At 71.9% G+C, this 99,739-nt stretch carries 85 protein-coding genes and 1 riboswitch; of the genes, 48 read left to right on the forward strand and 37 right to left on the reverse strand.

The window, feature by feature from the left end:
• From ACYVLJ_RS45850 to ACYVLJ_RS45860, 3 genes are all read left to right on the forward strand, one after another.
• On the forward strand, positions 1-4,538 hold a 4,538-nt coding region (locus ACYVLJ_RS45850; protein WP_460443432.1), incomplete at its 5' end, for an RHS repeat-associated core domain-containing protein.
• A gap of 51 nt (positions 4,539-4,589) precedes the next feature.
• Complete coding sequence (locus ACYVLJ_RS45855) at positions 4,590-5,132, forward strand: GNAT family N-acetyltransferase (protein WP_460443433.1); 543 nt, start codon at positions 4,590-4,592, stop codon at positions 5,130-5,132.
• Complete coding sequence (locus ACYVLJ_RS45860; protein ID WP_460443434.1) at positions 5,129-6,412, forward strand: MFS transporter; 1,284 nt, start codon at positions 5,129-5,131, stop codon at positions 6,410-6,412. The genes ACYVLJ_RS45855 and ACYVLJ_RS45860 overlap by 4 nt, the downstream gene beginning before the upstream one ends.
• Here ACYVLJ_RS45860 and ACYVLJ_RS45865 read toward each other — a convergent pair.
• Positions 6,398-7,618 carry an SGNH/GDSL hydrolase family protein gene (locus tag ACYVLJ_RS45865; RefSeq protein WP_460443435.1) on the reverse strand — a complete coding sequence of 407 codons (1,221 nt, stop codon included), beginning with the start codon at positions 7,616-7,618 and terminating at the stop codon, positions 6,398-6,400. The genes ACYVLJ_RS45860 and ACYVLJ_RS45865 overlap by 15 nt on opposite strands.
• A 367-nt stretch (positions 7,619-7,985) precedes the next feature.
• Positions 7,986-8,243: a hypothetical protein gene (locus ACYVLJ_RS45870; protein WP_460443436.1), complete on the reverse strand. Its 258-nt coding sequence runs from the start codon at positions 8,241-8,243 to the stop codon at positions 7,986-7,988.
• 271 nt (positions 8,244-8,514) lie between these two features.
• Between ACYVLJ_RS45870 and ACYVLJ_RS45875 the strand changes: the two genes are divergently transcribed.
• Positions 8,515-10,833, forward strand: a complete 2,319-nt coding sequence (locus ACYVLJ_RS45875; RefSeq protein ID WP_460443437.1) for an alpha-L-fucosidase — start codon at positions 8,515-8,517, stop codon at positions 10,831-10,833.
• On the opposite strand, the gene ACYVLJ_RS45880 is transcribed toward ACYVLJ_RS45875, so the two are convergent.
• Genes ACYVLJ_RS45880 through ACYVLJ_RS45890 form a run of 3 tightly spaced genes read right to left on the reverse strand, consistent with a single transcriptional unit; the run spans position 10,830 to position 14,868 of the window.
• Positions 10,830-12,014, reverse strand: a complete 1,185-nt coding sequence (locus ACYVLJ_RS45880) for a Rossmann-fold NAD(P)-binding domain-containing protein (RefSeq protein ID WP_460443438.1) — start codon at positions 12,012-12,014, stop codon at positions 10,830-10,832. The genes ACYVLJ_RS45875 and ACYVLJ_RS45880 overlap by 4 nt on opposite strands.
• A gap of 26 nt (positions 12,015-12,040) precedes the next feature.
• Complete coding sequence (locus ACYVLJ_RS45885) at positions 12,041-13,531, reverse strand: ArnT family glycosyltransferase (protein ID WP_451988459.1); 1,491 nt, start codon at positions 13,529-13,531, stop codon at positions 12,041-12,043.
• 38 nt (positions 13,532-13,569) lie between these two features.
• A complete protein-coding gene (locus tag ACYVLJ_RS45890; protein ID WP_460443439.1) occupies positions 13,570-14,868 on the reverse strand; it encodes a type III PLP-dependent enzyme domain-containing protein in 1,299 nt (432 codons plus the stop codon).
• Positions 14,869-14,949: 81 nt separating this feature from the next.
• Between ACYVLJ_RS45890 and ACYVLJ_RS45895 the strand changes: the two genes are divergently transcribed.
• Positions 14,950-15,846, forward strand: coding sequence for a LysR family transcriptional regulator (locus ACYVLJ_RS45895; RefSeq protein WP_451988457.1), 897 nt, complete (start codon positions 14,950-14,952; stop codon positions 15,844-15,846).
• Here the strand turns inward: ACYVLJ_RS45895 and ACYVLJ_RS45900 are convergent.
• A complete protein-coding gene (locus tag ACYVLJ_RS45900) occupies positions 15,830-16,825 on the reverse strand; it encodes a serine hydrolase domain-containing protein (protein WP_460443440.1) in 996 nt (331 codons plus the stop codon). The two genes, ACYVLJ_RS45895 and ACYVLJ_RS45900, sit on opposite strands and share 17 nt — an antisense overlap.
• 58 nt (positions 16,826-16,883) lie before the next feature.
• On the opposite strand from ACYVLJ_RS45900, the gene ACYVLJ_RS45905 reads away from it, so the two are divergent.
• The gene (locus ACYVLJ_RS45905) at positions 16,884-17,078 is read left to right on the forward strand and encodes a DUF2630 family protein (protein WP_451988455.1); all 195 of its coding nucleotides are present in this window, start codon (positions 16,884-16,886) and stop codon (positions 17,076-17,078) included.
• Between the two features lie 3 nt (positions 17,079-17,081).
• On the opposite strand, the gene ACYVLJ_RS45910 is transcribed toward ACYVLJ_RS45905, so the two are convergent.
• On the reverse strand, positions 17,082-17,876 hold the full coding sequence (locus tag ACYVLJ_RS45910) for an IclR family transcriptional regulator (protein WP_460443441.1): 795 nt from the start codon (positions 17,874-17,876) through the stop codon (positions 17,082-17,084).
• A gap of 113 nt (positions 17,877-17,989) precedes the next feature.
• Between ACYVLJ_RS45910 and ACYVLJ_RS45915 the strand changes: the two genes are divergently transcribed.
• The 4 genes from ACYVLJ_RS45915 to ACYVLJ_RS45930 are packed head-to-tail and all read left to right on the forward strand — an operon-like array spanning position 17,990 to position 22,131.
• On the forward strand, positions 17,990-18,550 hold the full coding sequence (locus tag ACYVLJ_RS45915; RefSeq protein WP_451988453.1) for a flavin reductase family protein: 561 nt from the start codon (positions 17,990-17,992) through the stop codon (positions 18,548-18,550).
• 19 nt (positions 18,551-18,569) lie between these two features.
• Positions 18,570-20,126, forward strand: a complete 1,557-nt coding sequence (locus tag ACYVLJ_RS45920; RefSeq protein ID WP_460443442.1) for a 4-hydroxyphenylacetate 3-hydroxylase family protein — start codon at positions 18,570-18,572, stop codon at positions 20,124-20,126.
• A 14-nt stretch (positions 20,127-20,140) separates the two neighbouring features.
• Entirely contained in the window at positions 20,141-20,986 is an 846-nt protein-coding gene (gene catA / locus ACYVLJ_RS45925; protein ID WP_460443443.1) for a catechol 1,2-dioxygenase, read from the forward strand.
• Positions 20,987-21,012: 26 nt separating this feature from the next.
• A complete protein-coding gene (locus tag ACYVLJ_RS45930) occupies positions 21,013-22,131 on the forward strand; it encodes a muconate/chloromuconate family cycloisomerase (RefSeq protein WP_460443444.1) in 1,119 nt (372 codons plus the stop codon).
• On the opposite strand, the gene ACYVLJ_RS45935 is transcribed toward ACYVLJ_RS45930, so the two are convergent.
• From ACYVLJ_RS45935 to ACYVLJ_RS45950, 4 genes are read right to left on the reverse strand one after another with little or no spacing between them, the layout of a single operon-like run.
• The gene (locus ACYVLJ_RS45935) at positions 22,132-23,214 is read right to left on the reverse strand and encodes an Rv2629 family ribosome hibernation factor (protein ID WP_460443445.1); all 1,083 of its coding nucleotides are present in this window, start codon (positions 23,212-23,214) and stop codon (positions 22,132-22,134) included.
• A 12-nt stretch (positions 23,215-23,226) separates the two neighbouring features.
• Positions 23,227-25,017, reverse strand: coding sequence for a pyruvate oxidase (locus tag ACYVLJ_RS45940; RefSeq protein WP_460443446.1), 1,791 nt, complete (start codon positions 25,015-25,017; stop codon positions 23,227-23,229).
• A 29-nt stretch (positions 25,018-25,046) separates the two neighbouring features.
• On the reverse strand, positions 25,047-25,595 hold the full coding sequence (locus ACYVLJ_RS45945) for a hypothetical protein (protein WP_460443447.1): 549 nt from the start codon (positions 25,593-25,595) through the stop codon (positions 25,047-25,049).
• 11 nt (positions 25,596-25,606) lie between these two features.
• Entirely contained in the window at positions 25,607-26,896 is a 1,290-nt protein-coding gene (locus ACYVLJ_RS45950; protein ID WP_451988446.1) for an NAD(P)/FAD-dependent oxidoreductase, read from the reverse strand.
• 168 nt (positions 26,897-27,064) lie between these two features.
• Between ACYVLJ_RS45950 and ACYVLJ_RS45955 the strand changes: the two genes are divergently transcribed.
• Positions 27,065-27,436: an STAS domain-containing protein gene (locus ACYVLJ_RS45955; protein WP_460443448.1), complete on the forward strand. Its 372-nt coding sequence runs from the start codon at positions 27,065-27,067 to the stop codon at positions 27,434-27,436.
• A 51-nt stretch (positions 27,437-27,487) separates the two neighbouring features.
• Here ACYVLJ_RS45955 and ACYVLJ_RS45960 read toward each other — a convergent pair whose 3' ends face one another.
• From ACYVLJ_RS45960 to ACYVLJ_RS45970, 3 genes are read right to left on the reverse strand one after another with little or no spacing between them, the layout of a single operon-like run.
• Positions 27,488-27,751, reverse strand: coding sequence for a DUF4235 domain-containing protein (locus ACYVLJ_RS45960; protein WP_451988444.1), 264 nt, complete (start codon positions 27,749-27,751; stop codon positions 27,488-27,490).
• A complete protein-coding gene (locus tag ACYVLJ_RS45965; RefSeq protein ID WP_451988443.1) occupies positions 27,748-28,056 on the reverse strand; it encodes a DUF3618 domain-containing protein in 309 nt (102 codons plus the stop codon). Before ACYVLJ_RS45965 ends, ACYVLJ_RS45960 begins: the two co-directional genes overlap by 4 nt.
• Positions 28,053-28,466: a phage holin family protein gene (locus ACYVLJ_RS45970; RefSeq protein ID WP_460443449.1), complete on the reverse strand. Its 414-nt coding sequence runs from the start codon at positions 28,464-28,466 to the stop codon at positions 28,053-28,055. The genes ACYVLJ_RS45965 and ACYVLJ_RS45970 overlap by 4 nt, the downstream gene beginning before the upstream one ends.
• Before the next feature lie 115 nt (positions 28,467-28,581).
• Here ACYVLJ_RS45970 and ACYVLJ_RS45975 point away from each other — a divergent pair, with 115 nt between their 5' ends.
• The 3 genes from ACYVLJ_RS45975 to ACYVLJ_RS45985 all read left to right on the forward strand — a co-directional run bounded on the left by ACYVLJ_RS45975 (position 28,582) and on the right by ACYVLJ_RS45985 (position 30,494).
• On the forward strand, positions 28,582-29,043 hold the full coding sequence (locus ACYVLJ_RS45975; RefSeq protein ID WP_451988441.1) for an SRPBCC family protein: 462 nt from the start codon (positions 28,582-28,584) through the stop codon (positions 29,041-29,043).
• Between the two features lie 76 nt (positions 29,044-29,119).
• Complete coding sequence (locus ACYVLJ_RS45980) at positions 29,120-29,956, forward strand: aldo/keto reductase (RefSeq protein ID WP_451988440.1); 837 nt, start codon at positions 29,120-29,122, stop codon at positions 29,954-29,956.
• 70 nt (positions 29,957-30,026) lie between these two features.
• Entirely contained in the window at positions 30,027-30,494 is a 468-nt protein-coding gene (locus ACYVLJ_RS45985; RefSeq protein ID WP_460443450.1) for a hypothetical protein, read from the forward strand.
• Positions 30,495-30,558: 64 nt separating this feature from the next.
• Here the strand turns inward: ACYVLJ_RS45985 and ACYVLJ_RS45990 are convergent, their stop codons facing one another.
• Together ACYVLJ_RS45990 and ACYVLJ_RS45995 are read right to left on the reverse strand one after the other, a co-directional pair.
• Entirely contained in the window at positions 30,559-31,359 is an 801-nt protein-coding gene (locus ACYVLJ_RS45990; protein WP_451988438.1) for an ANTAR domain-containing protein, read from the reverse strand.
• Positions 31,360-31,427: 68 nt separating this feature from the next.
• On the reverse strand, positions 31,428-31,955 hold the full coding sequence (locus ACYVLJ_RS45995; RefSeq protein ID WP_460443451.1) for a hemerythrin domain-containing protein: 528 nt from the start codon (positions 31,953-31,955) through the stop codon (positions 31,428-31,430).
• Positions 31,956-32,080: 125 nt separating this feature from the next.
• On the opposite strand from ACYVLJ_RS45995, the gene ACYVLJ_RS46000 reads away from it, so the two are divergent.
• Positions 32,081-33,598, forward strand: coding sequence for a CYTH and CHAD domain-containing protein (locus ACYVLJ_RS46000; RefSeq protein WP_460443452.1), 1,518 nt, complete (start codon positions 32,081-32,083; stop codon positions 33,596-33,598).
• Between the two features lie 28 nt (positions 33,599-33,626).
• Here the strand turns inward: ACYVLJ_RS46000 and ACYVLJ_RS46005 are convergent, their stop codons facing one another.
• The 4 genes from ACYVLJ_RS46005 to ACYVLJ_RS46020 all read right to left on the reverse strand — a co-directional run bounded on the left by ACYVLJ_RS46005 (position 33,627) and on the right by ACYVLJ_RS46020 (position 35,559).
• The gene (locus ACYVLJ_RS46005; RefSeq protein WP_460443453.1) at positions 33,627-34,418 is read right to left on the reverse strand and encodes a SigB/SigF/SigG family RNA polymerase sigma factor; all 792 of its coding nucleotides are present in this window, start codon (positions 34,416-34,418) and stop codon (positions 33,627-33,629) included.
• A complete protein-coding gene (locus tag ACYVLJ_RS46010) occupies positions 34,415-34,864 on the reverse strand; it encodes an ATP-binding protein (RefSeq protein WP_451988434.1) in 450 nt (149 codons plus the stop codon). The genes ACYVLJ_RS46005 and ACYVLJ_RS46010 overlap by 4 nt, the downstream gene beginning before the upstream one ends.
• 62 nt (positions 34,865-34,926) lie before the next feature.
• On the reverse strand, positions 34,927-35,256 hold the full coding sequence (locus ACYVLJ_RS46015; RefSeq protein WP_451988433.1) for a plasmid stabilization protein: 330 nt from the start codon (positions 35,254-35,256) through the stop codon (positions 34,927-34,929).
• Between the two features lie 54 nt (positions 35,257-35,310).
• Positions 35,311-35,559 (reverse strand): hypothetical protein, encoded by a 249-nt coding sequence (locus ACYVLJ_RS46020; RefSeq protein ID WP_460443454.1) that lies wholly within the window; start codon positions 35,557-35,559, stop codon positions 35,311-35,313.
• Between the two features lie 58 nt (positions 35,560-35,617).
• Between ACYVLJ_RS46020 and ACYVLJ_RS46025 the strand changes: the two genes are divergently transcribed.
• Entirely contained in the window at positions 35,618-36,580 is a 963-nt protein-coding gene (locus ACYVLJ_RS46025) for an LLM class oxidoreductase (protein WP_460443455.1), read from the forward strand.
• Between the two features lie 82 nt (positions 36,581-36,662).
• A complete protein-coding gene (gene ctaD / locus ACYVLJ_RS46030) occupies positions 36,663-38,375 on the forward strand; it encodes a cytochrome c oxidase subunit I (RefSeq protein WP_460443456.1) in 1,713 nt (570 codons plus the stop codon).
• On the opposite strand, the gene ACYVLJ_RS46035 is transcribed toward ctaD, so the two are convergent.
• The gene (locus tag ACYVLJ_RS46035; RefSeq protein ID WP_460443457.1) at positions 38,367-38,741 is read right to left on the reverse strand and encodes an STAS domain-containing protein; all 375 of its coding nucleotides are present in this window, start codon (positions 38,739-38,741) and stop codon (positions 38,367-38,369) included. The genes ctaD and ACYVLJ_RS46035 overlap by 9 nt on opposite strands.
• A 298-nt stretch (positions 38,742-39,039) precedes the next feature.
• Between ACYVLJ_RS46035 and ACYVLJ_RS46040 the strand changes: the two genes are divergently transcribed.
• Entirely contained in the window at positions 39,040-39,771 is a 732-nt protein-coding gene (locus ACYVLJ_RS46040; RefSeq protein WP_451988429.1) for an ANTAR domain-containing response regulator, read from the forward strand.
• Positions 39,772-39,777: 6 nt separating this feature from the next.
• Here the strand turns inward: ACYVLJ_RS46040 and ACYVLJ_RS46045 are convergent, their stop codons facing one another.
• Positions 39,778-39,987 (reverse strand): hypothetical protein, encoded by a 210-nt coding sequence (locus ACYVLJ_RS46045; protein WP_451988428.1) that lies wholly within the window; start codon positions 39,985-39,987, stop codon positions 39,778-39,780.
• A 190-nt stretch (positions 39,988-40,177) separates the two neighbouring features.
• Here ACYVLJ_RS46045 and ACYVLJ_RS46050 point away from each other — a divergent pair, with 190 nt between their 5' ends.
• The 4 genes from ACYVLJ_RS46050 to ligD (ACYVLJ_RS46065) all read left to right on the forward strand — a co-directional run bounded on the left by ACYVLJ_RS46050 (position 40,178) and on the right by ligD (ACYVLJ_RS46065) (position 43,209).
• Complete coding sequence (locus ACYVLJ_RS46050; protein ID WP_451988427.1) at positions 40,178-40,375, forward strand: hypothetical protein; 198 nt, start codon at positions 40,178-40,180, stop codon at positions 40,373-40,375.
• A gap of 106 nt (positions 40,376-40,481) precedes the next feature.
• Complete coding sequence (gene ku / locus ACYVLJ_RS46055; RefSeq protein ID WP_451988426.1) at positions 40,482-41,393, forward strand: non-homologous end joining protein Ku; 912 nt, start codon at positions 40,482-40,484, stop codon at positions 41,391-41,393.
• Between the two features lie 11 nt (positions 41,394-41,404).
• Complete coding sequence (ligD, locus tag ACYVLJ_RS46060; RefSeq protein ID WP_460443458.1) at positions 41,405-42,349, forward strand: ATP-dependent DNA ligase; 945 nt, start codon at positions 41,405-41,407, stop codon at positions 42,347-42,349.
• Positions 42,346-43,209, forward strand: coding sequence for a non-homologous end-joining DNA ligase (ligD, locus tag ACYVLJ_RS46065; RefSeq protein ID WP_460443459.1), 864 nt, complete (start codon positions 42,346-42,348; stop codon positions 43,207-43,209). Before ligD (ACYVLJ_RS46060) ends, ligD (ACYVLJ_RS46065) begins: the two co-directional genes overlap by 4 nt.
• Here the strand turns inward: ligD (ACYVLJ_RS46065) and ACYVLJ_RS46070 are convergent.
• A complete protein-coding gene (locus ACYVLJ_RS46070; RefSeq protein WP_460443460.1) occupies positions 43,202-43,834 on the reverse strand; it encodes a uracil-DNA glycosylase family protein in 633 nt (210 codons plus the stop codon). The two genes, ligD (ACYVLJ_RS46065) and ACYVLJ_RS46070, sit on opposite strands and share 8 nt — an antisense overlap.
• A gap of 61 nt (positions 43,835-43,895) precedes the next feature.
• On the opposite strand from ACYVLJ_RS46070, the gene ACYVLJ_RS46075 reads away from it, so the two are divergent.
• Positions 43,896-45,023: an NAD(P)-dependent malic enzyme gene (locus ACYVLJ_RS46075; RefSeq protein WP_460443461.1), complete on the forward strand. Its 1,128-nt coding sequence runs from the start codon at positions 43,896-43,898 to the stop codon at positions 45,021-45,023.
• 19 nt (positions 45,024-45,042) lie between these two features.
• Here ACYVLJ_RS46075 and ACYVLJ_RS46080 read toward each other — a convergent pair whose 3' ends face one another.
• The 6 genes from ACYVLJ_RS46080 to ACYVLJ_RS46105 form a co-directional block, all read right to left on the reverse strand.
• Positions 45,043-45,345: a DUF3040 domain-containing protein gene (locus ACYVLJ_RS46080; RefSeq protein WP_451988421.1), complete on the reverse strand. Its 303-nt coding sequence runs from the start codon at positions 45,343-45,345 to the stop codon at positions 45,043-45,045.
• Between the two features lie 74 nt (positions 45,346-45,419).
• Positions 45,420-47,186: an IlvD/Edd family dehydratase gene (locus ACYVLJ_RS46085; protein WP_460443462.1), complete on the reverse strand. Its 1,767-nt coding sequence runs from the start codon at positions 47,184-47,186 to the stop codon at positions 45,420-45,422.
• A gap of 101 nt (positions 47,187-47,287) precedes the next feature.
• Complete coding sequence (locus ACYVLJ_RS46090) at positions 47,288-48,700, reverse strand: GH1 family beta-glucosidase (RefSeq protein WP_451972041.1); 1,413 nt, start codon at positions 48,698-48,700, stop codon at positions 47,288-47,290.
• Positions 48,697-49,554, reverse strand: coding sequence for a carbohydrate ABC transporter permease (locus ACYVLJ_RS46095; RefSeq protein WP_460443463.1), 858 nt, complete (start codon positions 49,552-49,554; stop codon positions 48,697-48,699). The genes ACYVLJ_RS46090 and ACYVLJ_RS46095 overlap by 4 nt, the downstream gene beginning before the upstream one ends.
• Entirely contained in the window at positions 49,551-50,540 is a 990-nt protein-coding gene (locus tag ACYVLJ_RS46100; RefSeq protein ID WP_451972047.1) for a carbohydrate ABC transporter permease, read from the reverse strand. The genes ACYVLJ_RS46095 and ACYVLJ_RS46100 overlap by 4 nt, the downstream gene beginning before the upstream one ends.
• Before the next feature lie 4 nt (positions 50,541-50,544).
• Positions 50,545-51,843, reverse strand: a complete 1,299-nt coding sequence (locus ACYVLJ_RS46105) for an ABC transporter substrate-binding protein (RefSeq protein WP_460443464.1) — start codon at positions 51,841-51,843, stop codon at positions 50,545-50,547.
• Between the two features lie 250 nt (positions 51,844-52,093).
• Between ACYVLJ_RS46105 and ACYVLJ_RS46110 the strand changes: the two genes are divergently transcribed.
• The 5 genes from ACYVLJ_RS46110 to ACYVLJ_RS46130 all read left to right on the forward strand — a co-directional run bounded on the left by ACYVLJ_RS46110 (position 52,094) and on the right by ACYVLJ_RS46130 (position 60,577).
• On the forward strand, positions 52,094-53,089 hold the full coding sequence (locus ACYVLJ_RS46110; protein WP_451973286.1) for a LacI family DNA-binding transcriptional regulator: 996 nt from the start codon (positions 52,094-52,096) through the stop codon (positions 53,087-53,089).
• 341 nt (positions 53,090-53,430) lie between these two features.
• On the forward strand, positions 53,431-56,376 hold the full coding sequence (locus ACYVLJ_RS46115; RefSeq protein WP_460443465.1) for a glycoside hydrolase family 48 protein: 2,946 nt from the start codon (positions 53,431-53,433) through the stop codon (positions 56,374-56,376).
• 10 nt (positions 56,377-56,386) lie between these two features.
• Positions 56,387-57,907, forward strand: a complete 1,521-nt coding sequence (locus ACYVLJ_RS46120; protein WP_460443466.1) for a cellulase family glycosylhydrolase — start codon at positions 56,387-56,389, stop codon at positions 57,905-57,907.
• Between the two features lie 26 nt (positions 57,908-57,933).
• Positions 57,934-59,733 carry a glycoside hydrolase family 6 protein gene (locus ACYVLJ_RS46125; RefSeq protein ID WP_460443467.1) on the forward strand — a complete coding sequence of 600 codons (1,800 nt, stop codon included), beginning with the start codon at positions 57,934-57,936 and terminating at the stop codon, positions 59,731-59,733.
• A gap of 82 nt (positions 59,734-59,815) precedes the next feature.
• Complete coding sequence (locus ACYVLJ_RS46130) at positions 59,816-60,577, forward strand: glycoside hydrolase family 12 protein (RefSeq protein ID WP_460443468.1); 762 nt, start codon at positions 59,816-59,818, stop codon at positions 60,575-60,577.
• Here the strand turns inward: ACYVLJ_RS46130 and ACYVLJ_RS46135 are convergent.
• Both ACYVLJ_RS46135 and ACYVLJ_RS46140 read right to left on the reverse strand, forming a co-directional pair.
• Positions 60,574-61,113 (reverse strand): GNAT family N-acetyltransferase, encoded by a 540-nt coding sequence (locus tag ACYVLJ_RS46135; protein ID WP_460443469.1) that lies wholly within the window; start codon positions 61,111-61,113, stop codon positions 60,574-60,576. The two genes, ACYVLJ_RS46130 and ACYVLJ_RS46135, sit on opposite strands and share 4 nt — an antisense overlap.
• Before the next feature lie 144 nt (positions 61,114-61,257).
• Complete coding sequence (locus ACYVLJ_RS46140) at positions 61,258-62,529, reverse strand: ABC transporter substrate-binding protein (protein ID WP_460443470.1); 1,272 nt, start codon at positions 62,527-62,529, stop codon at positions 61,258-61,260.
• Positions 62,530-62,666: 137 nt separating this feature from the next.
• Here ACYVLJ_RS46140 and ACYVLJ_RS46145 point away from each other — a divergent pair, with 137 nt between their 5' ends.
• On the forward strand, positions 62,667-63,674 hold the full coding sequence (locus tag ACYVLJ_RS46145; RefSeq protein ID WP_460443471.1) for a LacI family DNA-binding transcriptional regulator: 1,008 nt from the start codon (positions 62,667-62,669) through the stop codon (positions 63,672-63,674).
• A gap of 31 nt (positions 63,675-63,705) precedes the next feature.
• Here the strand turns inward: ACYVLJ_RS46145 and ACYVLJ_RS46150 are convergent, their stop codons facing one another.
• Positions 63,706-64,758: a lytic polysaccharide monooxygenase auxiliary activity family 9 protein gene (locus ACYVLJ_RS46150; RefSeq protein ID WP_460443472.1), complete on the reverse strand. Its 1,053-nt coding sequence runs from the start codon at positions 64,756-64,758 to the stop codon at positions 63,706-63,708.
• Between the two features lie 156 nt (positions 64,759-64,914).
• Here ACYVLJ_RS46150 and ACYVLJ_RS46155 point away from each other — a divergent pair, with 156 nt between their 5' ends.
• Complete coding sequence (locus ACYVLJ_RS46155) at positions 64,915-66,108, forward strand: AGE family epimerase/isomerase (protein ID WP_460443473.1); 1,194 nt, start codon at positions 64,915-64,917, stop codon at positions 66,106-66,108.
• A gap of 26 nt (positions 66,109-66,134) precedes the next feature.
• Positions 66,135-67,130 carry an aldo-keto reductase family protein gene (gene mgrA, locus ACYVLJ_RS46160; protein WP_460443474.1) on the forward strand — a complete coding sequence of 332 codons (996 nt, stop codon included), beginning with the start codon at positions 66,135-66,137 and terminating at the stop codon, positions 67,128-67,130.
• Here mgrA and ACYVLJ_RS46165 read toward each other — a convergent pair.
• Positions 67,127-68,251: a cellulose-binding domain-containing protein gene (locus ACYVLJ_RS46165; RefSeq protein ID WP_460443475.1), complete on the reverse strand. Its 1,125-nt coding sequence runs from the start codon at positions 68,249-68,251 to the stop codon at positions 67,127-67,129. The two genes, mgrA and ACYVLJ_RS46165, sit on opposite strands and share 4 nt — an antisense overlap.
• A gap of 421 nt (positions 68,252-68,672) precedes the next feature.
• Between ACYVLJ_RS46165 and ACYVLJ_RS46170 the strand changes: the two genes are divergently transcribed.
• The 7 genes from ACYVLJ_RS46170 (at position 68,673) to ACYVLJ_RS46200 (ending at position 77,298) form a co-directional block, all read left to right on the forward strand.
• Positions 68,673-70,151 (forward strand): cellulase family glycosylhydrolase, encoded by a 1,479-nt coding sequence (locus ACYVLJ_RS46170; protein WP_460443476.1) that lies wholly within the window; start codon positions 68,673-68,675, stop codon positions 70,149-70,151.
• Between the two features lie 351 nt (positions 70,152-70,502).
• Positions 70,503-71,873, forward strand: a complete 1,371-nt coding sequence (locus ACYVLJ_RS46175) for a hypothetical protein (RefSeq protein WP_460443477.1) — start codon at positions 70,503-70,505, stop codon at positions 71,871-71,873.
• On the forward strand, positions 71,870-72,712 hold the full coding sequence (locus ACYVLJ_RS46180) for an AfsA-related hotdog domain-containing protein (protein WP_460443478.1): 843 nt from the start codon (positions 71,870-71,872) through the stop codon (positions 72,710-72,712). Before ACYVLJ_RS46175 ends, ACYVLJ_RS46180 begins: the two co-directional genes overlap by 4 nt.
• 35 nt (positions 72,713-72,747) lie before the next feature.
• Complete coding sequence (locus ACYVLJ_RS46185; RefSeq protein WP_451972079.1) at positions 72,748-73,548, forward strand: carboxymuconolactone decarboxylase family protein; 801 nt, start codon at positions 72,748-72,750, stop codon at positions 73,546-73,548.
• Positions 73,545-74,246: an HAD family hydrolase gene (locus ACYVLJ_RS46190; RefSeq protein WP_460443479.1), complete on the forward strand. Its 702-nt coding sequence runs from the start codon at positions 73,545-73,547 to the stop codon at positions 74,244-74,246. Before ACYVLJ_RS46185 ends, ACYVLJ_RS46190 begins: the two co-directional genes overlap by 4 nt.
• Positions 74,247-74,272: 26 nt before the next feature.
• Positions 74,273-75,274 (forward strand): zinc-dependent alcohol dehydrogenase family protein, encoded by a 1,002-nt coding sequence (locus tag ACYVLJ_RS46195; protein WP_460443480.1) that lies wholly within the window; start codon positions 74,273-74,275, stop codon positions 75,272-75,274.
• 638 nt (positions 75,275-75,912) lie between these two features.
• Entirely contained in the window at positions 75,913-77,298 is a 1,386-nt protein-coding gene (locus tag ACYVLJ_RS46200) for an MFS transporter (protein WP_460443481.1), read from the forward strand.
• 47 nt (positions 77,299-77,345) lie between these two features.
• Here ACYVLJ_RS46200 and ACYVLJ_RS46205 read toward each other — a convergent pair whose 3' ends face one another.
• Entirely contained in the window at positions 77,346-78,206 is an 861-nt protein-coding gene (locus tag ACYVLJ_RS46205; RefSeq protein WP_460443482.1) for an LLM class F420-dependent oxidoreductase, read from the reverse strand.
• Positions 78,207-78,501: 295 nt separating this feature from the next.
• Positions 78,502-78,580, forward strand: a riboswitch (S-adenosyl-L-homocysteine riboswitch).
• 14 nt (positions 78,581-78,594) lie between these two features.
• Here ACYVLJ_RS46205 and metH point away from each other — a divergent pair.
• Positions 78,595-82,227: a methionine synthase gene (gene metH / locus ACYVLJ_RS46210; protein ID WP_460443483.1), complete on the forward strand. Its 3,633-nt coding sequence runs from the start codon at positions 78,595-78,597 to the stop codon at positions 82,225-82,227.
• Here metH and ACYVLJ_RS46215 read toward each other — a convergent pair.
• Positions 82,209-83,366, reverse strand: coding sequence for an FAD-dependent monooxygenase (locus tag ACYVLJ_RS46215; protein ID WP_460443494.1), 1,158 nt, complete (start codon positions 83,364-83,366; stop codon positions 82,209-82,211). The two genes, metH and ACYVLJ_RS46215, sit on opposite strands and share 19 nt — an antisense overlap.
• Before the next feature lie 216 nt (positions 83,367-83,582).
• Here ACYVLJ_RS46215 and ACYVLJ_RS46220 point away from each other — a divergent pair, with 216 nt between their 5' ends.
• Entirely contained in the window at positions 83,583-85,472 is a 1,890-nt protein-coding gene (locus ACYVLJ_RS46220; protein WP_460443484.1) for a hypothetical protein, read from the forward strand.
• A 4-nt stretch (positions 85,473-85,476) separates the two neighbouring features.
• Here the strand turns inward: ACYVLJ_RS46220 and ACYVLJ_RS46225 are convergent, their stop codons facing one another.
• Positions 85,477-86,883, reverse strand: coding sequence for a PI-PLC domain-containing protein (locus ACYVLJ_RS46225; RefSeq protein WP_460443485.1), 1,407 nt, complete (start codon positions 86,881-86,883; stop codon positions 85,477-85,479).
• A gap of 130 nt (positions 86,884-87,013) precedes the next feature.
• On the opposite strand from ACYVLJ_RS46225, the gene ACYVLJ_RS46230 reads away from it, so the two are divergent.
• From ACYVLJ_RS46230 to ACYVLJ_RS46240, 3 genes are all read left to right on the forward strand, one after another.
• Positions 87,014-87,442 (forward strand): LppU/SCO3897 family protein, encoded by a 429-nt coding sequence (locus ACYVLJ_RS46230; RefSeq protein WP_451972095.1) that lies wholly within the window; start codon positions 87,014-87,016, stop codon positions 87,440-87,442.
• A 3-nt stretch (positions 87,443-87,445) separates the two neighbouring features.
• The gene (locus tag ACYVLJ_RS46235) at positions 87,446-88,039 is read left to right on the forward strand and encodes a hypothetical protein (RefSeq protein WP_460443486.1); all 594 of its coding nucleotides are present in this window, start codon (positions 87,446-87,448) and stop codon (positions 88,037-88,039) included.
• Between the two features lie 201 nt (positions 88,040-88,240).
• Positions 88,241-90,814, forward strand: coding sequence for an ATP-binding protein (locus ACYVLJ_RS46240; protein WP_460443487.1), 2,574 nt, complete (start codon positions 88,241-88,243; stop codon positions 90,812-90,814).
• A 139-nt stretch (positions 90,815-90,953) separates the two neighbouring features.
• On the opposite strand, the gene ACYVLJ_RS46245 is transcribed toward ACYVLJ_RS46240, so the two are convergent.
• The gene (locus ACYVLJ_RS46245) at positions 90,954-92,048 is read right to left on the reverse strand and encodes a hypothetical protein (RefSeq protein WP_460443488.1); all 1,095 of its coding nucleotides are present in this window, start codon (positions 92,046-92,048) and stop codon (positions 90,954-90,956) included.
• A 35-nt stretch (positions 92,049-92,083) separates the two neighbouring features.
• On the opposite strand from ACYVLJ_RS46245, the gene ACYVLJ_RS46250 reads away from it, so the two are divergent.
• The 5 genes from ACYVLJ_RS46250 to ACYVLJ_RS46270 all read left to right on the forward strand — a co-directional run bounded on the left by ACYVLJ_RS46250 (position 92,084) and on the right by ACYVLJ_RS46270 (position 99,534).
• Positions 92,084-93,925, forward strand: a complete 1,842-nt coding sequence (locus ACYVLJ_RS46250) for a dynamin family protein (protein WP_460443489.1) — start codon at positions 92,084-92,086, stop codon at positions 93,923-93,925.
• The gene (locus ACYVLJ_RS46255) at positions 93,922-95,397 is read left to right on the forward strand and encodes a GTPase family protein (protein WP_460443490.1); all 1,476 of its coding nucleotides are present in this window, start codon (positions 93,922-93,924) and stop codon (positions 95,395-95,397) included. The genes ACYVLJ_RS46250 and ACYVLJ_RS46255 overlap by 4 nt, the downstream gene beginning before the upstream one ends.
• Complete coding sequence (locus tag ACYVLJ_RS46260) at positions 95,394-96,659, forward strand: hypothetical protein (protein ID WP_460443491.1); 1,266 nt, start codon at positions 95,394-95,396, stop codon at positions 96,657-96,659. The genes ACYVLJ_RS46255 and ACYVLJ_RS46260 overlap by 4 nt, the downstream gene beginning before the upstream one ends.
• Before the next feature lies 1 nt (position 96,660).
• Positions 96,661-98,277, forward strand: coding sequence for an Hsp70 family protein (locus tag ACYVLJ_RS46265; RefSeq protein WP_460443492.1), 1,617 nt, complete (start codon positions 96,661-96,663; stop codon positions 98,275-98,277).
• A gap of 108 nt (positions 98,278-98,385) precedes the next feature.
• Positions 98,386-99,534, forward strand: coding sequence for an MFS transporter (locus tag ACYVLJ_RS46270; RefSeq protein ID WP_460443493.1), 1,149 nt, complete (start codon positions 98,386-98,388; stop codon positions 99,532-99,534).
• Positions 99,535-99,739: the final 205 nt, after the last annotated feature.

Below are 99,739 nucleotides of genomic sequence, written 5' to 3' on the forward strand. Positions count from 1 at the left end.
CGCTGGTGCGTGACATCATCGCGGAGCTGGTCGGGCATCTGATTTCGTGGGCGTTGCAGGTGTTGTTCACCCTGGGGATCGGGTTGACCTGGGTGGTGCCGCAGGTGGTCGGTGCGGTGGCGAAGACGGCGTCGAAGATCGCGGATCTGACGAAGCGGCTGGTCAAGGCGTTGCAGGCGTTGATTCCGCTGCTGAAGCGGGCCGGGGATTTGTTCTCGGATGCGGCGAAGGCGTTGAAGAAGATCACGCCGGGTAAGGCCGCTCCCGCCCCGAAGCACGCCGACATCAACGGCAGCCCGAAGGGTTTGGATGGCCCGAAGGGCAAGGGCGGGCCGGACGCGCCGCCGCCGAAGACCGACCCGCCGCCGGCGTCGAAGGGGCCCGACGACGGCACCCACACCTCCGGGGCGAAGGGGCCCGACGACGGCACCCACACCTCCGGCGCCAAGAGCGACCCGCCCCCCAAGACCGATCCCCCGCCCAAGACCGACCCACCCGCCGACCCCCCGCCGGCCGCCAAGGGCCCCGACGGGAACACCACGCCCTCGGGCGCGGGCAAGGGGCCCGACACCCCGCCGAAGATCAAGGACAACAACCCCAACCCGTCGGAGCACACCACCCCGGCCGCGAACCGGTCGCTGTGCGGCGACCCCATCGACGTCGCCACCGGCGCCGTCCTGCTGGAGCAGACGGACGTCCTGCTGCCCGGCGCGCTGCCGCTGGAGCTCGGCCGGACGCACCTGTCCAGTTACCGCGCGGGCCGGTTCTTCGGTCCGACGTGGACGTCCACAGTGGACGAACGGATCGAGGTCGAGCCGGACGGCCTGCACCTGGCGCTGGCCGACGGGACGCTGCTGCGCTACCCCGTGCCCCGCGGCGTGGAGCCGGTGCTGCCGGAGCAGGGACCGTACCTGGCGCTGCGCCGGGTGCGGCACGGCTTCGTCGTCGGATCGCCGCAGAGCGACCTGATGCGGTACTTCGCCGCCAAGCCGGGGGAGACCACCCTGCCGCTGCGCGCCCTGGTCGACGGCGCGGGCAACCGGGTCGTCGTGCAGCACCGCGGCGGCGTGCCGGTGGCGGTCGAGCACTCCGGGGGCTACCGGCTGGAGCTCGACTCCGCCGACGGGCTGATCACGGCGGTGCGGGTGGCCGGGGAGCCGGTCCCGCTCGCCGAATACCGCTACGACGAACGCCGCCGCCTGGTCGAAGTCACCGACGCGGCCGGCACCCCGCAGCGGTTCCGCTACGACGCCGACGGCCGGATCATCCGCTGGGAAGACGTCAACGGCCGCTGGTACGGCTACCAGTACGACGCGCAGGGCCGCTGCGTCCGGGCCCGCGGCGCCGAGGGCTACCTCGACGCGACGCTGGCCTACGAGCCCGGGTCGACCTCGGTCACCGACTCCCTCGGCGCCGTCACGCGCTACCGCCTCGACGAGCAGCTGCGGGTCGTCGGCCGGACCGACGCGCTCGGCAACAGCACCAGCACCGAGCTGGACGCCTTCGGCCGGGAGATCACCCGGACCGACGAGCTGGGGCACGTCACCCGCTGGGAGCGCGACGCCGCCGGCAACGTCACGACCGTGATCCGGGCCGACGGCACGCGGATGGTCACCGAGTACGACGAAGGCGGCCGGCCCGCCGCCGTGACCGGGCCCGACGGCGCCGTCTGGCGCTACGAGCACGACGAACGCGGCCGGCTGGTCCGGGACGTCGACCCGGCGGGCGCCGCGACGACCTACACCTACGACGAGGCCACCGGCACGATGGCCACGGTGACCGACGCCCTCGGCGGCGTCACCCGGTTCGAGTCGAACGCGGCCGGGTTGCCGGTCGCGATCACCGCGCCGGACGGCTCGGTCACCCGCTACGGCTACGACGGTCTCGGCCGGCTCGCGAGCGTCACCGACCCGGCCGGCGCCACGACCCGCACCGTGCACAACGCGGCGGGCGATCTCGTCGAGCAGGTCGACCCGGACGGTGCCGTGCACCGCTACGGCTCGGTCGCCCTGGGCAACACCGACGAGCGGACCGACCCGCGCGGCGGGGTCAGCCGGATCGAGTACGCGCAGTTCGACCTGCCGGTCGCCGAGCAGGGCCCGGACGGCGGCGTCCTGCGCTACGGCTACGACACCGAGCTGCGCTTGACGTCGGTGACGAACGAGGCCGGGCTGGTCTGGCGCTACGAGTACGACCCGGCGGGCCGGCTCGTGCGGGAGGTCGACTACAACGGCCGCTCGCTCGACTACGCCTACGACGCGGCGGGGCGGCTCGTCCTGCGCAGCAACGGCGCCGGGCAGACCATCGCGTTCGAACGGGACGCCCTCGGGCGCGTGGTCCGGCGCCGCAGTGGCGACGAGATCGCCGAGTTCGCCTACGACGCGGCCGACCGCGTGGTCACCGCCCGCAACGCCCACAGCGAGGTCCGCTTCGCCTACGACTCGCTCGGCCGGGTGGTCAGCGAGTCGGTCAACGGCCGGGCGGTGCTGTCGGCCTACGACGTGCTCGGCCGCCGGACCCACCGGCGCACGCCGACCGGGGCCGAAGCGGTGTTCGCCTACGACGCCCGCGGCCGCGCGACGTCGCTGGCCAGCGGCGGGCGCACGCTGCAGTTCGGCTACGACGCGGCCGGGCGCGAAACCGCGCGCCGGCTGGTCACCCGGTACGGCGTCGCCGCGGAGCTCCAGCAGGCCTGGACGCCGGCGGGGCAGCTGGCGGCCCAGACCGTGCGCCGGGGCGAAGCCACGGTGCAGCGCCGGGAATACGGCTACCTGCCCGACGGGCACCTCGCCACGGTGACCGACCTGATTTCCGGGCCGCGCAGCCTCGAGGTGAGCCCGACCGGCCGGGTGCTCGCCGTCCGCGGCGCCCGCTGGCAGGAGAGCTACAGCTACGACGTCTCGGGCGCGATCACCACCGCCGACTGGCCGGGCGCACCGGAGGCGAGCGGCCCGCGCGGCTACCGCGGCACGTTGCTCACCGCGGCCGGCGCCACCCGCTACACCCACGACGCCGAAGGCCGTGTCGTGGCCCGGGAACGCGGCGGCCGGCGCTGGGAATACCGCTGGAGCGCGGAAAACCGGCTCACCGCCGTCCGCACGCCCGACGGCGCCACGTGGCAGTACCGGTACGACGCGGTCGGACGGAGGATCGCCAAGCAGCGGCTGGACGCGGCGGGCGCGGTCGTCGAGCAGGTCGAGTTCGCCTGGGACGGCACCCTGCTCGCCGAACAGGTGCACGGCACCCCCGGCGGCCCGCTGGTCGCGACCGTCTGGGACTGGGCGCCGGACGCCGAGCGCCCGCTCGCGCAGACCGAACGCGTGCTCGGCGACGGCACCGACCGGTTCCACGCCGTGCTGACCGACCTGGTCGGCTCGCCCGCGGAGCTGCTCGACGAGACCGGCGCGCTGGCCGGGCACCAGCACACGGCGCTCTGGGGCGCGATGGTGTCCGCGGGCGGCCCGGCCGGCACCCCGCTGCGGTTCCCCGGGCAGTACCACGACCCGGAGACCGGGCTGCACTACAACCTGCACCGCTACTACGACCCGGAGACCGGGCGGTTCGTCTCGCACGACCCGCTGGGGCTGACCCCGGATCCGGATTCGCTGGCCTACGTCGGCAACCCGACCGCCATGATCGACCCGCTAGGGCTCGCGAAGGCGACCCCGTGCTCGATGGCGGGCGCGGGCGGCGGCGGGGGCGGGAAGAAGCCGAACCCGAACCACTTCCACCCGTACAGCAAGCCGAACGGCGGGCTGAACAAGGGCAAGCGCCGGGCGCACAAGTACCCGGAAGGCAGCTACGGCGACAAGGACTTCGAGCGCAAGCGGCTGGAGAACAAGTTCGGGTCGAAGATCGACGGCAACTCGACCCACCAGTCCGAGCACACCGCGGGCTTCGACGTCCTCAACGACAACGGCGCCCCCGGCAAGGTGGCCCGCAAGGACGGCCGGGACCTCGAGAACAACGCGTGGGCGTACTACGAGGAGCACGGCGCCCACCGCGCCCACCCGGGCACCGGCACCAGCCACGCCGTGCACGACTCGGGGTGGAACGCGCCGACCTACCGGCGGGACCAGCGGGCCGCGATCGAGAACAACGACCCGAACACCGCCGTCCAGCTCAACCAGCTCGGGTACGCGCACCAGCCGGGCTTCCAGGGCAACCACGCCGACCCGGCCGTCCGGAACCGGATGGACATGGCCGACGACTCGTACCACCAGATGGTCAACGACGTCCACGCCGGCGGCGAAGGGATGCGGTACAACCCGCGTCCGGGCGCGGCCGTCCCGGACGGCGGCGCGAACGTGCCGGGCACCGGCCACGTCACCACCCGGCCGTTGACCGACGCCGACGCGTTCGAGCTGCACGAAGCCCGCAACGCGGCCCGCACCGGCAACTGGCCGGCGGGCGACGACGTCTGGCAGCGCTACTACCGCGACCCGACGCCGGAGGACTGGGCCCGGCTGGAGCGGGGTGACTTCGACCCGCCGCAGCTGCCCCCGATCAAGCCGGGGAGCCCGATGAACCTGGACTAGCGGCCGGGCGGCACGCTCGACAGACGGCCTCCGGGGGTCGACACTGGGCCGATGACCGGCCTGATCACCGGAAGCCGTGTCCGCCTGCGCCCCGCCGCAGCCGCGGACGCCGCCCGGTTCGAGGAGATCCTGTCGCACCCGGACATCGCCCGCTGGTGGGCGGACGCCGAGGAACCGGTGGCCGCCCAGGTGTCCTACCTGCTGGACCCCGACGAGGGCACCACGACCTACGCCATCGAGCACGACGACGTCATCGTGGGCATCGAGCTGGCCTTCGAGGAAGCCGACCCGCAGTACCGGCACGCGGGGATCGACATCGCGGTGCACCCGGACTGGCAGGGCCACGGCCTGGGCTCCGACGCCATCCGCACGCTGGCCGAGCACCTGTTCACCGTGCGCGGGCACCACCGGGTGGTGATCGATCCCGCGGCCGACAACAAGGCGGCCATCAAGCTGTACCAGTCCCTCGGCTTCCAGCCGGTCGGGACGATGCGCGCGTACGAGCGCGGGCCGGACGGCAGCTGGCACGACGGCCTGCTGATGGACCTGCTCGCCGAAGACCTCGTCCCCGCCGTGGCGCTGAGCGGGTCGTGAGCGCGGCGGCCCCGGCTGCCGCGGACCGGCAGCTGCGGCGGGTCGCCGTCGCGAGCGCCATCGGGACCACGATCGAGTGGTACGACTACTTCATCTACAGCACGGCGACCGCGCTCGTGTTCGGCAAGCTGTTCTTCACCTCGCTTTCGCCCGCGTCCGGCACGCTCGCCGCGTTCGCGACGCTCGGCGTCGGGTTCCTGGCCCGTCCGGTCGGCGGGATCCTGTGGGGCCACTTCGGCGACCGCGCCGGCCGCAAGGCGATGCTGGTGCTGTCCCTGCTCCTGATGGGCGTCGCGACGGTCGGGGTCGGCCTGCTCCCGACGTACTCCGCGATCGGGGTGTGGGCGCCGATCCTGCTGCTGGTGCTGCGGCTGCTCCAAGGGCTCAGCGCGGGTGGCGAGTGGGGCGGGGCCGCGCTGATGGCCGTCGAGCACGCCCCGGAAGGCAAACGCGGCCAGTACGGCGCGTTCTCGCAGATCGGCGTCCCGGCCGGGCTGATCCTGGCGCAGCTGCTGTTCTTCGTCCTCGGCCGGTCCCTCACCGACGCGCAGTTCGCGGCGTGGGGCTGGCGGGTGCCGTTCCTGGCGAGCATCGTGCTCGTCGGCGTCGGCCTGGTGATCCGGCTGCGGATCGAGGAATCCCCGGTGTTCGCGCGGCTGCGCGAGTCCGAGGCCCGCAGCAGCAAGCCGATGGTCGACGTCCTGCGCGAGCGGCCCAAGGCGCTGCTGGTGGCGTCGGGCAGCTTCATCGCGAACACGGCGATCGGGTACATCTTCCTGGCGTACCTGCTGTCCTACGGCACGTCCGTGCTGAAGATCGACCGCACCACGTTGCTGGTGGTGGTGATCGTGGGCAGCGTGACGTGGCTGGTGAGCATCCTCGTCACGGCGGCCTGGTCCGACCGGGCCGGGCGCAAACCGGTGTACCTGGCCGGGTCGGTGCTGCTGGTCGTCTGGCCGATCCCGTTCTTCCTGCTGGTGGACACCAAGGCCACGGGCTGGCTGATCGTCGCGGTGGTGGTGCTGAACATCGGCCTCGGCGCGACGTACGGCCCGCAGTCGGCGTTGTTCGCGGAGCTGTTCGAGCCGCGCTACCGCTACAGCGGCGCTTCGTTCTCCTACGCGGTGGGCGCGGTGCTGGGCGGCGGGTTCGCGCCGCTGATCGCGACGGCGTTGCAGACCTCCACCGGGACGTCGCTTTCGGTGTCGCTCTACCTCGTCGCCGTGGCGGTCCTGAGCCTGGTGGCGGTGCTGTTCATCCCGCGGTCAGAGCCGGTCTAGGCGGACGGCGGCGGCCATCCGCTCGTAGCCCGCGTCGCCCGGGTGGAGGTGGTCGCCCGAGTCGTAGGCCGGCAGCATCCGCAGCGGGTCGGCCGGGTCGCGGACCGCCGCGTCGAAGTCGACGACGCCGTCGAACACGCCGCTGGTGCGGATGAACGCGTTCACCGCCGTGCGGGTCGCTTCGAGGGTGTCGTCGTAGACCCGCCAGCCCTTGAACGGCGTGAGCGTGCCGCCGAGGACGCGGATGCCGCGGGCGTGGGCCTGCGCGACGAGCTGGCGGTAGGCCGAGGTGATCGCGTCCGGGTCGGTCTGGTGCGGGTCCTGCTGGATGTCGTTGATGCCTTCGAGCACGATCAGCGTCCGCACGCCGCCGACGCTCAGCACGTCGCGGTCGAAGCGGGACAACGCGTTCTGGCCCGCGCCGTCGCCGGGCTTGTCGAGCAGCAGCCGGTTGGCGCTGATGCCGGCGTTGAGCACGCCCAGGCGGCCGTGCAGGCGGTCGGCCAGGTAGTCCGGCCAGCGGTGGTTGGCCCCGGCGGCGGACCCGACGCCGTCGGTGATCGAGTCGCCGAGCGTCACGATCGAAGCCTCGGCGCCGCCCTGGACGTCGACACCGGAAACGTAGTGCCACACGGAGGTCTGCTCGGTGTAGGGCGCGCCCGACTCGCTGCCGGCGAAGTCCCCCGCGCGGGTGAAGTACGACGTCTGCGACGCGGCCGGGTGATAGGTGACCGGGCCGGACTTCGCCGGCACGTACGTCGTCACGAGCAGGTTGGCGTCGGCCGGGATCCGCACGTCCGCCGGGTCGCTCAGCGCTTCGGCGCCGGCCGGGACCACGACGCTCGCGGCGCCGCCGAACGTCAACGACCGCAGCGTTCCCGGCACCGCGTCCGCGCCGGTGCCCTGCACGGCGATCGTGACGTGCCCGAAGGTCAGGGGAGCGGCGCCGAAGGCGTTCGAGAGGTGGACGCGGGCCCGGCTGCCGCCGGCGCTGGAGTGCACGACGTTGCGGATCGAGAAACCCGGGTAGCCGTCCGGGGTGTTGGCGACCCCGGCCGCGGGCGCCGCGGCCCACGTCCCGACCCAGCCGCCCACGGCGTGCTCGGCGGTCGCCGGGAAAGCGCTGTCCGGGTTCGCGCTGCCGGACGTCGTGAGGATGCCCAGCCCCGCCAGTACCGCCGCGCTCACAGCCAGGAAGCGTCGCATGCACTCACAGTGGCTCGGCTGCTCCGGACCAGGGACCGCTGATCAGGTGAGCGACCGGACAAGATCCCGGACAGTGCGGGGGCGGGCCCGTCCGGGATTCTGGGGATGCCGGACGGGCCCGCGCGAGGTGGCCGTTGCCGCGACGGCCGCTCGCCGGAGTGCCCGGTCCCGATCGGGCGGAGGCTGGCCCGGATCGTTGCGTCGTGGCAACTCCGGAGGGCGTGTGCGAGACGCCCTCACCCCAAGCACGGCCACCGGCCCCGCGCGGTTCAGCGCACGCCCGAGGTTTCTCGCCCCGTCGATCGCCGAACGCCGTGAAGGCCATCCGGGGAGACTCCGAGTCTCTCCGGATGGCCTTCACGGCGTTTCAGGCTGCTGCGGGAAACCCGCCGAGCGCGCGGTGCCCGGCGTCGGTCAGCTCGGCCGGCGCCCACTGGCCGGGGGCGACGATCGTGGTCGCCCGGACCAGCCCGGCGCGGGCGAGGTCGTGGGCGGTGTTCTGGTCGCAGCACGACAGCCCGTCCACGCGGAGGTCGGGTTCGCAGCTGCAGCGGAGCTCGGCACGGCCGTCGGCGATCGCCTTGAGCATGGCGATCCCGCGGCGGCTCAGCGGAGAGGTGGACATCGGTCTGGCCTTTCGTCGCGGCTGGGACTGGTGGCGAGGTGCTGCAGCTCGTTACCCAGGACCACGCGCCGGACGTGGGCGCGGTTCATTTCGATCGCGCCGGTTGGCCCTTGACACGGAGAGAGCCAACGAGCAGGGTCATTCATCGGATGAATCACCGTTCTATCGGCGACAGAGTGCCTGATGAGGGTGGACTCTGTCGTCTCCCCGCCGTAGTCATCCGATCCCTGGAGGTTCAGTGACGACCTTCCCCCGCCGTCAAGCTCTCGGTATGGCCCTGGGCGGTGCCGTGGCCCTGAGCGCCGCCGGCCTTACCCCGGCCGGCGCGGCCACCCCCGTGGACGCCGCTCCCGACAGCCCGGGCACCCCGATCGTCCCGCCCCCGCCACCCGTCCCGGTCGCCCTCGACGCCTGGTTCTCCAACGACGGCATCGACAGCGCGTCGGCCCCGGGCGGCGACTTCGACGGCTCGGGCTACACGTTCCCGGCCGAGCACCTGCCCGTCGGCCGGACGGCCACCGTCGGCGGCGTTCCGTTCAAGCTCGGCTCCGCGGCCGCCGGGGCCAAGAACGACATCGCCGCCACCGGGCAGACGATCGAGCTGCCGAAGGGGCGGTACTTCGTCGCGTACTTCCTGGTCGCGGCCAGCTACGGCGCCACCGGCGGCACGGCGACCGTGCACTACGCCGACGGCACCACGAGCACCGGTTCCCTCTCGGGCCCGGACTGGTACACGGGCACCGGCGCGCTCGTCTCGCCGTTCCGCTACGCCCCGGGCGGCGTCGTCGACAACAACCCGGTTTCCCTGGCCACGGGACAGGTCTGGGTCGACCCGGCCCGCGAAGCGGTGGCCCTGACCCTGCCGACGACCGCCACCCCGGCGCCGAACGTCCCGAGCCTGCACGTCTTCGCGCTCACCCTCCAGCCGGTGGCCACCGGCCGTTCGGCGCTGATCCTCGACGGCCGCTCGACGGCCAACCTGCTGACCGACGGGGGACCGCAGGCCGCCGAAGCGACCGTCGTCAACGCGGGCACGGTGTGGCTGGGCGCCGGCGACCGGGTGAGCGTCACCCTGGACGTCCCCGGCGGCCGGACGACCGTGCCGGCGACCATCCGCGCGCTGGCGCCGGGGGAGCAGGCGACCGTGCGCCTGGGGCTCGCCCCGAACACGTCCGTGCCACCGGGAACGACCACGAACGGTCAGCTCCGCGTCACCTCCGGGCGCGGCACGCTCGCGACCCAGCAGGTGCCGGTCACCCTGGGCGTCCCGGACTTCCGGCCGACCGACGCTTCGCTGTCGACGCACCGCGCGCCGTACTGGTTCACCGACAGCAAGTTCGGCATCTTCATCCACTGGGGCGTGTACGCCGTGCCCGCGTGGGCGCCGGTCGGACAGCAGTACGCGGAGTGGTACTGGCAGAACCAGCAGGACCCCAACGGCGCGACTTACGCCTACCACAGGGAAAAGTACGGCGAAGACTTCGGCTACGACGACTTCATCCCGATGTTCACCGCGGCGAAGTTCGACCCGCGCTCGTGGCTCGAGCTGATCGCCGACGCGGGCGCCGAGTACTACGTGCTGACGTCCAAGCACCACGACGGCTTCGCGTTGTGGGACACCAAGGTCAGCGACCGCAACTCCGTCAAGCTCGGCCCGGAGCGCAACGTCATCGACGAGCTGTTCACGGCGTCGCGCAAGTACACCCCCCAGCTGCGCAACGGCCTGTACTTCTCGCTGCCGGAGTGGTTCAACCCGGACAACCCGTGGATGGGTCACGCGCCGCGCAACCCCTACACCGGTGCCGCGCTGCCCTACACCGGGTACACCGCCGGGAAGGACTTCGTCCGCGACTACCAGGCGCCGCAGGTGCTCGAGCTGATCTCGGAGTTCGACCCGGACGTGCTGTGGTTCGACATCGGCGGCGTCAACGACACCCGCGACGTGATCACCGAGTACTTCAACCACGCGAAGAACCGCAAGCGCCCCAAGGACGTCACGTACAACGACCGCGGCGGCATCCCCGACCACGACTTCACCACACCGGAGTACACGACCTACCCGAACACCGTGGTGGCGAAGTGGGAGGCGAGCCGCGGCCTCGACCCGTTCTCCTACGGCTACAACCGCGCGACCCCCGACGACCGCTACATGACGGCGGAGGAGGTCGTCCGCACGCTCGTCGACATCGTTTCGAAGAACGGCAACTTCCTCCTCGACATCGGCCCGGACTTCGACGGCACCATCCCGCAGGTCATGCAGACGCACCTGCGCGACGCGGGCGCGTGGCTGAAGGTCAACGGCGAAGCCATCTACGGCACGACCTACTGGTCCCGCATGGCGCAGCTCGGCGACCTGCGGTTCACGGTCAAGCAGAACGAGGCTTTCTACGTCCATTCGCTCGTGGCACCGGGCAGCCGCGTGACGGTGGACGCGCCGGTGCCGATCCGCACGGGCGACCGCGTCACGCTGCTCGGGTACCGCGGAAACCTGCACTGGACGGTGGAAAACGGGTCGCTGGTGATCGACGTCCCGGCCGCCGCCCGGCAGGCGGGCCGCTACACCTGGGTGTTCAAGATCGCCTGGAGCTAGAGGTCGGCGTTCTTGCCGATGTAGAGCTCCGCGAACGCCGCCGCGGCCGCGGGCGAACCCAGCAGGCGGCGCATCCGGGCTTCCGCGATGCGTGCCTGGAACGGGTTCTCGCCCGCGGCCGCGGTGTGGTGGAAGATGTCCGACAGCCACTGGGAGAACTCCTGGTACTGCCACACCAGCGGCAGGCAGGCGCCGGAATACCCGGCGAGCGGCGCCGGATCGCCGGCGTAGTGCGCCTGGACCGCCTCGGCGAGCAGGAACGCGTCGTGCAGCGCGAGGTTCAGGCCTTTCGCCGCGATCGGCGCGACCAGGTGGGCCGCCTCTCCCGCCAGGTACAGGCGGCCGTGCGCCATCGGCTCCACGACGTAGTTGTGCATGTCGAGGATGCGCTTTTCGACCAGCCGGCCTTCGGCGATTTCGCCGTCCGGCACGGTGAGCCGGGCGTGCGGCTCCTGCCAGACGCGCTCGTCCGGCCAGTCCTCCTCGGTCTCGCCCGCCGCCGTCTGCAGGTAGAACCGCGTCACCGCCGGGGTGCGCGCCATGTGCGCGGCGAACCCGCGCGGGTGGATGCCGAACAGCACGCCGTCGGCGGACGGCGGGGCCTCCGCGAGCAGCGCCAGCCAGCCGATTCCGTAGTCGTGGTGGGCTTTCACCGTCGTTTCCGGCGGCAGGTACCCCTGGGTGACCCCGCGGGCGCCGTCGCAGCCCGCGACGAAGTCGCAGTCGATCCGGTGCTCGCCCTCGGCGGTCCGGAACGTGACGGCGGGGGAGTCCGACGTCAGGCCGTGCAACCGGACGTCGGAGACCTCGAAGACGGCCTCGCCGTCCGCGTCCGTGTACTGCGCGACCAGGTCCGTCACGAGAAGCTGTTGCGGGTAGACGAAATGCCGTTGCCCGGTGACGTCGCCGTAGCGGAAGGCGTGCCGCCGCCCGGCGAACCGGAACTCGAACTTCTCGTGCCGCGGCGCCGTCGCGACGAGCTGTTCGCCCAGGCCGCGTTGTTCGAGCCCGCGGACGGCCCACTCCTCGATGAACCCGGCCCGCGGCCGCTGTTCGATGAACGCCCGGCTCTCGGTCTCCAGCAGCACGCAGGGAATCCCCGCGCGCCGCAGGAGGTTCGCCACCGTGAGCCCGGCCGGACCCGCCCCCACCACGGCCACCGCCGTGCGCGTCGCCACCATGCGCCCGAGGGTAGCGTGAACCGGGTTCAGTAGAACTGCCTCAGCTTCGGCCACGCGGTCGACCACGGCTCGGTGAGCGTGCACAGCGAAATCACGGTGCCTTCTTCGTCGTTGTCGACGCCTTCGGCGTTGTGGTTCTCGGCCACCGCGTGGCACCCGGTGATCAGCCGTGACGCGGGCGAGCCGCGGTCGAACCCCCCGACGACCAGAACCGGGCCGACCAGCCGGTCCGGCGGCGGGCCCCAGTCGGCGTAGGACATGTGCGGCGAATACGGCTGGGGCAGCCCGAGCGCCGGTCCGTAGTGCTCGAGCGCGCCGGCTTCGCCGTAGTTTCCGGCGACGATCACCGCGGTGTCCCGCTCGGTGGCCGGGATCCGCTCCCACGCCCCGGCGACGGTCTGGGCGAACTCCGGCCAGCCGACCTGCTCGCCGGGCTCCTTGTTGACCGCTAGCAGCGGGCCGTTCAACGCCGCCGGTGGCACCACCGGGAGTCCGGTGAGGACGGACACGGCCGCGCACACCACGGCGGCCGCGCCGAGGAGCACCCGCCGTGTCGTGCCCCGGGCCAGCCAGCGCAGCGACGGCTCCGCACCGAGGGCCACCAGAGGCAGCAGCAACGGCACCGAGTAGTACGGCTTCCCGCCCAGGACCAGGAGTTCGACGCAGACGACCGGGTACGCGACCGCCACCGCGCGGGCCCAGCGCAGCGCCGGGTCACGCCACGGCCGCACGAGCCCGGCGATCCAGACGGGCACCAGCACGGGGGAGAGGTAGACCAGCTGCATCGGCACGAACAGGACGCGGTTCTCGAAGCCGTCGTCCTCGCTGATCCCGCCCGCGACGGTGAGCATCGGCCAGCCGTGCGCCGCCTGCCAGACCACGACGGGCGCGGCGAGCACGACGGCGATCCCGACGCCGGCCGCGAGCCACCCGGTCCGCAGCACCCGGCGCGGCCCGGCGATCGCGACGCCGACGCCCAGCCCCGAGAGCAGGAGCAGCACCAGCCACTTGTTCGCCAGGCCGACGCCGGCGGCGGCGCCGATCGCGAGCCACCACCGGCCGTCGCCGGTGCGCAGGAGTTTCACCCCGAACAACGTGATCAGCGACCACAGCAGCACGTCCGCCGAGTTGGTGGCCAGCATGTGCGCCACGACCAGCGCGTACGCCGACAGCACCGTGGCGGTCGCGGTGAACAGCTGCGCGCCGCGGCCGGCGCCGAACTCGCGGGCGATGAGCGTGACGACCACGACGGTCGCCATGCCGAGCAGGGTCGCGACCACGCGCAGCCCGGTGGGTGTCTCGCCGAACACCGCCGTCGACGCGCGGGCGAGCCACGGCGTGATCGGCGGGTTGTCGACGTAACCCCAGTCCGGCCGGTGGCCCGCCGCGACGAAGTACAGCTCGTCACGGTGGAAGCCGTAGCGCCCGGACAACGCCGTCAGCACGACGGCCTGCACGGCGACGACGATCCCCACCGGAAGCGCGGCGAACCGCGGAAGGTCCCGGCTTGCCCCCATGGCACTCCCCTCGGCGTGCCAGGATCGTACGCCGCGGATCACGCCGCCGGGAGCGCTCCGACGTATTCGCCACCCGCGTCCCCGACCAGCTCGGCGACGGTCTGCGCGCGCCGGATCGGGGTGAACTCGACGTCTCCGCGCTCGGACACGGTGAAGCCGTGCACGGCCGGGCGCGGCAGCGTGTTGTAGGCGTAGTGCGCGCCGAAGTAGTACGCGCCGGTGTCGTGCGCGACGACGAGGTCGCCGGGCTCCAGCAGCGGCAACGGCCGTTCCTTCGCCAGGAGGTCGCCCGCGAAGCACAGCGGGCCGGCGACGTCCTGCGCCACCTCGGGCCCGGTCTTCGGCGTGCCGTCCGCGCCGAGCGCGGTCAGCCGCAGCGGCCAGTGCTCCGGCTGGAGCACGGTCCGGGCCGCCACCTGCGCACCCGCGTGCGTCACGGCGATGGGCCGCCCGCCCGCGACCTTCGTGTACTCGACCCTGCTGACCAGGAACCCGTTCTTGGCCAGCAGGGACCGGCCGAACTCCGTGACGAACCCGTAGTCGCCGTCGGCGAGGGCCGGGACCTTCGTCAAGAGCGTCGCGACGTAGTCGGCGTGGGTCGGGCCGGCGTCCTCGGAGGTGAAGTCGACCGGCAGCCCGCCACCGAGGTCGAGGCTGGTGATCTGCCGGTACCCGGCTTCGGCATTGATCCGCTCGGCGAGGTCGTGGACCGCGGCGACGCCCTCGGCCATCAGCTCCGGCGGGCAGCCTTGCGAGCCGACGTGGACGTGCAGCCGGGTCAGCCACGGCCGTCGCGTGACGGCTTCGATGACGCGATTCCGGTTGTCCCGCAACGGGACGCCGAACTTCGAGGTCGTGGTCGCGGTGCTGGTGTCGCCGATCCGGCCGGCCCCGATCTGGGGGTTGATCCGCAGGCCGAGCACCGAACGCGGGTGCTCGCCGACGAGCGCGTCGAGGCGGTCGAGCTCCTGGAAGTTGTCGGCGTTGACCGCGGTGCCCTCGGCCAAGGCGTGCTCCAGCTCGGCGGCGGTCTTGGCGGGGGAGTCGAGCACCAGCCGGGCCCCGCGCAGGCCCGCGGCTTCGGCGACGGCCGTCTCGCCGGGGCTCGCGACCTCGGCGTCGATCCCGAGGTCGCCGAGGAACCGCAGGACCGGCGCGAGGCCGCACGCCTTGGCGGCGACGGTGTGCTGCACGCGTCCGAGCGGGGCGAACGCCTTGGTCAGGTCCTCGACGGCTTCCCGGAGACCGGCCAGGTCGACGAACCCGGCCATCGGGTCGAGGAGGTTCCGGTCCGCGGCGGCGGAGAGGGCACGGAGCTTGCGATCGGTGCGGTTCACGGTCCCAGTCTCGGTTCGGCGCCGCCGGGCGGTCCAAGACTTGGTCCCTCTCGATCTATAGGCCGGTCCTATAGTGGCTGGGTGGACCTGCGCCGATGGCACTACTTCGCCGTGCTCGCCGAGGAGATGCACTTCACCCGGGCGGCCGCGCGGCTGTTCGTGTCGCAACCGTCGCTGAGCCAGCAGATCCGGGCGTTCGAGGCGGAGCTGGGGGTGGCGCTGCTCGACCGGTCGGGTCCGCGCTTCGCGCTGACGGAGGCGGGCCGGGTCGCCGCGGCGGAGGCGCGAGAGCTGCTTTCGCGGTTGGACCGGGCCCGCGGCGTGATCGCGGCGGCGGGCCGCGGCGACGCCGGCCGGCTCCGGATCGCCTACACGCGCTCGGCACCCGGTCCGCTGGCCGGCGACCTGGTGGCGGCCTACCGCGCGGCGTTCCCGGACGTCGCGCTGGAGCTGGAGACGGGCTGGACGAGCTTGAACCTGGCCCGGCTGGCGGCGGGCGAGATCGACGTCGGGTTCGTGCGGCCGCCGGTGGACTTCCCGGGCGTCGAGACCGCGGTGGTCGGCTCGGAAGAGGTGCTGATCGCGGTGCCGTCCGGCCACGCCCTGGCCCGGCGGCGCGGACGGCTCCGGCGGACGTGGATCGCCTCGGAGCCGGTGGTGTTCTGGCCGCGCGAGAACGGGCCCGGCCAGTACGACGCGATCAGCGCGCAGGTCTGGCCGGAGGGAGTACCGCCGATCGTGCGCGAAGAGCCGGAGGACGAGCAGCTGATGCGCGCGGTCGCGGAGGGGGCGGGCATCGCGGCGGTCCCGGAGCACCGCGCGCGCGGGCTGCGACGTCGCGGGGTGGCGTTGCGGCGGCTGGAGGACCCGGTGCCGCGGATCGACCTCGGCCTGGCCTGGCGGGCAGGGACACCTTCGCCGGTGGTCCGCGCGTTCGTGGACCTGGCTGCGGCAGACCGGCTCAGCCGCAGGCCTTGAGGACCGCGTCCGCCACTTCGCCCAGGTGGGCCGCCGCACTGTGGCCCGAGACGATCCGGTCCGTCAGGTACGCGAACACGACCCGGCGGCCGGGGTCCGCCCAGGCGATGCAGCAGTTGCTGCCGTTGTGCCCGAACGTCTCCCGCGCGCTGAGCGAGCCCATCGGGCGGCCGACGCCGCCGAGCTGGAAGCCCTGGGCCCAGCGGATCCGCGTGCCGATCGTCCGGTCGACGACCGCGTCGCCCGACGGCCGGCGGGCCTCCGCGACCGCCGCGGGCGAGAAGCCGTCCAGCAACGCCTGGTAGAAGCGCGCGAGGTCGCGGGCCGTCGTCGAGATGCCCGCCGCCGGGATCACCGCGCGGCGGACGGCCCGGCGGTTCACCACCCGGGCGGTCAGCGGGCCGCCGAGCCCCCGGCCGCGGATCGGCACGTGCCGCGGCCACAGGGACGCCGGAAGCCCGAGGTAGGTGTCGGAAAGCTCCAGCGGCTCCAGGAACTCCGAGGAAAGCAGCGAGTCCGCCGGGACGCCGGTGACGCGGCGGACCAGCTCGCCGAGGATGTGGCCGAACACGATCGGCTGGTACGCGGCGACCGCGCCGGGCGCCCACCGCAGCGGCGCGCGCTCGATCGCGCGGATCGCGCGCGGCCAGTCGGTCATGGTCACCGCGTCGAGGGCGAAGCCGCGGGCCGTCGCGAAGCCCGACCGGTGCTGCAGCACCTGCCGGACCGTCACCGAGCCCTTTCCGCCGCCGGCGAACTCCGGCCAGTAGTGCGCCACCGGCGTGTCCAGGTCCAGGACGGCGCGGGCCGCCAGCTCGTGGACCAGCAGCGCGACGAACGGCTTGCTCGCCGAGAAGATCCAGAACAACGCGTCCGGCGGGCCGCCGACGCTCGTGTCGCACACCACCCGGCCGTCCCGCAGCACGCACAGGCTCGCCCGCGCGCCCCGGGCGCGCACCAGGCCGGAGGCTTCGATCACCCCGGCGAGGGTACCCGCGAGGCGTAAACTGGCCGCTGGACCCGAAGGGAATTTTCCCATGGCCACGCGCGAAATCACCGACCGCATCGCCGACCTGATCGACGAAGAGCACCGGCTCCGCAGAGAAGGCCTCCACCACGGCGGGCTGACCCCGGCCGAGCGCGGCCGCCTCAAGGACCTCGACCGCCAGCTCGACGCGGCGGTCGAGCTGCTGCACCGCCGCCGGGCGTTGTCCGTCTTCGACGACGACTGAGGCTCAGAAGAACCCTTCGCGCCCGCTGCCCGGCGTGACGCGGTGGCCGAGGTCGGCGCTGATCCGGTCCGCTGTCCGGACCACCAGCGGCACCACCTCCCGGCGCAACTTCTCGACGTCCGAACGCCCGCTCGACGTCGAGGACGCCAGCGCGGCCACGACCGCGCCGCTCGCGTCCCGCACCGGCGCCGAGACCGACAGCAATCCGTCTTCGAGTTCCTCGTCGACCAGGGACCAGCCCTGGTCCTGGACCGTCCGCAGCGCCTTGCGGAAGTCGGCCTCGCAGGTGACGGTCCGGGCCGTGAAGCGCGGCAGCCCGGCTGCCACCACCTCGTCGACCAGCGCCGGTGGCGCCCAGGCCAGCAGCACCCGGCCCATCGACGTCGCGTGGGCCGGCACGCGCGTGCCGATGGAGACGTTGATGCTCATGATCCGCCGCACCGGCACGCGCGCGATGTAGACGACCTCCGCGCCGTCCAAAGCGGCCAGTGACGCCGACTCGCCGGTCTCTTCGGCGAGGCTCAGCAGCCGCGGCTGGGCGGTTTCGATCATCCCGTGCGACGCCGAGTAGTGCTGGCCGATGCTCAGCACGCGCGGGGTCAGGGACCAGCGCGGGCCGTCGCCGCGGACGTACCCGAGCCGCTGCAGCGTGAGCAGGATCCGCCGCACCGCGGGACGGGAGAGGCCGGTCGCGGTGGCGAGCTCGGCGAGCGTCGGGTTCGCGCGCTCGGCGTCGAACGCCATCAGCACGGCGAAGCCCCGCTCGATGCTCTGGATGAAGTCGCGGTCGGTCTCCATCCCGTCATCCTCCCGTACCCGCCGTCTTGACAATGCGGACGCGCCGGGGGACTCTCCTTACCGTGTCCGCATAGCGTTCATCATGTACGCACAGCGTACAGGAGGGAAGAGCAATGACGCTCGACCAGCGCCAAGTCCGCGACGCCTTCGGCCGGTTCGCCACCGGCGTCACCGTCGTGACGTGCCGCAACGAGCGGGGCGAGCCCCACGGCGCGACGGTGAACGCGTTCACCGCCGTCTCGCTGGAGCCGGCCCTGTGCCAGGTGACGCTGACGCGGCGGTCGAAGGCCTGCCGCTACCTGGACGGCGCGCCGTTCGCGGTCAACGTCCTCGCCGCCGACCAGCTCGACACGGCGTGGCACTTCGCCGGCCGCCCGCAGGACCGGGCGCCGGACTGGGCCGAGGGCGTGGTGGCGCCGGTGCTGACCGGCACGGCGGCCACGATCTCGTGCCGCCCGTGGCGCCTCTACGACGGCGGTGACCACCTCATCGTCGTCGGCGAGGTCGAGCACCTGGAAACCAGCGACGCCGACCCGTTGCTGTTCTTCGCCGGCGGGTTCCGCGAACTCGGCCCGCGCGGCCACGCCCACTGGTCGGCCTCGGTCGACTGCCCCGACCTCGGCTGGTTCGGCTCGGCCGCCGACTTCGCCCCGCTCACCGCCGCTTCTCAGTAACCGACGAAGGGTTTGCCCGATGACCATCCAAGAGCAGGACGCACCCGCCGCGGTGCGCACCACCCGGCCGATGACCGGCGACGAGTACGTCGAGTCCATCCGCGACGGCCGCGAAGTGTTCATCTACGGCGACAAGGTCGACGACGTCACCACGCACCCCGCGTTCCGCAACTCGGTGCGGATGACCGCGCGGCTCTACGACGCCCTGCACGACCCGGAGCAGCAGTCCGTGCTCACCGCACCGACCGACACCGGCAGCAGCGGCTTCACCCACCCGTTCTTCCGCACGCCGAAGTCCCGCGCGGACTTGTTCGCCGACCGCGACGCGATCGTCGCGTGGGCGCGGATGACCTACGGCTGGATGGGCCGCAGCCCGGACTACAAGGCCGCGTTCCTCGGCACGCTGGGCGCGAACTCCGACTTCTACGAGCCGTTCGCGGACAACGCCCGGCGCTGGTACACCGAGTCGCAGGAAAAGGTCCTGTACTGGAACCACGCGATCATCAACCCGCCGGTGGACCGCGACCGCAACCCCGACGACGTCAAGGACCTGTTCATCCACGTCGAGGAGGAGCGCGACGACGGCCTGATCGTCTCCGGCGCCAAGGTCGTCGCGACCGGCTCCGCGATCACCAACTACAACTTCATCGCCCACTACGGCCTGCCGATCAAGAAACGCGAGTTCGCGCTGGTCTGCACGGTGCCGATGGGCGCGCCGGGGATGAAGCTGATCTGCCGCAACTCCTACTCGAACGTCGCGGACGCGACGTCGGGCCCGTTCGACTACCCGCTGTCGAGCCGGTTCGACGAGAACGACACGATCTTCATCCTCGACAAGGTGAAGATCCCCTGGGAGAACGTCTTCATCTACGGCGACGCCGAAAAGGCGAGCACCTTCTTCCCGGGCTCGGGCTTCCTGCACCGCTTCACCTTCCACGGCGTCGCGCGGCTGGCCGTCAAGCTCGACTTCATCGCCGGGCTGCTGATGAAGGGCGTGGAAGTCACCGGCACCAAGGACTTCCGCGGCATCCAGACCCGCGTCGGCGAGGTCATCGGCTGGCGCAACATGTTCTGGGCGCTGTCCGACGCGATGGCCGCGAACCCGGACGAGTGGAAGAACGGCGCGGTCCTGCCGCACCTGGACTACGGCCTGGCCTACCGCTGGTTCATGACGCTGGGCTACCCGCGCATCCGCGAGATCATCCTGCAGGACCTCGGGTCCGCGCTGATCTACCTGCCGTCGTCGGCGAAGGACTTCTCCTCACCCGAGATCCGGCCGTACCTCGACCAGTACGTCCGCGGCTCGAACGGCTACGACTCCGTCGAGCGCGTCAAGCTCATGAAGCTGATCTGGGACTCGATCGGCAGCGAGTTCGGCGGCCGCCACGAGCTCTACGAGCGCAACTACTCCGGCAACCACGAAGGCGTGCGCGCCGAACTGCTCTTCGCCGCGCAGCAGTCCGGCTCGGCCGAGGCGATGAAGGGCTTCGCCGAGCAGTGCATGGCCGAGTATGACCTCGACGGCTGGACCGTCCCCGACCTCTACAACCCCGGCGCCACCTCCCTTTCCCGCTGAGCGGAGGACCGAAGATGACCACCACCGACCACGCACCCACCGCGGCGGGCTCGGGCAGCTCCGCCAGCCAGGCCTTCCGCGCCGCCACCCGCGAGACCCGGGAGGTGCCGCCGGAGCGGGTCGACGAAGTCGCCCGCGCCGTCCTGCTCGGCGTGCACCAGGCCATCCGCGAGCACGACGTCACCTACCCGGAGTTCCAGGCCGCGAAGCAGTGGCTGATGGACGTCGGCGAGGGCGGCGAATGGCCGCTGTTCCTGGACGTCTTCGTCGAGCACGTCGTCGAGGAGGTCGCGGCGCGCACCCAGGACGGGACCAAGGGCAGCATCCAGGGCCCGTACTACCTGCCGGGCCAGGAGAAACTGCCGTGGCAGTCGGCGCTGCCGATGCGCTCGGACGAGAAGGGCACCCCGCTCGTCTTCACCGGTCAGGTGCGCGACACCGACGGAACCCCGGTCGCCGCGGCGGAGCTGGACATCTGGCACGCCGACGACGACGGCTACTACTCCGGCTTCGCCCCGGACATCCCGGACGGCAACCTGCGCGGCGTCGTCGTGAGCGACGGGCAGGGCCGGTTCGAGATCACCACGGTGCGGCCCGCGCCGTACCGGATCCCGACCGACGGGCCGACCGGCAAGCTGATCGCGGCGGCCGGCTGGCACGCGTGGCGCCCGGCGCACCTGCACCTCATGGTGCGCGCGCCCGGGTACCGCACGATCACCACGCAGCTCTACTTCCAGGGCGGGGAGTGGCTCGACAGCGACGTCGCCGAAGCCACCAAGCCGGAGCTCGTGCTCGACCCGCGGCCGGGGGAGGACGGCCGGCTGCGCGCGACGTACGACTTCGTGCTCGAACGCGCCTGACGTCCCTTCAGCCGAAACGAGGAGCGATGACCGACCTGGGGATCGAGCGTGTCGAGACGGTGCTGCTGGACGTGCCGCTGCGCCGTCCGCACCGCTTCGCCCGCACCGGCATGGCCGCGCAGCCGGTGCTGCTGGTGTTCGTCAGCACCCGCGGCGGCGCCGTCGGCGTCGGTGAGGGCGTGGTGCCGGGCGGGCCGTGGTGGGGCGGCGAGTCGGTGGAGACCATGCGGCTCGTCGTGGAGCGCTACTTCACGCCGGTCCTGCTCGGCCGCCGGGTGGACGACGTCGCCGGGATCCTGCGTGATCTCGGCGACGTCGTCGCGGCCAACCTCTACGCGAAGGCGGCGGTGGAGGTGGCGTTGCACGACGCCTGGGCCCGCGCGCTCGGGGTGCCGGTGCACACGCTGCTGGGCGGTCTCGCGCGGCGGTCGGTGCCGGTGACCTGGGCGCTGGGCACCGAGCCGGCGCCGGTCGTGGCCGACGAAGCCCTCGCGAAGCTCGACGCCGGGCACCGCAGCTTCAAGCTCAAGATGGGCGCCCTCGACCCGGCCGACGACGTCGCACGAGTCTGCGCGGTGGCCGAGAAGCTCGTCGGCGTGGCGAGCGTGCGGGTGGACCTCAACGCGCGCTGGGACCTGCTGACGTCGCTGAAGTACCTGCCCCGGCTGGCGGACGCGGGCGTCGACCTGGTCGAGCAGCCGGTGCCGGGCGCGGAGGTGGAGGCGCTCGCCGAGATCAACCACGCGCTGCCGATCCCGGTGATGGCGGACGAAAGCCTCCGCACCCCCGGCGACGCGCTGCGGCTGGCGCGCCTGCGCGCCGCCGACGTGTTCTCCCTCAAGACGACGAAGTCCGGTGGCCTCCGGGCGACGCGGGCGATCGCGGAGGTCGCCGCCGCCGCGGGAATCCCCTGCCACGCGGGGACTTCCATCGAAAGCCCGGTCGGCACGGCGGCGTCGCTCCAGCTGGCCTGCACCGCGCCGGCGGTGACCTGGGGGAGCGAGCTGTTCGGCCCGCTGCTGATGAGCGACGAACTCCTGACCACGCCGCTGCGCTACGAAGACGGCGAACTGCACCTGCCCGACGGCCCCGGCCTCGGCGTGGAGCTCGACGAAGGTGCGGTCCGCCGTCTTCGGCGGTCGTGATCAGGCGTGCCGCAGCAGGGCGCCGAAGCCTTCCCAGAGCTCGAGGCGCTCGTCCAGGACCACGACGTCCGCTCCGGTGGCGACCGCCGCGAACGGGATCGCCTCGTCGGCCCGGTGTTCCTCCGGTTCGGGCACGCCCAGGGCCTGCAGGCCGGCCTTGCCCACGGCCACCTGCGCCGGCTCCGGGCCGGTGAACACCGAGGTGTCGCCCGGCGAGCCCACCAGCAGCGTGGCCACGTTCGCCTCGTTCAGCGCCGTGGCCACGGCTTCGAGACCGCTGACGGCCAGCCCGGACTCGCGGCCGGACTCCGCCCGGAACGTCTCGGCGACGTCGTCGAGACCGGCGAGCCGACGGCCGGCCAGCACCTCGTGGACCTGCCGGTCCAGCTCGTCGCGCGACGAACCCGGGGCGCGGCTGGCGCCCTCGACCTCGGTGGTGATCCGGCGGACCGCCTCCGGCAGCCGTTCGTGGAGCGTGCTGCGGGCCTGCACTTCGCCGGCCAGGAAGACCACTTCGGCACGAATGCGTTCGGCGGCCTTGGCGACGTGCTGGGCGACCGCGTCGAGGTTCTGACGGGCGGTCTCGCCGATCTGCTTCTCGCGGTGGTCGGGACCGCTGCCACCCTGGACCGCGGGCGGATCTTCGCCGTCGATCGTCTCGGTGTGCGGCGCGCCGCGGCCGTGCTCGGTGACATCGGCGCCCACCTGGTCGGTGACGACGACGAGATAGGGCAGGGTGTCGGCTTCGTGCGTGGCGAGGGGCAGCAGGTACGGCAACGCGGAGAAGCGCGCCACCTGGGACGGCGGCGGTGCGGCCAGCCGCCGGTCGAGCAGGACCGAGCCGTGCGCGGCGACGATGCTGCGGCCGGCCTTGCCGACGGGCGGCTCGCGGTCGCGTGCGGCCCGCAGGACGGCGTCGATCGTCGCCTGGTCGGCGTGCTGGTCGCTCAGGGCCGCTTCGACCTCCTTCAACCGGAGTTCGAGCTGTTTCGCGGCGTCCTCCGTGTCGTGCGACTCGTCGAAGTGCACGGACGCGAACGGCCCGCCGGCCGTGGTCAGATCGCGCAACGCGGATGTGTCCACAGTGGACTCCCTTCAGCGGTGGGTCGGCAGGAGCTCCTGCAGTTTCGTCTTGATGCCCTGGGTGACCAGGTGCCAGGCGTTCGGGTCGCCCTTGAGCACCGCTTCGGTCATCGACTTCAGCTGTTCGGTCGTGGCGTGCGGCGGGATCGGCGGCACCTCGGGGTCGCACCGGACGTCGAGCACGGTCGGCACGCCGGAGCCGAGCGCCGCGGTCCACGCGTCGCCGAGCTGGTCGGGGTCGTCGACCGGGATGCCGCGCAAGCCGATGCCGCGCGCGAAGTCCGCATAGGACACTTCGGGCAGTGACTGGGACTGCTCGAACTTCGGCGCCCCGCCCATCGCGCGCAGCTCCCAGGTGACCTGGTTGAGGTCGCCGTTGTGGAAGACGCAGACGACCAGCCGCTGATCGGCCCACCGCTCGCGGTAGCGGGCGATGGTGAGCAGCTCCGCCATGCCGTTCATCTGCATGGCGCCGTCACCGGTCAGCGCGACGACCGGGCGGTCCGGGTGGGCGAACTTCGCGCCGATCGCGTACGGCACCGCCGGGCCCATGGTGGCCAGCGTGCCGGACAGCGACGCGCGCATCCGGCCGCGGATCCGCAGGTTGCGGGCGTACCAGTTGGTGGCCGAGCCGGAGTCGGCGGTGACGATCGCGTCGTCGGGGATCCGCTCGGACAGCTCGTGCACGATCCGCATCGGGTTGACCGGGTCCGCGGTCAGCATCGCCTGCCGTTCGACGGTCTCGTTCCACTCGGTGACGTTGTGCGCGATCTTGCCCTGCCACGACGTGTCGGTCTTGCGCTCGAGCAAGGGCAGTAGCCGCTCGAGGGTGGCCTTGGCGTCGCCGAGCAGGTTCACCTCGGTGGGGTAGCGCAGGCCGAGGAACCGCGCGTCGACGTCGATCTGGACCGCCCGGGCCTGCCCGAACTCCGGCAGGAACTGGGAGTACGGGAAGCCGGAGCCGATGATGACCAGCGTGTCGCAGTCGCGCATCAGCTCGTAGCTGGGCCGGGTGCCGAGCAGGCCGATCGAGCCGGTCACGTACGGCAGGTCGTCGGGCAGGACGTCCTTGCCCAGCAACGCCTTCGCGATCCCCGCACCGGTCAGGTCGGCCAGCTCGCGCAGCTCGGTGACGGCGTTGCGGGCGCCCTGGCCGACGAGCACGGCGACCCGCTCGCCGGCGTTGATCACCGCGGCGGCGCGCGCGAGCTCGTCGGCGGGCGGCACGACGCTCGCCCGCGGGTGGAACGGCGGGCTTGAGGGCACGTGCTTGAACGCGTGCTTCGGCGCTTCGTACGGTTCTTCCTGCAGGTCGGCCGGGATGATCACGGCGGTGGGTGCCCGCTGCGCGATGGCCGTCCGGATCGCCCGGTCGAGCGCGTTCGGCAGCTGCTCGGGCACGTTGACCTCGACGAGGTACTCGCTCGCGACGTCCTTGAACAGCGCCTGCAGGTCGACTTCCTGCTGGTAGCTGCCGCCCATCGCGCTGCGCGCGGTCTGCCCGACGATCGCGACGACCGGGACGTGGTCGAGCTTCGCGTCGTAGAGGCCGTTGAGCAGGTGGATCGCGCCGGGGCCGGAGGTCGCCATGCACACGCCGGGCCTGCCGCTGAACTTCGCGTAGCCGACGGCGGCGAAGGCGGCCATCTCCTCGTGTCGCGTTTGGACGAACCGGGGCGAGTCATCCGCCTTCCCGAACGCGGTGACGAGGCCGTTGATCCCGTCCCCGGGGTAGGCGAAGACCTGGTCGACGTCCCATTCACGCAGTCTGGCCAGCAGGTGGTCCGCAACGGTGTCGCTCATGCCCGGCGGTTACCGCCCGTGCCGGCACGCTAAACGTCGCCGAGCACCGTCCGCACCGCCGCGACCACGTCCGGGTGGCCCAGGGGCAGCGGCGGGGGCACCCGGTCGTCCGGGCGCTCGGTGGTCGACGCGATCAACCGCACGTCCGTGCCCGTCTCGCGCACCCGCGACACGACCTCGTCGTGCTCGCCCAGCCAGTTTTCGTTGGCCTGTTCGGCGTCGCCGGAGGGGAGGAAGGCGTCGGAGGCCGGATCGACCAGCAGCAGCCGCGCGGCCGCGCCCGGGTGGCGTTCGACGAGCTGCAGGGCGTCCGCCGCGAACGGGCCGCTCGCCACGACGGTGATCTCCGGTTCACCGGGACCGGCGTCACCCATCAGGTCGTCGGCTTCGGAGAGGGCCCCGCCGGCGGGCACGCGGCACCAGAAGATCCCGCGCCGGTCGGCGAGCGGCCGCCAGGTGGCGGGCAGCTCGCCGTGCTTCGCGGCGCCGGCCGGGTCCAGGACGATGACCTTGGGCCCGGCCGGGTCGCCCGCCGTGACGACGGACGGGCCTGCGGACCGCAGTGGTTCGGCGGGCATCGGAAGTCCTCTCAGTGGCGGGGTAGTTCGGGGGAGTCGGTGTCGAGGGGCACCGAGCCGGAGCGGACCAGTCCCAGCTGGACGGTCTGGCGGCCGGCGAGGCGCTCCAAGATCCAGTCGGCGGCCGTGCGGACGCGGTTGCCCGGCATGGCGAACAGGTGGTACGCGCGCGTCACCGCCTTGGCCGGGAGGCCGGACAGCGGGATGTGCAGCGGGTTCGCCGCGGCGGCGCCCGCGCCGAGGTCGACGACGAAGCCGAGGTCGTGGTGGCGGTAGGTGCCCGGCGTGCCGTACCCGAGCGACGCCGCGACGTTGCGGCCGGCGAGCTTGCCCTGGCGCTCGGCGTGCTGCGCGGTCATCGCGGTGTACTCGCCGGGGCGGGTGAGGTCGGGGACGGCCGCCGCGTCCCCGGCGGCGAACACGTCGTCCCGGCCGGGCACGTTCAGCCGTTCGGTGACGACCAGCCGGCCCTTCGCCGTTTCGAGCCCCAGGTCGGCCACCAGCGGGTCCGGCCGCACGCCGACGCACCACATGAGAGTGCGGGTCGGCACCGCCTCGCCGGTGGTCAGCGTGACGCCCTTGGTGTCGGCGTGGTCGACCGAGGTCTTCATCAGCACTTCGACCCCGCGGGCGCGCAGCACCTCGTCGGCGGTCCGCCCGAGCCGCTTGCTCAGCTCGGGCAGCACGCGCTCGGCGACGTCCAGCAGCAGCCAGCGGACCTTCTGCCCGGTCAGCTCGGGGTGGCGCGCGACGAGGGCGTCGGTGAACGCCGGCCCCTGCGCGGCCACCTCGGTACCGGTGTAGCCGGCGCCGACGACGACGAACGTGCAGCGCGCGTCGCGTTCGGCGGGGTCTTCGGTCGCGGCGGCCAGCTCGATCTGGCGCGTGATGTGGTCGCGCAGGTACAGGGCTTCGGGCACGCCGCGGAACCCGTGCGCGTACTCCGGCACACCCGGGATGGGCAGCAGCTTGTTGACGCTGCCCGCGGCGAGCACCAGCCGGTCGTAGCGGATCCGGTGCTCCTGGTCCTCCGGATCGGTGTACGTGACGTCGCGGGCGTCGAAGTCGACCCCGGTCGCCGTGCCGAGCACCAGCCGGACGCCCGGCAGCGTGTCCGGGATCGACACGGTCACCCGCCGGGGGTCGAGGATGCCGGCCGCGACCTCGGGCAGGAGCGGCAGGTAAAGGAAGTAGTCGGTCGGGTTGAGCACGACGATTTCGACGTCTTCACCGGCTTCTTTGCGCAGGCTCTTCGCGGCGTGATATCCGGCGAAGCCGCCGCCGACGATCAGGACACGCATGGATCTCCTTCCGGGCCGGATGGCCGTCTCCGCCGATTACCCGAGTTCGGGGCCGGGAAACCCGCGGGGTTGACCTGTGGGCGCAGGGGCGTACGGTCAGGGGTGTTGGCTGTTGTTCAGACACGTGCTCCGGTCAGCGCCCCTGAACTCTGCGTATTAGGGAGCGCAATGCACTGCTTTCGCACGATCGAAGAACCGTCGGGCTTGACCTTCACCACCGTGGAACGGCCGGGCGGCATCCGCGTCATCACTTTGGTGGGTGACGTCGACGCGGCCACGGTGGGCACGCTAGACGAAGCCCTCGCCACGGGCGAGCGGCTGGTCGTCGACCTCAGCCGGGTGGCCTTCCTCAGCTGCGCGGGCGTCCGCTCGCTGCTGGACGCGCACGCGCGCGCCCGGTGCGCCGTCGTCGTCTCCGGGCACGCCGTCTCGCGTTCGCTGGAGGCCACCGGCGCCGACCGGCTGCTGGAGATCCACCCCCGCCTCGGCGGGGCGATCGCCGAGCTGACCCCGGTGCCCGAGCCCGGCCGGGAGGCGTGACCGCACGGCGGTCCCGCCCCCGGCCGTCCACTGTGGACTGACGCCGCCGGCTCAGTCGTCGGGCCACTCCCCGGTGGCCTTGCGGTAGCCGACGGCGCCCGCCCGCTCGGTCGCGGCCTTGACCGCGGCGAAGATCGCGCCCTGCACCGCCGCCGCGATGATCACCTGCTGCCAGGTGTAGTCGCGGTCGGTGGCGTCGGGCGCGTCTTCTTCGCCCGCCACGCGCTTCCAGACCTGCTTGAAGGCCTGGCCGGCGAGCACCCCGCCCAGGGCGCCGATCACCCAGCTCAGCGGCTTGTACACGACCTTGTTCACGATGCGTTCCTCCGGCGCAGGATCAGGCGGATCACGACCAGCAGGCCCAGCACGCCGGCGAAGACCGGCACCGGGTTGCTCCGGACGACGTCGGCGCCCTGGCGGAACTTCACCGCGGTCGGCTCGTTCGTCACGTCGGCGACCTTCGCCGTCGCCTGGTCGAGCTTTTCGTCGACGTTCTCCTTGACCCGGGTCTTCACGTCGAGCTTCTGCCCGAGCGCTTCCAGGGTCTCCGTCAGCTCTTGCCGGGTGGTGTCCCGGTCGAGCCGCGCCTCTTCGGCGTCCTTGGGGAAGTCCCCGTTCATGAGCGCACTCCCTGTTTCACGGTGTCGACGTCTTCGCGGACCCCGCCGATGGCTTCTTCGGGCACCGGCGGAACCCCCTGCTTGACTTCCTTCTTGCCGACGAGCGCCGAGATCCCGGCGACCACGAACAGCGCGACCGCGACGATCACCGCGGCCAGCCAGCCGGGGACCACCAGCGCCAGCGCCAGCACGGCGGCCGCGACCAGCGTGCCGGCGCCGAACAGCGCGAACAGGCCCGCCGCGCCGAACAGCCCGGCACCGAGGCCCATCTTCTTCCCCTTGCGCTGCAGTTCGAACACCGCGAGCCGCATCTCGTCCCGCACGAGCCGCTTGACCTCGGCGGTCAGGTCGTTGACCAGCTCGCCGACCGGCCGGTCGGCGGCGGGCTTTCGGTTCACTTCTTCGATCACGGAACACCTCCTTGTCTGACTCTCCGTGTACCCGGCGTCGCCGTCGCCAACCACGCCGGGTTTGACCGGTCCGAGCCCGGGTAGCCGCAGTGTTCCCACCGACGAGGAGGAGTGCATGAGCACGATCACCGAAATCGTGGACGTGGAAGTCCCCGTTTCGACGGCGTACAACCAGTGGACGCAGTTCGAGGAGTTCCCGAAGTTCATGGAGGGTGTGGAAGAGATCCGCCAGACGGACGCCACCCACACCCACTGGGTGACGCGGTTCGGTGGCGTGACGCGCGAATTCGACGCGACGATCACCGAGCAGCACCCCGACGAGCGGGTCGCCTGGACGTCGGACTCCGGTCCGGACCACGCGGGCGTGATCACGTTCCACCGGCTCGACGACGCCCACACCCGGGTGACCGCCCAGATGGACATCGACCCCGAGGGCTTCGCCGAGAACGTCGCCGACAAGCTCGGCGTCCTCGACCGCCGCGTGAAGGGCGATCTCAAGCGCTTCAAGGAGTTCATCGAACAGCGCGGCCACGAGAGCGGCAGCTGGCGCGGTGACGTGGACCGGCCGGGCCGGTAACTCACGTGGGTGACACGGCGGGGCGGGCACCGTCCCGCCGTGTTTCGCGTCCACGGGCCTCGGGTAGGCCGCCAGCATGACCACCACAGCCGAAGTCCCCACGATCGAGCTGAACAACGGCGTGCGGATCCCGCAGTTCGGGTTCGGCGTGTTCCAGATCCCGCCGGAGAAGACCGCCGGGGCCGTGCGGACCGCGCTCGACGCCGGCTACCGCCACATCGACACGGCCCAGATGTACCGGAACGAGGAGGGGGTCGGCGCGGGCGTCGCGGAGTCGGGGCTCGCACGGGAAGAGGTGTTCGTCACCACGAAGCTGGCGAACGACGCGCACGGCCACGACAACGCCATCACCGCGCTCGAAGGCAGCCTGCGCCGGCTCGGCTTCGACTACGTGGACCTGTACCTGATCCACTGGCCGTTGCCGGACAGGGACAGTTACGTCCGGACCTGGGAAGGCTTCGAAGAGATCCTGCGGGCGGGCAAGGCCCGCGCGATCGGCGTCTCCAACTTCCAGCCCGCGCACCTCGACCGGCTCGCCGAAGAGACCGCGACGGTGCCCGCGGTCAACCAGATCGAGCTGCACCCGGCGCTGCAGCAGACGGAGCTGCGTGCCTACCACCGGGCGCACGGCATCGCCACGGAAGCGTGGAGCCCGTTGGCCCAGGGGGAAGTCCTCGACGACCCGGTCCTGGCCGACCTGGCGGAAAAGCACGGCCGGACCGCCGCGCAGGTGGTGCTGCGCTGGCACATCCAGCTCGGGAACATCGTGTTCCCGAAGTCGGCGTCGCCGGAGCGGATCCGGCAGAACATCGATGTGTTCGGCTTCGAGCTGGACGACGAAGACATGACGGCGATCGGAAAACTCGACGACGGCAGGCGCACCGGCCCCGACCCGGACACGTTCACCGGGTGACGACCGCGTTTCCGTGCGCGACCTCCCGGGTATTTCCCCCGGAGAGGTCCCCCAGGAAGGAGCGTCCGGCATGTCCACCAACGCGTACCTGTCGTTTCTCGCGATCGGAGTGGCGCTGGTCCTGATAGACGGGCAGATCATCTACCGCAGCGGCCGCCGTTACCTCGAGAACTCCTACGGCGACCCCGCGGCCGGCGCTTCGATGACCCGGCTCGTCACGGTGTTGTTCCACCTGGCGACGCTGGGCGTGCTGGCGCTCGTCTCGACCATCGACATGGGCGGCAGCGACCTGCCGGGCGTCGTCGCGCGCCTCGGCGTGCTGCTGCTGATCCTCGCGCTGGCCCACGCCATCACGATCGCCGCGCTGGCCCGCATCCGCGGCGAGCAGGAGGTCGAAGCGGTCGTCCAGCGCGGCGGCCGCCAGCGTGTCGAGCCCGAACAGCAGGGCACGACCGTGACGCCGGTGCCGGGGCAGGAAGGCCGTTACCCGGCCGCGAGCCCGTCGATCGAAGACCGTTACCCCTACACGGCCACCTGAGCCGAACGCGTGGCGAGGGCGGCACTTTCCCACCGGAAGGTGCCGCCCTCGGCCGTGTCCGGGGTCAGTGGTCGGAGACCGGGAGGTCGATCTCGGTGTGCCGGGTCGCGAGGGTGCGCGCCAGGTCGGCCAGCTTGACGTTGAGGTCCTGGGACGTGCGGCGCAGCACGTCGAAGGCTTCGTCGGCGGTGATGCCGCGGCGCTGCATCAGGATGCCCTTCGCCTGGCCGATGACGTCGCGGCTGTCGACCGCGCGGCGCAGGTGCGCCGTCTCCAGCTCGGCCGCGGCCACCGCCTCGGTGTGGGCCAGCGCCAGCGACGCGTGGGTCGTCAGCAGCAGCGCCAGGTCGATGGCCCGCGCGTCGAACGCGCCCGGCCGGCTGGAGTAGACGTTGAGCGCCCCCGACCGGCCGGTCGGGCCGGCGTCCGGGAGCAGGGCGGTGGCCAGGACCGCGTGGTAGCCGTGCTCGGCCGCACCCGGGCCGAACGACGGCCAGCGCGGGTCGCGCGCGAGGTCCTGCGACCAGGCGAGAGCCGGGCCGTCCGGGCGGGACGACTCGACGCACGGGCCTTCGCCGTGCTCGTACTGCAGCTCGTCGATCCGCACCGCGACGGGGTCGGTCTCCACCGGCGTGTGGTAGCGGCCGTCCGGTTCCCGCATGGTGACGCTGACCAGGTCGGCGTCCGGGATGATCGCGCTCGCGGCGCCGACGACGAGCCGCAGCACCCCGCCGACGGTCGGGGTGACGTCGAGCAGGGTCCGGGTGAGCTCGGCGAACTGCCGCGCCAGGGGACCCGCGTGGTGGTCACCGGGCTGCCCGAACCGTGCTCGGTCCCGGGCCCATTCGTCTTCGCCGATGGTCATGCTTCTCGTCGTCCTCCGCTCCGGTCAGGCCTCCATTCAACCCGCGCCGGAGCTCGCCCGCACCACCGTCAACCGGGTGTGTCGGCTTCGCGACGCAACGCGGCCCGCACGCGGTCGACCAGGCCCGGTCCCGGCCACAGCTGGTCGGCCTGCGGCAGCCGGTCGGCCAGGTCCGGGTGCGGCAGCCGCGGCGCCGCGTCCCGGGCATCGAGGACCTGCCGGCCGAGCTCCGTCCGCCGCTCGGGGGAACACGTGAGCCGGACCTGGCGCACCGCCGCCGGGCCTTCGTCGCGGACGTGCCGGCGCACGGCGCGGATCACCGCGCCCAGCAGCCGCTCGAACCGCGGCTCCTGGGGGCCCGCGGCCTCGAGCTGCCGCATGACCCGCTCGGCCTCGGCGAGGTCGCCTTCGCCGTCGACAAAGGACTCTTCGGCGACGGCGTGGCGCACCAGCTGCGCGACCAGGTGGTCGGCGAGGTCCTTGCGGTTCTCGGGGCTGCCCTGGCCGAGCTCGAGCTCGGTGCACAGCCGGTCCAGCTCCCGGTGGTCGCCGGCGAGCACGGTGGTCAGGTCGGTTGCGGGCTGGCTGCCGTTCATGCACGCTCCTGGTCCGGACTCGGGATTTCCCGGTCGGATACCCGCTGCTCGCGCGCCGAATCCCGTGTCGGCCGGGGGCCGTCCGGGTATCCGTGCGGCAGAACCGGCCCCCAAGGAGGATGACCATGGCAGCGCCGTCGTCGGTGACCGAGCGCGAGCGCAAGTACGAGATCGTCGCGGGCAGCGGAGTGCCCCGGCTCGTCGGCGTCGCGGGCGTCGAAACCCAGGACGACCCGGTCGAGCAGATCCTCGACGCGTCCTACTACGACACCGGGACCTTCCGGCTCGCCCGCGGCGGCATCACGCTCCGGCGGCGCGTCGGCGGGCACGACGCCGGCTGGCACCTCAAGCTGCCCGTCTCCGCCGACGAGCGGCAGGAGATCCAGCTGCCGCTGGGCGGCGAACCGAACAAGGTCCCGAAACAGCTGCGGCGGCTCGTGCGCGCGTACACGCTGGGGGAGAAGCTGGTGCCGATCGCGCACCTGCGCACCGACCGGTTCGCCCACCGCCTGGCCGACGGCGCCGGCCGGACGGTCGCGACCCTCACCGACGACCACGTGACCGGCGAGGCGGGCGGCGAGACCGCGCGGCTCGACGAGTGGCGCGAGCTGGAGCTGGAGCTCGACCCCGGGACCGAACCCGCGCTGCTCGACGAACTCGACCGGGCGCTCGGCGAAGCCGGTGCCTCGGCCTCGCCGTGGCCCTCGAAGCTGCGGCGCCTGATCGGCGACCGCGTCCCGGCGCCCCCGCGCGAGCGCAAGAAGCCGACGGCGGGTGAGGTCGTGCTGGCCGCGTTGCGCGAGCACTACGCCCGGTTGCGCCGGGCGGACGTCGGGGTGCGGCTGGACGTCGAGGACTCCGTGCACCAGATGCGCGTCGCGACGCGCAAGCTCCGCAGCGCGCTCCGCACCTTCGGGTCCATTGTGGACAAGGACGCGACCGCGCCGCTCGCCGCCGAGCTGAAGTGGCTCGGCCGGGAGCTCGCGCCGGCGCGGGACGCGGAGGTCAGTGAGGAACGGCTGCACGAGCAGCTCGACGGTCTCCCGGCGGAGCTCGTGTTCGGGCCGCTGCGCCAGTACCTGACGCGGTACTTCGCCCGCGAGGCCGAAGAAGGGCGTACTCGCGCGATGGCGGCGCTGACCGGCAAGCGGTACCGGGACCTGCTGCGGGCCCTGGACACCGTGGTCGAGGAGCCGCCGCTGACCGCGAAGGCGCGCAAGCCCGCGAAGGACGCCCTGCGCAAGCCGGTGCGCAAGGCCGCCAAGAAGCTGCGTCGCGCCGAGGCGGCCGCGAAGGGCCTGGAAGGCGAAGAGCGCGAGACGGCCTTGCACGAGGTCCGCAAGAAGGCGAAGCGGGCACGCTACGCGGCCGACACGGTGCGGCCGGTGTACGGCGAGAAGCTGCGCGAGTGGCGCAAGAACGTCAGGGCCGTCCAGCGCACGCTGGGCGAGCACCAGGACACCGTGGTCGGCCGGGACGTCCTGCACCACCTCGCCATCGCCGGACACGGCGAAGGCCAGAACACGTTCACGTTCGGGATGCTGTACGCGCAGGACGCCCACACGGCGGAGAAGCTGCGGGAGACGTTCGCGGGCCAGTGGCGGCGGCTCGGGAAGGGCCGCCGGCCCGGCTGGCTCCGCTGAGTCCGGCGAAGGCTGGGACCGGCCGGTCCTAGCCTTCGCCGGTGAGCTTTCCGCGGAGCTGCTCCAGCGTCTGCGAAAGCAGCCGGGAGACGTGCATCTGGGAAATGCCGACGCGGTCGGCGATCTGGGTCTGGGTGAGCCCGCCGAAGAACCGCATGACCAGGATCGCGCGCTCGCGCGCCGGCAGCTCCTTCAACAGCGGCTGGAGGGCTTCGTGGTTCTCGACCATGGCCATCTCGTGGTCGGGTTCCCCCATGGTGTCCGCCAGCGACAGCGCCTCGGCGTCGTCGTGCACCGGCTTGTCGACCGACAGCGCCTGGTAGGCGTTGCCGGCCAGCAGCCCTTCGCGGACCTCGTCGACGTCCAGCTGCAGGTGCTGGGCCAGCTCGGTCGGCGTCGGGGCGCGGCCCAGGCGCTGGGACAGCACCGCCGAACCCTGGCTCAAGGACAGGTGCAGCTCCTTGAGCCGCCGCGGGACCCGCACCGACCAGCCGGTGTCCCGGAAGTGGCGCCGGACCTCGCCCATGATCGTCGGCACGGCGAAGGACAGGAAGTCGTGGCCGCGCGTCGGGTCGAACCGGTCGACGGCGTTGATCAGGCCGATGCGCGCCACCTGGACCAGGTCTTCCCGGGGTTCACCCCGGCCGGAGAACCGCGTCGCGATGTGCTCGGCGAGCGGGAGCAGCTCGGTCACGAGCCGGCCCCGGACGACCTCCCGCCGCGGGTCGTCGGGTTCCAGCGTCCCCAGCTCGTCGAACAGCGGTTCGCAGTGGGCGTATTCGTCCGGGCGGTGGAGGAGGGTCTTGCGCTCGCCGCTCACTCGCTCGTTCCCGGGTTCAGCACCAGTTCGATGGTGACGATGCCCGCGCCTCCACCCGGCAAGACGTCGCAGTGCGCGGTCACGGAGCGGCTGAGCGTGGTGAGGACGTGCCAGCCGAACGTGCGGTCGCTCGGCGGACGCGGGTCCGTGGAGCGGGTCGAGACGATGACGTGCAGGCCGTCGGCGGCGTGCCGGAACCGGCAGTGCAGCTGGGTGCCGAGCTCGGCCAGCTGCACGAGCTGCGCGCAGGCCTCGTCGACGGCCATCTTGGCGTCGGCGATGGCGTCCAGGCCGAAGTCCGCGCGCGACACGATGCCGTGCGTGAGCATCCGGACCAGGGGGATCTGCTCCGCCATGGCGGGCAGCCGCAGCTCCACCGGTTCGTCGAGCAGCTCGTCCAGCGACGGTTTACCGCCGTGCGAGCCCTCGCTTCGTATTTCTTCCATGCGGGGGGTACTACCCATCTGGGCGAACGCTGACACTTCGTGATCAGGGGTTTCCGGCTTCGTCACCGACCCAGCGCCCGTTCGAGTTCCTTCTTGGTCATCGAGGAGCGGCCTTCGATGTTCCGCTTCTTCGCCTCGTTGTAGAGCTGGTCCTTGGTCGGCCCGCCCGGGCCCTTCCGGTTGCCGGACCGCTCGCCGCCGCGCTGCTGCGGGGACTTGTCCTGGATCGACGTCCTGCTGGCCTGCCGGGACTCGCCCGAGCGCGCGCGGTTCTTGTTCACCGTCCGGGCCGCGATCTCCTCGGCGCGTCCGGTGCTCGCGCCGCGGTCCTCGGCCGACTCCTTGATGTGCTCGTACTGGCGTTCGCGCTTGCCGCTCCAGGACTGGGGCATGACCGGCTCCTTCCTCGTCGGGGACGGGGTACCCGATCGATCACCCGGTAAACGTCACTGCCGGGCGGCCGGCCACGGGATCCGCCCGCCGGCGAGGACGGCCTCGACCTGGCGTTCGGTGAGCCGGTGCGTCACCCGGTACGCCTCGTCCCGGGTCGTGTTGCGGACGGTGAGCTCCCCGCCGGGGAGGGCGTCGCGCAGGCCGTCGAGGACGAGCGTGTCGCCCGCGGAGATCCGGTCCCGGTCGCCCGCCACGAGGTGGTCGTCGATCAGCTTGCGCGCCAGGGGCCGGGGTTCGCCCATGGCGGTCGGTTACCCACGCCCTGAGCGGGTATGCGGAACGCGACGAGAGGAGGCGCCGATGCGCATCGGCTACACCCTGATGACCGAGCAGGCGGGGCCGAACGAGCTGGTCCGGTTCGCCGCCGGGGCGGAGCAGGCCGGGTTCGACTTCGAAGTGATGAGCGACCACTACTCGCCGTGGCTGGCCGAACAGGGGCACGCGCCGTACGCCTGGAGCGTACTGGGCGCGGTCACGCAGGCCACCGAGCGCGCGGAGCTGATGACGTACGTGACCTGCCCGATCATGCGCTACCACCCGGCGGTGGTCGCGCAGAAGGCGGCGACCGTCCAGGCCCTTTCGGGCGGCCGGTTCACCCTCGGCCTCGGCGCGGGCGAGAACCTCAACGAGCACGTCGTCGGCCGCGGCTGGCCGCCGGCGAACGTCCGGCACGACATGCTCGCCGAGGCCCTGCAGATCATCGGCGGCCTGTTCGACGGCGGCTACTTCGACTACGAAGGCAAGCACTTCCGCGTCGATTCGGCGAAGCTGTGGGACCTGCCGGAGAAGCGGACGCCGATCGGGGTCGCGGTGTCCGGTTCGCAGTCGGTCAAGCGGTTCGCGCCGGTGGCCGACGCGATGATCGCCGTCGAGCCGAAGATGGCCCTGTCCCAGGAGTGGGACGCCACCCGGCTCGGGCCGCCGACCCGCAAGATCGCGCAGCTGCCGGTCTCCTGGGGCCACGACCGCGACGCCGCCGTGAAGCGCGCGCACGAGCAGTTCCGCTGGTTCGCCGGCGGCTGGAAGGTCAACGCGGAGCTGCCGGGTCCGTCCGGTTTCGCGGGCGCCACCCAGTTCGTCCGCGAAGACGACGTCGCCGGCTCGATCCCGTGCGGCCCGGACGTCGAGCCGATCGTCGAGGGCGTGCGCGAGTTCGCGAAGGCGGGCTTCACCGACGTCGCCCTGGTCCAGATCGGCGGCGACCAGCAGGACGGTTTCCTCGACTTCGCCGAAAAGGAGCTGCTCCCGGCGTTGCGCGAGTAGATCCACCCGTTCGGGGGAGCACGGGACGTGGTCGTCAGGAGTAGGACGCGCAGTACGGCAAGTCCGGCGACGGGAGTGGCGGATGACCGACGTGAAGCCGACCCTGCGGGCCGTCCCGCTGGCGGTGGCGCGGCGCGGGCCGAAGGGCGGGACGCTGCTCGCGCTGCTGCGCACCACCGACCCGAAGCAGATCGGGATCCTGTACCTGGTGACGTCGTTCGCCTTCTTCATGGCGGGCGGCGCGATGGCGCTGCTGATGCGCGGCGAGCTGGCCCGGCCGGGGCTGCAGTTCCTGTCGCCGGAGCAGTACAACCAGCTGTTCACCATGCACGGCACGATCATGCTGCTGCTCTACGCGACGCCGAACCTGTTCGCGTTCGCCAACTACATCCTGCCGCTGCAGATCGGCGCGCCGGACGTCGCGTTCCCCCGGCTCAACGCGTTCGCCTACTGGCTCTACCTGTTCGGCGGGCTGGTCGTGATCAGCTCGTTCCTCACCCCGGGCGGCGCCCCGGACTTCGGGTGGACGGCCTACACGCCGCTGTCCAACGCCATCCACTCGCCGGGCGTCGGCGGCGACCTGTGGATCATGGGCCTGATCGTGTCCGGGCTCGGCACCATCCTCGGCGGCGTCAACATGGTGACCACGATCGTGTGCCTGCGCGCGCCCGGGATGACGATGTGGCGGATGCCGATCTTCACCTGGAACATCCTGTTCACCGCCGTCCTGATCCTGCTGGCCTTCCCGATCCTGACGGCCGCCCTGTTCGGGCTGGAGGCCGACCGGCGGCTCGGCGCGCACGTGTTCGACCCCGAAAACGGCGGGGCGATCATGTTCCAGCACCTGTTCTGGTTCTTCGGCCACCCCGAGGTCTACATCGTGGCGCTGCCGTACTTCGGGATCGTCACCGAGATCGTGCCGGTGTTCAGCCGCAAACCCCTCTACGGGTACCGGCTGATGGTGTTCGCCACTGTGGGGATCACCGGGCTGTCGGCGGTCGTCTGGGCGCACCACATGTTCGCCACCGGCGCGGTGCTGCTGCCGTTCTTCTCGATCATGACGTTCCTGATCGCGGTGCCGACCGGGATCAAGTTCTTCAACTGGATCGGCACGATGTGGAAGGGGCAGCTGACCTTCGAGACGCCGATGCTGTGGTCGGTCGGCTTCATGGTGACGTTCCTGTTCGGCGGCCTCACCGGCGTCATCCTGGCGTCGCCGCCGCTGGACTTCCACGTCACCGACTCCTACTTCGTCGTGGCGCACTTCCACTACGTGCTGTTCGGCACGATCGTCTTCGCCACGTTCGCCGGGATCTACTTCTGGTTCCCGAAGATGACCGGCCGGATGCTCGACGAGGGCCTCGGCAAGTGGCACTTCTGGACGACGTTCATCGGCTTCCACACGACCTTCCTCGTCCAGCACTGGCTGGGCGCGGAGGGCATGCCGCGGCGCTACGCGGACTACCTGACCAGCGACGGCTTCACGACGCTGAACACGATCTCGACGATCGGCGCGTTCCTCTTGGGCGCCTCGACGCTGCCGTTCGTCTGGAACGTGGTGAAGAGCTACCGCTACGGGGAGCAGGTGCTGGTCGACGACCCGTGGGGCTACGGCAACTCCCTCGAATGGGCGACGACGTGCCCGCCGCCGCGCCACAACTTCCTGGACCTGCCCCGGATCCGCTCCGAACGGCCGGCGTTCGAGCTGCACCACCCGGAGATGGTGGCGCGGCTCGCGCAAGAGCGGCACATCCGGTCGAAGCGGGCCGCCGCCCGGCACGCGGCGTCACACTGACGGCACCGCGGTGGCCGGTTCCGCGCTCGTGGCGGCGATCGTGAGCCGCCGATCGGCCCCGGTCACGCGCAGGGCACGCCGGACGAACGGGTTCGGCCCGGCCACCACCAGCAGTTCCGTGTGCCGCTGCTCGGCTTCCAGCGCCACGTGCAGCAGGGTCCGCACCCCCGCCACGCCGAGGAAGTCCACTTCGGACAGATCGAGGACCAGCCGCGCCGGCGCCGCCCACAGGCGGTCCGAGACCAGGGCGGCGAGGTCGCCCGCCGTCGCCGTGTCGAGGTCGCCGCGGGCCGTGACGAGCACCGCGTGCGAGGGCCACGTCGTGCGCAGCCGCAGGGAGGGGTTTCGTGGTCGGGGGACCTTCATGCCGGTTCGCCGCCGTCCTTCGCCGCGCGGGCCCGGTGGCACCGCGCTCGGGGTGTTCGAGGCCGGCTGCTGGGCTGAACCGTCACTCGAGCCTAACCACGTCCGCACGGCCCGCAACCGACGTTGCTCCGAACGGGCGCAGGGGCGCGCCGGGGCGGTGACCGCTTGTGCCCGCGCCCACCGGGATGCAGTAATCTCGCGCCGGACCCGTTAAAGCGCTAGCGGCCCACTAGTGGCGCGCGCCCGGGTCCTCCCTGGTCTAGAGCGCCCTGACCGAAAGATGAGGGGCGTCACCAGGATGACGGGCGGCCATGAGCAGCTCACCGCGCGGCTGGACGAAGTGACGGTCGCGATGGAGTCGCTGACCGCGATGCTGGACACCGAGCTCGACCTCGGCCAGATGCTGCAGGCGGTGTGCGATCACGTGGTACAGGTGGTGCCGGGCGCCGACATGGCGAGCATCACGCTGGTGCGCGACGGCGAGCCGGAGACGGTGGCCAGCACCGACCAGCGGGCGGTGAACTTCGACCGCGAGCAGTACCGGATCGGCGACGGCCCGTGCCTGCGCGCCGCGGAAACCGGGCAGCCGGTCCGCGTCGGCGTCGGCGCGGTGGGGGACGTGTGGCCGCAGTTCGTGTCCTCGGCGGAGCAACTGGGCGTGGCCAGTTTCCTGGCCGCGCCGCTGACCGTGGACGGCGACATGTCCGGCGCCGTCAACCTGTTCGGCTTCGGCGAGCACGGCTTCAGCGAACTGGGCACGAAGATCCTCGAGCTGTACACGGCGACGGTCGTGTTCGGGCTCCGCAGCGCGCGCCGGTACTTCGCCGCCCGCGAGCTGATCGACCAGCTGAACCGGGCGCTCGAGACGCGGGCCGTGATCGACCAGGCCAAGGGCATCCTGATGGCCGCCCACCGCATCACGGCCGAGGAGGCGTTCCAGCGCCTGGTGAAGCGTTCCCAGGACGGCAACCGGAAGCTCCACGAGGTGGCGGCGGAGTTCGTGGCCGCGGTCGCGACGACCACGGCCTGAACGGGGTCAGCTGGTCGGCACCTCGTCGGGCGGGGCGTCGGCCTCGGGCAGCGGGTCGGGCCGGTGCCGGCTGCGCTGGCACGTCGTGCAGACCAGCGTCCGGCCGAGCACGGTCCCGTCGTCGGCGACGACCTGGGCCACGTGCATGGTCGGGAAGCCGCAGACTTCGCAGGGCAGCGATCCGTCGTCGCGGCTGATGCGGATCTGGGTGCCCATCCGGCCTCCTGGTGTGACGTGGGTCTCACCTACCTTGCCGGTTCCGGCGCTGGAACCGGCCGAATTCACTCGTTCGGCCTAGCGTCGGGTGTCTCCGGGAACCCGATCGGTGCCTCTTGTGTTTCGAGGGGTGAGAAGGGGTAATCCGACGGCGAAGGGATCACCGGGGGATTGCCGGAGGGGAGCGAACATGCGAGACAAGCGGAACGACCTGCGGCCGGTGGCGGACCTCCTCCTCGAGGGCGGGGACACCGCCGAGCAGGAGACGACCCGGCACAAGGCGGCGCTCGCCGTCGCGTCGCGGGCGAAGGACCCGGAGGACTGCGCGCAGCTGCTCGAGATGCTGGGCCTGCACCGGCCCGGCGGCCGCAGCAGCGAAGTCGCCTGACCCGCCCACGAAGCCCGTCGAGACCGCGGTCCCGGCGGGCTTCACCCTTGCCCACGGCGTTTCGCCGGATCTTCGGCCGGGTATCGCTGGCGGTGAGGAGGTCGACATGGCCAGACCGGTGTGGAGCGGGGCGCTGAGCCTGGGGCTGGTCACCGTGCCGGTGGAGCTGTACCCGGCGGTGGCGGACCACACGATCCACTTCCACCAGTTCGAGCGCGGGACGTCGGACCGGATCCGCAACCGCCGCGTCAACGAGCGGACCGGCGACGAGGTGGGCCAGGACGAGATCGTCAAGGGCTACGACGTCGGCGGCGGCGACCACGTGCTCGTCGAACCCGACGAGCTGGACGAGATCGCGCCCGAGCGGTCGCGGCGGATCGACATCGAGCAGTTCGTCGAACTGGACGAGATCGACCCGTGGTTCTTCGACCGCACGTACTGGCTCAAACCCGCGAAGGAGGACTTCGCCAAGGCGTACGGCCTGCTGCTGCGGGCGATGGACCGCAGCGAGAAGGCCGGCATCGCGAAGTTCGTGCTGCGTGGCAAGGAATACCTCTCGGCGATCCGCGCCGGCGAAGACGTCATGGTGCTCAACACCCTGCACTTCGTCGCGGACCTGCGGAAGCCGGCGGACGTCATGGGCGGCCTGCCGAGCTTGCCCAAGCCGCGGCCGAAGGAGCTCGACATGGCCCTTTCCCTCGTCGAGGAGATGACCGCGCCGTGGAAGCCCGAGGACTACCGCGACGAGTACTCCGAGCGCGTCGAGGAGCTGATCAAGGCCAAGGAGCAGGGCAAGGAGATCGCCCACGAGGAGCAGCCCGAACCCGAGGCGGACGTCGTCGACCTGTTCGAGGCATTGTCCCGAAGCGTGAAGAAGCACAAAGGCGGCCGGAAGAAGCAGCCCGACCTCTCGGAACTGACCAAGTCCGATCTGGACAAGCTCGCCCGCGAGCAGGGCGTGAAGGGCCGGTCGAAGATGACGCGCGCCGAGCTGGAGAAGGCGCTCAAGGCGTCCTGAAGGGAGCTCGAGTGACCGGTCCCGGCTGGCGCGAACCGACGTTGGCCACGCTCACCGATCGCCGGTTCTCCGACGAGGACTGGATCTACGAGCGCAAGCTGGACGGCGTCCGCGCCATCTGCGTGCGCGACGGCGGTACGCCGACGCTGTATTCGCGCAACCACAAGGTGATGGACAACGCCTACCCGGAGCTCGTCGAAGCCCTCGCCGCCCAAGGCGGCCCGCGGTTCGTGGCGGACGGGGAGATCGTGGCGTTCGACGGCGGCACCACCAGCTTCGCCGCGCTGCAGCCGCGGATCCACGTGAGCGACCCCGACCGCGCCCGGGCGACCGGGGTGCGCGTCTACTACTACCTGTTCGACCTGTTGTACCACGACGACCGCGACACGAGCGCATTGCCTCTGCGGCAGCGGAAAGCGTTACTACGCGACGCGTTCGAGTTCGCCGACCCGCTCCGGCTGTCGGCGCACCGGAACGAAGAGGGCGAGAAGTTCTACGCCGAGGCCTGCCGGCGCGGCTGGGAAGGCGTCATCGCGAAGCGGGCGGACGCGCCGTACCACCACGGACGGTCACCCGACTGGCTGAAGTTCAAGTGCGCGCAGGGACAGGAGTTCGTCATCGGCGGGTTCACCGACCCGCAGGGCTCGCGGCACGGCTTCGGCGCGCTGCTCCTGGGTTACCACGAGAACGGCGGGCTGAAGTACGCCGGCAAGGTCGGGACCGGGTTCGACGAACGGCTGCTGGCCTCCCTGCACGCCCGGCTGACCGAACTCGAGACCGCGCGCTCGCCGTTCGCCGGCGCGGTCCGGGAACCGGGGGCGCACTGGGTCCGGCCGGAGCTGGTCGCGCAGGTCGGCTTTTCGGAATGGACGCGCGACGGGCGGCTGCGGCACCCGCGGTTCGCCGGGGTGCGCGAGGACAAGAAGGCGGCGGACGTCGTGCGGGAGCGAACGTGAAGGTTTCCCATGCGGACAAGGTGTTCTACCCCGGCGAAGGGATCACGAAAGGGGACGTCGCCGAGTACTACCGGGCGGTCGCCGACGTCATGCTGCCGCACCTGCGCGACCGACCGCTGACGATGCGCCGGTTCCCCGACGGCATCGAGGGGCAGGGCTGGTTCCAGAAGCACCCGGGGGAGCACTTCCCGGACTCGATCCGCGTCGAACGCGTCCCGGTGCGCGGGGGCGGCACGGACGACTACGTGGTCTGCGACGACGCCGAGACGCTCGAATACCTGGTCGGCCAGGGAACGCTGGAGTTCCACGTCTGGCTGTCCACCGTGGACGCGCCCGAGCGGCCGGACCGGCTGGTGCTGGACCTCGACCCGCCGGACGGCACGCCGGTCGCCGACCTGCGGTCGGTCGCGCGGAAGATCCGCGACCGGTACGAGGAGGCCGGGCTGACGCCGTACGTCCAGGCGACCGGCGGCCGCGGCTTCCACGTGGTGGCCCCCCTGGACGCGAAGTCGGACACCGAGGTGGTGCTGGAGCTGTCCCGCGCGCTGGCGGACGCGGTCGCGGCCGGCGACCCGGACCGCCTGACGACGGCCCAGCGCAAGGACAAGCGCGGGGACCGGATCTTCCTGGACGCCAACCGCAACGGCTACGCGCAGACGTTCGTCGCGCCGTACTCGCTGCGCGCCCGCCCCGGCGCGGCGGCCGCGACCCCGCTGGACTGGCGCGAGCTGGGCAAGGCCGACCCGGCCGGGTGGAACCTGGCCAAGGAGAAGCAGCGCCTGGCCCGCAAGGTGGACCCGTGGCGGGACATGGCCGCGCACGCGGCCTCGGCGGAGGCCGCGTTGAAGCAGCTCACCTGAGCAGGGTGCGCGCGGCCTCGAGGTCGTCGACGAACGCCGCGTAGGCCTCGTCGCGGTCCGGTGAGCGCAGGATCGAAGCCGGGTGCACCGTCGCGATCGCCGACGGAACCAGCTCGGCCACGTCGTCCGGCACGGCGACCGGCTCGCCGCGGTGGGCCGTCAGCTTGAACTTCGTGCCCAGCACCGACTGGGCGGCCGTCGCGCCCAGCAGCACCACCAGGCCGGGCCGCACCGCGCGCAGCTCCGCCAGCAGCCACGGCCGGCAGGCGACGACCTCGGTGCGGCCCGGCTTCTGGTGGATGCGCCGCTTCCCGCGTTCGTCGCGCTTGAACTTGAAGTGCTTGACCGCGTTGGTGACGTACAGCGTCTCGCGGTCGAAACCGGCTTCCCCGAAGGCGCGGTCCAGGAGCTTCCCGGCGGGCCCGACGAACGGCTCGCCCGCGAGGTCCTCCTTGTCGCCGGGCTGCTCACCCACGACCAGGACCTTCGCCCGGCCCGGACCCGAGCCGAACACGGTCTGCGTGGCGTCGTGGTGGAGGGGGCACGCGCGGCAGCCGGACGCCGCCGACCGCAGCCGGTCGAGGTCGGTGGTGTCCGGTGGCTCGGCTTCGCGGGAATCCGGCATGAGCCGGGAGATTCCCCTCCCGTGCACCGGGTAAACGCGGCGTGCTGGGTACCCGTCGACCATGACACGCAGCCGAGGGAAGATCGAGGTCGCGACCCGCGTCGCGCTGGACAACGCCGATGACCTGGCCGAGCACTACACGCCAGGGGTCGCCGAGCAGGCCAAGCGGGTTGCCGGCGACCCGTCGGTGCTCGCGCGGGAGACCGTCAAGGGCAACTCCGTCGCCATCGTGTCCGACGGGTCCGCCCTGCTCGGGCTCGGCGACCAGGGGCCGGCCGCGGCGCTGCCCGTGATGGAAGGCAAAGCCGCGCTGCTGAAGCGGTTCGCGGACGTCGACGCGTGGCCGGTCTGCCCGGTCAGCCGCGAGCCCGACGACCTGGTCCGGACCGTGAAGGACCTGGCGACGTCGTTCGGCGCGATCAACCTCGAGGACATCGCCGCGCCGCGGTGCTTCACCGTCGAACGGCGGCTGCACGACGAGCTCGACATCCCGGTGTTCCACGACGACCAGCACGGCACGGCGGTCGTCGTGCTCGGTGCGCTGAACAACGCCCTGAAGCTGACCGGCCGCGAGCCGGACCGGACGTCGGTCGTCATCGCCGGGGCCGGTGCGGCGGGCAGCGCGATCGCGCGGCTGCTGGTGCGGGCCGGCTACCAGGCCGGCGGGATCGTCGTCTGCGACAGCGAAGGGGTGTTGCACCAGAACCGGGACCTCATGGGGGAGAAGCGCTGGCTGGCCGAGAACACGAACGCCGGCGGGGTCACCGGTAGCGTTCAGGACGCGGTGCGCGACGCGGACGTGTTCATCGGCGTCAGCACCGGTGGGCTGCTCAAGGCGGACGACGTCGCCGCGATGGCCGGGCGCGCGATCGTGTTCGCGCTGGCCAACCCGGATCCGGAGGTCGGCCCGGACGCGGCGCGCGAGCACGCGGAGGTCGTCGCCACCGGCCGCAGCGACTTCCCCAACCAGATCAACAACGTGCTGGCGTTCCCCGGCATGTTCCGGGGCCTGCTCGACTCGGGGGCGCCGCGGGTCACGGGCGAAATGCTGCTGGCGGCGGCGCGTGCCCTGGCGGACGTGGTGGGCGACGACCTGGACGCGGGCCACATCGTGCCGAGCGTGTTCGACGAGGCGCTGGTGCCGGCGATGGCGGACGCGGTCGCCGGCGCGGCGAAGGCCGCGGGTTAGTCCACAGTGGACCGCCGGGTCAGCGCGAGCCGGCGGTCGTCCCGTCCTGGGCGGACTTGCGGACCGATTCGGCCCGGGCGATGTGCCACGCCACCAGCGCGCCCGCCGCGACCGTGCCCCACAGCACGAGCCCGGCTTCGCGGGCGAAGAGGCCGACGACGAGCATCACGCCCGCGGTGATGTCGCACAGCACCAGCAGAAACTGCCATCGCCGGGCTTCGCTCAGGCTGCGGCCGCTGAGCGCGGCGGCGAACGCGGGGTCGCTGGCCTCCAGCTCCGCTTCGATTTCGCGCAGCGCGTGGCGTTCTCGCTCGGGCAGCATGACGGCCTCCTCGCCTCGGCTACCGGCTGGGTACCCCCTCCACGCCCGTTCGAAGCAGCACTTTCGACGGAAAATCAGTGGTTGTCGCGGGGGATGCCCTTGGACTTCGCGATCCGCTGGTACGCCACGGCCGGGCGCAGCACCATGCCGTCGCAGAGCTGGTCGACCATCGACCGCTGGATCTCCTGCCACGGCGTCTGGGACTCCGGCACCGGGTACCCACCCGACTCTGCCAGCTCCTTGTGCCGCAGCGCGAGTTCTTCGCCGGGGATGAGCACGTTCGCGGTGCCGGCGGCCAGGTCGATGCGCACGCGGTCGCCGGTCCGCAGCACCGCGAGCCCGCCGCCGGCCGCGGCTTCGGGGGAGGCGTTGAGGATCGACGGCGAACCGGACGTACCGGACTGACGGCCGTCGCCGAGGCACGGCAGCTCGTGGATGCCGCGCTTGATCAGCTCCGCCGGTGGCCGCATGTTGACGACCTCCGCCGAGCCCGGGTAGCCGAGCGGGCCGGTGCCGCGCATGACGAGCAGCGAGTGTTCGTCGACGCCGAGGTCCGGGTCGTCGATGCGGGCGTGGTAGTCCTCCGGCCCGTCGAACACGACGGCGGTGCCTTCGAAGACCCCGCCGGCCAGGTAGCGCCGCAGGAACTCCGGCGAGATCACGCTGGACTTCATGATGGCCGCGTCGAAGAGGTTGCCCTTGAGCACGAGGAACCCGGCGTCTTCGGTGAGCGCGGTGCCGAAGGTGCGGATGACGTCCCGGTCGCCGGCCTCGGCGTCGCGGCAGTTCTCGCCGATCGTCCGGCCGTTGACCGTCCGGGCGTCCTCGTGGACCAGGTCGTGGCGCATCAGCTCGTGCACGACGGCCGGGACGCCGCCCGCGCGGTGGAACTCCTCACCGAGGTACTTGCCCGCCGGCTGCAGATCGACCAGCAGCGGGACGGCGTACCCGAGCCGCTGCCAGTCTTCGAGGGGCAGGTCGACGCCGACGTGCCGGGCGATCGCGCCGATGTGGATGGGCGCGTTGGTCGAGCCGCCGATCGCCGAGCTCACCACGATGGCGTTCTCGAACGCCGCCCGCGTCAGGATGTCCGACGGCTTCAGGTCTTCGCGCACCATTTCGACGATCCGCAGCCCGGTGCGGTAGGCCATCCGCGCCCGGTCGCGGTGCGGCGCCGGGATGGCCGCGCAGCCGGGCAGGCTCATGCCGAGCGCTTCGGCGAGCGCGTTCATGGTCGAGGCGGTGCCCATGGTGTTGCAGTGCCCGGGCGACGGCGCGGACGACGCGACGAGCTCCATGAACCCGGCGTCGTCGATCTCCCCGGCGGCGAGCAGCTCCCGTGCCTTCCAGACGATGGTGCCGGAGCCGGTGCGCTCGCCGTTGTGCCAGCCGTTGAGCATCGGCCCGCCCGACAGCACGATCGCCGGGAGGTCCACGGTCGCGGCGGCCATCAGGCACGCCGGGGTGGTCTTGTCGCAGCCCGTGGTCAGGACGACGCCGTCGATCGGGTAGCCGTAGAGCGTCTCGACCAGGCCGAGGTAGGCGAGGTTCCGGTCGAGGGCCGCGGTCGGGCGCTTGCCGGTCTCCTGGATGGGGTGCACCGGGAACTCGATGGCGATCCCGCCGGCCTCGCGGATGCCCTCCCGCGTGCGGTCGGCGAGCCGCAGGTGGTGCCGGTTGCAGGGGGAGAGGTCCGAGCCGGTCTGCGCGATGCCGATGACCGGCTTGCCGGACTGCAGCTCTTCCCTGGTCAGACCCCAGTTCATGTACCGCTCGAGGTAGAGCGCGGTCATCCCGGGGTCGGCGGGGTTGTTGAACCAAGCTTCGCTGCGCAGTCCCATACCGGCCAGTCTGTCAACGCGGCCGGACGAATGCACGCCCTGGCCGGTCGCGGGTGTTCAGGGCGGGTGGGACCGCCCTGGACACCCACGACCGGGCCTGGTCAGCCGAGGCCGTTCTGCCCGATCACCCGGGAGTACCAGTGGGCGCTGCGCTTCGGCGTCCGGCGTTGCGTCGCGTAGTCGACGTGGACCAGGCCGAACCGCTTCGCGTACCCCTCGGCCCACTCGAAGTTGTCCAGCAGGGACCAGTAGAAGTACCCGCGCAGGTCGACCCCGGCCGCGAGCGCGTCGTGCGCCGCCCGCAGGTGGGAGTCGAGGAACGCCACCCGGTCGGTGTCGACGATGTCGCCGTCTTCGCCCACCACGTCCGGGTACGCCGCGCCGTTCTCGGTGATGTACAGCGGCACCTGCCGGTACCCGCGGTGGACCTGCAGCAGCGACTCCGTGAGCCCGGCCGGCTGGACCTCCCAGCCGGAGTCGGTCCGCGGCGCCGCCGGGTCCGGGACGAAGTGGACGTCGCCCGCGCCGACCCACTCCGGGCCGGCCGGCTCGCTGCCCGGCACCGGCCGGCCCGCGACGCGGTAGTCGCGGTAGTAGTTCACCCCCAGCCAGTCGACGTGCGCCGCGATGATCGCCGCGTCCTCCTCGCGGACGACGTCGCCGAGGCCGAACGGCGCGAGGTCGGCGACCAGGTCGTCCGGGTAGCCGCCGCGCAGCACCGGGTCGAGGAACAGCCGGTTCTGCAGGCCGTCGATGCGCCGGGCCGCCGCGACGTCGGCGACGTTCGCCGGGTCGTGCGGGGCGACCGGGTACAGGTTCAGCGTGATGCCCGCCGGGACGCCCGGCGCGTGCCGCCGGATGATGTCCATCGCCAGCCCGTGCCCGAGCAGCAGGTGGTGCGTGGCGGCGACGGCGGCCGGGTGGTCGGTGCGGCCGGGCGCGTGGATGCCGCCCGCGTAGCCGAGCATCGCCGCGCACCACGGCTCGTTGAGCGTCGACCAGCTGGCGACGCGGTCGCCGAGGCGCGCCAGCACCGTCTCGGTGTACTCGGCGAACCGGTAGGCCGTCTCGCGCGAAGTCCACCCGCCCTGGTCCTCCAGCACCTGCGGCAGGTCCCAGTGGTAGAGCGTCGCCCACGGCTGGATCCCGGCTTCGAGCAGCGAGTCGACCAGCCGGTCGTAGAACGCGAGCCCGGCGGCGTTCGGCGCGCCGCCGTCCGGCCGGACGCGCGGCCAGGCCAGGGAGAACCGGTAGGCGCCGAGGCCGAGGCTGCGCATCAGGGCGACGTCCTCGGCGTACCGGCGGTAGTGGTCGGCCGCCGGGTCGCCGGTGTCGCCGCCCACGACCGCACCCGGACGGCGTGCGAAGACGTCCCAGACCGAGTCGGTGCGACCGTCGGCCGTGGTGGCCCCTTCCACCTGGAACGCCGCGGTGGCGGCGCCCCAGACGAATCCGGGCGGGAACTCGCAGGCTGTCTCCGCCCGAACGCTGTCGGGATGTACGGACATGTTCACCCTTTCACGGCACCTTGCATGATCCCGGCCACGATCTGGCGGCCGAGGAGGACGAAGACGATGAGGATGGGGATGGTGGCCAGGGTCGTGCCGGCCAGCACCAGCGAATAGTCGACGTAGTAGCCGCTCTGGAGCTTCTCCAGCGCGACCTGGACGGTCGGGTTGCCCGCGTCCAGGACCACCAGCGGCCACAGGAAGTCGTTCCAGGACATCATGAACGTGAACATCGCGAGGATCGCCGCGGCCGGGCGCACGGCGGGCAGGCAGACGTTCCAGAAGATCCGGATCATGCTGCAGCCGTCGACGCGCGCGGCCTCGATCAGCTCGTACGGCAGGGCGTCCACTGTGTACTGGCGCATCCAGAAGACGCCGAACGCGGTGACCAGGTTCGGCACGATCACCGACTGCAGGCCGCCCGCCCAGCCGAGCTTCGACATGGCGATGAACAGCGGGATGATGCCCAGCTGCGTGGGGACCGCGAGGGTCACCACGATGAACACGAACAGCCCGTTGCGGCCCTTGAACCGCAGCTTGGCGAAGGCGAACCCGGCCAGCGACGAGAACAGCACCGTGGTCAGCGTGACGGTGCCGGACACGATGACGCTGTTGGCGAGGGCCTTCCAGAACGGCACGGTGTCGAACACCCGCGCGGCGTTGGCGAAGAAGTTGCCGCCGGGCAGGAACGGGGGAATGCGCTCGGTGAGCATCCCGCTGTCGCGGCTGGCCACCAGGAACGACCAGTAGAACGGGAACAGCGAGCCGAGGACGAAGATCGCCAGCACGATGTAGGTCGCCTTGCGCGGCTTGCCGAGCGTGGCGACTCTCTTGCGCAGGCCACTCTGGAGGGTCGTCATTTCTTCTTCACCGCCGGGGTGCGGGCCAGCCGGCCGGTGAGGAAGAAGTTCACCAGCGCGATGAGCACGATGATCACGAACAGCACCCAGGCGATCGCCGAGGCGTAGCCGAGGTTGTAGTTCTCGAACGCCGACTGGTAGAGGTACAGCGTCACGGTCTGGAACTGGTTGCTGGAACCGCCGTTGTTCGACCCCGGCAGGGCGTCGAACAGCTTGGGCTCGGTGAAGATCTGCAGGCCGCCGATCGTCGAGGTGATGGTGACGAAGATCAGCGTGGGCTTCAGCAGCGGCAGCGTGACGTTGAAGAAGCGGCGCCAGGTGCCCGCGCCGTCGATCAGCGCCGCCTCGTGCAGCTCCTTCGGGATGGCCTGCATGGCCGCCAGCACGATCAGGGCGTTGTAGCCGGTCCAGCGCCAGTTCACCATGATCGCGATCGCGACGTGGCTGCCGAACCGGCTGGCCTGCCAGTCGACCGGGTCGAGCCCGAGGGTCTGCAGCACGCCGTTGATGAGTCCGTACTTGGGGCCGAACAGGTTCGCGAAGATGATGCCGATCGCGACGAGGCTCGCCGCGTACGGCAGCAGGATGCCGACGCGCCAGCCGGTCGCGCCGCGCAGCCGGGCCCCGAGCAGGGCCGCCAGCAGCACCGCGATGATGATCTGCGGGATGCTGGAGAGCAGGAAGATGCTGATCGTGTTGGTCAGCGCGTTCCAGAACTGGCCGTCCCCGAACAGCTCCTTGTAGTTGTCGAGGCCGATGAAGTCCGGGTCGTCGTCCCCGGCCTTCCACTTGAACAGCGAGACGTACGCGGTGTAGAGCAACGGGAACAGCCCGACGATCCCGAAGACGATGAAGAACGGCGCGACGTAGAGGTACGGCGATACCTTGACGTCCCACCGGCTCAGCTTGTGCCGGAAGGTGGGCCGGGGAGACGTTCGCTCCCCGGCCTTGCTCCCTTCCGGCGCGACTTTGTCGATGACCGTCATCAGCTCAGCGCGTGATCTTCTTCGCCGCGTCGACCAGTTGCTGCCAGCCGTCCGCCGCCGACTTGCCCTGTTCGACCGCCTGCAGGGCCGGGCTGGACGCGTTCTCCTGGATCTGGCCGTCACCGGGGCCCTTGTACTGCGGCTTCTGGACCTTCTTGGCCTGCTCGGCGAACAGCTCGCCGACCTTCGCCCCGCCGAAGTAGGCGTCGGTCTGGCTCAGCAACGTGGGGTCGGACAGCGCCTTGACCTGGCTGGGGAACGTGCCCTTGGCCTGGAAGGCCTTGATCTGCTGCTCCGGAGCGGTCAGCCACGCGGCCAGCTCGGCGGCTTCCTTCGGGTGCTTCGACTGCGTCGGCACGGTCAGGTACGACCCGCCCCAGTTGCCGCCGCCGCCCGGGAAGGCCGCGGTGACCGCCCACTTGCCCGCGTTCTCCGGGCCGGCCTGCTCCTTGATCACGCCGAGCATCCACGCGGGGCACACCTTCGTCGCGAACGCGCCCTGCTTGAAGCCGGTGTTCCACTCGTTGCTGAACGCGGTCAGCTTGGCCGACTCGCCCTTGGCGACGGCGTCGGTGACCTTGGTCCAGGCGTCCTTGATGCCCTGGTTGCTCTCGACGGCGAGCTTGTCGTCCGTGCCGATGTAGCCCTGGGGGAGCTGGTTGACCATGGCGTTGAAGTTCTGCGCGGCCGAGTCGAACCAGGCCTTCTTGGTCTTGGCGGAGTAGTCGGCCCCGGCCTGGAAGTAGCTGTCCCAGGTGGCGAACAGCGGCTTGACGGCCTCGGGGTCGGTCGGCAGGCCCGCGGCCTGGAACATGTCCTTGCGGTAGCACATCGCGAGCGGCCCGATGTCCGTGCCGTAGCCGATGACCTTGCCGTCCTTGGTCTTGGCGGCGTCGTACTTCCAGCCGAGCCAGCGGTCGGGGGAGGCGTCGGCGGGGCCGACCTTGCTCAGGTCGTTGAACTTCGAGCCCTTGTCGAGGACGTCGGAGAGGTGGCCCTCCTCGACCGCGGCGACGTCGGCGAGGCCGGAGCCGGCGGCGAGCTTGGTGATGAGGTCCTGGTGGTAGGGGCCGCCCTGACCGGTCTTGCGGTGGGTGATCTTGATGTTCGGGTGCAGTCGCTCGTACTCCGGGATGAGTGCCTCGTAGCCGAACTCGGTGAACGTCGACAGCGTCAGGTCGACGTGCTCGTTCGGGCCCGCCGCGGCCGGGGTGTCGTCACCGCCTCCGCCGCAGGCTGTGGCGCCGAGCGCCGTCATCGTGATGCCCAGTGCGAGGACCAGGCCGTTCCGGATCGTTCTCACGTGTCCAACCACCTTGTTGACGGGAATGAGCGCTCTCACTGCTGGGAGCCCGACTGGGAGCGCTCCCAGGTGTCGCAGAGTCTGGTGGGGGCCTTCACCGGTGTCAAGAGGTCGTGACCGGAGTGTTTCCTCCGAGGAGCGCTCCCGGACATCGCCCTGGGTGACGGTTAAGCTGTGGTCGTCCGGGTGGTCGTGGTGATTGAGGGCGGTAGGCGTGGGGCCTCGAGCAGGGGATGAAGAACGGCCGACGCTGGAGGACGTCGCGGCGTTCGCCGGCGTGTCGCGGTCGACGGCGTCACGCGCGTTGAACGACGACGCGTACGTCAGTGCGACGGCGCGCGAGAAGGTCCTGGCCGCGGCCCGTGACCTGGGCTACTCCCCGAACCAGGCGGCCCGGTCGCTGGTCACCCGCCGGACCGGCGCGGTCGCCGTGGTGCTCTCGGAACCCGAGTCCCGGCTGCTCGACGACCCGTACCGCGCCGCCGTCATGCGCGCGGGCTACCGCGAGCTGGCCGACGTGGGCCGGCAGATGGTGCTGATCTTCAGCGACATCCGCGAGGACCTGAGCCGGACCGTCCGGTTCCTGGAGGGCGGGCACGTCGACGGCGCGCTGGTGTTCGCGCCGCACCGCGCCGACCCGCTGCCCAAGGCGCTGCGGCTGCTGCGCATCCCCGTGGTGTTCGGCGGCCAGGCGGCCGGCATCCGCCGGGGCGTCCACGTCGTCGACTTCGACAACGAAGGCGGCGCGCGGCTGGCCGTCGAGCACCTGGTCGCGTCCGGGCGGCGCCGGATCGCCACGATCGCCGGGCCGCAGGACCAGAGCGCCCCGATCGACCGGCTCGCCGGCTGGCGCAAGACCCTGCTCGACGCCGGGCTCGACCCCGCTGACCTGGTCGAAGAGGCCGACTTCACGCTGTCCGGCGGGGCTTCGGCGATGACGGCCCTGCTGGACCGCCGTCCCGACCTGGACGCGGTGTTCGTCGCGAGCGACATGATGGCGGTGGGCGCGTTCCGCGTGCTGGGCGCGGCCGGCCGCCGCATCCCGGACGACGTCGCGGTGGTCGGCTTCGACGACAACGCCACCCTCGCCCCGGCGATGGACCCGCCCCTGACGTCGGTCCACCAGGACCCCCGCGAGCAGGTCCACGCCATGGTCGAAACCCTCATCCAGCTGCTGGACGACCAGAGCCTGAAGCCGCGGCAGCAGATACTGCCGGTCTCCCTGGCGGTCCGCGCCTCCAGCTGACCGTGTCGGCCGGACGCCGGACTTCCGTGCGGGAAGGGTCGACACGATCGGCGGTGCGGGTGGGCTTGATCCGGAATGCACGCCTTCGGCGCTAAACGGCGTTTCCGGAGTGCGGAGCGTGCACGAGGGGCTGGGCCGTTCGGGTGGTGGGCAGACGAATGGCGGGGGCTGTTCAGGAGCGTTCAGTGAGCTGGGCGGGGCCGGAAGTGTAGGGGTGACGTCCGCGGGCGCGGTGTCCTTCTGACTCGATTCTTTACAGCCACGTTTCCGGCTGGCTACCGTCTGCGCCTGGAAGCGCTCCCAGATCGCTGGCTCCCTACGGACAAAGGAGTTCCGCAGCCATGCGTTCCTCTCCCCGATGGCGCCGTGCGCGCCGAACGCGCTGGTTACGCGGCCGCGCCCTGGCACTGGGCACGGCCGTGGTCGCGGCCGCCGCCGCGCTGGTCGCCCCGCCGCCGGCGCTCGGCGCCGACATCGCCTGCTCCGTCACCTACACCACCAACGACTGGGACACCGGGTTCACCGCCAACGTCTCGCTGCGCAACGACGGCGCGCCGTTCGACAGCTGGAAGGTCGGCTGGACCTTCCTCGACGGCCAGAAGGTCCAGCAGGGCTGGAGCGCCACCTTCGCCCAGTCCGGCGCCGCGGTCACCGCGACGAACATGTCCTACAACGGCCACCTCGACACCGGCGCCAGCACGAGCTTCGGCTTCAACGGCTCCAAGGGCGCCGCCAACCGCCCGCCTGCCGACTTCTCCGTCAACGGCACCGCCTGCACCGGCGCCAACAAGGCCCCGACCGTCAGCCTGACCGCACCGACGTCGAGCGGCACCTACTACGCCCCGGCCACCATCCCGCTCGCCGCGACGGCCGCCGACGCCGACGGCACGGTGAGCAAGGTCGAGTTCTACGCCGGCGACACGCTGCTGGCCACGGACACCACCGCGCCGTTCGAGGGCAGCTGGGCCAACGTCCCGGCCGGGACGTACTCGATCACGGCCAAGGCGTACGACAACAAGAACGCCTCGACGACGTCGAGCCCGGCCAGCGTGAAGGTCCTTTCCGGACCGACGATCGTCGCGTCCCCGGCGACCGCGCAGGTCAAGCAGGGCGGGACGACGACGTTCGCCGTCAGCCTGGCCGGCGCGCCCTCGAGTTCGGTCACCGTCGGCGTGGCGAGGACGGCGGGCAGCACCGACCTGACCGCGAGCCCGACGAGCCTCACCTTCACCCCGGCGAACTGGAGCACGCCGCAGAACGTCACCGTGAAGAGCGCCGACAACGGCGGCGACCTCGGCAGCGCCACCTTCACCGCGAGCAGCAGCGGCTACACCGCGGCCACGGTGACGGTCAACGAGATCTCGTCGTCCACATCGGACTACCAGCTCGCGTTCCTGACCCAGTACAACAAGATCAAGGACCCGAACAACGGCTACTTCCGCAAGTTCGGGTCCATCCTGGTGCCCTACCACTCGATCGAGACGCTCATCGTCGAGGCGCCGGACCACGGCCACGAGACGACGTCGGAGGCGTTCAGCTACTACCTCTGGCTGGAAGCGTCCTACGGCCGGGTCACCGGGGACTGGACGCCGTTCAACCAGGCGTGGACGTCGATCGAGACGTACGCGATCCCGTCGACCGCCGACCAGCCCACCAACAGCGGCTACAACGCGAGCAAGCCGGCCACCTACGCGGCGGAGTACCCGAGCCCGAAGTCGTACCCGTCGCAGCTGCAGAGCGGCGTGTCCGTCGGGGCCGACCCGATCGCGGCCGAGCTCAAGGCGGCCTACGGCTCGGCGGACGTCTACGGCATGCACTGGCTGCTCGACGTGGACAACATCTACAAGTTCGGCCACTGCGAGGACGGCACGAACACCGCGCCCGCGTTCATCAACACCTTCCAGCGCGGCTCGCAGGAGTCGGTCTGGGAGACGGTCACCCAGCCCAGCTGCGACACCATGAAGTTCGGCGGCAAGAACGGCTACCTCGACCTGTTCACCGGCGACTCGTCGTACGCGAAGCAGTGGAAGTACACCGACGCGCCCGACGCGGACGCCCGCGCCGTGCAGGTGGCCTTCCAGGCCGAGAAGTGGGCCGGGGCGCAGGGCAAGGGCGCCGACGTCGCCGCCGTCGTCAAGAAGGCGTCGAAGATGGGCGACTACCTCCGGTACTCGCTGTTCGACAAGTACTTCAAGAAGATCGGCAACTGCGTCGGCGCGTCGAGCTGCGCCGCCGGGTCCGGAAAGGACAGTGAGCACTACCTGATTTCCTGGTACTACGCCTGGGGCGGCTCGCTCGACACGGGCAGCGCGTGGGCGTGGCGCATCGGTGACGGGGCGGCCCACCAGGGCTACCAGAACCCCCTCGCCGCGTACGCGCTGTCGACGGACCCGGGCCTGAAGGTCACCTCGGCGACCGGCGCGCAGGACTGGGCGACCAGCCTCGGCCGCCAGATGGAGTTCCTGCAGTGGCTGCAGTCGTCCGAAGGCGGCCTCGCCGGCGGCGCGACGAACAGCTGGGAAGGCCAGTACGGCACCCCGCCGTCCGGCACGCCGACCTTCTACGGCATGTTCTACGACCAGCAGCCGGTCTGGCACGACCCGCCGAGCAACCAGTGGTTCGGCTTCCAGACCTGGGGCATGGAACGCATCGCCGAGTACTACCAGGCGACCGGCGACGCCCGCGCCAAGAAGATCCTCGACAAGTGGGTCCCGTGGGCGATCGCGAACACCACGGTCGGCTCGGGCGGCTCGTTCCAGATCCCGTCCGACCTGACCTGGAGCGGCGCGCCGGACACCTGGAACGCCACCAGTCCGGGCTCGAACGCCGGCCTGCACGTCACGGTGAAGAACTTCAGCCAGGACGTCGGGGTCGCGGCTTCACTGGCCAAGACGCTGCTCTACTACGCGTCGGGGTCGAGCAACGCCCAGGCCAAGACGGTCGGGGAGCAGCTGCTCACGGCGTTGTCGGCCAACACCGACAGCAAGGGCATCGCGGTGCCGGAGACGCGGACGGACTACAACCGGTTCGACGACACCTACAACGCCACCACCGATCAGGGCCTCTACGTGCCCACCGGCTGGACCGGCACGATGCCGAACGGCGACGCGATCAACTCGAACTCGACGTTCCTGTCGATCCGGTCGTTCTACAAGAACGACCCGCAGTGGCCGAAGGTCCAGTCCTACCTGGACGGTGGCGCCGCGCCGACGTTCACCTACCACCGGTTCTGGGCCCAGTCGGAGATCGCCACGGCGTTCGCCGCCCACGTCGCCCTGTTCGGCTGAAAGGTTCTCGATGAAGCGACTGCTCGCACTGGCGGTCGCCGCACTGGTCGGGGGCGCCGTTCTCACGGCGTCCCCGGCCACCGCGGCCCCGCAAGCAACCGGGACCGGCACCGGGTTCTGGCACGCGTCCGGCTCCCAGCTCGTCGACGCCACCGGCGCGCCGGTCCGGATGACCGGCGTCAACTGGTTCGGCGCGGAGACCGGCAACTACTCGCCGCACGGCCTGTGGAGCCGCAACTACAAGGACATGCTCGACCAGATGGCGGGCCTCGGCTACAACACGCTGCGGCTGCCGTACTCCAACCAGCTCTTCGACCCGGGCGTCAAACCGAACAGCATCGACGCCGTCCAGAACCCGGACCTGCAGGGGCTTTCCGGCCTCCAGGTGCTCGACAAGATCATCGCCTACGCCGGGACCAAGGGCATGCGCGTGATCCTCGACCAGCACCGGCCGGACTCCGGCGCGCAGTCCGCGCTCTGGTACACCAGCGCCTACCCCGAGAGCCGCTGGCTGTCGGACTGGACGATGCTCGCCCAGCACTACAAGGGCAACACCACCGTGATCGGGGCCGACCTGCACAACGAGCCGCACTCGATCCAGGGTGGCGGGGGAGCGTGCTGGGGCTGCGGGGACACCGCGACCGACTGGCGCCTGGCGGCCGAGCGCGGCGGGAACGCCGTCCTGGCCGCGAACCCGGACTGGCTGGTCATCGTCGAGGGCGTCGACTGCGTCAGCGGCACCGGCGACCCGCAGTGCGGCTGGTGGGGCGGCAACCTCTCCGGCGCGAAGACGTTCCCCGTGCGACTGTCCAAACCGGACAAGCTCGTCTACTCGGCCCACGAGTACGCGACGTCGGTGTTCGCGCAGCCGTGGTTCTCCGACCCCTCCTTCCCGGCGAACCTGCCGGCGCTGTGGGACCACTTCTTCGGCTACCTGCAGAAGCAGAACATCGCGCCGGTGCTGCTCGGCGAGTTCGGCACCACGCTCGCCGACCCGCGCGACAGGACCTGGCTGCAGGAGCTGTTGAAGTACGCCGGCACCGGCGCGACCGGGATGAGCTTCACCTACTGGTCGTGGAACCCCAACTCCGGCGACACCGGCGGCATCCTCAACGACGACTGGACCACCGTCAACCAGGCCAAGCAGGCGATCCTGCAGCCGTACCTGATCCCGCCGGCCGGTGGTGGCGGCGGGACGACCGAGCCGCCGCCCGCGGTGAGCTGCGCGGTCACCTACCACGTCGACAACGCGTGGCAGGGCGGGTTCGTCGCCTCCGTGACGCTCAAGAACACCGGCTCCACCCCGCTGAAGGCCTGGTCGCTCGGCTGGACCGAGCCTTCGGGGACGCAGATCACCGGCGGGTGGGGCGCCACCGTCACGCAGTCCGGGCAGCAGGCGAGCGCCAAGGCGCCGTCGTGGGCGCCCGACCTGGCCGGCGGCGCTTCGACTTCGATCGGCTTCCAGGCCACCGGTCCGTCCACCGATAGCCCCAGCGGCTTCGCCGTCGGCTCCACCAGCTGCACCGCCTGACCCGACAACACGAAGGAGCACACTCGATGAGGAGTGAATTCTGGTCCCCGAAGCGGAAGGTGCGGCTCGCCGCGGCTTCCTCGGTGACGGCCGCCGCGGTCGTCTCGGGTCTTTTGGTGGCCGGCGGCAGCCCGGCGACCGCCGCCACCGGCTGCAAGGTGACCTACACCGTCAACCAGTGGGACACCGGGTTCACCGCGAACCTCGCGGTGACGAACCTCGGCGACAGCGTCTCGAGCTGGGACGTCCAGTGGGACTTCGCCGGCAACCAGCAAGTGCAGCAGGGCTGGAGCGCGACGTTCAGCCAGTCCGGCAAGCACGTGAGCGCGAAGAACCCGTCGTGGGGCGGCACGCTCGCCTCGAACGCGACGGCGAACTTCGGCTTCAACGGCTCCTATTCCGGCACGAACGCCGTCCCGACGTCGTTCACGCTGAACGGCGTCGTCTGCACCGGCGGCACCGGTGGGCCGACCACCACGCCGACGACCCCGACCACCCCCACGACCCCGACCACGCCCACCACGCCCACGACGACGCCGCCGCCCGGGACGCACGTGGACAACCCGTACTCCGGGGCGAAGGGGTACGTGAACCCGGACTGGTCGGCTGAGGTGAGCGCGGCGGCCGCGGCCAAAGGCGGCACCCTCGGCGGCCAGATGGCCAAGGTGGCGAACACGTCCACGGCCGTGTGGCTCGACCGGATCGCGGCCATCGAGGGCACCTCGAGCGCCCGCGGCCTGCGCGGGCACCTCGACGCGGCGCTGGCCCAGCAGAGCGGCGGGACGCCGGTGACGATCCAGATCGTCGTCTACGACCTGCCGAACCGCGACTGCGCGGCGCTGGCGTCCAACGGCGAGCTGCAGGCCGGTTCGGACGGCCTGGCCCGGTACAAGAGCGAGTACATCGACCCGATCGCGTCGATCCTCTCGGACTCGAAGTACGCGCCGCTGCGGATCGTGGCGGTCGTCGAGCCCGACTCGCTGCCCAACCTGATCACCAACACCGCGACGGCCAAGTGCGCCGAAGCGCAGTCCACCGGGGCGTACACGCAGGGCATCCAGTACGCGCTGAACAAGCTGCACGCGATCTCCAACGTCTACAACTACCTGGACATCGCGCACTCGGCGTGGCTGGGCTGGGACAGCAACTTCGGCCCGTTCGTCAACCTGGTGAAGCAGGTGCTGCAGGGCACCACGGCCGGGGTGAACAGCATCGACGGCTTCATCAGCGACACGGCGAACTACACGCCGCTGACCGAGCCGAACCTGCCCGACCCCAACCTGACCGTCGGCGGCCAGCAGCTCAAGTCGGCGACGTTCTACCAGTGGAACCCGTACTTCGCCGAGGTGCCGTTCGCCACGGCGATGTACAACGCGTTCGTCGCGGCCGGCCTGCCCAGCGGCATCGGGATGCTGATCGACACCTCGCGCAACGGCTGGGGCGGCTCGGCCCGGCCCAGCGGCGCGTCGGGGTCCACTGTGGACGCTTACGTCAATTCGGGCCGGATCGACCGGCGGCTGCACCGCGGCAACTGGTGCAACCAGAGCGGCGCCGGGCTGGGCGTGCGGCCGACGGCGTCGCCCGCGGCGCACTTCGACGCCTACGTCTGGATCAAGCCGCCGGGTGAGTCCGACGGCGCGAGCTCGCAGATCCCGAACGACGAGGGCAAGGGCTTCGACCAGATGTGCGACCCGACCTTCCACGGCAGCCAGCAGGCCAACGGCGGCAACCTGACCGGCGCCCTGCCGAACTCGCCGCTGTCCGGCAAGTGGTTCGAGGCCCAGTTCGAAGAGCTGGTCCAGAACGCCTACCCGCCGGTGCAGTAGCAAAGCTCCCGGGCCGGGCGGTGCCGCGCAGCCGCCGTCCGGCCCGGGATTCCACCCCTCCCGACTCGGCAAAGGAGCCTCCATGAAGAACCGGCTACGGGCCACACTGGCGTCGTTCGGAGCCCTGACCGTGCTGCTCTCCGGCGGCGTCGTCGTCGCCGCGCCACCGGCGTCCGCGGACACGCAGCTGTGCGACAAGTACGGCTCGCTGCGCATCCAGGGCGGCAGGTACATCGTCCAGAACAACAACTGGGGCGACGACACGACCCAGTGCCTTTCGGTGTCCACCACCGGCTTCACCGTGACGACGGCGTCGCACAACCGGCCGACCAACGGCGCTCCGGGCAGCTATCCGTCCGTGTACGCCGGCTGCCACTACGGCAACTGCAGCAGCGGCAGCGGACTGCCCCGGCAGGTCCGGTCCCTGGGCTCGCTGCGGTCCCATGTGGACTACACGACCGTCCAGGCCGGACAGTGGGACGCGGCCTACGACGTCTGGTACGACCCGAACCCCAACCCGGCCGGGCAGAACACCGGCGCCGAGGTGATGATCTGGGGCAACCACCGCGGTGCCCCGCAGCCCGTCGGCAGCGTGATCGGCACGGCGCAGCTCGCCGGGGCGACGTGGAACGTCTGGTTCGGCACCATCGGCTGGAACGTGATCTCCTACGTCCGCACGTCCGGCACGGACAGCCTCGACGTGAACCTGAACGACTTCACCCGGGACGGCGTCACCCGCGGCAAGATCAGTGACGCCTGGTACCTGACGAGCGTCCAGTTCGGGTTCGAGCCCTGGCAGGGCCAGACCGGGCTGGGCGTGCGCTCGTTCAGCGTGTCGGGCTAGCGGTCCCCGCGGCTGAGATCCTTCGAGAAGGACAGCCGGTCCAGGCCCGGCCCGTCGTAGTCGGGCTGGACCGGCAGTCCTTCGAACTGCTTCGGCCCCGGCTCGGTGACGAACCCCATCCGGGTGTGGAACGCGTGCGACGCCTTGTTGACCGGCGAGGTGATCGCCCGGACGCTCGTGCGGCCGTTGGCCCGGCTGTAGGCGAAGAACCGCTCGTACAGCGCGGCGCCCAGGCCCCGGCCGCGCTCGGCGGGGTCGACGCCGACGAAGTGGATGTAGCTCTCGGCCGGCCGGGACGGCGAGAGGAACCCGATCAGGAACGCGACGATCCGGTCGTCGCCGGTGACCAGGAAGCTGCTGCCGGTGAAGTGCTGGAACATCAGCTTCGGGAGGAGCAGGGCCCGCTGGCGGGTGCCTTCTTCCCCGCCGAGCCCGCCCCACCAGGCGTCGAGCACCGCGAGGACGGGCAGGTGGTCGTCCGGGCCTGGGTGGCGGACGGTGTGGCCGGCGAGCGGGCTCAGGTCGGGAGTCGTCACGCGGCCAGGGTGCCGCACGGGGGAGGGGCGCGCGAGCGGGTTTCACGACGTCCTGCTTACAGACCACGGACAGGAGTTCACCGGGTGTCCTTCCCTGACGAAATGCCGCCCCGGAGCCCGGAGGTGTCCCGTACCGGCCACCACTCAGGGCACGATCCGGCGCACGCCGATCAGCACCTGCTGCCACACCGCCGCCTGGTCGGCGCCGCGCTCCACGGACTTGAGCGCGGGCGCGATCACCTCCTCCTGGATCTTGCCGTCGCCCGGGCCCTTGTACTGTGGCTTCCCGACCTTCCGGGCCTGGGCGGCGAACACCTGGCCGCTCAGCGCGCCGCCGAAGTAGCCGTTCATCTCGCTGAGCAGGTCGGGCGAGGTGAAGGCGTCGACCTGGCTGGGGAAGTTCCCGCTCACCCGGAACGCGTGCAGCTGCTGCTCCGGCGCGGTCAGCCACGCGGCGAGCGCGGCGGCCTCCTTCGGGTGCCCGCTCGCCGACGGCACCGTGAGGTAGGAACCGCCCCAGTTGCCGCCGCCGTCGGGGAACGCGTCGGTGATCGCCCACTTGCCCGCGTTGCCGATCCCGGCCTGCTGCTCGATGACGCCGAGCATCCACGAAGGACAGACCTTCGTCGCGAAAGACCCGAGGCGCAGGCCGTTGTTGCCGTCGTCGGCGAACGCCGTGAGCCCGGCCGACTGGCCTTGCTGCACCGCGGTGGTGACCTGGTTCCAGGCGTCCCGCAGCGCGGTGTTCGTCTCGAGCGTCGGGTGGTCCTGCCGGTCGAGGTAGCCGACGGGCAGCTGGTTCACCATGGCGTTGAAGTTCTGCGCCGCGGAGTCGAACCACGGCTTGCCCTTGGCGCGCTTGACGTACTTCTCGCCGGCTTCGAAGTAGCTGCCCCAGGTCGCGAACATCGTCTTGACCGAGCCGGGGTCGGTCGGGAGGCCGGCGGCCTCGAGCAGGTCCTTGCGGTAGCACATGGCGAGCGGGCCGATGTCCGTGCCGTAGCCGACGAGCTTGCCGTCCTTGCTCCGGCCCGCCTCGTACTTCCATTCCAGCCACCGGCCGGGTTTCACGTCCTGTGGGCCGACCGCGGCCAGGTCGGCGAACTTCCCGGCCTGCGCGAGGACGTCGGCGAGATGGCCCTCCTCGACGGCCTGGATGTCGGCGAGCCCCTGACCGGTCTTCAGCTTGGCCAGCAGGTCCTGGTGGTAGGGGCCGCCCTGCTCGGTCTTCACCTGCCGGATGTCGATCCCGGGGTGGGTGAACTCGTAGCCGGGGATCAGGTCGTCGTAGCCGAACTCGCCGAACGTCGCGAGGGTGAGCGTGATGCGCTCGGGCGTACCCGGACCGCAGCCGCCGGTCAGCACGAGCAGGACGACGGTGACGGCGACGGCCAGCCGTCTTCGGACCAACCTCATGCGCACCCCGATCCACTCTCACTCCCTCGTGACTGGGAGCGCTCCCGGACGGAGTCTCGTTTCCGCGGGCGGCGGGTGTCAAGGTGCGCGACAGCGGGTGTTCGCGCGGATACGCCGGCGGGCCGGGGAGGTGCGTGGTGAAGCGTCCGACGATCACGGACATCGCCCGGCAGGCGGGCGTCTCCAAGGGCGCGGTGTCGTACGCGCTCAACGGCCGCCCGGGCGTCTCGGAGGCGACCCGGCACCGGATCACCGAGATCGCCCGCCAGCTGGGCTGGTCGCCGAGCAGCACCGCGCGGGCGCTTTCCGGCGGCCGCACGGGAACGATCGGCCTGGTGCTCGACCGGCCGTCCGAAGTGTTCTTCCCGGCCCTGCTCGACGGCTTCGAGCCGGAGCTGCTGCTGCAGGTCGCGGCCGGCCGAGACGCGGCACTGGCGGTGTACCGCCGCTGGCGCGCCGAGCGGAAGGTGGACGGCGTGCTGCTCACCGGTCCGGCCTGCGCGGCGGAGCTGGTGCGGATCGGCCTGCCGGCGGTGCTGCTCGGCGGGCCCGGCGGGGTGCCGGGCGTGCCGTCGGTGTGGGTGGACGACGTCGCGGGGGCCGCGGAGGCGCTGGAGTACCTGGCCGCGCTGGGGCACCGGCGCGTGGCCCGGGTCCCGGGCGCGGCGGCGTTCGCGGATCCCGTCGCGCGGGAAGCGGCGGTGGACGCGGTGGCGTGGCGGACGGGGCTCGGCGGGACGCGGAACCTCCGCACGACGACCGCTTCCGGACCGCAGGCCGTCGTGCCGCCCGGTGCCGGAGTCCTCACCGAACCCTCCGCCGACGCGGTCCGCCGTGTCCTTTCGAGCCGGCCGCGGCCCACGGCCCTCCTCTGCGACACCGACGCCCTGGCCGTCGCCGCGCTGGCCGCCGCGCGGGAGCTCGGGCTGGCCGTGCCCCGCGACCTGTCGGTCGTCTGCTGGGACGACACCCCGCTCTGCTGCCTCGTCCGCCCCGCGCTCACCACGGTCCGGCGCCCGCTGGCCGAACTCGGCTCGCTCGCCGCGTCCCTGCTTCGGGACCTCCTCACCGGGGAAGACGCCGGCGACGTCTGCGCGTCCCGGCCGCGGCTGGTCACCCGGGGCAGCACCGGTCCCGTCCGCTGACGGCACCGGTGCCACCGTCCACACGCGACCCTCAGGTGCCCTGGCAGGTCGGCGACGGCTGGGCCGGGTTCGTCCCCGCGGCGGTCACCACCAAGCCGAACGTCGTCGAGCCGTCGGGGGCGACGCGGCCGTTCCAGTCGGCGTTGCGGACCGTCACCACCGAGCCGGACTGGCTCAGCGTCCCGTTCCAGACGCTGCCGATACTCTGCCCGCTCGGCAGCGTCCAGCCCACCTGCCAGCCGTTGTACGCCGTGGTGCCGTGGTTCATCACCGTCACCGTGGCCTGGTAGCCGCCGCTCCAGGCGTTGGTCACCTCGTACATGGCCATGCACGAGCCGCCTGACGGCGGGGGAGAGGTGGGTGTGGTCGGCGGGGTGCCCGGGTCCTTCACACCGGTGACCTCGCCGTGCCCGCCGTCGAACGTCACGTCGGAGCAGCCGTAGAACGTCTCGGTGCTGTCCGAGCGCTTCCACACCGAGTAGATGATGTGCCGCCCGGACTTGTTCGACGGCAGCGCGCCGGTCCACTTGTACTGCCCGTCGACCGTGCCGACCTGGCCGGTCACCGGCGGGTGGTCCACCGTCAGGAACGGCTGGTCCTCCAGCTCGTCCCAGGTGAGCGGCGCGTTCGGGTTCCAGCCGTCCTTCGTGACGTAGGTGTAGAACCAGCCCGGGTGCGCGGCCCAGGCGTTGTAGGAGAAGTCGAACGCGGCCCCGGCGGTCAGGTGCGTCAGCGGCCAGTCGCCGACCTGGTCGAAGCCGGCGTAGCCCGGGTTGCCGCCCGAACACAGCTTGCCGTCCGGGATGAAGCCGCGCGTGCGGCCGGCGCCGTCCGAGCGCAGCACGGCGAACCAGTTGTACAGCGCGTTGGCGCCGCTGGTGGCCACGGCCGCCGCGCAGGCCGGGTTCTGCGGGATGATCTGGCCGGTCGAGCTGAGCCCGTCCTGCCAGCACAGGAAGGTCCGGCTGCCCGGTTTCATCATGGCGCCGTGCGCCTCGGCGGTGCCGGTGTTCAGCAGGACGGCCGTCAGACTCGCCAGCAGAACGGTGACGGCGGCGAGGATCGTACTTCGTCTCCTGGTCACGTCAGTCCCTTCGTCGGGTAGCGTGCTTCGAAGACTGGGAGCGCTCTCAAGGTCAGGATACGCGGTGGCGCGCACTTCCGGAACAGCCCGCGGTGGGCGTGGAAGGCGGCTTGCCCTACGTTGGCGGAAGTCGTCGGTCACCGAGAAAGGCACAGAGTGGACATCCCGTCTTCCGTCCCGGCTTGGGTGCGCGCCGAACCCGCGCGCCTGCTCGGTTTCGCCGCCCGCGCGGCGCACCCCGATGGCGGGTTCGCCTGGCTCGACGACACCGGGCAGCCGGTCCTCGACCGGCCCGTCGAAACCTGGATCACCTGCCGGATGACGCACGTCTTCGCGCTCGCGCAGCTGCAGGGCGCGAACGCCGGCGAGCAGGTCGCCCACGGCGTCGCGGCGCTCAAGGGGCCGCTCCGCGATCCGGACCACGGCGGCTGGTACGCGACGACAACGTTGTCAGAGAAGCGCGCCTACGAGCACGCCTTCGTGGTCCTGGCCGCTTCGAGCGCGGTCGCGGCCGGCGCCGAGGGCGCGGAACCGCTGCTGGCCGAGGCCCTCGACGTCGTCGAACGCCGGTTCTGGGAGCCGGGCGCCGGCCGGGTCGCCGACGTCTGGGACCGCGGCTGGACCGAGCTGGAGGACTACCGCGGCGCCAACGCCAACATGCACACGGTCGAGGCGTTCCTGGCCGCCGCCGACGTCACGGGCGACCGGGTGTGGGCCCGCCGCGCACTGTCCATTGTGGAACACCTGGTGCACGGGGACGCCCGTGCCCACGGCTGGCTGCTCCCGGAGCACTACGACGCGGGCTGGCACGTGCTCCTGGAGCACAACCGCGACGAGCCCGCCCACCCGTTCCGGCCGTTCGGGGCGACCATCGGCCACCTCTTCGAATGGGCCCGGCTGGCCGTCCACCTCAAGCGGGCCCTCGGCGACGACGCGCCGGAGTGGCTGGTGCCCGACGCGGCCGCGTTGTTCGCGACCGCGACCCGGGACGGCTGGGCCGTCGACGGCAACCCGGGCTTCGTCTACACCACCGACTTCGCCGGGACGCCGGTCGTGCGCACCCGCCTGCACTGGGTCGTCGCGGAGGCGATCGCCGCCGCGTGGACCCTGCACCAGGAGACCGGCGAGGCCGCCTACCTCGACCGGTTCCGTGCCTGGTGCGACCACGCCGAGGCCTGTTTCGTCGACCGCGAACGCGGGTCGTGGCACCACGAGCTGGACCCGGAGAACCGGCCGGCCGGCACGGTCTGGGCGGGCAAGCCGGACATCTACCACGCCTACCAGGCGACGCTGCTGCCCGCGTTGGTGCCGGCCGCGTCGTTCGCCGGGGCCTTGATCACCCGCGGCTAGACTCGCGGCGGACCCTAAGGAGAACCATGTCGCCTTTCGTCGCGGCCGGAGACCGGTACTCGGGCATGCCGTACCGGCGGGCCGGGCGCAGCGGGCTGAAGCTGCCCGCCGTGTCGCTCGGCCTGTGGCACAACTTCGGGGACGACAAGCCCCTCGACGTCCAGCGCGCGGTGCTGCGCCGGGCGTTCGACCTCGGCGTGACGCACTTCGACCTGGCCAACAACTACGGCCCGCCGCCTGGCGCGGCCGAGGCGAACTTCGGCCGGCACTACGCCGCCGACTTCCGCCCGTACCGCGACCAGATCCTCGTGTCGTCCAAAGCGGGCTACCTGATGTGGGACGGCCCGTACGGCGAGTGGGGCTCGCGCAAGAACCTCCTGGCCAGCCTGGACCAGAGCCTCGCCCGCACCGGCCTGGACCACTTCGACGTCTTCTACTCCCACCGCCCGGACCCCGAGACGCCGATCGAGGAGACCATGGGGGCCCTCGACACCGCGGTCCGGTCCGGGAAGGCGCTCTACGCGGGCATTTCGAACTACTCGCCGGAGCAGACGGAAGCCGCGTTCGCCGCGCTGAAGGAGCTCGGGACGCCCCTGCTGATCCACCAGCCGTCGTACTCGATCCTGAACCGCTGGGTCGAAGACGGCCTGCTGGACACCCTCGACGAGCACGGCGTCGGCTCGATCGCGTACTCGCCGCTGAGCCAGGGCCTGCTGACCGACCGCTACCTCGACGGCATCCCCGCCGGCTCCCGCGCGGCCGGGGCGAGCCCGTTCCTGACGAGCGACCGGATCACCGAGGAGAAGCTGACGACGATCCGCGCGCTGAACGACGTCGCCAAGCGGCGCGGGCAGTCGCTGGCACAGCTGGCGATCGCGTGGGTGCTGCGCCGCGGGCGGGTCACCTCGGCGCTGATCGGGGCCAGCAGCGTCGTGCAGCTCGAGAACACCGTCGCGGCGACGAAGAACCTCGAGTTCTCCGGCGACGAGCTGGCCGAGATCGAGCGGATCGTCGCGGGCTAGCAGCCGAGGCGCGTGGTGCCCAGCGCGACGTCGTCGAACCAGAGCGTGTCGGCGTCGGTGCCGTAGCTCTCCCAGCCGAGCCGCAGGTCGGTCACGGCAGGGTGCCACGCCCGGGCGAGCCACTGCTGGTCGACGTCGGCCGTGGGCACGCCGTCGACGACGAGCCCGGGTACTTCGGTGCCGTCGAGCCACGTCCGCAGCTGCCCGCCGGCGCCGTCGATCTCGAACTCGAAGCACGACCAGGTGCCGGTCGGCAGCGGGACGCTCTGCGCGACGCCGGCCGGGCTCTGCGCGGGGAGCGTCGCGTCGTCGGACTCCCGGTTCCACTGCAGGGCCCGGTTCTGGCCGCCGGCCCGCAGGTCCCGGCCGCCGTCCGCGGTGTCGCGCAGCGCCATGAAGGTGACGTGCCCGGCGGGCAGCGGCGTGCTGTGCCGGACCCAGAACCGGCCGTACAGCACGCCGGCGCCGGGCAGGCTCGTGCCGAAGAAGGCGTGGTCGCAGTAGCCGCCCTGGCCGGTGACCTTGACCGAACGGGTGCCCGAGTGCGCGACCGCGGAGTCGACGGTGACCGTGCCGGTGCCCTGGCAGTTCGCCGCGCCGACGGCCCAGCGGCCGCTCGGCGCGCCGCCGGTCTGCTGTTCGAAGTCATCGCAGAACGTCGTGCCCGGGCAGGCCGCGGGTGGCGGTGTGGTCGTCGTCGGCGGGGGAGTGGTGGTCGGGTCCCCGCAGGCGACGCCGTTGAGGGCGAAGTCCGCGGGCTCGGCGTTCGTGCCGCTGTAGGTGGCCTGCAGGCCGAAGGAGACGGTGCCGCCGGCAGGCAGCGAAGCGTTGTAGGGCAGGCTTTCGGCGGTGACCGCGGTCCCGCTCTGGCGGACCGTCGCGTTCCACGCCGACGTGACGGCCTGGTTGCCCGCGTAGTGCCAGGTGAGCGACCAGGACGAGAGCGCCGTGGCGCCGTTGGTCACGGTGATCTCGGCGGTGAACCCGGTCTGCCACTGGTTGACGCGGTAGCCGACCGCGCACGCGGGGGTGGCGGTGGCCGGCGCGGCGACGACGACCGCCGTGGTGCCCGCGGCGGTGAGGAGGCAGAGCGCCGCGAGGGCGGCGGCGAACCTGGTCATCGGGCCTCCCGGGGCGCGGACAGGGGCGCCGCGGCAGGCACCGCGACGCCCCTGGGTGGTTGGCCGCGTTCTGGTGAGGCGACCTGGCATGGGAGCGCTTCCAGCCGCCGGGAAAGGTAGCGCCGGCGTGTCGTCCTTGTAAAGCGCGACCCGGACGCGGCTCGATCCGGTGGTCCGTTTTCCGCTGCGCCGCGCCGCCCGGCGGGCACTGAACGTTCCTGAACGGCCGAAGTCGTTGGCGTTCCGGAGATCCCGTGGTCGCACTGCGCTACCGGCCCGAGCCGGAGAATGCCGCCGTTGGAGTGGAATCCGGAAACCGGGGCAAGATCGCCGCGGGGTTTACACGGATCGGGGTGCGCGGTACTGTCCAGCGCTGCTGGGAGCGCTCTCACGATTCCGTTCGGTACCAAGGGAGTGATCGATGCGTTCCGGACCAGCACTGCTCGGCGCCCTCGGCGCGCTCGCCGTCGTCGGCGCGACGACGGCGTTCACCCTGGGCACGCCGTCGCCCGCGGCGGCGGCGACCGCCTGCGAAGTCGGCTACACGGTGAACGACTGGGGAAGCGGCTTCACCGCCGACCTGACCTTGAAGAACCTCGGGACGGCCCCGCTGTCGGGCTGGCGGATCGACTACGCCTACACCGGGAACCAGCGGCTCCAGCAGGGCTGGAACGGCACCTGGGCGCAGTCCGGCCGGACCGTCACGGTCACCCCGGCGACCTGGAACGGCACCATCGCCCCGAACGCGTCGGTCACCGCCGGCGCGAACTTCGGCTACAGCGGGACCAACGCGGCGCCGGCGTCCTTCAGCGTGAACGGCGCGCCCTGCGGCGGCACCCCGCCGCCGACCACGCCGACCACCACGACGTCGGCCCCGCCGCCCTCGGGCGCGCCCGCCCTGCACGTCTCCGGCAACCGGCTGGCCGATGCCGCGGGCAACCCGGTGACGCTGCGCGGCGTGAACCGCTCCGGCGCCGAATTCGCGTGCGTGCAGGGAAACGGCCTCTTCGACGGTCCGATGGACGCCGCGTCGGTGGCCGCGATCAAGAGCTGGCACGCCGACGCCGTGCGCGTGCCGTTCAACGAGGACTGCTGGCTCGGCCTGTCCGACGTGGACCCGCGCTACGCCGGCGAGACCTACCGCGCGGCGCTCAAGTCCTATGTGGACCTGCTGCACCGGAACGGGCTCGTCGCGATCCTCGACCTGCACTGGACCCACGGTGCCTACACGGGAAACTCGTCGGCGTGCGGTGACGTCGACGCCACCTGCCAGAAGCCGATGACCGACGCCGAGCACTCGGTGGACCTGTGGACGTCGGTCGCGACGACGTTCAAGGGCGACGACGCCACGATCCTGGACCTGTTCAACGAGCCCTACCCCGACCGCGCGGTGCCCGGCCCGGCCCAGGCGTGGACGTGCTGGCGCGACGGCGGCTCCGCCTGCTCCGGCATCGGCTACCCGGTGGCGGGCATGCAGGCGCTGGTGAACGCGGTGCGCGCGACCGGCGCGACGAACGTGCTCATGCTGGGCGGGCTCGCCTACGCCAACGACCTCACCGGCTGGCTGCAGTACGAACCGAACGACCCGGCGGGCAACCTCGTCGCCTCGTGGCACTCGTACAACTTCAACGCGTGCAGCTCGTCGTCGTGCTGGGACAGCCGGCTGGCACCGGTAGCCGCGGCCGTCCCGCTCGTGGCCGGGGAGATCGGCGAGAACGACTGCGCGAGCGGCTACGTCACCGGGCTGATGGACTGGCTCGACCGGCACCAGGCGTCCTACCTCGGCTGGACCTGGAACACCTGGAACTGCTCGACCGGCCCGGCGCTGATCTCGGCCTACGACGGCACGCCGACGGCGTTCGGGGCGGGCGTCCGCGCGCGGTTCCTCGCGGCCGGGTGACCCGGGCGAGGGGTCCGGGTCACCCTGTCCGGTGACCTGACCGGTCCGGGGGGCTGCGTTCCAGGCCCTGCACGTGCATACTGTCCCCGCCGGACCGCCCCAGCGGCGTCCGGACCCGAGGTGCCGGCCGATGACCCCCAGGTCGGCCGGCACCCCTCACTCCGGCTTCTTTCCCCGCGCGTTCGTCACATCCTGGGCCCACGCTGTCACGCTGCGGTACTGTCTGCTTCGTGCACCCGTACTCCGGAAGTCGTTGGATGAACGATGAGTCGACAGGCCAAACCGGGCAGTAAGCCGTATCGTGCACAGCTGCGCGACCGCCTGGCCGCCTTGGGGTTTCCCGAAGGGGCGATGCCGGCGCGGGTCGCGGAGAACCTGATCGTCGAATGCCGGATCCCGCCCCGCACCGCGTGGCGCCTGGCGTCGGAGCTTTCCCTCGACGTCGCGGCGCACCGCTACAACGCCGTCACCGGCGACCCCCGCGCGGGCATGCGCGGCACCCGGATCTGGGAGTACGAGCAGTGGCCGGAGCGGGGCGTCCGGCCCACCGTCGCCGCCCTGCGCGTGCTCGCCGAGGTGTACGGCACCAGCTGGAAGTCGCTGCTCGGGCTGCGTGACCTCGAGCAGCTGCCGGCCAAGGACCTGGCCGAGTACCACGCCGACACCGCGGCGCCGTGCCCGCCGGAACCCGCGCCGGCCGCCGCCCGGCCCGCGCGCGCCGGCCGCCGCGTCGAAGAAGCGCCGGAGACCGACGTCGGCGCCAGTGCCCTCGACGACGCGATCCTGTTCACCAAGACCAACGTCGACGACGTCCAGCTCGACGACCTGTGGTCCGATCTGGACTTCCTCGGCAACGGCTACACGCGCACGGCGCCGGACGCGGTCCTCAGCCAGCTCGCGGTCGTCGAAGAGCGGACCTCGGCGCTGCTGAAGGGCCGCCAGCGGCCGAAGCAGACCCAGGACCTGCTGCTCATCGGGGCGAAGTGCACCGCGATGATGGCCTGGATCTCGGGCGACCTCGGGCGGTACGGGCTCTCCCGCCGGTACAACTCCGCCGCCTGGCTCTACTCCCAATACGCGGACGACTACCTCGCGCGCCGCTGGGTGCGCACGGCCCAGGCCCGCGTCGCGTTCTGGGCGGGCAACGGCGTCGAGTCCGCGAAGCTCGCGGCGGACGGGCTCAACTACCACGTGGGCGGCCGGATCACGGACGCGCCGCTGATCCTCGCCGAGGCCCGCGGGTGGTCGTCGGTGCGGGCGGAACAGCAGGTGCTGGACGCGATCGCGCGGTGGACCGCCATCGAGGACCCGGAGCTCGGCGCGGGCGGCGAGGACCGGTTCTTCAACATCACGAAGGACCGCCGGCACTACATGGCCGGTACTTCGCTGCTGTCCGTCGGGCAGGCGTCCGCCGCGCTGCGCGAGTTCACGACCGCGCGCGAGGCTTACGAAAAGCTGTCCCTGGAAAGCCGCTGGGAGGCCATGGAACCGATGATCCGGATCGACACCGGCCGCGCCCACCTGCTGCTCGACGATCTCGAAGGCGCCGCCGCGCAGGTCGAGCCGCTGCTGGCCACCGACGTGGCCAAGCAGCCGGACATGGTGCACGCCATGCTCGGCGTGCTGGCCACCGAGCTGGCCGGCCCGCGCTGGCGCAAGGCGGCGACCGCCCGCTACCTCGCCGAAGCACTCCCGGACGTCCGCGCCTCGGCGGGGCTGTGACGCCCGAACCGACCAGAACCCAGTGGGAGAACGTGGTACCGGACGATCCAGCGTGTCCCGGTGAACGGGACCCGGCGGCCGGGGTCGGCCGCACCCACCGCGACGTCGTCGTGGTCGCCGACCGGTTCGGCCGGTTCGCCCGCGGCGACCGGGTGCTGACGATGACGGGCCTGCTGGCGCTCATCGAAGCGGCCGGCGCGGACGAACCGTGCGGCGAGCCGGTCGAGTGGGTCGTGCACGCCGGGCAGGGCGTCGACGAGACCGACTGCGACCTCATCGAGGCCGCCACCGAAAAGGGCCGCGCTCCGGTGCGCCTGGCCGACCGGGACACCTTCCGGCAGCCGCGCGCGCGGGCCGGGATCGTCCACAAGGACCGGCCCCGCAACGTCCTGCTGTCCGGCGTGCACTCGCCGGCGGACCAGCTTTGCCGGGCGGACCTCCGGATCCACCGCGACAACGAGCTGATCCTCGACCACCACACCGGCGAGCACGTGCAGGGCATCGTGATCGTCGAGGCGATGCGGCAGATCTGCATCGCGCAGTTCGAAACGGCGGTCCGGCCCGGCCTGGGCCGGCTGGGCTACGCGGGCGTGTGGCAGCGGATCGACCTGTCCTTCCAGGACTTCCTGTTCCCGCTGCCGGCCACGGTCGAGTCGCTGATCGAGGAGTCCGACCTCGCCCGCGAGACCAACCTGAAGTTCCGGGCCGTGACCGCCGTGCGCCAGCACGGCCGCACGATCGCCACGGCCGTCATCGAGTACGCCATGATCGCGCAACGGCGCATCGACGCGCTGGAACGCCGGAAAGCCGACCAGGCCACCCGGGCCTACCTCGGGTGAGCCGCAGTCACCACGTGAAAGGGGAGGGCATCACGATGCCGGAAACGCAGGACGCGTCCTTCGCCCAGGGCCTGGAGCTCATCCAGCGGCTCGGCGGCGCGGAGCGGCCCGCAGTGCTGGACCTGTTCGCGAGCATCGGCGAGGCCGAGTTCGGGGAGCAGTGCGTCGGGTTCATCTACGGCGACGTCTACCACCGGCCCGGCCTGCCGCTGCCCGAGCGGCAGCTGGTGACGGTCGCGGCCCTCACCGCGCTCGGCTACGCGGGCTCGCAGCTGCAGTTCCACGCCAAGGCCGCGCTGAACGTCGGCTGCGGCCGCCGCCAGCTCGTCGAGGCGGTCATCCAGATCAGCTCGTTCGCCGGCTTCCCCGCCACCCTGAACGCCCTGGGCGAGCTGAAGGCCGTGTTCGAAACCCTGCCGCCCGAGGAGCCGCCGGCCGAACCGCCCGCCGACCTTCCGTGGGCCGGCATCGAGGACCGCTACGAGCGCGGCCTGGCCGCGTTGAAGGCCGTCGACGGCGAAGCGGGGGAGAAGGTCGCCGCGGCGCTCGCGGACATCGCGCCGGACCTGGCCACCTACATCGTCGAGTTCACCTTCGGCGAGCTGTACAACCGGCCGCACCTGGACCTGCGGCACCGCGAGATCGTCACGGTCGCCGCGTGCGTCGCGCTGGGCACCGCGCTGCCGCAGCTGAAGGTGCACATCCACGCCCTGCTCAACGTCGGGGGCACCGAGCAGGACGTCATCGAGACGATCCTGCACCTGGCGTTCTACTGCGGTTTCCCGGCCGCGCTCAACGCCATCGGCGCCGCGCGCGAAGTGTTCGCGCAGCGGTGACCGGCCTGCGGAAGCTGCGTGCCGTCGCGCTGGACTGCGACGGCGTCCTCATCGACGACACGTACCTGGCGATGATCGCCCGGTACGTCCGCGACCACGGCGGTGTCTACGACGAAGCGGCCGAGCGGGACGTGATCGGGCTGCGCGACGTCGTCGTCGCCGAGAAGATCACCCGGCTGTGCGGGCTCGACCAGCCGGCGGAGAAGACGCTCGAGCAGCTGTGGGCGGCCCGGCAGGAGTACCTGGCCGAACACCCGATACGCGTCGCCGAAGGCGTGCGGGACTGCCTGGAGGCGCTCTCGAAACTGCCCGTCCGGCTGGTCTGCTACGGCGGCCGGACCCGCGAGCACACCTTCGACCGGTACCTCGGGGAGTACGTCGACCTGCTCGACCCGGAAGTGCCGTACGTCAGCATCAACGAGCACCGGCCGGGCGTCGACCACATCGCCCGGAGCGTGCTCGGCGTCGGCTTCGACGAGATCGTGTTCGTCGACGACGTCAGCCGGGTGGCCGAGGACGCCCGCGCGCACGGCGCCGGGTTCGTCGGCTTCCCCGGCAGCCCGGCCCACGCGCGGCAGCGGGAGTTCATGGCCGGCTACGGCGTCCGCCACTTCGCGACCTCGCTCGCCGAACTGACCCCACGACTTCTGGAGATCGTCGACGCGGAGCTCGCGACTTCGACACACTGGCCGGGTTGAGGAGTTCCCGCACCCTTGGAGCCGCTGTGAAGTCCTTTTCCCTGCCGCGTCCCGGCGCCGAGCTCGTCCTGGCCGAGCGTGCCGTTCCCGAACCCGGTCCCGGCCAGGTGCTGGTCCGGCTGCGCGGGTGGGCGCTCAACGCCCGCGACCTGATGATCCTGAAGGGTTTCTACCCGATGCCGGTGAAGCCGGACGTCGTGCCGCTGTCCGACGGCGCGGGCGAGGTCGTCGCGGTCGGCGACGGCGTGCGCGCGTGGTCGGCGGGCGACCGGGTGGCCGCGACGTACTTCCCGAGATGGCTCTCGGGACCCGGTACCCCGGAGAAGACGGCCGAAGACCTGTCCGGCTCGCTCGACGGAGTGCTCGCGGAGTACGCCGTCTTCGCCGAGGACGCGCTCGTCGCCGTCCCCGCGCACCTGGACTTCGCCGAGGCCTCGACGCTGCCCAGCGCCGGTGCGACGGCGTGGCGCGCGGTCGTCGAGGAAGGCCGGGTGACGCCGGGCCAGACCGTGCTGACCCAGGGCAGCGGCGGGCTGGCGACGTTCGCGCTGCAGTTCGCCGTGCTCGGCGGCGCCCGCGTGATCGCGACGTCCAGCTCGGACGAGAAGCTGGCCCGCCTGCGCGCCCTCGGCGCGGCCGAGACGATCAACTACACGACGACGCCGGAGTGGGGCGTGGCGGCGGCGGAGCTGACCGGCGGCGGCGTCGACCACGTCGTCGACGTCGGCGGGGGCGGCACGATCGGCCAGTCGATGCTCGCCGCCCGGCCGGGCGGGCACGTCAGCGTCGCCGGCGTGCTCACCCACGAGGGCGCCGCCGACCCGGTGCTCGTGCTGGTCAAGCAGCTGACCCTGCGCGGGTTGACGAACGCGTCGAGGGAGACGTTCCAGGCCATGAACCGGGCCGTCGAGCACAGCGGGCTGCGGCCCGTGATCGACCGCCGGTTCGCCTTCGAAGAGGTCGCCGACGCCGTCAAGCACCTCGAGTCCGGCACCCACGTCGGGAAGGTCGTGCTGGAGAGCGCCTGAGCCGCTCGCGGCCAGGGGTAACTTTTGCCCGCCCGGCTGGGTAGATCCGTACCGCCGCGACCACGTATTCGCAGCTCAGCGGGGTTTCGGGGTGGAAGAAAGTCCTCTTTCGGCAGGAATGGCGGCCGGTGACCACAACCGGGAGAGTGATAGCTACCAGGGCGTCGCCCGAGCAGGCTGCGGATGCTCGGGCCGGCCGCTCCGGGCTGGGGGCGCGGGGAGGGGGTTTCAACCGCCTGGGGGTGGGTTGAAACCCCCTTCCCGCCTGCGCCGCCGACCCGCCCGAACGGGTCCGGCGCGCACGTCCGGGTTCACCGTCTCCCCGACCTTGCGGTGAGCCCGGACTCTGCCCGATTTGCCCGGCTCCCGGGATTCCCCTTCACGGCCTTCGCCGACCTGCTGCGCCGCGATTGTCCATAGTGGATTGATCGAACCCGCGCGCGTCGGCGGCCGTGTCCATTGTGCACTGATTCGCGACTGCGGCAGACGGAGTAGTGGTGTGCGCTTAGAAGAGTCACATATGTGAACGGCGATCACGTTTCTGAATTGTTATCGACGACTGTCTTGCCCGGCTATTTCCGGCGTGTGAATGTGGACGCCGCTGGCTGGACTGGACCTACGAAAGAGGCGACCCGGCAATGACGCAGACAGCCCCGGCGCGGCACATCAGCCGGACCACCTTGTACTTCTTCGGCGCGCTCGGTGGCATCTTGTTCGGCTACGACCTCGGCGTGATTTCCGGGGTGCTCCCGTTCATCGGGAAACTCTGGGCGCTGACCAGCTGGGACAAGGGCGTGATCACCGCCAGCCTGTCGGTCGGTGCCATCGTCGGCGCGCTGTTCTCCAGCCGTACCAACGAAGCCCTCGGCCGGCGGCGCACGATCATGGTCGCCGCGGCGATCGTCATCGTGGGCACGCTGGCGGCGGCCTTCTCGCCGACGTTCGCGCTGCTCGTGGTTTCGCGGCTGGTCATCGGCCTCGGGATCGGCCTTTCGTCGTCGACCGTCCCGACCTACCTGTCGGAGCTGGCGCCGGCGCGGTTGCGCGGCGCGATGGGCGCGCTGAACCAGATCTTCATCGTGCTCGGCATCCTGATCGCGTTCCTGGTGAGCTACTGGCTCGGCCCGAACTCGGCCTGGCGCTGGATGTTCGCCGGCGCGATCGTCCCGGCGGCGGTGCTGCTCGTCGGGCTGGTGTTCCTGCCGGAGACGCCGCGCTGGCTGGTGAAGAACGGCCGGGAAGAGGAGGCCCGGCGAGTCCTCGCGAGCGCGCACGGCACCACCGTGAACCTCGACCAAGAGATCGAGACGATCAATGAGGTCATCCGGCTCGACACCGAAGAAAAGCCGCGCCTGCGCGACCTGTTCTCCGGCTTCGTGCGGCCGATGCTGGTGGTGGCGCTGCTGCTCGCGATCGGCCAGCAGTTCAGCGGGGTCAACGCGATCAACGCGTACTTCCCGACGATGCTGATCGGCCTCGGCTTCGCCACGCAGGCCGCGCTGCTTTCGGGTGTTCTGCTGGGCGTCACGAAGTTCCTGTTCACCGCGTGGGTCGTGTTCGTGGTGGACCGCTGGGGCCGCAAGCCGCTGCTCCTGATCGGCAACGTGATCATGGTGATCACGCTGGTGGCGGCCGGGTTCGTCGTGCTGAACGTCCACGACACCGGCACGCGCGGCATCCTGATGCTGGTGATGATGGTGCTGTACCTGGTCGGCTACGAGCTCGGCTGGGGCGCGGTGGTCTGGGTGATGATGTCCGAGGTGTTCCCGCTGAAGTTCCGCGCGGCGGGCATGGGTGTCAGCAGCGTGGTCCTCTGGGCGGCGACCGGCATCGTGAGCGCGGTGTTCCCGATCATTTCCGACCCGAAGTCGCTCGGCATCGGCGGTTCGATGTTCCTGTTCGCCGGCATCAACGTGGTGCTGTTCGTGCTCACGAAGTGGCTGGTGCCCGAGACGAAGGGGCGTTCGCTCGAGCAGATCGAGCTCGACCTCCGGGCGCGCCAGGGCGTCACGGCCAAGAGCTGACCCCGGGGGGTCTTGACGGCGGGGCACGGGATCCGTGCCCCGCCGCTTCAGTGCGCGGGGGCAGTGACGAGCCCGAGTTTGCCCGCCAGGCGCCCGATCCAGGCTTCGACCTCGTCCGGCGAACGGTCCGGCAGCCCGAAGATCGTCTCGGTCACGCCGAGGGAATCCAGGTGCGCCAGGCGTTCCGGGTCCGGCCGCTCGCCGAGGGCGCAGATCCGCGGCGCCCCCGCCCGGCCTTCCGCGAGCCAGATCTCCTTCAGCAGGGCCACGTGCCCGTCCAGGTCCGTGTCCGCCGGCGTCGTGATCCAGCCGTCCGCGTGCCGCGCGATCCAGCGGAACGTCTTCTCCGTCGGGCCCGCGCCCAGCAGCACCGGGATGTGCGGCTGGACCGGCTTGGGCCACGCCCAGCTCGGTCCGAACGAGACGAACTCGCCGGCGTAGGACGCCTCCTCCTGTGTCCACAGTGCACTCATCGCCTCGAGGTACTCGCGCAGCGCGGTGCGGCGGCGGTGGCCCGGGACGCCGTGGTCGGTCAGCTCGTCGACGTTCCAGCCGAAGCCGGTGCCGAGCGTGACGCGGCCGCCGGAGAGGTGGTCGAGGCTCGCGATCGTCTTGGCGAGCGTGATCGGGTCGCTCTCCACCGGGAGGGCCACCGCCGTCGACAGCCGGATCCGCGACGTCACCGCCGCGGCCGTCGCCAGGGCCACCCACGGGTCGAGGGTGCGGCTGTAGCGGTCGTCGGGCAGGGACGCGTCGCCGGTGCGCGGGTGCGGTGACTCGCGTTTCACCGGGATGTGCGTGTGCTCGGGCACGTAGAAGGTGGCGAACCCCGCGGTTTCCGCGGCGCGCGCCGCGGAGGCGGGGGTGATGCCCCGGTCGCTGGTGAACAGCACGATTCCGTAGTCCACGCGTGGAGCGTATTAGAACGTGTTTCAGTTTTCAAGGTGGGTCGGGACCGCGAAAAGTACCAACGCGAACGCGGAGAGTAACGTCGTGGGCCGCTCGAACGATGGTGGAGGAGCCCGGGGTGAGCAGGCGGGGAGCAGAGCGCCCGCGCCCGGTGCGGCAGGGTGGGCGCAACCGGGAAAGACGCGGAGGCAGGGTGAACCCGAAAATCCATTGTGGACTCACGGTGTCCCAGTCAGTGGACGCGCCGGCGGGGCGGGATGGCGTGCGCGCACCCGGTTCCAGTACCGTGGACCACAGGTCGAGAGGCGCTGCAACGGACCGCCGGGTCCGCCACGCTCGACCGGGAACCACCGACCAAGGGCGCCTCCCGGATGAGGGAGGCTGCCGATGAACCCCAATGAGTCCGAAGCCACCGCGCGCCTGCGCGAGCTGCTCGGCCGGCGGGTGGCGGTGCTCGACGGTGCCTGGGGCACCATGCTGCAGGGCGCCGGGCTGACCCCGGCCGACTACCGCGGCGACCGCTTCGGCGAGCACACCCACGACGTCACCGGTGACCCCGACCTGCTGAACCTCACCCGCCCGGACGTCATCCTCGACGTCCACCGCCAGTACCTCGCGGCCGGCGCGGACATCACCACGACGAACACCTTCACGGCCACCAGCATCGGCCAGGCCGACTACGGCCTCCAGGACCACGTCCGCGAGATGAACGTCCGCGGGGCGCAGCTGGCCCGCCAGGCCGCCGACGAGCTGGGCGGGAAGTTCGTCGCCGGGTCGATCGGGCCGCTGAACGTCACCCTCAGCCTGTCGCCCAAGGTCGACGACCCCGCCTACCGCGCGGTGACGTTCGAGCAGGTCAAGGCGGCCTACGCGGAGCAGATCGCCGGGCTCGCCGAGGGCGGCGTCGACCTGCTGCTGATCGAGACGATCTTCGACACGCTCAACTGCAAGGCCGCGATCGCCGCCGCCCGCGACGTCGCGCCGCACCTGCCGCTGTGGATCTCGGTGACGATCGTCGACCTGAGCGGCCGGACGCTCTCGGGCCAGACCGTCGAGGCGTTCTGGAGCTCGATCGAGCACGCGAAACCGCTGGTCGTCGGCGTGAACTGCTCGCTGGGCGCGGAAGAGATGCGCCCGCACGTCGAGGAGCTCGCCCGGATCGCCGACGCCTACGTCGCCTGCCACCCGAACGCCGGACTGCCCAACGCCTTCGGCGGCTACGACCAGACCCCGGAGGAGACCGCCGGGCTGATCGGCGGGTTCGCCCGCGAAGGCCTGGTCAACCTGGTCGGCGGCTGCTGCGGCACCAGCCCGGCGCACATCGCGAAGATCGCCGAAGCCGCGAAGGACGTCACGCCGCGGGAGGTGCCCGCGCCGCGCACGCACACCCGGTTCAGCGGGCTCGAGCCGTTCGGCATCGGCGCCGACACCGGGTTCGTGATGATCGGCGAACGGACCAACGTCACCGGCTCCAAGCGGTTCCGCCGGCTCATCGAGTCGGGCGACCACCAGGCGGCCGTCGACGTCGCGCTGGAGCAGGTCCGGGGCGGGGCCAACCTGCTCGACGTCAACATGGACGCCGACCTGCTCGAGTCCGAGGAGGCGATGACGACCTTCCTCAACCTCATCGCCACCGAGCCCGAGGTCGCGCGGATCCCGGTCATGGTCGACAGCTCCAAGTGGAGCGTGCTCGAAGCCGGCCTGCGCTGCCTGCAGGGCAAGGGCGTGGTGAACTCGATCAGCCTCAAGGAGGGCGAGGAGCCGTTCCTCGCGCAGGCCCGCACCATCCGCAACTACGGCGCCGGCGTCGTCGTGATGGCCTTCGACGAGCGGGGCCAGGCCGACACCGCCGACCGCAAGGTCGAGATCTGCGCCCGCGCCTACGACCTGCTCACGCAGGAGGCCGGCTTCGCGGGCGAGGACATCATCTTCGACCCGAACGTCCTCGCCGTCGCCACCGGCATCGCCGAGCACAACGGCTACGCGAAGGCGTTCATCGACGCGTTGCCGAGGATCAAGGAGCGCTGCCCCGGCGTCCACATCTCCGGTGGCATCTCGAACCTGTCGTTCTCCTTCCGCGGCAACGACGTCGTCCGCGAGGCGATGCACTCGGCGTTCCTGTTCCACGCCATGAAGGCCGGCCTGGACATGGGCATCGTGAACGCCGGCCAGCTCGCGGTCTACGAAGACATCCCGAAGGACCTCCTCGAGCTGGTCGAGGACGTGCTCTTCGACCGCCGCGAAGACGCGACGGACCGGCTGGTCAGCTTCGCCGAGAACGTCAAGGGCAGCGGCACCAAGCGCGTCGTGGACCTCTCGTGGCGCGAAGGCAGCGTCGAGGCGCGGCTGTCGCACGCGCTGGTGCACGGCATCGTCGACTACATCGAGGACGACACCGAAGAGGCGCGGCAGCAGCTGGCCCGGCCCCTCGACGTCATCGAGGGGCCGCTGATGGACGGCATGAAGATCGTCGGCGACCTGTTCGGCTCCGGCAAGATGTTCCTGCCGCAGGTGGTCAAGAGCGCGCGCGTGATGAAGCGGTCCGTCGCCTACCTCGAGCCGTTCATGGAGGCGGAGAAGGAGAAGGCGCGCCAGGAAGGCCGGCTGGCCTCGAGCGGCGGCCAGGGCAAGATCGTGCTCGCCACGGTGAAGGGCGACGTCCACGACATCGGCAAGAACATCGTCGGGGTCGTGCTGGGCTGCAACAACTACGAGGTGATCGACCTCGGCGTGATGGTGCCGGCCGCGAAGATCCTCGACACGGCCGTCACCGAAGGCGCCGACGCGGTCGGGCTGTCCGGGCTGATCACGCCGTCGCTGGACGAGATGGTCGCGGTCGCGACCGAGATGCAGCGGCGCGGGCTGAAGCTGCCCCTGCTGATCGGCGGCGCGACGACGTCCCGTCAGCACACCGCGGTCAAGATCGCGCCGGCCTACGACAACGCGACCGTCCACGTGCTGGACGCGTCGCGCGTGGTCGGGGTCGTGTCCGACCTGCTCGACCCGGACCGGTCGATCGCGCTCGCCGAGAAGAACCGCGCCGATCAGGAGGTGCTGCGCGAGCAGCACGCGAGCAAGCAGCGCCGCCCGATGCTCACCCTCGAGCAGACGCGGCTGAACCGCGAGCAGGTGGTGTTCGCCGACCTGCCGGAGCCGCTGTTCACCGGCACGCGGGTCGTCGAGCCGGCGATCGCCGAGCTGCGCGAGATGATCGACTGGCAGTTCCTGTTCCTGGCCTGGCAGCTCAAGGGCAAGTACCCGGCGATCCTGGAGCAGCCGGTCGCGCGTGAGCTGTTCGACGACGCGAACACGCTGCTCGACCAGATCATCGCGGACGGCAGCTTCACCGCGAAGGGCGCGTACGCGTTCTGGCCGGCCCACAGCGAGGGCGACGACATCCTGCTCGACGGCGAGTTCTCGCACGTCGCGTTCCCGATGCTGCGCCAGCAGACGTCGAAGCCGGAGGACCGCGCCAACCGCTGCCTGGCCGATTACATCGCGCCGGAAGGCGACCACCTCGGCGGCTTCGCGGTCGCGATCCACGGCGCCGAGAAGCTGGCCGCGAAGTACGAAGCCGAGCAGGACGACTACCGCGCGATCATGGTGAAGGCGCTGGCCGACCGCCTCGCCGAGGCGTTCGCCGAGCACATCCACCTGCGGGCCCGCCGCGACTGGTTCGAGCCCGACGCCGAGCCGAAGCTGGAGGACCTGCACGCGGAGCGCTTCCGCGGGATCCGCCCGGCATTGGGCTACCCGGCCAGCCCGGACCACAGCCAGAAGCGCGAGCTGTTCGCGCTGCTGGAGGCGGACCGCCTGGGCATGGACCTGACGGAGTCGTTCGCGATGACGCCGGCGGCGAGCGTGTCCGGGCTGATCTTCGCGCACCCGGACTCCCGCTACTTCACCGTCGGCCGCCTCGGCCGCGACCAGATCGAGGACTACGCGCGGCGCAAGGGCGTCGAGGTCGCCGAGGTCGAGCAGTGGCTGCGGCCGAACCTGGCCTACGAACCCGACGCGTAGTCCTTCAGCTCGATGTCGGTGGCGAACTTGTCGGTCGCCTTCAGCATCAGGCCGAGCAGGAACCGCGACTTGAACGTCCAGTCGCGCATCTTGATGCGGAACGGGGACGGCGGCGCGAGGAACGGGCCCGCGCTGCCGCGTTGCGAGATCTTCGCGTAGCCGCGGAACTGCTCTTCGTAGCGGGCGAAGGCGGCGCGGTGGTCGCCGTTCGCGGCGAGGAGCTCGCCGGCGAGCACGTACGCGCCGACGACGGCCAGGCCGGTGCCGAAGCCGCCGAGGGTGTTGCCGTAGGCGGCGTCGCCGAGCAGGACGACGCGGCCGCGCGAGTAGTGGTCGATGGTGACGCGCGCCAGCGAGTCGAGGTAGAACTCGCGGGCCTGCGGGATCTTCGCGACCAGCTCGGGCACCCGCCAGCCGGCGCCGCGGTAGGCCTCGGCCAGCAGTTGCCGCTGCCGGCCGGTGTCCGCGCGGTCGTAGTCCAGCTCCGGTGACGCGAAGACGAAGAACGCCGACGCCTTCGGCCCGCCGACCGCGGTCATCCGGCCCGGCTCGTTGTACATGACCGGGTCGCCGTCCGCGACCTCCGCGCCCAGCTCGGCCAGGGCGTAGTAGTGGCCGAGGAACGTGACGTAGTCGCGTTCCGGGCCGAAGGCCAGCCGCCGGACGGCCGAGTGGATGCCGTCGGCGCCGACGACGAGGTCGAACCGGCGGGGCTCGGCGTGGGCGAAGGTGACGTCGACGCCGTCGGACGTCTCGGCCAGCGACGTGATGGTGTCGCCGAAGAGGTACTCGCAGTGCGGCGCGGTGTGCTCGTACAGGATGTCGGCCAGGTCGCCGCGGCGGATCTCGATGTCGCCGCCGGTGAACTCGCCGGGGATGACCGCCCGCGGCCGCCCCTCGGCGTCGACGATCGTCTGGTCGGTGCCGCCGGTCTGGCGGGCCAGGACGTCATCGAGGATCCCCATGCGCTCGAGCACGGTCCGGTGGGTGGCGCCCTTGAAGTCGACGGCCTGCCCGCCGGGCCGCACCGCCGGGGCGCGCTCGACGACGGTGACGGTGCAGCCGTGGCGGGCCAGCCAGAGGGCGAGGGCGGGGCCGGCGATGCTGGCGCCGGAGATCAGGACGCTGAGGTTCTTCATGCCGTGGTTCTTCATGCCGCCGAGCTTCGCGGCCGTCGCTTACCGGTCCCTGGCGAAGCGCTGACGGCCGCCGTCAGCGACTGTCGCGAGTGGACTGCGCGCGGTCCGTCACGACGGAAAATTCCCGGCCGTGACCCCGGCTTTCCCGCCGGTTTCCGCGTGTTGACCGCGATCCGATCGGCGGGCACCATTTCCGGCGGGGGAGAGGGGTCGGCGATGCCGGTCAGCGAACTGCCACCTGCGGCCACCACGCTCGGCGAGCTGCTGCGCAACGGGGAGCGGGCCCTCGAGGCCGACGGCGACCTGCGCGCCGGCCGGGAGTGGTTCGACCGCGCGTACCGCGCCGCGGAAGCCGAGGGCGACGGTACGGCGATGGCCCGCGCCGCGCTGGGCATGGGCGGGTTGTGGGTCCACGAGCACCGGAGCGCGCCCGCGGCGGCGTTGCTGCAGGCCCGGCTGCGCGCGGCGCGCGCGGCGGTCGAGCCCGGGTCCTCGCTGGCCTTGCGGCTCAAGGCCCGGCTCGCGGGCGAAGCCGACTACGTGGCCGGTGAGAGCAACGAGATCCTGGCGGTCCTCGAAGAGGCCAAGCGCGCGGGCGACCCGGTGGCCTGGGCCGAAGCCGCCAGCCTGGCCCACCACTGCCTGCTCGGGCCGGACCACGGCGGCCAGCGCCGCGCTTTGGCCCAGGAGCTGATCACCGAGGGCTTCCGCACCGGGCGGCGCAGCGACCTGCTGATGGGCATGCTCTGGCGCACGGTCGACCTCTTCCTCGACGGCGACCCGCACGCCCAGCGCGGGCTCGCGGACCTGCGCGGCCTGCTGGCCGACCGCGACCACCTCGCGGTCGGGTTCGTGCTCGACGCGATCGACGTCATGCTCAGCATCCGCGCGGGCCGGTTCGCCGACGCCGAAGCGCGCGCCGCGGCCTGCGCGGAACGCGGCGAGCAGGCCGGGGACGCCGACGCGACCGGCTGGTTCACCGCGCAGCTGGGCGCCATCCGCTGGTACCAGGGCCGGGTCGCCGAGGTGCTGCCGGTGGTGCGGGAGACGGTGAACTCGCCGACGCTCAGCGCGGTGGACAACGCGCTCGTCGCCGGCCTGGCCGTCGCGGCGGCGGCCGCCGGGGACGAACGCGAAGCCGCCGGAGCCCTGGCCCGGCTGCGCGGGCGGGACCTGGCCCTGCTGCCGCGGTCGAGCAGCTGGCTCGTGTCGATGTACGGGATCGTCGAGTCCGCGTACTTGCTCTCGGACGTCGAATCGGCTCTGGCCGCGTACGCGCTCCTGACGCCTTTCGCGCGGCTGCCGATGACGGCGAGCCTCGGCGTCGCCTGCTTCGGTTCGGTGCAGCACGCGCTCGGTGTCGCGATGCTGACGGCAGGCCAGCCCGAGCGCGCCGCCGAGCACTTCCGCGCGGCCGTGCGCGACAACCTCGCGCTGGCGCACTGGCCGGCCGCGGCACTCTCCCGCGCGCGGCTCGCGCAGGCACTGGGACCCGCGTCGGCCGAAGCCGACCGGGAGCTGGCCGCGGCAACCCGGGAGGCCGGGCAGCTCGGGATGGTGCTGCCCGCGCTGCCGGTGCGCGGCCCGGACCGGCGCGTGACGTGCCGGCGGCACGGCAGCCACTGGGTGTTCGCCCTGGGCGGGCGGTCTGTGCAGGTAGAGCACAGTGTCGGCATGGGCTACCTCGCGACGCTGCTGGACAACCCCGGCCGCGAGCTGACGGCCGTCGAGCTGGCCTCGGGGCCGGGCGTGCGCACCGCGGCGTCGTCGGCGCAGCCGGTGCTCGACCAGGAGGCAACGAGCCACTACCGCCGCTGGCTCGCGAACCTGGAGGCCGAGCTCGACGAGCACGAGGCCAACCACGACGCGGGCCGGGCGGAGAAGGTGCGCGCCGAGCGCGACTGGCTCATGGGCGAGCTGTCGGCCGCCGCCGGGCTCGCGGGCCGCGTCCGCGAGTTCGCGGGCGCGGAGGAGAAAGCGCGGATCGCCGTGGGCAAGGCGATCCGCCGCGCGCTGAGCCGGATCGCGGCAGCGGACGCGGTCATCGGCGACGTCCTGCGCGACGGCGTCCACACCGGCGTCCGCTGCTCCTACGACCCTTCGTGATCGCCTACTGCACCGCGCCGTTCTGCGTCACCATCGTCTCGTACCAGGCGTCGTACGGGTGGTTGGACGCCGGGTAGTTCGCCGGCGGGCTGGTCGCGTCGCTCGCCGAGTCGAAGTCCCAGCCGCGCACGAGCTTGCCGGACTGGCGGGCCGAGGTGATGAACGCCGACTCCGTCGCGGGCGCCCCGTAGAACAGCGCGCCCTGCTGCAGCTCCGCGCTGTCGCCCTTCTGGAACTCGTCGAACGCGACCTGCCGGTAGCGGATCCGGTCGCCGGTGACGCTCGCGGTGTCCGCGCGCAGCGTGTTCGACGGCGTCGGGCCGTCCGCGCCCGTCCACACCTTCACGCGTCGGCTGCCGTTGGTGGCGGTGTCCTTGGCGTACCGCGCGTCCGACGTCTTGGCGTTGCCGGTCCACGCGACGGCCGTGGCCGACAGCGTGCCGTTCCACGTCCAGTTCTGGCTGTTGCTCTGGCTCTGGTGGATTTCGCGCACGTGCGTCGCGTCGGTGAAGGCGACCGTCGGCTGCACGCCGTTGTCGTACTGCTTGCTGGCCTGCCAGGTGATCTCACCGTCCGAGCCGAGCTTGCCGACGTGCGACCAGAGCGTCGTCGCGGTCTGGGACTGGTGGACCTCGACGAGGTCGCCGTTGTCGTTCAGCGCGACCGCCGGCGTCTGGCCGCTGTCGTACTTCCCGTGCCGCAGCCAGGTGACGCGGCCGTCGGCGCCGTAGGTCCCGGTCCAGTACCAGAGCGCGCCGCCGCCCGAGTCGTGCACCTCGACGATCTGGCCGCGGCCGTTGACCGCGACGGCCGGGTGGTAGCCGACGTCCCGCTTGTACTCGCTGCGGCTGCCGCCGTCGCCGGACAGCAGCGGCAGCACGCGCCCGCGCAGCGCGTCCACGGTCGGCGAGCCCGCCGGGTAGTCCTGCGCCCGCAGCAGACGGCTGCCGAACACCGACTCCAGCTCCTGGTTGACCGCCGCCAGGTTGCCCTCCGCGAAGTTCGCGTTGTCGGTCAGGTCGTCCTTGAGGTCGAGCATGACGACGATCGGCGCGGCCGAGGGGTGCGCCGCCGACCACGTGTCGACCGTGGCCAGCCAGTCGCGCAGGTTGTTCGACGCCGGGTTGCCGCCGCTGTGGTCGACGGCGTCGCCGGGGGAGTCGTGGCCGACGCCGTAGTCGTGGTTCGTGGCGTAGCCGTTGTCGTGCACGTCGAGCTCGATGAACCGGACGCCGTGGTCGAGCTGGTAGGCGATCGACTTCTTCGCGCCGTCGACGTCGCCCGAGTAGCTGTTGTGCGTGGCGCGGAAGACCGAGGCGGTGAAGGGCGGGCTCGCGGCTTCGGCCGTCCCGCCGGTGAGCAGCGCGGCGGTGGTCAGCGCGGTGACGGCCAAGGCGGGCAGTCGGGTCATCCTCGGGTCCTCACGTCGGGAGCGGGGCGGTCCCCATCCTGGCCCGCGCCGCGGAACGGCGGGTGGAACGTCGTGGAACGCGAGTGGAACGCCTAGAAGGGGTCAGCAGGACGTCGAGGGAGGAATCGTCATGACCCACGCGGGTGGACCCCAGTACCCGGATCCGACCGGACCCGTGCCACCGCCCCAGGCCGGTCCGCCGCCGGGGCCGCAGCCCGCCGCGCCGAAGAAGTCGAAGCGGCGGCAGAAGATCGTGCTCACCGTGTTCCTGATCCTGGTCGCCGGGGTCCTCGCGCTGGTCTGGGTGGCCACCCGGTCCAACGGCGAGAACGCCCAGGTCGGCAACTGCGTCACCGAAAGCGGCGAGAACTACGTGAAGATCGTCGACTGCGGGACGCCCGAAGCGACGCTCAAGGTCGTCGCGCGCGTCGAGGACAAGACCCAGACCGAAGCGCAGATCAGCGCGTGCACCCCGTACCCGGACGCCGACCAGGTGTTCTGGGAGGGCAAGGAAGGGGAGACCGGCGTCGTGCTCTGCCTGGCGAAGACCGGCAAGTGACCGATGGCGGCCGGGAAGTTCTCGTTCACCGGCTCCGGTGAGGTGCGGATCCGCTGCGGCGGGCGCACGCTCGCCGCGGCGGGCGACGTGATCGTGATCGGTGACCGCGTCTTCCGGCTCGCCGAGGTCGACCGGGTCGCCTACCACGCGGCGGCCCGGCCGCACCAGGCCAGCTACGCGCTCGGCCTGGCCCGCGGCCCGGTGCGGAGCCGGTTCGTGTTCGACGCCTTCCGCGGCGGCAGCGAGCTCGAGGACGCGCGCGAAACCTGGCGGCGCCTGGTCGAGCTGGTCGAGTCCGCGGCGTGCCCGCGGATCGCGCGGGCCGCGGTCGACGCGATCACGGCCGGGGCGACCGCCCGGTTCGGCGGGCACCCGCGCATCGACGCCGACGTCGAGGGGCTGCGCCGGTGGTTCGCGCCGAAGGTGCCGTGGCACGGGGTGCTCGGCACCGACCTGCGCGCGGGGCAGGTGCGCGTCTGGACCGGCGGGCCGGAGCCGGAACTCGTCACGGCCATGGCGGGCTGGAACGCCGTGGTCCTGCCGCGGGTCGTCGGAATGATGGTGGGCCGCGAAAAAGAATCACCGGGAAACCAATGATCACGGTTTCCGCAATTCCAGCGGGAAATGCTCACGAAATCGGAGATCGAGTGTCCGTTCTGCCGGGTTCGTCGCACCGCTTGGCGATTAATGCCAAATCGCTGCGCGGATTCGGTACTCCGGCGGAGCGGGCGTAGTCATTATCCGATGAACGGGTGCGGGGGCACCGGAAAGCCCGCGAGGGGTGGGGAGGCAGTGGGTGTGGCGAACGACTGGCCGCTGGTCGGCCGCGAACAGGAGCTGGCGTTCGCGCGCCGGGCGCTGGCCGACCCCGAGGTGTGCGGTCTGCTGCTGACCGGGCGCGCGGGCGCCGGCAAGACGCGGCTGGCCAAGGTGCTGCTGACCGAGCTGGCCGGTGCCGGCGCGCGCACGCACTGGGTGCGCGCGATGTCGTCCGCTTCGACCATCCCGTTCGGCGCGTTCGCCCACCTCCTGCCCGGCAGCGCGGACGGTTCGGGGGACCGCGCGCACCGGCTCAACCAGGTCGCCGGCCACCTCACCCGCGGCGCGGAGGGGCGGCGGCTCGTCCTGTGCGTGGACGACGCGCACCTGCTCGACGACCTGTCCGCGACCTTGGTGCACCAGCTGGCGGCGACCGCGTCGGCGTTCGTGATCGTGCTCGCGCCGCACGGCGTGAGCGTGCCCGACCCGGTGTTCGCGATGTGGAAGGACCGCGTCGCCGAACGGCTCGACGTCGGCGAGCTCAGCCGTCCGCAGACGACCGAGCTGATCACCGCGGCCCTGGGCGGCCGGCTCGACGACGGCGCCGAGCACCGGCTGTGGCACCTGACCCTCGGCAATCCCCTGTTCCTGCGCGAACTCATCCAGGGCGGCCTCGACAGCGGCGCGCTGTCGGCGGAGGACGGCGTGTGGCGGTGGAGCGGCGCGCTCACCGCGACCCCGCGGCTGGTGGAGCTGATCGAAACGCGCACCGACCGCGTCGACGCCGACGAGCGGCGGCTGCTCGAACTGCTCGCCTTCGGCGAGCCACTGGGCAGCGAACCGCTGGTGCGGCTCGGCGCCGCGCGGGTGCTCGCCTCGACCGAGCAGGCCGGGCTGGTCGTCTCGGAACGCACCGGACGGCGGCTCAACGTCCGGCTCGCGCACCCGCTCTACGCCGAGGTGATCCGGCGCCGGACGTCCCCCTTGCGCCAGCGTGACACCTACCGGATCCTCGCGCAGACCCTCGACCTCACCGGCGCGCGCCGTGCCGAGGACAAGCCCCGGCTGGTGCGCTGGCGGCTGGCCGCCGGGCTGCCGACCGACCCGCAGCTGGTCCGGGCGGCGGCGGAAACCTTGCTGCGCAAGGACTTTCCGCAGGCCGAACAGCTGGCGGCGGAAGCCGCCCGGATGGGCGGCGGGTTCGCCGCGAAGTTCCTGCTCGCCCAGGTCCGGATCGCGGGCGGCCGGCACGCCGACGCCGACTCGCTGCTCGCCGAGCTCGCGGGCGAGACGGTGTCGGACGCCCAGCACGCCCGCGTCGCCGCGACGCGGGCCAGGAACCTGGCGTTCGGCCTCGACCGCTTCGAGGAAGCTGCCGCCGTGCTCGACACGGCAGAAACGGGTGTGTCCGGCACTTCCGACGAACTGGTGACCGCCCGGGCCGCCCTGCGCGCGGCGGCGGGTGCGGCCCGCGACGCCCTCGACCTGCTCGGCGCGGTGCTCGACCGCAACGGCCGCGGCGACGCGCTGCGGCTCGCGGCCCTGGTGGTCGCGGCGGGAGCGCTGGCTTCGGCGGGGCGGACGGAGGCGTGTCTCGGCGTCGTCGACGAGGGGCTCGCGATCGCGTCCCGGATCTCGGACGCGTTCGCCCCCGGCGCGCGCGTCCGGCTGGAGCACGCCCGGATCGTCGCGCTGTGCCGGGCGGGCCGGCTGGAAGAGGCCGAGGACCACGCCGGCGACGACTACCGGGACGCCGTCCGGGACCGCTGGGGCCCGGCGGTCGCGGGCGCGGCGGCGTCACTCGGGACGGTGGCGCTGGCGTACGGCAACGTCCGCGGCGCGATCCGCTGGCTGCGGGAAGCCCTCGCCGCCGACGTCCACGACCAGCCGTACGAGTTCCGTCCGGCGGTCGCCGCGGCGCTGGTCCGGGCGACGGCGATGGGCGGACGCGTCTCGGACCCGCACGGCGACTGGGACGGCGCCTGGGTGGCGGCGGCTCGCGGCGAACCCTCCCGGGCGGCGGACCTCGCGGCGTCGGCGGCCGCGGCGGCGGAGGAGGACGGCCGCCTCGCGGTGGCGGCCGAGATCCGCCACGACCTGGTCCGGCTCGGGTTCGGCTCCCGCGACCCCGGGCCCGGCTCGGGAACCCTGGCCGAGTTGTACTCGGCACACGCACGGGCGGTCGCCGACGCGGACGCCGAAGCCCTGGACGCCGTGGCTTCCGGCTTCGCCGACGTCGGAGCGCGGCTGCTCGCCGCGGAGGCCGCGGCCCAGGCCTCCCGCGCCCACCGCGCGGAGGGCAGGAACGGCAGCGCGGCGACGTCGGCGCAACGGGCCCGCGCGTGGCTCGCGTCCTGTGAGGACGCCGCGACCCCGGCGCTGGGACTGCTGGACACCCCGCTCGACCTGACGGTCCGCGAGCTGGAGATCGCCCGCCTGGTGGCCACGGGCTTGACGAGCCGAGCGGTCGCCGACCGGCTGGTGGTCTCGGTGCGAACGGTCGACAACGTCCTGCACGGCGTCTACGCGAAGCTGGGTATTTCCGGCCGCCGCGAGCTCGCCTCGGTGGTAGGCCCCCCGGAGCCGGCGAGTAGTCCCGGCGACGGTCCATAGGTAGATCGCGCCGGAGACAGCGGCGAAGCCGAGTAGGCCGCTACTCATGACCCGGGCGCCCGCCGGCCCAAGACTGGATGACAACGGAGGGGCACGGGCTTCACCGATCCGAATGTCAGGAGTGCACAGGATGACGACTTCATCGGGCGACGTTTTCCAGAACGAGCAGGGTTCCGGCGGTGGCGACCAGTTCAACGAGCAGGCGGCCAACGGCGGCCGGGGGGACATTTTCCAGAACGAGCAGGGTTCCGGCGGTGGCGACCAGTTCAACGAGCAGGCGGCCAACGGCGGTCGTGGGGACATCTTCCAGAACGAGCAGGGTTCCGGCGGGCACGGTGGGAACCAGTTCAACGAGCAGGCCTCGACCGGCGGTCGCGGCGACATCTTCCAGAACGAGCAGGGATCCGGCCGCGGCGGGAACCAGTTCAACGAGCAGGCGTCGGCCGGTCACCACGGTGACGTGTTCCAGAACGAGCAGGGCTCGGGTGGGCACGGTGGGAACCAGTTCAACGAGCAGGCAGCCAACGGCGGCCGGGGCGACATCTTCCAGAACGAGCAGGGTCACGGTGGTCGTGGCGGTGATCAGTTCAACGAGCAGGCTTCGAACGGCGGCCGGGGCGACATCTTCCAGAACGAGCAGGGTCACGGTGGTCGTGGCGGTGACCAGTTCAACGAGCAGGCTTCGAACGGTGGTCGCGGCGACATCTTCCAGAACGAGCAGGGTCACGGTGGCCGTGGCGGCGATCAGTTCAACGAGCAGGCCTCGACCGGCGGCCACGGGAACATCTTCCAGAACGAGCAGGGTCACGGTGGCCGTGGCGGTGACCAGTTCAACGAGCAGGCCTCGACGGGTGGTCGCGGCAGCATCTTCCAGAACGAGCAGGGCCACGGCGGGCACGGTGGGAACCAGTTCAACGAGCAGGCCTCGACCGGCGGCCACGGGAACATCTTCCAGAACGAGCAGGGCTACGGCGGGAACCAGTTCAACGAGCAGGCCTCGACCGGCGGCCACGGGAACATCTTCCAGAACGAGCAGGGCCACGGCGGGAACCAGTTCAACGAACAGGCCTCCACGGGCGGCCACGGGAACGTCTTCCAGAACGAACAGGCCCACGGCCACCACGGCGGCGACCAGTTCAACGAGCAGGCGTCCACCGAGCACGAGCACGAGCACCACCACGGCGAGGAGCACCACCAGGACCACCACGCCGACTACCACCACGACGTCGACCACATCTGAGCCGGCGTAGGCAACCCAGGGGAGCGGTCATGCAGGAGCCGAGCGGCGGGGGGCGCATCGCCCTCGACACCCTCGACCTCGCCGTCAAGGGGGCGAAGGCCTACGGGCGGGACGATCTCGTCCAGCGCCTCACCGACGCCCGGCGCCTGCTGTCCGAGCCCGACGTCACCGTGTACGTCGTCGGGGAGTTCAAGCAGGGCAAGAGTTCTCTCATCAACGCCCTGCTGACCGCCAAGATCTGCCCGGTCGACGACGACATCGCGACCGCGGTGCCGACCGTCGTCCGCTACGCGCCGGAGTCCGGGGCTCTGGCGACCTACGAGCCGGCCGATCCGTCGTCGCCGCCGTGGACCGAGCGGATCTCCCTCGAAGACCTGCCCAGTCACGTCAGCGAAGCCGGCAACCCCGGCAACGTCCGGAAGCTCAAGTCCGTCACGGCTTCGATCAGCCGCCAGCTGCTCTCCGGCGGGCTGGTGCTGGTCGACACCCCGGGCGTCGGCGGGCTCGGCTCGCTGCACAACGCCGTCACGGTCAGCTCGCTGCCGCGGGCGCACGCCGTCCTCTTCCTTTCCGACGCCTCCCAGGAACTGACCGCCGCCGAGCTGCGGTTCCTCCGGACGGTCAAGGAACTGTGCCCCAGCGTGTTCTTCGTCCTCACCAAGATCGACCTCTACCCGCAGTGGCGGCGGATCCTCGAGCTGAACGCCGGCCACCTCGAAGCGTGCGGCATCACCATCGACACCGTCGCCGTCTCGTCCGAGCTGCGGACGGTCGCGGCGCGCTCGGCCGACCAGGACATGAACGTCGAATCCGGGTTCCCGCAGCTGGTCAAGCGGCTGCAGGGCGTGGTCGGGGACGCCGAGCGGTCCGCGCTCAACGCCGTGGGCCTGCACGTCGCGTCCGCGGTCGGGCAGCTGCACGCCGCCCTGCGGGCCCGCCGCACCGCGCTCGTCCACCCCGAGCAGTCCGCCGGCCTCGTCGCGGAGCTCGGCCGGGTCAACGACCGCGTCGACGCGCTGCGCAGCCAGTCCGCGAAGTGGCAGCAACTGCTCTTCGACGGCTTCGCCGACATTTCGTCCGATGTGGACTACGACCTGCGCGCCCGCTCCCGCGGCGTGCTGCACGAGGCCGAAGAGGCCATCGACGAAGGCGACCCCGCCAAGAACTGGGACGAGTTCGAGAAGTGGCTGCGCCAGCGCCTCGCGAACGAGACGCTCGAGAACTACGCGACCTTCGTCAAGAACGCCCGCGGTCTCGCGTCCCGCGTCGCCGACCACTTCGAGCTCGCCGAGTCCCAGGCCGTGCTGCCGCGCGAGGTCCAGGCGCCGGTCGAGGTCGTCGAGGAGATCGACATCGATTCGTCGTTCACCGGCGTCAAGACCCGCGGCGCCACCGGGATGGCCGCGTTCCAGAAGGCCTACAGCGGCTTCCTGATGTTCTCCATGCTCACGAAGATGGCCGCGCTCGTCATCCCGACCCCGTTCGGCGTCGCCGCCGGGCTGCTCATGGGCCGCTCCGGGTTCATGGACGAGCGCAAGCGGCAGCTGGAGAAACGCCGCAGCCTGGCCAAGACCGCCGTGCGCCGGTTCGTCGACGAGTTCAACCTCCAGGTGGGCAAGGACTCCCGCGACGCGATGCGGACCGTCCAAAGAGAACTCCGCGACGCCTACGGCGCGCGCGTCGAAGAGCTGCAGCGGTCCCTGACCGAGGCGCTGGCCAACGCGAAGAAGGCCGTCGTCGACGACGACGCCGAGGCCGCCGAGCTGAGCCGCCTGGAGGCCGACATCGAAGCCCTCGAAGTGCTCGGCCGCCGCGCCGACGAACTCACCCTGCGCAGTGCGCCCAAACCCGTCCCGGCGGTGACGCGATGATGCCGCTCTACGTCCAGGTCCGCGGGTTCGTCGCCCGCGCGTGCGCCGGGTACGCCGGCACGCCCGCCGAGCCGCAGCTGCGGCAGATCGCGGGCCGGCTCGCCGAACCGCTGCGCGTCGCGATCGCCGGCCGCGTCAAGGCCGGGAAGTCGACGTTGCTCAACGCGCTGGTCGGCCAGGAGCTCGCGGCGACGGACGCGGGGGAGTGCACCCGCGTCGTCACCTGGTACCGCAACGGCCCGACCTACCGGATCATGCTGCACCCGGTCCGCGGGATGCCGCGCCAGCTGCCGTTCGGCCGGCTGTCCGGCACCCTCGGCCTCGAACTCGGCATGGCACCCGACGACGTCGAGCGGCTGGTCGTGGACTGGCCGTCGCCGGCGTTGCGCGCGATGACGCTGATCGACACGCCCGGGCTCGGCTCGGCGCGCTCGGCCGTTTCCGAACGCACCGAGATCGCGCTGGTGCCCGAGGGCGACGGCGTGGGCACGGCGGACGCCGTCGTGTACCTGATGCGGCACGTCCACGGCGACGACGTCCGGTTCCTCGACGCTTTCCACGACGACCCGGCGCAGCGCCGCCCGGTGAACACGATCGGAGTGCTGTCCCGGGCGGACGAAGTGGGGCACGCCCGCACGGACGCGCTCGACTCGGCCGCGAAGATCGCCGAGCGCTACGCCCGCGACTCCCGCGTGCGCGGGCTCTGCCAGACCGTGGTCCCGGTGGCCGGCCTGCTGGCCAGCTCCGCGGCGTCGCTGAAGGAGTCCGAGTACCGCGCGTTCCGGGTCCTGGCGGCCGCTCCCGAACCGGAGGCGGCGCGGCTGCTGACGTCGGCCGACCGGTTCGCCCGCGCCGAGTCCGAAGTGGACGTTCCGGTCGCCGAGCGCACCGACCTGCTGGCCCGTTACGGCCTCTTCGGCGTCCGGCTGGCGGTCGAGCTGACCCGCGGCGGGATGGTCACCGGCGCGCGGGCGTTGTCCGGCGAACTGCTGGCCCGCAGTGGCCTGCACCGGCTCCGCTCGCTGCTGACGACGCAGTTCGCCGCGCGGGCCGACGTGCTCAAGGCACGCTCGGCGCTGCAGGCGGCCGAACTGGTATTGCGGGCCTACCCGGACCGCACGGGCGGGCTGCTGCACGAATGGGAACGGATCGTCGCCGGGGCGCACGAGTTCGCCGAGATCCAGCTGATCGATTCGATCCGGCTCGGCGTCGTGCTGTTCACCACCGACGAGTCCGGCGACGCGGAACGGCTGCTCGGCGCGGCCGGGGTGGACGTGCCGAGCCGGCTGGGCCTGCCGCCGAACGCGGGCCGGGCCGCGATCCGGCAGGCGCTCGGCGCGCAGCTGCTGAGGTGGCAGCGGCGCGCCGAGCACCCCGCCTCCCCGCGCGACGTCCGCGACGCGGCCCGCGTGCTGGTGCGGACGTGCGAAGGAATCCTGCTCAGCGAAGCCCGGGCGGAGGTCTTGTCGTGAACGAGCTGCCGAAGAAGGTCAAGCGGGCGGTCACGGCCACCGCCGGCGCCGTCGCGTCGGAGGTGGCGGGCAACCTGCTCACGCCGGGTTCTTCCGCGACGACGGCCACACCGCCACCGCAACCGGCACCCGCGGCCGCGGAGACCGCGCACACCGACCCCGGCCACGACTACGTCCCGCACGTGGAGACCAGCACGGTCACCCGGGGCGAGGACGGCTCGGTCGAGGCGCGGACGGGCACGGTCTGGCACCCGGAGACCACCGGCGGCGCGCCGGTCGAGGACCTGCCGACCGTCGAGGAGTTCGAGCAGATCGACGTCCGCGAAGACGAGTTCGGCAACTTCGTCATCGACGCCACCGAGCGGTTCGTCGTGCACAACCACGGCCACGACGAGGTGTACGCCGACCACCAGCACGTGGTCGTGCCCGGGGACGGGACACCGGGCGACACGGACATCGACGTCGTCCAGAACGCCGGCATCGTCGTGCACGAGCACCCGGACGGCTCGATCTCGGTGGAGCACGCGGGATCGCTGACCTACGAGCTCACGCCGGACGCGCCGGGCCACGGCGACATCGAGGTGTTCCAGGAGGAGACGGTCGGGCTCGACGAGGCCGGGACCGGGCCGCCGGGGATCGCCGTCGCCGTCGGCGTCGACGAGAAGGCGACGGCCGAGGACCCGTTCGGCGAGCCGGCCGGGCCGGCCATCCACCAGACCGAGGTGATCACGGACAAGGCGCGCGGCGCCACGGTCACCACACAGGTCACCGCGCCGGCGCCGGCGCTGCCCGGCCCCGCGGCCCCGCCGGTCGTCACGTTCGGCCGTCAGCCGTCCACTGTGGACCTCGCGCCGGCACCGCCGATCGCCGTCGAGACCACGACGCTGGCGGCGTCTTCGTCGCTGGCCGACCACCCGCCCGCGAAGCACAGTTTCGCGACCGAACGCGAACCGGTGCACCACGACGCGGGTGAGGTCACGGGCAGCCGGCCGCAGCCCGAAGAGAAGGACCACCCGTTCGAGCCTCCGCGGCACCACGAGCCGGACCACGAGCACGGCACGGGTCAGCTGCCGGATCCGGGGCACCTGCCGGACACCGGCCACCTGCCGGGCGACCCGCCGCCGGAGCCGCCCGAGCCGCCGCCGGCCGAACCGCCCGGCCCGCCGGCGCCGGAAGAACACCACGAACACCTCGAGGAACCGGCGCCGGTTCCCGACGACCACCCGACTTTGGACCACGCGCACGCGGACGGCGGAGGCTGACATGGGCTACGGACTGGGCATCGACCTCGGCACCACGTTCACGGCTGCCGCCGTCGACAGCGCCGGCCACGTCGAAATGGTGTCCCTCGGCGACCGCACGGCGGCGATCCCGTCGGTCGTGCTGCTGCGGGCGGACGGGAGCGTGCTGGTCGGGGACGCGGCGAGCCGGCGCGCGGCCGTCGAGCCGGACCGGGTGGCGCGGGAGTTCAAGCGGCGCTTGGGCGATCCGACGCCGGTGCTGCTCGGCGGGGCACCGCATTCGGTGGCGTCGCTGATGGCGCACCTGCTCGGGTACGTCGTCCGGACGGTAGCCGGGCAGCAGGGCGGCCGGCCGGACCGGATCACGCTGACGCACCCGGCGAACTGGGGGCCGTACAAGCGGGAGCTGTTCGAGCAGGTGCCGCGGCTGACCGGGATCGACCGCGTCGGCCTGATCACCGAGCCCGAGGCCGCGGCGGCGCACTACGCGTCGCAGGAACGGCTCGAGGACGGCGCGGTCGTGGCGGTGTACGACCTCGGCGGGGGCACGTTCGACGCGACCGTGCTGCGCAAGCGCGGCAACGGGTTCGAGATCCTCGGCACCCCGGAAGGCATCGAAGGGCTCGGCGGCGTCGACTTCGACGAAGCCGTGTTCGGCCACGTCGACCGGGCGCTCGACGGGAAGCTGTCGCAGGTCGACCCGGACGACCCGGGCGCGGTCGCGGCGGTCGTCCGGCTGCGCCAGGAATGCGTGCTCGCGAAGGAGGCCCTGTCGGCCGACACGGAGACGGCGATCCCGGTCCTGCTGCCTTCGGTGCAGACCGAGGTGCGGCTGACCCGCGGCGAGTTCGAGGAGATGGTCCGCCCGTCGATCACCGCGACGATCGGGTCCCTGCACCGCGCGCTGCGCTCGGCGAACCTGCGCCCGGCGGACCTCGGCGCGGTGCTGCTGGTCGGCGGCTCGTCCCGGATCCCGCTGGTGTCCCAGCTGGTCTCGGCCGAGCTGGGCCGCCCGACGGCGGTCGACATCCACCCGAAGTACGGCGTCGCCCTGGGGGCGGCGGCACTGGCTTCGGGCCGGTCGGGGCTGGTGCAGGCGACGCGCTCGCACCCGGCGATCCGGCCGGTGCCGCCGCCGCCCGTCCCGCAACCGGAAGGCCCCCGGCTCCCGGTGCCCCAGCCGGACGTCTCCCGCGTGCCGGCGCCCCGCGAGGAGACCCGCGCGATGGCCGGCCCCGGCTTCGGCGCGGGGGCACCCCCGCCGTCCCTGGGCCGGGTCAAGTCGGACGCGAGCCCCGGACGGCGGGCGTCCCGCCGCGGGGTGGTCATCGGGCTGTGCGCGGTCGCGGTGGTGGCGATCGGCGGGGTGGCGGTCGCGGTGAGCAGCTCGGGCAATTCGTCCGGCGGCACGACCCCGCCGGGCTCGAGCTCGGCGAGCGAGACGCCGACGCTGGTGAGCGTGCCGTCCCCGGAAGCCCCGGAGACCACGCACGCGACGGTGGCGGCACCACCCCACACGAACCTGCCGGTGACGACCCACCGCAAGACCCCGCCCCGGACGACGACCCCGACGCGCACGACCACCCCGACGACGACCACGACCCCGCCGACCACGACGAGCACGAAGACCACGAACTGAGCACCCGGCCGCCGGCGCGCTCAGTATGTGAGAGATTTTCCAGCCCATGGAGTGAAGCCCGGGCGCACGCCGTTGACCCCGGCCCCGGCCGGGCCGCAAGTAGACCGGGTGATCACCCTCCTTCCGGCCCCCACCGCCGCCGGCCGTCAGCTCGCGGTGCTCGCCGCGGTGCAGGTGTGCGCCCTGAGCGTCTGGTTCTCCGCCTCCGCCGTGGTTCCGGCCCTGCGCGCGGAATGGGGGCTCTCGCGGGAGCACACGATCCTGCTGACCGTGACCGTCCAGGCCGGGTTCGCGGTCGGTGCGGTGGTTTCGGCCGCGCTCAACCTCGCCGACCGGGTGCCGCCGCAGGCGCTGATCGCCGGCAGTGCGCTGCTCGCGGGCGGCGTCACCGCGGCCCTGCCGTGGTGCGCGCACGGGCTCGCCGTCCCGCTGCGGTTCGTCACCGGCTTCGCCCTCGCGGGGGTCTACCCGGTCGGGATGAAGGTCGTCGTCTCGTGGTTTCCGCGGCAGCGCGGGATCGCGCTCGGCGTGCTGCTCGGGGCCCTGACCGTCGGCTCGGCCCTGCCCAGCCTGCTGAACCCGTTGCCGTGGCGGACGGTCCTGCTGTGTTCGGCCGGGCTGGCGACGCTCGGCGCCGGCATCGCCGCGGCGTTCGTCCGCCCCGGTCCGGATCGCCTGCCCTCGCCACGGTGGCAGCCGCGGTACCTGGTGCGGATGGCCGCCGATCGCCGGCAGCGGCTGGTCTGCCTCGGCTACTTCGGGCACATGTGGGAGCTCTACGCGCTGTGGGCGTGGCTGCCCGCCTATCTCGCCGCGACCGGCGGACCGGGCGGCGTGCCGCCGTTCGTCGTCATCGGCGTGTGCGGGGCGGCCGGGTGCGTGCTCGGCGGCGCGCTGTCGGACCGCTGCGGACGCGTGGTCGTCGCGATGGCCGCCATGCTCGTCAGCGCGGCCTGCGCGCTGCTGTCCTCCGTCGTGTCCGGCACGTCGCTGCTGGTGCCGGTGCTCCTGGTCTGGGGCGTCGCCGTCATCGCCGACTCCGGTCAGTTCTCCGCCGCCCTCGCCGAGACGGCCGATCCGCGCTACGTCGGCACCGCGCTCACCGCCATGACGGCGTTCGGGTTCCTGCTGAGCGCGGGCACGATCCAGCTGCTGCCCCTGGCCGCCGACGCCGTCGGCTGGCGGGCCGCGGTGCCGGTGCTCGCCGTGGGGCCGCTGCTCGGCGCGTTCGCCCTGCACCGCCTGCGCCGCCGGTAACCTCGCGTCAGTGTCAGGGTGGTGTTGCCGCTGTTGCGGTGGTTGGGATCCTGGCCGCTGGTGACCTGGCTCGTAGCCTCGCTGCCGCCTGCTTGCGGGTTGGCGATCATGCGTTGTGCCGGTCACCGGTGGTCAGGACCGACCGGCGTGACTTGATAGGAGCGTGGCAGCGCCCCCACTGAGGTGTGTCCGCCGGCCGGCCCAG

It is taken from the genome of Amycolatopsis stemonae (assembly GCF_054781455.1).

What these genes read in the sequence shown, in the direction of transcription:
- ACYVLJ_RS46095 (WP_460443463.1), bottom strand. Translation starts at nt 49,554, where the DNA reads ATGACGACCCTCCAGAGTGGCCTGCGCAAGAGAGTCGCCACGCTCGGC.
- ACYVLJ_RS46130 (WP_460443468.1), top strand. Translation starts at nt 59,816, where the DNA reads ATGAAGAACCGGCTACGGGCCACACTGGCGTCGTTCGGAGCCCTGACC.
- ACYVLJ_RS46235 (WP_460443486.1), top strand. Translation starts at nt 87,446, where the DNA reads ATGGCGGCCGGGAAGTTCTCGTTCACCGGCTCCGGTGAGGTGCGGATC.
- ACYVLJ_RS46045 (WP_451988428.1), bottom strand. Translation starts at nt 39,987, where the DNA reads ATGGGCACCCAGATCCGCATCAGCCGCGACGACGGATCGCTGCCCTGC.
- ACYVLJ_RS45880 (WP_460443438.1), bottom strand. Translation starts at nt 12,014, where the DNA reads ATGGTGGCGACGCGCACGGCGGTGGCCGTGGTGGGGGCGGGTCCGGCC.
- ACYVLJ_RS45980 (WP_451988440.1), top strand. Translation starts at nt 29,120, where the DNA reads ATGACCACCACAGCCGAAGTCCCCACGATCGAGCTGAACAACGGCGTG.
- ACYVLJ_RS45915 (WP_451988453.1), top strand. Translation starts at nt 17,990, where the DNA reads ATGACGCTCGACCAGCGCCAAGTCCGCGACGCCTTCGGCCGGTTCGCC.
- mgrA (WP_460443474.1), top strand. Translation starts at nt 66,135, where the DNA reads ATGTCGCCTTTCGTCGCGGCCGGAGACCGGTACTCGGGCATGCCGTAC.
- ACYVLJ_RS45885 (WP_451988459.1), bottom strand. Translation starts at nt 13,531, where the DNA reads ATGGGGGCAAGCCGGGACCTTCCGCGGTTCGCCGCGCTTCCGGTGGGG.
- ACYVLJ_RS45995 (WP_460443451.1), bottom strand. Translation starts at nt 31,955, where the DNA reads ATGAACGGCAGCCAGCCCGCAACCGACCTGACCACCGTGCTCGCCGGC.
- ACYVLJ_RS45910 (WP_460443441.1), bottom strand. Translation starts at nt 17,876, where the DNA reads ATGGAGACCGACCGCGACTTCATCCAGAGCATCGAGCGGGGCTTCGCC.
- ACYVLJ_RS46185 (WP_451972079.1), top strand. Translation starts at nt 72,748, where the DNA reads ATGCCGGAAACGCAGGACGCGTCCTTCGCCCAGGGCCTGGAGCTCATC.
- ACYVLJ_RS46075 (WP_460443461.1), top strand. Translation starts at nt 43,896, where the DNA reads ATGACACGCAGCCGAGGGAAGATCGAGGTCGCGACCCGCGTCGCGCTG.
- catA (WP_460443443.1), top strand. Translation starts at nt 20,141, where the DNA reads ATGACCACCACCGACCACGCACCCACCGCGGCGGGCTCGGGCAGCTCC.
- ACYVLJ_RS46040 (WP_451988429.1), top strand. Translation starts at nt 39,040, where the DNA reads ATGACGGGCGGCCATGAGCAGCTCACCGCGCGGCTGGACGAAGTGACG.
- ACYVLJ_RS45955 (WP_460443448.1), top strand. Translation starts at nt 27,065, where the DNA reads ATGCACTGCTTTCGCACGATCGAAGAACCGTCGGGCTTGACCTTCACC.
- ACYVLJ_RS45945 (WP_460443447.1), bottom strand. Translation starts at nt 25,595, where the DNA reads ATGCCCGCCGAACCACTGCGGTCCGCAGGCCCGTCCGTCGTCACGGCG.
- ACYVLJ_RS46230 (WP_451972095.1), top strand. Translation starts at nt 87,014, where the DNA reads ATGACCCACGCGGGTGGACCCCAGTACCCGGATCCGACCGGACCCGTG.
- ACYVLJ_RS46250 (WP_460443489.1), top strand. Translation starts at nt 92,084, where the DNA reads ATGCAGGAGCCGAGCGGCGGGGGGCGCATCGCCCTCGACACCCTCGAC.
- ACYVLJ_RS46265 (WP_460443492.1), top strand. Translation starts at nt 96,661, where the DNA reads ATGGGCTACGGACTGGGCATCGACCTCGGCACCACGTTCACGGCTGCC.
- ACYVLJ_RS46010 (WP_451988434.1), bottom strand. Translation starts at nt 34,864, where the DNA reads ATGGAAGAAATACGAAGCGAGGGCTCGCACGGCGGTAAACCGTCGCTG.
- ACYVLJ_RS46220 (WP_460443484.1), top strand. Translation starts at nt 83,583, where the DNA reads ATGCCGGTCAGCGAACTGCCACCTGCGGCCACCACGCTCGGCGAGCTG.
- ACYVLJ_RS45965 (WP_451988443.1), bottom strand. Translation starts at nt 28,056, where the DNA reads ATGAACGGGGACTTCCCCAAGGACGCCGAAGAGGCGCGGCTCGACCGG.
- ACYVLJ_RS45875 (WP_460443437.1), top strand. Translation starts at nt 8,515, where the DNA reads ATGGCCCTGGGCGGTGCCGTGGCCCTGAGCGCCGCCGGCCTTACCCCG.
- ACYVLJ_RS46070 (WP_460443460.1), bottom strand. Translation starts at nt 43,834, where the DNA reads ATGCCGGATTCCCGCGAAGCCGAGCCACCGGACACCACCGACCTCGAC.
- ACYVLJ_RS45990 (WP_451988438.1), bottom strand. Translation starts at nt 31,359, where the DNA reads ATGACCATCGGCGAAGACGAATGGGCCCGGGACCGAGCACGGTTCGGG.
- ku (WP_451988426.1), top strand. Translation starts at nt 40,482, where the DNA reads ATGGCCAGACCGGTGTGGAGCGGGGCGCTGAGCCTGGGGCTGGTCACC.
- ACYVLJ_RS45905 (WP_451988455.1), top strand. Translation starts at nt 16,884, where the DNA reads ATGGCCACGCGCGAAATCACCGACCGCATCGCCGACCTGATCGACGAA.
- ACYVLJ_RS46165 (WP_460443475.1), bottom strand. Translation starts at nt 68,251, where the DNA reads ATGACCAGGTTCGCCGCCGCCCTCGCGGCGCTCTGCCTCCTCACCGCC.
- metH (WP_460443483.1), top strand. Translation starts at nt 78,595, where the DNA reads ATGAACCCCAATGAGTCCGAAGCCACCGCGCGCCTGCGCGAGCTGCTC.
- ACYVLJ_RS45855 (WP_460443433.1), top strand. Translation starts at nt 4,590, where the DNA reads ATGACCGGCCTGATCACCGGAAGCCGTGTCCGCCTGCGCCCCGCCGCA.
- ACYVLJ_RS46100 (WP_451972047.1), bottom strand. Translation starts at nt 50,540, where the DNA reads ATGACGGTCATCGACAAAGTCGCGCCGGAAGGGAGCAAGGCCGGGGAG.
- ACYVLJ_RS46225 (WP_460443485.1), bottom strand. Translation starts at nt 86,883, where the DNA reads ATGACCCGACTGCCCGCCTTGGCCGTCACCGCGCTGACCACCGCCGCG.
- ACYVLJ_RS45940 (WP_460443446.1), bottom strand. Translation starts at nt 25,017, where the DNA reads ATGAGCGACACCGTTGCGGACCACCTGCTGGCCAGACTGCGTGAATGG.
- ACYVLJ_RS46020 (WP_460443454.1), bottom strand. Translation starts at nt 35,559, where the DNA reads ATGGGCGAACCCCGGCCCCTGGCGCGCAAGCTGATCGACGACCACCTC.
- ACYVLJ_RS45870 (WP_460443436.1), bottom strand. Translation starts at nt 8,243, where the DNA reads ATGTCCACCTCTCCGCTGAGCCGCCGCGGGATCGCCATGCTCAAGGCG.
- ACYVLJ_RS46035 (WP_460443457.1), bottom strand. Translation starts at nt 38,741, where the DNA reads ATGAAGGTCCCCCGACCACGAAACCCCTCCCTGCGGCTGCGCACGACG.
- ACYVLJ_RS46080 (WP_451988421.1), bottom strand. Translation starts at nt 45,345, where the DNA reads ATGCTGCCCGAGCGAGAACGCCACGCGCTGCGCGAAATCGAAGCGGAG.
- ACYVLJ_RS45985 (WP_460443450.1), top strand. Translation starts at nt 30,027, where the DNA reads ATGTCCACCAACGCGTACCTGTCGTTTCTCGCGATCGGAGTGGCGCTG.
- ACYVLJ_RS46175 (WP_460443477.1), top strand. Translation starts at nt 70,503, where the DNA reads ATGCCGGCGCGGGTCGCGGAGAACCTGATCGTCGAATGCCGGATCCCG.
- ACYVLJ_RS46025 (WP_460443455.1), top strand. Translation starts at nt 35,618, where the DNA reads ATGCGCATCGGCTACACCCTGATGACCGAGCAGGCGGGGCCGAACGAG.
- ACYVLJ_RS46200 (WP_460443481.1), top strand. Translation starts at nt 75,913, where the DNA reads ATGACGCAGACAGCCCCGGCGCGGCACATCAGCCGGACCACCTTGTAC.
- ACYVLJ_RS46255 (WP_460443490.1), top strand. Translation starts at nt 93,922, where the DNA reads ATGATGCCGCTCTACGTCCAGGTCCGCGGGTTCGTCGCCCGCGCGTGC.
- ACYVLJ_RS46215 (WP_460443494.1), bottom strand. Translation starts at nt 83,366, where the DNA reads ATGAAGAACCTCAGCGTCCTGATCTCCGGCGCCAGCATCGCCGGCCCC.
- ctaD (WP_460443456.1), top strand. Translation starts at nt 36,663, where the DNA reads ATGACCGACGTGAAGCCGACCCTGCGGGCCGTCCCGCTGGCGGTGGCG.
- ACYVLJ_RS45975 (WP_451988441.1), top strand. Translation starts at nt 28,582, where the DNA reads ATGAGCACGATCACCGAAATCGTGGACGTGGAAGTCCCCGTTTCGACG.
- ACYVLJ_RS46085 (WP_460443462.1), bottom strand. Translation starts at nt 47,186, where the DNA reads ATGGGACTGCGCAGCGAAGCTTGGTTCAACAACCCCGCCGACCCCGGG.
- ACYVLJ_RS46125 (WP_460443467.1), top strand. Translation starts at nt 57,934, where the DNA reads ATGAGGAGTGAATTCTGGTCCCCGAAGCGGAAGGTGCGGCTCGCCGCG.
- ACYVLJ_RS46115 (WP_460443465.1), top strand. Translation starts at nt 53,431, where the DNA reads ATGCGTTCCTCTCCCCGATGGCGCCGTGCGCGCCGAACGCGCTGGTTA.
- ACYVLJ_RS45930 (WP_460443444.1), top strand. Translation starts at nt 21,013, where the DNA reads ATGACCGACCTGGGGATCGAGCGTGTCGAGACGGTGCTGCTGGACGTG.
- ACYVLJ_RS45920 (WP_460443442.1), top strand. Translation starts at nt 18,570, where the DNA reads ATGACCATCCAAGAGCAGGACGCACCCGCCGCGGTGCGCACCACCCGG.
- ACYVLJ_RS46120 (WP_460443466.1), top strand. Translation starts at nt 56,387, where the DNA reads ATGAAGCGACTGCTCGCACTGGCGGTCGCCGCACTGGTCGGGGGCGCC.
- ACYVLJ_RS45950 (WP_451988446.1), bottom strand. Translation starts at nt 26,896, where the DNA reads ATGCGTGTCCTGATCGTCGGCGGCGGCTTCGCCGGATATCACGCCGCG.
- ACYVLJ_RS45865 (WP_460443435.1), bottom strand. Translation starts at nt 7,618, where the DNA reads ATGCGACGCTTCCTGGCTGTGAGCGCGGCGGTACTGGCGGGGCTGGGC.
- ACYVLJ_RS46015 (WP_451988433.1), bottom strand. Translation starts at nt 35,256, where the DNA reads ATGCCCCAGTCCTGGAGCGGCAAGCGCGAACGCCAGTACGAGCACATC.
- ACYVLJ_RS46050 (WP_451988427.1), top strand. Translation starts at nt 40,178, where the DNA reads ATGCGAGACAAGCGGAACGACCTGCGGCCGGTGGCGGACCTCCTCCTC.
- ACYVLJ_RS46170 (WP_460443476.1), top strand. Translation starts at nt 68,673, where the DNA reads ATGCGTTCCGGACCAGCACTGCTCGGCGCCCTCGGCGCGCTCGCCGTC.
- ACYVLJ_RS46140 (WP_460443470.1), bottom strand. Translation starts at nt 62,529, where the DNA reads ATGAGGTTGGTCCGAAGACGGCTGGCCGTCGCCGTCACCGTCGTCCTG.
- ACYVLJ_RS46000 (WP_460443452.1), top strand. Translation starts at nt 32,081, where the DNA reads ATGGCAGCGCCGTCGTCGGTGACCGAGCGCGAGCGCAAGTACGAGATC.